General features: G+C 63.5%; 97 protein-coding genes and 11 pseudogenes (2 of these 108 only partly in view). 55 read left to right on the plus strand and 53 right to left on the minus strand.

Annotation, left to right across the window (positions count from 1 at the left end; all coding sequences use genetic code 11):
• On the plus strand, positions 1–564 hold the 3' portion of the coding sequence (locus ACF0H6_RS08820) for a DUF2510 domain-containing protein (protein WP_395249267.1). It extends 195 nt beyond the left edge of the window; the window shows 564 of its 759 coding nt (coding positions 196–759); the start codon falls outside the window, past its left edge; its stop codon occupies positions 562–564.
• 146 nt (positions 565–710) lie between these two features.
• On the opposite strand, the gene ACF0H6_RS08825 is transcribed toward ACF0H6_RS08820, so the two are convergent.
• Entirely contained in the window at positions 711–887 is a 177-nt protein-coding gene (locus ACF0H6_RS08825) for a hypothetical protein (protein WP_184741964.1), read from the minus strand.
• A 424-nt stretch (positions 888–1,311) separates the two neighbouring features.
• On the opposite strand from ACF0H6_RS08825, the pseudogene pucL reads away from it, so the two are divergent.
• Positions 1,312–2,227, plus strand: a pseudogene (gene pucL / locus ACF0H6_RS08830) (factor-independent urate hydroxylase).
• A 155-nt stretch (positions 2,228–2,382) separates the two neighbouring features.
• Positions 2,383–3,882 carry a nucleobase:cation symporter-2 family protein gene (locus ACF0H6_RS08835; protein WP_395249268.1) on the plus strand — a complete coding sequence of 500 codons (1,500 nt, stop codon included), beginning with the start codon at positions 2,383–2,385 and terminating at the stop codon, positions 3,880–3,882.
• A 139-nt stretch (positions 3,883–4,021) separates the two neighbouring features.
• Here ACF0H6_RS08835 and ACF0H6_RS08840 read toward each other — a convergent pair whose 3' ends face one another.
• A complete protein-coding gene (locus tag ACF0H6_RS08840; RefSeq protein WP_395249269.1) occupies positions 4,022–4,777 on the minus strand; it encodes an IclR family transcriptional regulator in 756 nt (251 codons plus the stop codon).
• A 220-nt stretch (positions 4,778–4,997) separates the two neighbouring features.
• Between ACF0H6_RS08840 and ACF0H6_RS08845 the strand changes: the two genes are divergently transcribed.
• From ACF0H6_RS08845 to ACF0H6_RS08865, 5 genes are all read left to right on the plus strand, one after another.
• Positions 4,998–6,431: an NAD-dependent malic enzyme gene (locus ACF0H6_RS08845; protein WP_395249270.1), complete on the plus strand. Its 1,434-nt coding sequence runs from the start codon at positions 4,998–5,000 to the stop codon at positions 6,429–6,431.
• Positions 6,432–6,444: 13 nt separating this feature from the next.
• Positions 6,445–8,040 carry a malate synthase A gene (gene aceB / locus ACF0H6_RS08850; RefSeq protein WP_395249271.1) on the plus strand — a complete coding sequence of 532 codons (1,596 nt, stop codon included), beginning with the start codon at positions 6,445–6,447 and terminating at the stop codon, positions 8,038–8,040.
• A 2-nt stretch (positions 8,041–8,042) separates the two neighbouring features.
• Complete coding sequence (locus ACF0H6_RS08855) at positions 8,043–9,311, plus strand: DUF6986 family protein (protein ID WP_395249272.1); 1,269 nt, start codon at positions 8,043–8,045, stop codon at positions 9,309–9,311.
• A gap of 10 nt (positions 9,312–9,321) precedes the next feature.
• A complete protein-coding gene (locus ACF0H6_RS08860) occupies positions 9,322–10,134 on the plus strand; it encodes a bifunctional allantoicase/(S)-ureidoglycine aminohydrolase (protein WP_395249914.1) in 813 nt (270 codons plus the stop codon).
• 196 nt (positions 10,135–10,330) lie between these two features.
• Positions 10,331–11,563: a serine hydrolase domain-containing protein gene (locus tag ACF0H6_RS08865; protein ID WP_395249273.1), complete on the plus strand. Its 1,233-nt coding sequence runs from the start codon at positions 10,331–10,333 to the stop codon at positions 11,561–11,563.
• 17 nt (positions 11,564–11,580) lie between these two features.
• Here ACF0H6_RS08865 and ACF0H6_RS08870 read toward each other — a convergent pair whose 3' ends face one another.
• The 3 genes from ACF0H6_RS08870 to ACF0H6_RS08880 are packed head-to-tail and all read right to left on the minus strand — an operon-like array spanning position 11,581 to position 13,657.
• Positions 11,581–11,823 carry a hypothetical protein gene (locus tag ACF0H6_RS08870; protein WP_395249274.1) on the minus strand — a complete coding sequence of 81 codons (243 nt, stop codon included), beginning with the start codon at positions 11,821–11,823 and terminating at the stop codon, positions 11,581–11,583.
• Between the two features lie 60 nt (positions 11,824–11,883).
• Complete coding sequence (locus ACF0H6_RS08875; RefSeq protein WP_395249275.1) at positions 11,884–12,756, minus strand: NAD-dependent epimerase/dehydratase family protein; 873 nt, start codon at positions 12,754–12,756, stop codon at positions 11,884–11,886.
• Between the two features lie 52 nt (positions 12,757–12,808).
• Positions 12,809–13,657 carry an SGNH/GDSL hydrolase family protein gene (locus tag ACF0H6_RS08880; RefSeq protein WP_395249276.1) on the minus strand — a complete coding sequence of 283 codons (849 nt, stop codon included), beginning with the start codon at positions 13,655–13,657 and terminating at the stop codon, positions 12,809–12,811.
• Between the two features lie 223 nt (positions 13,658–13,880).
• On the opposite strand from ACF0H6_RS08880, the gene ACF0H6_RS08885 reads away from it, so the two are divergent.
• Positions 13,881–16,487, plus strand: a complete 2,607-nt coding sequence (locus tag ACF0H6_RS08885) for a bifunctional lysylphosphatidylglycerol flippase/synthetase MprF (RefSeq protein WP_395249277.1) — start codon at positions 13,881–13,883, stop codon at positions 16,485–16,487.
• 6 nt (positions 16,488–16,493) lie between these two features.
• On the opposite strand, the gene ACF0H6_RS08890 is transcribed toward ACF0H6_RS08885, so the two are convergent.
• The 4 genes from ACF0H6_RS08890 to ACF0H6_RS08905 all read right to left on the minus strand — a co-directional run bounded on the left by ACF0H6_RS08890 (position 16,494) and on the right by ACF0H6_RS08905 (position 20,417).
• Positions 16,494–18,305, minus strand: coding sequence for a glycoside hydrolase family 15 protein (locus ACF0H6_RS08890; RefSeq protein WP_395249915.1), 1,812 nt, complete (start codon positions 18,303–18,305; stop codon positions 16,494–16,496).
• Between the two features lie 41 nt (positions 18,306–18,346).
• Positions 18,347–18,931 carry an adenylate kinase gene (locus tag ACF0H6_RS08895; protein ID WP_395249278.1) on the minus strand — a complete coding sequence of 195 codons (585 nt, stop codon included), beginning with the start codon at positions 18,929–18,931 and terminating at the stop codon, positions 18,347–18,349.
• Positions 18,932–19,058: 127 nt separating this feature from the next.
• The gene (locus ACF0H6_RS08900) at positions 19,059–19,991 is read right to left on the minus strand and encodes a threonine/serine dehydratase (protein WP_395249279.1); all 933 of its coding nucleotides are present in this window, start codon (positions 19,989–19,991) and stop codon (positions 19,059–19,061) included.
• 153 nt (positions 19,992–20,144) lie between these two features.
• Complete coding sequence (locus ACF0H6_RS08905; protein ID WP_395249280.1) at positions 20,145–20,417, minus strand: hypothetical protein; 273 nt, start codon at positions 20,415–20,417, stop codon at positions 20,145–20,147.
• A gap of 207 nt (positions 20,418–20,624) precedes the next feature.
• Between ACF0H6_RS08905 and ACF0H6_RS08910 the strand changes: the two genes are divergently transcribed.
• A complete protein-coding gene (locus ACF0H6_RS08910) occupies positions 20,625–22,811 on the plus strand; it encodes a transglycosylase domain-containing protein (RefSeq protein WP_395249281.1) in 2,187 nt (728 codons plus the stop codon).
• Between the two features lie 3 nt (positions 22,812–22,814).
• On the opposite strand, the gene ACF0H6_RS08915 is transcribed toward ACF0H6_RS08910, so the two are convergent.
• The 12 genes from ACF0H6_RS08915 to ACF0H6_RS08970 all read right to left on the minus strand — a co-directional run bounded on the left by ACF0H6_RS08915 (position 22,815) and on the right by ACF0H6_RS08970 (position 33,904).
• On the minus strand, positions 22,815–23,492 hold the full coding sequence (locus ACF0H6_RS08915; RefSeq protein ID WP_395249282.1) for an SDR family oxidoreductase: 678 nt from the start codon (positions 23,490–23,492) through the stop codon (positions 22,815–22,817).
• Positions 23,493–23,503: 11 nt separating this feature from the next.
• Positions 23,504–24,994, minus strand: coding sequence for an NAD-dependent succinate-semialdehyde dehydrogenase (locus ACF0H6_RS08920; RefSeq protein WP_395249916.1), 1,491 nt, complete (start codon positions 24,992–24,994; stop codon positions 23,504–23,506).
• 9 nt (positions 24,995–25,003) lie between these two features.
• Positions 25,004–26,191 (minus strand): iron-containing alcohol dehydrogenase family protein, encoded by a 1,188-nt coding sequence (locus tag ACF0H6_RS08925; RefSeq protein WP_395249283.1) that lies wholly within the window; start codon positions 26,189–26,191, stop codon positions 25,004–25,006.
• 1 nt (position 26,192) lies between these two features.
• Entirely contained in the window at positions 26,193–27,179 is a 987-nt protein-coding gene (locus ACF0H6_RS08930; protein ID WP_395249284.1) for an NAD(P)-dependent oxidoreductase, read from the minus strand.
• A 36-nt stretch (positions 27,180–27,215) separates the two neighbouring features.
• Positions 27,216–28,733: an aldehyde dehydrogenase gene (locus tag ACF0H6_RS08935; RefSeq protein ID WP_395249285.1), complete on the minus strand. Its 1,518-nt coding sequence runs from the start codon at positions 28,731–28,733 to the stop codon at positions 27,216–27,218.
• 11 nt (positions 28,734–28,744) lie between these two features.
• Complete coding sequence (locus ACF0H6_RS08940; RefSeq protein WP_395249286.1) at positions 28,745–29,521, minus strand: mandelate racemase/muconate lactonizing enzyme family protein; 777 nt, start codon at positions 29,519–29,521, stop codon at positions 28,745–28,747.
• Positions 29,467–29,847 (minus strand): hypothetical protein, encoded by a 381-nt coding sequence (locus ACF0H6_RS08945; protein WP_395249287.1) that lies wholly within the window; start codon positions 29,845–29,847, stop codon positions 29,467–29,469. Before ACF0H6_RS08945 ends, ACF0H6_RS08940 begins: the two co-directional genes overlap by 55 nt.
• A gap of 5 nt (positions 29,848–29,852) precedes the next feature.
• Entirely contained in the window at positions 29,853–30,410 is a 558-nt protein-coding gene (fae, locus tag ACF0H6_RS08950; RefSeq protein ID WP_395249288.1) for a formaldehyde-activating enzyme, read from the minus strand.
• Between the two features lie 2 nt (positions 30,411–30,412).
• A complete protein-coding gene (locus ACF0H6_RS08955; RefSeq protein ID WP_395249289.1) occupies positions 30,413–31,228 on the minus strand; it encodes a glycine betaine ABC transporter substrate-binding protein in 816 nt (271 codons plus the stop codon).
• Between the two features lie 198 nt (positions 31,229–31,426).
• Positions 31,427–32,212, minus strand: coding sequence for an ABC transporter permease (locus ACF0H6_RS08960; protein ID WP_395249290.1), 786 nt, complete (start codon positions 32,210–32,212; stop codon positions 31,427–31,429).
• Positions 32,209–33,246, minus strand: coding sequence for an ABC transporter ATP-binding protein (locus ACF0H6_RS08965; RefSeq protein ID WP_395249291.1), 1,038 nt, complete (start codon positions 33,244–33,246; stop codon positions 32,209–32,211). The genes ACF0H6_RS08960 and ACF0H6_RS08965 overlap by 4 nt, the downstream gene beginning before the upstream one ends.
• Positions 33,239–33,904 carry an ABC transporter permease gene (locus tag ACF0H6_RS08970; RefSeq protein WP_395249292.1) on the minus strand — a complete coding sequence of 222 codons (666 nt, stop codon included), beginning with the start codon at positions 33,902–33,904 and terminating at the stop codon, positions 33,239–33,241. Before ACF0H6_RS08970 ends, ACF0H6_RS08965 begins: the two co-directional genes overlap by 8 nt.
• Before the next feature lie 140 nt (positions 33,905–34,044).
• Here ACF0H6_RS08970 and ACF0H6_RS08975 point away from each other — a divergent pair, with 140 nt between their 5' ends.
• The 3 genes from ACF0H6_RS08975 (at position 34,045) to ACF0H6_RS08985 (ending at position 37,430) form a co-directional block, all read left to right on the plus strand.
• Positions 34,045–34,908: an IclR family transcriptional regulator gene (locus ACF0H6_RS08975; RefSeq protein WP_395249293.1), complete on the plus strand. Its 864-nt coding sequence runs from the start codon at positions 34,045–34,047 to the stop codon at positions 34,906–34,908.
• Positions 34,909–35,160: 252 nt separating this feature from the next.
• Positions 35,161–36,882 (plus strand): alkaline phosphatase family protein, encoded by a 1,722-nt coding sequence (locus tag ACF0H6_RS08980; RefSeq protein ID WP_395249294.1) that lies wholly within the window; start codon positions 35,161–35,163, stop codon positions 36,880–36,882.
• A 206-nt stretch (positions 36,883–37,088) separates the two neighbouring features.
• A complete protein-coding gene (locus tag ACF0H6_RS08985; RefSeq protein WP_395249295.1) occupies positions 37,089–37,430 on the plus strand; it encodes a hypothetical protein in 342 nt (113 codons plus the stop codon).
• 75 nt (positions 37,431–37,505) lie between these two features.
• Here ACF0H6_RS08985 and ACF0H6_RS08990 read toward each other — a convergent pair whose 3' ends face one another.
• Complete coding sequence (locus tag ACF0H6_RS08990) at positions 37,506–37,805, minus strand: hypothetical protein (RefSeq protein ID WP_395249296.1); 300 nt, start codon at positions 37,803–37,805, stop codon at positions 37,506–37,508.
• Positions 37,806–38,167: 362 nt separating this feature from the next.
• Here ACF0H6_RS08990 and ACF0H6_RS08995 point away from each other — a divergent pair, with 362 nt between their 5' ends.
• A complete protein-coding gene (locus tag ACF0H6_RS08995; protein ID WP_395249297.1) occupies positions 38,168–39,664 on the plus strand; it encodes a CHAD domain-containing protein in 1,497 nt (498 codons plus the stop codon).
• 24 nt (positions 39,665–39,688) lie between these two features.
• On the opposite strand, the gene ACF0H6_RS09000 is transcribed toward ACF0H6_RS08995, so the two are convergent.
• Together ACF0H6_RS09000 and ACF0H6_RS09005 are read right to left on the minus strand one after the other, a co-directional pair.
• Entirely contained in the window at positions 39,689–39,991 is a 303-nt protein-coding gene (locus tag ACF0H6_RS09000) for a DUF4193 domain-containing protein (RefSeq protein WP_395249298.1), read from the minus strand.
• Between the two features lie 101 nt (positions 39,992–40,092).
• Positions 40,093–40,596 carry a MarR family winged helix-turn-helix transcriptional regulator gene (locus ACF0H6_RS09005; protein ID WP_395249299.1) on the minus strand — a complete coding sequence of 168 codons (504 nt, stop codon included), beginning with the start codon at positions 40,594–40,596 and terminating at the stop codon, positions 40,093–40,095.
• Between the two features lie 98 nt (positions 40,597–40,694).
• On the opposite strand from ACF0H6_RS09005, the gene ACF0H6_RS09010 reads away from it, so the two are divergent.
• Entirely contained in the window at positions 40,695–41,432 is a 738-nt protein-coding gene (locus tag ACF0H6_RS09010) for a hypothetical protein (RefSeq protein ID WP_395249300.1), read from the plus strand.
• Positions 41,429–42,232, plus strand: coding sequence for an SDR family NAD(P)-dependent oxidoreductase (locus ACF0H6_RS09015; protein ID WP_395249301.1), 804 nt, complete (start codon positions 41,429–41,431; stop codon positions 42,230–42,232). The genes ACF0H6_RS09010 and ACF0H6_RS09015 overlap by 4 nt, the downstream gene beginning before the upstream one ends.
• Before the next feature lie 27 nt (positions 42,233–42,259).
• Here the strand turns inward: ACF0H6_RS09015 and ACF0H6_RS09020 are convergent, their stop codons facing one another.
• A complete protein-coding gene (locus ACF0H6_RS09020) occupies positions 42,260–42,859 on the minus strand; it encodes a DUF1992 domain-containing protein (protein WP_395249302.1) in 600 nt (199 codons plus the stop codon).
• A 451-nt stretch (positions 42,860–43,310) separates the two neighbouring features.
• Between ACF0H6_RS09020 and ACF0H6_RS09025 the strand changes: the two genes are divergently transcribed.
• Together ACF0H6_RS09025 and ACF0H6_RS09030 are read left to right on the plus strand one after the other, a co-directional pair.
• On the plus strand, positions 43,311–43,562 hold the full coding sequence (locus ACF0H6_RS09025) for a DUF2630 family protein (protein WP_395249303.1): 252 nt from the start codon (positions 43,311–43,313) through the stop codon (positions 43,560–43,562).
• 163 nt (positions 43,563–43,725) lie between these two features.
• A complete protein-coding gene (locus ACF0H6_RS09030) occupies positions 43,726–44,787 on the plus strand; it encodes a D-TA family PLP-dependent enzyme (RefSeq protein WP_395249917.1) in 1,062 nt (353 codons plus the stop codon).
• Between the two features lie 97 nt (positions 44,788–44,884).
• On the opposite strand, the pseudogene ACF0H6_RS09035 reads toward ACF0H6_RS09030, so the two are convergent.
• Positions 44,885–45,663 (minus strand): annotated as a pseudogene (locus ACF0H6_RS09035) (SDR family NAD(P)-dependent oxidoreductase).
• Between the two features lie 83 nt (positions 45,664–45,746).
• Between ACF0H6_RS09035 and ACF0H6_RS09040 the strand changes: the two are divergent.
• From ACF0H6_RS09040 to ACF0H6_RS09060, 5 genes and pseudogenes are all read left to right on the plus strand, one after another.
• Positions 45,747–46,364: a TetR family transcriptional regulator gene (locus ACF0H6_RS09040; RefSeq protein WP_395249304.1), complete on the plus strand. Its 618-nt coding sequence runs from the start codon at positions 45,747–45,749 to the stop codon at positions 46,362–46,364.
• 19 nt (positions 46,365–46,383) lie between these two features.
• A pseudogene (locus ACF0H6_RS09045) lies at positions 46,384–46,844 on the plus strand (NUDIX domain-containing protein); the annotation flags it as partial.
• Between the two features lie 201 nt (positions 46,845–47,045).
• Positions 47,046–48,758, plus strand: a pseudogene (locus tag ACF0H6_RS09050) (DUF222 domain-containing protein).
• A gap of 178 nt (positions 48,759–48,936) precedes the next feature.
• Entirely contained in the window at positions 48,937–49,293 is a 357-nt protein-coding gene (locus ACF0H6_RS09055; protein WP_395249305.1) for a VOC family protein, read from the plus strand.
• Positions 49,294–49,420: 127 nt separating this feature from the next.
• Positions 49,421–51,814, plus strand: a pseudogene (locus tag ACF0H6_RS09060) (ATP-binding cassette domain-containing protein).
• Positions 51,815–51,830: 16 nt separating this feature from the next.
• Here the strand turns inward: ACF0H6_RS09060 and ACF0H6_RS09065 are convergent.
• Together ACF0H6_RS09065 and ACF0H6_RS09070 are read right to left on the minus strand one after the other, a co-directional pair.
• Positions 51,831–52,577: a sigma-70 family RNA polymerase sigma factor gene (locus ACF0H6_RS09065; protein ID WP_395249918.1), complete on the minus strand. Its 747-nt coding sequence runs from the start codon at positions 52,575–52,577 to the stop codon at positions 51,831–51,833.
• A gap of 191 nt (positions 52,578–52,768) precedes the next feature.
• Positions 52,769–54,178, minus strand: coding sequence for an MFS transporter (locus tag ACF0H6_RS09070; protein WP_395249306.1), 1,410 nt, complete (start codon positions 54,176–54,178; stop codon positions 52,769–52,771).
• Between the two features lie 269 nt (positions 54,179–54,447).
• On the opposite strand from ACF0H6_RS09070, the gene ACF0H6_RS09075 reads away from it, so the two are divergent.
• The 11 genes and pseudogenes from ACF0H6_RS09075 (at position 54,448) to ACF0H6_RS09125 (ending at position 64,587) form a co-directional block, all read left to right on the plus strand.
• Positions 54,448–55,473 (plus strand): LacI family DNA-binding transcriptional regulator, encoded by a 1,026-nt coding sequence (locus tag ACF0H6_RS09075; RefSeq protein WP_395249307.1) that lies wholly within the window; start codon positions 54,448–54,450, stop codon positions 55,471–55,473.
• 143 nt (positions 55,474–55,616) lie between these two features.
• Positions 55,617–56,030, plus strand: a complete 414-nt coding sequence (locus ACF0H6_RS09080) for a hypothetical protein (protein ID WP_395249308.1) — start codon at positions 55,617–55,619, stop codon at positions 56,028–56,030.
• Positions 56,023–56,928 carry an extracellular solute-binding protein gene (locus tag ACF0H6_RS09085; protein ID WP_395249919.1) on the plus strand — a complete coding sequence of 302 codons (906 nt, stop codon included), beginning with the start codon at positions 56,023–56,025 and terminating at the stop codon, positions 56,926–56,928. The genes ACF0H6_RS09080 and ACF0H6_RS09085 overlap by 8 nt, the downstream gene beginning before the upstream one ends.
• A 13-nt stretch (positions 56,929–56,941) precedes the next feature.
• Positions 56,942–57,907 (plus strand): carbohydrate ABC transporter permease, encoded by a 966-nt coding sequence (locus tag ACF0H6_RS09090; RefSeq protein WP_395249309.1) that lies wholly within the window; start codon positions 56,942–56,944, stop codon positions 57,905–57,907.
• Between the two features lies 1 nt (position 57,908).
• Positions 57,909–58,882 (plus strand): annotated as a pseudogene (locus ACF0H6_RS09095) (carbohydrate ABC transporter permease).
• A gap of 5 nt (positions 58,883–58,887) precedes the next feature.
• Complete coding sequence (locus tag ACF0H6_RS09100; protein WP_395249310.1) at positions 58,888–59,970, plus strand: glycosidase; 1,083 nt, start codon at positions 58,888–58,890, stop codon at positions 59,968–59,970.
• 88 nt (positions 59,971–60,058) lie between these two features.
• Positions 60,059–60,811, plus strand: coding sequence for a hypothetical protein (locus ACF0H6_RS09105; protein WP_395249311.1), 753 nt, complete (start codon positions 60,059–60,061; stop codon positions 60,809–60,811).
• A complete protein-coding gene (locus ACF0H6_RS09110) occupies positions 60,808–62,154 on the plus strand; it encodes a hypothetical protein (RefSeq protein ID WP_395249312.1) in 1,347 nt (448 codons plus the stop codon). The genes ACF0H6_RS09105 and ACF0H6_RS09110 overlap by 4 nt, the downstream gene beginning before the upstream one ends.
• A gap of 89 nt (positions 62,155–62,243) precedes the next feature.
• On the plus strand, positions 62,244–63,344 hold the full coding sequence (locus ACF0H6_RS09115) for a family 43 glycosylhydrolase (RefSeq protein ID WP_395249313.1): 1,101 nt from the start codon (positions 62,244–62,246) through the stop codon (positions 63,342–63,344).
• Positions 63,341–64,225, plus strand: coding sequence for an N-acetylglucosamine kinase (locus tag ACF0H6_RS09120; protein WP_395249314.1), 885 nt, complete (start codon positions 63,341–63,343; stop codon positions 64,223–64,225). The genes ACF0H6_RS09115 and ACF0H6_RS09120 overlap by 4 nt, the downstream gene beginning before the upstream one ends.
• 152 nt (positions 64,226–64,377) lie before the next feature.
• Positions 64,378–64,587 carry a hypothetical protein gene (locus ACF0H6_RS09125; RefSeq protein WP_395249920.1) on the plus strand — a complete coding sequence of 70 codons (210 nt, stop codon included), beginning with the start codon at positions 64,378–64,380 and terminating at the stop codon, positions 64,585–64,587.
• A 161-nt stretch (positions 64,588–64,748) separates the two neighbouring features.
• Here ACF0H6_RS09125 and ACF0H6_RS09130 read toward each other — a convergent pair.
• Positions 64,749–65,917 (minus strand): annotated as a pseudogene (locus ACF0H6_RS09130) (DDE-type integrase/transposase/recombinase); the annotation flags it as partial.
• A gap of 362 nt (positions 65,918–66,279) precedes the next feature.
• Complete coding sequence (locus ACF0H6_RS09135) at positions 66,280–67,350, minus strand: Fic family protein (protein WP_395249315.1); 1,071 nt, start codon at positions 67,348–67,350, stop codon at positions 66,280–66,282.
• A 174-nt stretch (positions 67,351–67,524) separates the two neighbouring features.
• On the opposite strand from ACF0H6_RS09135, the gene ACF0H6_RS09140 reads away from it, so the two are divergent.
• Positions 67,525–68,097 (plus strand): MOSC domain-containing protein, encoded by a 573-nt coding sequence (locus ACF0H6_RS09140; protein WP_395249316.1) that lies wholly within the window; start codon positions 67,525–67,527, stop codon positions 68,095–68,097.
• A gap of 22 nt (positions 68,098–68,119) precedes the next feature.
• On the opposite strand, the pseudogene ACF0H6_RS09145 reads toward ACF0H6_RS09140, so the two are convergent.
• The 12 genes and pseudogenes from ACF0H6_RS09145 to ACF0H6_RS09200 form a co-directional block, all read right to left on the minus strand.
• A pseudogene (locus ACF0H6_RS09145) lies at positions 68,120–70,092 on the minus strand (ABC transporter ATP-binding protein).
• Positions 70,089–71,823, minus strand: a pseudogene (locus ACF0H6_RS09150) (ABC transporter ATP-binding protein). The pseudogenes ACF0H6_RS09145 and ACF0H6_RS09150 overlap by 4 nt, the downstream one beginning before the upstream one ends.
• A gap of 59 nt (positions 71,824–71,882) precedes the next feature.
• Positions 71,883–72,161, minus strand: a complete 279-nt coding sequence (locus tag ACF0H6_RS09155) for a hypothetical protein (RefSeq protein WP_395249317.1) — start codon at positions 72,159–72,161, stop codon at positions 71,883–71,885.
• 37 nt (positions 72,162–72,198) lie between these two features.
• On the minus strand, positions 72,199–72,915 hold the full coding sequence (locus ACF0H6_RS09160; RefSeq protein WP_395249921.1) for an SDR family NAD(P)-dependent oxidoreductase: 717 nt from the start codon (positions 72,913–72,915) through the stop codon (positions 72,199–72,201).
• Positions 72,916–72,963: 48 nt separating this feature from the next.
• Positions 72,964–73,737: an SDR family NAD(P)-dependent oxidoreductase gene (locus ACF0H6_RS09165; protein ID WP_395249318.1), complete on the minus strand. Its 774-nt coding sequence runs from the start codon at positions 73,735–73,737 to the stop codon at positions 72,964–72,966.
• The gene (locus ACF0H6_RS09170; protein ID WP_395249319.1) at positions 73,734–75,242 is read right to left on the minus strand and encodes a gamma-aminobutyraldehyde dehydrogenase; all 1,509 of its coding nucleotides are present in this window, start codon (positions 75,240–75,242) and stop codon (positions 73,734–73,736) included. The genes ACF0H6_RS09165 and ACF0H6_RS09170 overlap by 4 nt, the downstream gene beginning before the upstream one ends.
• Before the next feature lie 58 nt (positions 75,243–75,300).
• On the minus strand, positions 75,301–76,380 hold the full coding sequence (locus ACF0H6_RS09175; protein ID WP_395249320.1) for a proline racemase family protein: 1,080 nt from the start codon (positions 76,378–76,380) through the stop codon (positions 75,301–75,303).
• On the minus strand, positions 76,377–77,294 hold the full coding sequence (locus ACF0H6_RS09180; RefSeq protein WP_395249321.1) for a dihydrodipicolinate synthase family protein: 918 nt from the start codon (positions 77,292–77,294) through the stop codon (positions 76,377–76,379). The genes ACF0H6_RS09175 and ACF0H6_RS09180 overlap by 4 nt, the downstream gene beginning before the upstream one ends.
• 27 nt (positions 77,295–77,321) lie before the next feature.
• Complete coding sequence (locus ACF0H6_RS09185) at positions 77,322–78,572, minus strand: NAD(P)/FAD-dependent oxidoreductase (protein WP_395249322.1); 1,251 nt, start codon at positions 78,570–78,572, stop codon at positions 77,322–77,324.
• Positions 78,573–78,651: 79 nt separating this feature from the next.
• Positions 78,652–79,437: an amino acid ABC transporter ATP-binding protein gene (locus tag ACF0H6_RS09190; protein ID WP_395249323.1), complete on the minus strand. Its 786-nt coding sequence runs from the start codon at positions 79,435–79,437 to the stop codon at positions 78,652–78,654.
• Positions 79,438–79,496: 59 nt separating this feature from the next.
• Entirely contained in the window at positions 79,497–80,279 is a 783-nt protein-coding gene (locus ACF0H6_RS09195; RefSeq protein ID WP_395249324.1) for an amino acid ABC transporter permease, read from the minus strand.
• Between the two features lie 19 nt (positions 80,280–80,298).
• Positions 80,299–81,150 carry a substrate-binding periplasmic protein gene (locus ACF0H6_RS09200; protein WP_395249325.1) on the minus strand — a complete coding sequence of 284 codons (852 nt, stop codon included), beginning with the start codon at positions 81,148–81,150 and terminating at the stop codon, positions 80,299–80,301.
• A 377-nt stretch (positions 81,151–81,527) separates the two neighbouring features.
• On the opposite strand from ACF0H6_RS09200, the gene ACF0H6_RS09205 reads away from it, so the two are divergent.
• Positions 81,528–83,033 carry a CoA-acylating methylmalonate-semialdehyde dehydrogenase gene (locus ACF0H6_RS09205; RefSeq protein WP_395249326.1) on the plus strand — a complete coding sequence of 502 codons (1,506 nt, stop codon included), beginning with the start codon at positions 81,528–81,530 and terminating at the stop codon, positions 83,031–83,033.
• Between the two features lie 87 nt (positions 83,034–83,120).
• Here the strand turns inward: ACF0H6_RS09205 and ACF0H6_RS09210 are convergent, their stop codons facing one another.
• The gene (locus ACF0H6_RS09210) at positions 83,121–84,650 is read right to left on the minus strand and encodes a PucR family transcriptional regulator (RefSeq protein ID WP_395249327.1); all 1,530 of its coding nucleotides are present in this window, start codon (positions 84,648–84,650) and stop codon (positions 83,121–83,123) included.
• A 130-nt stretch (positions 84,651–84,780) separates the two neighbouring features.
• Here ACF0H6_RS09210 and ACF0H6_RS09215 point away from each other — a divergent pair, with 130 nt between their 5' ends.
• A complete protein-coding gene (locus ACF0H6_RS09215; RefSeq protein ID WP_395249328.1) occupies positions 84,781–86,109 on the plus strand; it encodes an aspartate aminotransferase family protein in 1,329 nt (442 codons plus the stop codon).
• A 90-nt stretch (positions 86,110–86,199) separates the two neighbouring features.
• On the opposite strand, the gene ACF0H6_RS09220 is transcribed toward ACF0H6_RS09215, so the two are convergent.
• Entirely contained in the window at positions 86,200–86,793 is a 594-nt protein-coding gene (locus ACF0H6_RS09220; RefSeq protein WP_395249329.1) for a short chain dehydrogenase, read from the minus strand.
• Entirely contained in the window at positions 86,790–87,524 is a 735-nt protein-coding gene (locus ACF0H6_RS09225) for a GntR family transcriptional regulator (RefSeq protein WP_395249330.1), read from the minus strand. Before ACF0H6_RS09225 ends, ACF0H6_RS09220 begins: the two co-directional genes overlap by 4 nt.
• A gap of 103 nt (positions 87,525–87,627) precedes the next feature.
• On the opposite strand from ACF0H6_RS09225, the gene ACF0H6_RS09230 reads away from it, so the two are divergent.
• The 4 genes from ACF0H6_RS09230 to ACF0H6_RS09245 all read left to right on the plus strand — a co-directional run bounded on the left by ACF0H6_RS09230 (position 87,628) and on the right by ACF0H6_RS09245 (position 91,788).
• Positions 87,628–88,056: a universal stress protein gene (locus ACF0H6_RS09230; RefSeq protein WP_395249331.1), complete on the plus strand. Its 429-nt coding sequence runs from the start codon at positions 87,628–87,630 to the stop codon at positions 88,054–88,056.
• A 72-nt stretch (positions 88,057–88,128) separates the two neighbouring features.
• Positions 88,129–89,988 (plus strand): APC family permease, encoded by a 1,860-nt coding sequence (locus ACF0H6_RS09235; protein ID WP_395249332.1) that lies wholly within the window; start codon positions 88,129–88,131, stop codon positions 89,986–89,988.
• A 61-nt stretch (positions 89,989–90,049) separates the two neighbouring features.
• Entirely contained in the window at positions 90,050–90,886 is an 837-nt protein-coding gene (locus ACF0H6_RS09240; protein ID WP_395249333.1) for an alpha/beta fold hydrolase, read from the plus strand.
• Positions 90,887–90,987: 101 nt separating this feature from the next.
• Positions 90,988–91,788 carry an IclR family transcriptional regulator C-terminal domain-containing protein gene (locus ACF0H6_RS09245; RefSeq protein ID WP_395249334.1) on the plus strand — a complete coding sequence of 267 codons (801 nt, stop codon included), beginning with the start codon at positions 90,988–90,990 and terminating at the stop codon, positions 91,786–91,788.
• A 45-nt stretch (positions 91,789–91,833) separates the two neighbouring features.
• Here ACF0H6_RS09245 and ACF0H6_RS09250 read toward each other — a convergent pair whose 3' ends face one another.
• Genes ACF0H6_RS09250 through ACF0H6_RS09270 form a run of 5 tightly spaced genes read right to left on the minus strand, consistent with a single transcriptional unit; the run spans position 91,834 to position 95,910 of the window.
• Entirely contained in the window at positions 91,834–92,823 is a 990-nt protein-coding gene (locus tag ACF0H6_RS09250; RefSeq protein ID WP_395249335.1) for a PDR/VanB family oxidoreductase, read from the minus strand.
• Positions 92,820–93,359, minus strand: coding sequence for a hypothetical protein (locus ACF0H6_RS09255; protein ID WP_395249336.1), 540 nt, complete (start codon positions 93,357–93,359; stop codon positions 92,820–92,822). Before ACF0H6_RS09255 ends, ACF0H6_RS09250 begins: the two co-directional genes overlap by 4 nt.
• Before the next feature lie 31 nt (positions 93,360–93,390).
• Entirely contained in the window at positions 93,391–93,996 is a 606-nt protein-coding gene (locus ACF0H6_RS09260) for a zinc-binding dehydrogenase (RefSeq protein WP_395249337.1), read from the minus strand.
• Between the two features lie 21 nt (positions 93,997–94,017).
• On the minus strand, positions 94,018–94,581 hold the full coding sequence (locus tag ACF0H6_RS09265) for an alcohol dehydrogenase catalytic domain-containing protein (protein ID WP_395249338.1): 564 nt from the start codon (positions 94,579–94,581) through the stop codon (positions 94,018–94,020).
• A gap of 45 nt (positions 94,582–94,626) precedes the next feature.
• Entirely contained in the window at positions 94,627–95,910 is a 1,284-nt protein-coding gene (locus tag ACF0H6_RS09270; RefSeq protein WP_395249339.1) for a Rieske 2Fe-2S domain-containing protein, read from the minus strand.
• A 203-nt stretch (positions 95,911–96,113) separates the two neighbouring features.
• Here ACF0H6_RS09270 and ACF0H6_RS09275 point away from each other — a divergent pair, with 203 nt between their 5' ends.
• The 12 genes and pseudogenes from ACF0H6_RS09275 to ACF0H6_RS09330 all read left to right on the plus strand — a co-directional run bounded on the left by ACF0H6_RS09275 (position 96,114) and on the right by ACF0H6_RS09330 (position 107,765).
• Positions 96,114–96,944 (plus strand): IclR family transcriptional regulator C-terminal domain-containing protein, encoded by an 831-nt coding sequence (locus ACF0H6_RS09275; protein ID WP_395249340.1) that lies wholly within the window; start codon positions 96,114–96,116, stop codon positions 96,942–96,944.
• A gap of 230 nt (positions 96,945–97,174) precedes the next feature.
• Positions 97,175–98,437, plus strand: coding sequence for a nitrate/nitrite transporter (locus ACF0H6_RS09280; RefSeq protein ID WP_395249341.1), 1,263 nt, complete (start codon positions 97,175–97,177; stop codon positions 98,435–98,437).
• 4 nt (positions 98,438–98,441) lie between these two features.
• Positions 98,442–99,683: a nitrate/nitrite transporter gene (locus ACF0H6_RS09285; RefSeq protein WP_395249342.1), complete on the plus strand. Its 1,242-nt coding sequence runs from the start codon at positions 98,442–98,444 to the stop codon at positions 99,681–99,683.
• Between the two features lie 119 nt (positions 99,684–99,802).
• On the plus strand, positions 99,803–100,276 hold the full coding sequence (locus ACF0H6_RS09290; RefSeq protein WP_395249343.1) for a sensor histidine kinase: 474 nt from the start codon (positions 99,803–99,805) through the stop codon (positions 100,274–100,276).
• 87 nt (positions 100,277–100,363) lie between these two features.
• Positions 100,364–101,254, plus strand: a complete 891-nt coding sequence (locus ACF0H6_RS09295) for a MurR/RpiR family transcriptional regulator (RefSeq protein ID WP_395249344.1) — start codon at positions 100,364–100,366, stop codon at positions 101,252–101,254.
• A gap of 159 nt (positions 101,255–101,413) precedes the next feature.
• On the plus strand, positions 101,414–102,565 hold the full coding sequence (locus ACF0H6_RS09300) for an ABC transporter ATP-binding protein (protein WP_395249345.1): 1,152 nt from the start codon (positions 101,414–101,416) through the stop codon (positions 102,563–102,565).
• A 312-nt stretch (positions 102,566–102,877) separates the two neighbouring features.
• A complete protein-coding gene (locus ACF0H6_RS09305) occupies positions 102,878–103,999 on the plus strand; it encodes an extracellular solute-binding protein (protein WP_395249922.1) in 1,122 nt (373 codons plus the stop codon).
• 85 nt (positions 104,000–104,084) lie between these two features.
• Positions 104,085–104,492: pseudogene (locus ACF0H6_RS09310) on the plus strand (tyrosine-protein phosphatase); the annotation flags it as partial.
• Positions 104,493–104,565: 73 nt separating this feature from the next.
• Positions 104,566–104,853 (plus strand): tyrosine-protein phosphatase, encoded by a 288-nt coding sequence (locus ACF0H6_RS09315; protein WP_395249346.1) that lies wholly within the window; start codon positions 104,566–104,568, stop codon positions 104,851–104,853.
• A gap of 27 nt (positions 104,854–104,880) precedes the next feature.
• Positions 104,881–105,840, plus strand: a complete 960-nt coding sequence (locus tag ACF0H6_RS09320) for a phosphodiesterase (protein ID WP_395249347.1) — start codon at positions 104,881–104,883, stop codon at positions 105,838–105,840.
• A gap of 33 nt (positions 105,841–105,873) precedes the next feature.
• Positions 105,874–106,830 carry a carbohydrate ABC transporter permease gene (locus tag ACF0H6_RS09325; protein WP_395249348.1) on the plus strand — a complete coding sequence of 319 codons (957 nt, stop codon included), beginning with the start codon at positions 105,874–105,876 and terminating at the stop codon, positions 106,828–106,830.
• A gap of 11 nt (positions 106,831–106,841) precedes the next feature.
• Positions 106,842–107,765, plus strand: coding sequence for a carbohydrate ABC transporter permease (locus tag ACF0H6_RS09330; RefSeq protein WP_395249349.1), 924 nt, complete (start codon positions 106,842–106,844; stop codon positions 107,763–107,765).
• Between the two features lie 427 nt (positions 107,766–108,192).
• Here ACF0H6_RS09330 and ACF0H6_RS09335 read toward each other — a convergent pair whose 3' ends face one another.
• The 3 genes and pseudogenes from ACF0H6_RS09335 to ACF0H6_RS09345 all read right to left on the minus strand — a co-directional run bounded on the left by ACF0H6_RS09335 (position 108,193) and on the right by ACF0H6_RS09345 (position 113,356).
• Positions 108,193–109,521 (minus strand): SIR2 family protein, encoded by a 1,329-nt coding sequence (locus ACF0H6_RS09335; protein ID WP_395249350.1) that lies wholly within the window; start codon positions 109,519–109,521, stop codon positions 108,193–108,195.
• A 1,252-nt stretch (positions 109,522–110,773) separates the two neighbouring features.
• Positions 110,774–112,159, minus strand: a complete 1,386-nt coding sequence (locus ACF0H6_RS09340; protein WP_395249351.1) for a formimidoylglutamate deiminase — start codon at positions 112,157–112,159, stop codon at positions 110,774–110,776.
• Positions 112,156–113,356 (minus strand): annotated as a pseudogene (locus tag ACF0H6_RS09345) (allantoate amidohydrolase). Before ACF0H6_RS09345 ends, ACF0H6_RS09340 begins: the two are co-directional and overlap by 4 nt.
• A 201-nt stretch (positions 113,357–113,557) precedes the next feature.
• On the opposite strand from ACF0H6_RS09345, the gene ACF0H6_RS09350 reads away from it, so the two are divergent.
• A complete protein-coding gene (locus tag ACF0H6_RS09350) occupies positions 113,558–114,289 on the plus strand; it encodes an IclR family transcriptional regulator (RefSeq protein ID WP_395249352.1) in 732 nt (243 codons plus the stop codon).
• Positions 114,286–115,343: the 5' portion of an ABC transporter ATP-binding protein gene (locus ACF0H6_RS09355; RefSeq protein WP_395249353.1), read on the plus strand. Its footprint extends 49 nt past the window's final position; the window shows 1,058 of its 1,107 coding nt (coding positions 1–1,058); its start codon is at positions 114,286–114,288; the stop codon falls past the right edge of the window. Before ACF0H6_RS09350 ends, ACF0H6_RS09355 begins: the two co-directional genes overlap by 4 nt.

The raw sequence follows: 115,343 nt of genomic DNA on the forward strand, positions 1-115,343 counted from the left end.
CAGGGTCAGTACGGCGCGCAGGGTCAGTACGGTGCGCAGGGTCAGTACGGGCAATTTGCACGGCCAGGACAGCCCACTGCGCGTCCGGAAATCAGGCGTCCGGAAATCAACCGGCAGACCCCGGTCTACAACCCGTTCATCTGGCTCGTCACCCTCTTGCCAGTGATCACGCTGATCATGCTGCTGATCTGGAACCCTGTCTTCCACGTGCGGTACTCGGGCGCGAGGCGCGTGCCTGTCCTCGATCCCAGCTCGCTCACCGCCCCGTACTTCCTGCTTGTCACCACTGGTTGGCTCATTTACGGTGTCACCGTCCTCTTGGCCTACCTGGACTGGCAGAAGCTGCAGAGGGACGGGGTGGTCCGGCCGTTCCACTGGGCATGGGCATTCCTTGGCGGCGCAGTTTATGTGGTGGGCCGCTCAGTCATAGTCCACAAGGTGGCTCGCGAGCGCGGACTCGCGCCGATTTGGGCGCTGATCGGGGTAATCGCGTTGACCGTCATCCTCGTGGGCATCAAAGTGGGCATCATCGCTTCGAGCGTTGCCAAAGCCATACCGATGTAATACCGATGTAGAGCCTCGCGCGATTCGAGGTGGCACGTTTTCACCAGAAAAGAGTTCGGCGGGCGGCACACCCCGTAGGGAGGGGTTCAGTGCCGCCCGCCTTTTGGCTCTGTTGCGCAGAGTCCCTCATCCCCAGGGCAGGAGCCCTAGGAACGCTGCCGGCCGAATACCGGAAGGGCACGCAACCAACGGGAGAACGTCCCGGGCGTGCGGTCACAGTCGGCCGGAATGTAGAAGTCAGGATCCGTGGCGCCGAATGGCAGGTACAGCTCCTGGCCGGGCGCCGGGAATTCCACGACTTTGTTCTTATCCTGCGAGTCCATCTGTCCTCCTATTTCATGCGCTCAAGTTCTCCGTTGGATGCGCTCCAGCCCTCGTGGGGTTTCCGAAGTTTCCACATCTTGGAAAACATTTATTGTTATACGGAAAATACTAGAGTGGCTGGGGAATCGCGTCAAGGGGCGCCCGCGGGACCGCACTCCCGCCGTCGGCCGGCGCCGGTCACAATCGAAAAGTAGGTAACGATTCTCCGGAGGTGATGTACACCACTGGCAAACGTAGGCTACGCTTTCTTCAATTCGTGGCGCAGGTCACGTAACCTGGGAGCAGCAGGCAGGGTCGTAATGAGCTGGCATCAATGGATGCCGGCTCTTTTTTGTTGGGGTCGGCTCCACCAGAAACGCGTTTGAAACACGCGCTTAATTTCATTGGTGGACCTTAAGAGTTCCACCTCAAAGAAGTTGGGATATGACCATGAGCAACAACATCGTCCTCGGCGACAACCAGTACGGCAAGGCAGAAGTCCGCGTCGTCAAAGTCACCCGCGATACCGACCGCCACCAGATCGAAGACCTGAACGTCACCTCGCAGTTGCGCGGCGACTTCCAGGCCTGCGCACCTCCAGGGCGACAACGCACACGTCGTCGCCACGGACACCCAGAAAAACACCGTTTACGCCTTTGCACGCGATGGCATCGGCTCCCCTGAAGCCTTCCTTCTGCGCTTGAGCGAGCACTTCACCTCAAGCTTCGAGTGGGTCACGGGCGGACGCTGGGAAGCCGAGTCCTACACCTGGGATCGCATCCAGGCACACGGCTCCGAACATGACCACAGCTTTGTCCGCAAGGGGCAGGAAGTCCGCACCGCCGTCGTCGTCCGCGATGGCAACACCACGCACGTCATCTCCGGCCTCAAGGACCTGACCGTCCTCAAGACCACCGAATCCGGCTTTGTGGGCTACCCCCGCGACCGGTACACCACGCTGCCCGAGACAACGGACCGCATTCTCGCCACCGACGTCTCGGCCCGCTGGCGCTACAGCACCGGCCTTGACTTTGCCGGCACCGATTTCAACAAGAGCTACGAGGACATCAAGGCTTTGCTCCTGGAGGGCTTCACGGAGAACTACTCCCACGCCCTGCAGCAGACCTTGTTCGACATGGGCAAAAAGGTCCTCGAGGCGCACAGCGAAGTGGACGAGATCAAGTTCTCCATGCCCAACAAGCACCACTTCCTGGTGGACCTCAGCCCGTTCGGCCTCGACAACCCCAACGAGGTCTTCTTCGCCGCCGACCGCCCGTACGGCTTGATCGAAGCCACCGTGCAGCGCGACAACACCACCCCGGCCGCCATCGCCTGGAGCGGCATCGCCGGTTTCTGCTAAACCGCACTCCCCTCGAGTTTGTGTACAGATCATGCCCCATTTGACTCGTCTTAAGGGTCATGATCTGTACACAAACCCGACCCCAAAAACCCACTTTGTTAGCCAGACATTGTTAGCCAGACAAAGACGTCTGCCATGAACCAAGAAAGTCTGCCATGAACACCAAGAAGAAAACCCGTCCCGCGAATACCGCGGACACCGCCCATACAAGGCCCGAGGACAAACGCCTCTCGATCGGGAGCACGTTCGCCTACGGCTTCCAGCACGTCTTGACCATGTACGGGGGAATCATCGCCCCGCCGCTCATCATTGGAGCTGCCGCGGGCATGTCCTCGCAGGACATCGGTCTCCTGATCGCGGCCTGCTTGTTTGTCGGTGGCCTCGCCACGATTCTGCAGACCATCGGCATCCCGTTCTTCGGATCGCAACTGCCGCTGGTCCAAGGCGTATCCTTCGCCGGCGTTTCCACCATGGTGGCAATCGTCAACGGCGGCGGCGGGATCCAGGCGGTGTTCGGCTCGGTCATCGTGGCGTCCCTGATAGGACTGGCGATCACGCCGCTCTTCTCCAAGATCATCAAGTTCTTCCCACCTGTTGTCACGGGAACTGTGATCACCACCATCGGGCTGACCCTCATGCCCGTCGCAGCCAACTGGGCCATGGGCGGCAATAGCGCTGCGCCCAATTACGGCAGCGTGGCGAATATCGGTCTCGCCGCCGCCACCATGGGCATTGTCCTGCTGCTGAGCAAGGTGGGGAACGCGGCTATCTCGCGCCTGTCCATCCTGCTTGCCATGGTCATCGGCACAGTGATCGCGCTGGTCACGGGAATGGCCGATTTCTCCAAGGTGGGCCAGGGCCCCCTGATTGCCTTCCCCACGCCGTTCGCGTTCGGGCCGCCCACGTTCAATCTCGCAGCAATCGTTTCGATGCTCATTGTCATCCTGGTGACCCTGACCGAGACCTCGGCGGACATCATCGCCGTCGGCGAGATTGTAGGCACCAAGGTTGACTCCAAGCGCATCGGCAACGGCCTGCGTGCGGACATGCTCTCAAGCGCCGTCTCGCCGCTCTTCAACTCCTTCACCCAGAGCGCCTTCGCGCAGAACGTCGGCCTCGTGGCCATCACCGGCATCAAGAGCCGCTTCGTGGTCAGCGCGGGCGGAGTCATCTTGGTGGTCCTTGGCATCCTGCCGGTCCTTGGCCGAGTTGTCGCCGCGGTTCCGACGCCCGTCCTGGGCGGCGCCGGCGTCGTACTCTTCGGAACGGTGGCCGCGAGCGGCATCCGGACGCTTTCCAAGGTGGAGTACCGGAACAACATGAACCTGATCATCGTGGCGGCCTCAATCGGCTTCGGCATGATTCCGATTGCCGCGCCGAAGTTCTACGACCAATTCCCGTCCTGGTTCTCCACGATCTTCCACTCGGGGATCAGCTCGGCCGCCCTGATGGCGATCCTGTTGAACGTGCTCTTCAACCACTTCAAGGCCGGCAACTCGGACAACCAATCGGTATTCGTGGCGGGTACGGGCCGCGTGGTCAACGAAGCGGACGTCGCCTGCCTCGCGAATGGCGACCGTTTCGAAGACGGCAAACTCATCGACGCAGACGGCAAGGAAGTCCCGCTCAAGTCGAATACCGTCGCCGAGCACTGACGGTCCTATGAAACGTGAATGCCGCCCGACACATGTGTCGGGCGGCATTTCGCGTCCGGGAGTTTGTGTACAGCTCGTGTCCCTTAAGAACGTCTTAAGGGACACGAGCTGTACACAAACTCGGGAGAAAGGGGAGAGGCTAGTTTTGGTTGAGCTCGGCCGAGATGGCCTGGGCGGCTTCCCGCAGGAGCGGGACGGCGCGGTCGGCAAAGTGCTGATCCACGCGGGACACGGGCCCGGAGACGGAGATGGCGGTCGGGGTGGGAGCGTTGGGAACGGCCATCGCGAAACAACGAACGCCGATTTCCTGCTCTTCCTCGTCAATCGAGTAGCCACGTTCGCGGATGTTTTTGAGGTCCAAAAGCAGGGATTCGATGTCGCCGATGCTCTTTGCCGTGGGCGTGGGCATGCCGGTGCGGGCAACGATGCCGCGGACCACTTCGTCATCCAGCTGGGCCAGGATGGCCTTTCCCACGCCTGTGTCATGCATATGCGCGCGGCGCCCCACCTCGGTGAACATGCGCATGGAGTGCAGGGACGGAACCTGGGCAACGTAGATGACCATGTCGGAATCCAGGACTGCCATGTTGGACGTCTCGCCGAGCCTGTCAACCAGCGATTTCAACTGGGGACGGGCCAGGGCTCCGAGTTGCTTGTTCGCGCCTTCGCCGAGCCGGATGAGCCGGGGGCCCAGCGCGTAGCGGCGATTGGGGAGTTGCCGGATGTAGCCGAGGTACACCAAGGTGCGCAGCAGGCGGTGGATAGTGGGCAGCGGCAGGTCCGTCGACGACGACAGCTCGCTCAAAGTGACGTCTCCGCCGGCGTCAGTGATGAGTTCCAGCAGTTCGAAGACGCGCTCGACGGACTGCACGCCTCCCGAGGGCTTTTCAGCCATTCCGTTGTCTCCTATGGCTCGGAATCCGACAACTCTTATCCACATCGTGAAAAGAATTGCTTAGATCTTCAAGATACAGCACCTGAAGCCGCCGCGCTTGAACCAACCGCTCCTAACAACCGGGGCTTGTGTTTCCACTTTGTAGATAATAATATCCATAATACGAAAACATTCGGTTTGAGCGAGGCCCACCCGCGGGCCTGCACGAGGAGGAAATTCAATGGCGAACCCGAGCCCCGGAAATTCGATCACCCTGCGCGTCGCCGCGCCGTCGAGCTTCACTGCCACCAGTGAGCTGGCAGCTGCTGTCGCCGCCGCCGGCGCAGCCGTCACCGCACTGGATGTGACTGAGTCCCACCACGACACCCTGGTTGTCGACGTCACCTGCAACACCACGGATGAAGAGCACGCCAACCGCGTCAAGGACGCCCTCAACGCGCTCGACGGCGTCACGGTCCAGCACGTCTCGGACCGCACCTTCCTCATGCACCTGGGCGGCAAGCTCGAGGTGGTCCCCAAGGTAGCCCTGCGCAACCGCGACGACCTCTCGCGCGCCTACACCCCCGGCGTCGCACGCGTCTGCCTCGCCATCGCGGAAGACCCTGCCGCAGCGCGCAACCTGACCGTCAAGCGCAACACGATCGCGGTGGTCACGGACGGTTCCGCAGTCCTGGGCCTCGGGAACATCGGTCCCGCCGCCGCCCTGCCCGTCATGGAAGGCAAGGCCGCGCTGTTCAAGCAGTTCGCCAACGTTGACGCCTGGCCGGTCTGCCTGGACACCCAGGACACCGAGGAAATCATCATGATCGTCAAGGCGCTGGCCCCGGTCTACGGTGGCGTCAACCTCGAAGACATCGCGGCTCCGCGCTGCTTCGAGATCGAGAAGCGCCTGCGTGACGAGCTGGACATCCCGGTCTTCCATGACGACCAGCACGGCACCGCGATTGTCACCCTCGCGGCCCTCGTCAACGCACTGCGCGTGGTGGACAAGAAGCTCTCCGAGGTCAAGATCGTCGTCTCCGGCGTGGGCGCTGCGGGCTCCGCCATCATCCAGCTCCTCAAGGCCCAGGGCGCGCAGCACATCGTCGCGGCCGGCCGTTCCGGTGCCATCCACTCGGGCGCGGATTACGACGACGAACACCGCGCCTGGATTGCCGCGAACACCAACGAGGCCGGATTCTCGGGCACCCTGCACGAAGCGCTCAAGGGTGCGGACGTGTTTATCGGCGTCAGCGCTCCCCACGTGATCGGCGAAGAGCAGGTGGCTTCCATGGCCGAGAACGCGATCGTCTTCGCCATGGCCAACCCCACCCCGGAAATCGACCCGGTCATCGCGTCCAAGCACGCCGCCGTCGTCGCCACCGGCCGTAGCGACTTCCCCAACCAGATCAACAACGTGCTGGCCTTCCCGGGCTTCTTCCGCGGACTGCTCGACGCCGGAGCATCGGACATCATCCCGGAAATGCTCGTGGCCGCGGCGGAGGCTATCGCCAACCGGGTTGCAGATGATGAACTGAATGCGAGCTACATTATCCCCAGCGTCTTCGATCCGCACGTTGCCGCCGACGTGGCCAGCGCGGTAGCACAGGCCGCGGTCAACGCAGCGTCCGCTGCGCGCTCTTCTGCGGCTGCGCAGTCCGCTAGCGCTCTCTAGGAAAGGACCACCCATGGCTCTCACAGTCACAGACCCCCAGCCGATCGAACGCGCCGAGGAGATCCTGACTCCCAAGGCACTGGCCTTCGTGGAAGAACTGCACAAGCGGTTCGCAGGCACCCGCACTGAGCTCCTCGCGGCCCGGGTCGCCAAGCGCGAAGAAGTGGCCCGCACCGGCCGGCTCGACTTCCTGCCCGAAACCCAGCACATCCGCGACGGCGACTGGAAGGTCGCTGAGGCACCCGCGGCCCTGCAGGACCGCCGGGTGGAGATGACCGGCCCCGCTTCCCCCGCCAAGATGGCCATCAACGCCTTGAACTCCGGCGCCAAGGTATGGCTCGCGGACCTCGAAGACGCCAGCACACCCACCTGGGCAAACGTCATCGACGCCATCCTCAACCTCCGCGACGCTGCCCAGGGCACCCTGAGCTACACCTCCCCCGAAGGCAAGGAATACCGGCTCCGCACGGACGCACCGCTCGCCGTCGTCGTCGCCCGCCCCCGCGGCTGGCACATGGAGGAGCGGCACCTGCTGCTCGACGGCGAACCGACGGTGGGCGCGCTGGTGGACTTCGGCCTGCACTTCTTCCACGTCGCCAAGCAACTCCTGCTCAACGGCCAGGGCCCGTACTACTACCTGCCCAAGATGGAAAGCCACCTCGAGGCGCGCCTCTGGAACGATGTCTTCGTCTACGCCCAGGAGTTCCTCGGCATCCCGCAGGGCAGCATCCGCGCCACCATGCTGATTGAGACCATCCCAGCCGCGTTCGAAATGGACGAATTCCTCTACGAACTGCGTGACCACGCCTCCGGCCTCAACGCCGGCCGTTGGGACTACTTGTTCAGCATCGTGAAGTACTTCCGCGACGCCGGCGAGTCCTTCATCCTCCCGGACCGCGCGTCCGTCGTGATGACCGCTCCGTTCATGCGCGCCTACACCGAGCTGCTAGTCAAGACCTGCCACCAGCGCGGCGCCTTCGCCATGGGCGGTATGGCCGCCGTTATCCCGAATCGCCGCGAACCCGAAGTCACGGCCCAGGCCTTCGAGAAGGTCCGCGCGGACAAGACCCGCGAGGCCAACGACGGTTTCGACGGTTCATGGGTGGCCCACCCGGACCTCGTCTCCACGTGCCGAGAAGTATTCGACTCGGTCCTGGGCGACAAACCAAACCAGCTCGACAAGCAGCGACCGGAGGTCTCCGTGACCGCTGAGCAGCTGCTGGACATCTCCTCCGCCGGTGGCCACGTGACCGAGGCCGGCCTGCGCCTGAACCTCTACGTCGCCGTTGCGTACACGGCCGTGTGGCTCTCGGGCAGCGGCGCGGTCGCGATCCACAACCTCATGGAAGATGCCGCGACGGCGGAGATCTCCCGCTCGCAGGTTTGGCAGCAGATCCGCAACAAATCCGTCCTGGCCGACACCGGCAACACTGTCACCCGCGAACTGGTCACCCGGATCCTCGGCGAAGAAACCGAACGCCTCCGCAGCGAAGTGGATGCCGAAACCTTCGAGAAGTTCTATGAGCCGGCCAGCCGCCTGATCGCGGACATCTGTCTCTCCGAGGACTACACGGACTTCCTGACCACTCCCGCCTATGAGCTGGTGTAGGAATGGCCGCTTCCTCTTTGACTCCGGCGGATCTCGCCGCGATCGACTCCCAGCTCGCCGACACCGACCGGCTTCTGGAGCGCAACTACCCCGGCGACGACGGCACCCGCCAGCCCGTGCACACCGTGTACGTCCCGGCGGACCGTTTTACGCCGTCGTTCTCCGCTGAATGGGGCGCCCAGGCAATCACGACGGCGGAGGCCCACGGCGGTCTCGAAAGGCTCGGCGCGCTGCTGGGCCAGGAGCCCGAACTGGCTGCCGCCGTCGCCACCCGTGTGGCGGCCAAGCTGCGTAGCGAACCGATCGAGGACCTGCGCCTCGACTTCGAGGACGGCTACGGAGACCGCGGCGACGAGGCAGAAGACGTAGCAGCGGTCGCGGCGGCCCAGGCTGTCAGCGAAGCCGTTGCCGCGGGTTCGGCGCCGCCCTTCATCGGCATCAGGTTCAAGTGCTTCGAGGCCCCCACCCGGGCACGTGGCCTCCGTACGCTTGATTTGTTCGTTTCCACTTTGGCTTCGGCCGGAGAGCTGCCCGAGGGACTCATCCTGACACTGCCGAAGGTCACCACGGTGGCCCAGGTGAAGGCAATGGACTTCGCCGTCTCCCGTTTGGAAGAGGTCCACTCCCTTCCAGCCGGGCGACTGCGTTTTGAGGTTCAGGTGGAAACACCGCAGCTCATCCTAGGCCCCGAGGGGACCTCGCCCGTGGCACAGCTGCCGCATGCAGTTCCGGGCCGGATCAGCGCACTTCACTACGGCACCTACGACTACTCCGCTTCGCTTCAGATCTCGGCGGAGTACCAGTCCATGGAGCACCCAGTGGCGGATTTCGCCAAGGAAGTCATGCAGCTGGCCGTTGCGGGAACGGGTATCCGCCTCTCCGACGGTTCCACCAACATCATCCCGGTGGGCGACAACGTTGAAAATGCGTGGAAGCTGCACGGCCGTTTGGTCCGCCGCTCCCTCGAACGCGGCTACTACCAGGGCTGGGACCTGCACGCCGCCCAACTGCCCAGCCGTTTCGCGGCAACGTATGCCTTCTACCGCGAGGGCCTGCCGGCCGCCGCGGCCCGCCTCCGCAACTACGTGGAGCGCACCGAGGGCGGCGTCATGGACGAACCCGCCACCGCCCGCGCCTTGGCGGCCTTCGTCCTGCGCGGCGTTCAGTGCGGAGCGGTAGGTTCCGAAGAAGTCCTGGCGCGTGCCGGCGTCGAGCTCCCCCGGCTGACTGCACTGGCGCATCCCCGGCTCGCACACACCACCTCCAAGTAAGGATCCAATGATGGGCAAGTACTACTATCCCCAGGGCGGGCTGCCGCCGCAGACGCACCTCACCACGGAACGCGCAATCGTCACCGAGGCCTACACGGTCATCCCCAAGGGCGTTCTGACCGATATTGTGACCAGCAACCTGCCCGGCTTCGCCAACACGCGTTCCTGGATCATTGCCCGCCCGATCTCCGGCTTCGCCACCACGTTCTCCCAGCTGATCGTAGAGATCGGCCCGGGTGGCGGCGCTCCCAAGGCCGAGTTCGAGGCCGGCGTCGAAGGCGTCATCTTCGTCACCAAGGGCAAGGTCAACCTGACCCTTGACGGCGAACTGCACCAGCTTGAGGAAGGTGGCTACGCCTACCTGGCCGCCGGTTCCAACTGGGGCGTTGAAAACGTTTCGGAGGACATCGTCTCCTTCCACTGGATCCGCAAGGCCTACGAGCGGCTCGAAGGCTACGAGGCCAAGTCCTTCGTCACGAGCGACGCCGAGGTCGAAGCCGGGGTCATGCCGGACGTCAACGGCGTCTGGGCCACCACGCGCTTCGCGGACCCGAATGACCTGGCGCACGATATGCACGTGAACATCGTGACGTTCCAGCCTGGCGGAGTGATCCCCTTCCCGGAGACCCATGTCATGGAGCACGGCCTGTACGTTCTGGAGGGTAAGGGCATGTACCTGCTCAACAACGACTGGGTCGAGGTGGAGGCAGGCGACTTCATGTGGCTGCGTGCGTTCTGCCCGCAGGCCTGCTACGCCGGCGGCCCAGGACCGTTCCGTTACCTGCTGTACAAGGACGTCAACCGCCAGATCAAGCTGACCTAGTCCTTCCGTCCTCCCCAACTGACCCCCGCAGTTGATGTCGTTATGAGCGCTCATAACGACATTAACTGCGAGTGAGTTGGGTCTGGGGCGCACCTACGTTTGCGGCGTTGACCCCCGGGCCCCCGAAGAGGACGATCGAAACTACGGGGGCAAGGGCGCCCGGCCGTTGCCCTGAGCGTTGCTTCAGGAGGCAGTCATGCAGGCTGCGCGGGCATACCGGGTATTTCGGGCTTCCCTGGTACCCCACACGAAACCCCATCCTTCGGTGGCGGGACGCCTGGTAGCTGCAAGTATTGCCCTGACCTTGGCCTGTGGGGGGTGCACCTACCCCCTTACACCCGAATCCCTCGCCAGCTCTTCTCCCGCATCACAAGCGGCATTCCCTGAATCTGCCGCTGTGGATTACTTCGCGCATGAAATGCTCAGCCGGGGCGCGCCGGCCGTAGTGGTCCAGATCAAAGTCCGGGGACGCGAGTGGTCCCAAGCCTACGGAACCCTGGATGTAGAGACCGGAGAGCCGGTTGCCGTGACTGACCGGATCCAGGCAGGCGGCATCACCCAATCCATGGTGGCGGTCTCGGTGCTCAAGCTGGTGCAGGAAGGCAAGCTTGGCCTTGACGACTCCGTCACGGACTACTTCCCGGAGTTCGAAAAACTGGTCCATCCCCCGGGCCCTATTACAGTCCGTTCCCTGCTGAACCACAGTTCCGGCCTGCCTGATGCACCGGAAGCCATCCTGCAGGCCATGACTCCCAAGCAGGCCATCGACACAGGGTTCAGCACCGAGGACTACCTCCGGATGGCCGGAACCGTGCCGTGGGAACACGCAAACTTCCAGCCGTTCCGCTATTCCGACGCCAGCTACTACGCCCTGGCCGGGATGCTGGAGAAACTCCGCGGCCGTCCGATCGGCGAAATCCTGAATTCAGACATCTTTGTCCCCCTTGGAATGAGCCACACTTCACTGGCAGGTCCGGACCGGGATGCGCGTGACATGATCCAGAGCTACGAATTCATCGACGGCGAGCGCATCAACGCCTCGCAGCCCGAGTACCTGGTCGGTTCCCCGGCCGAGGGGGTCATCTCCACAGTGGGCGACATCAACACGTTCTATGCGGGACTCATGCAGGGCCGGCTCTTCGCTGCGGGCACACTCGGGGAAATGCAGACCATTTGGCAGCTGAACTACGGACTCGGCCTGCAACGCTGGAATGACGAATGCACCAACGGTTTCTATTACGGCCACGGTGGCAGCACTTGGTTTGCCACCATTGCGCTGACAACCACCGACGGGACCCGCCAAATAGCCATGAGCCTCGCCTATCCATCCGATACGAACAGGCACATCGAATCCATGGACGGCAACGGTCAGCCGGAGTTCGAGCATCTCCGGGATCTGGCCATCACCACCATGAACGGGCTGTGCTGAGTACCCGAACTCAGGAATCAGTCAGGCTCCCCCTGTGCGGGCTCCTGGTCCGTGGGCGTCCACGTGAGCTTGACCGTGGCTCCGCCGTTGTTCTCGTCGATCCTCAAGCTCAGTTCCTCACCGTAGAGGAACTCGTGTTCAAAATGCCGTCCATCAATGCGAGCCGCATCCAGGAGCTTTGTCATCGCCGTTGCCATCGCCCGGCCCCAGTCATGCGGATTCTTGCTGGACGCTTCTTCAAGGGCTGAATAGCTAACCATGAATCAATTGTTCCCTTGTGGGCGGAGTTCTGCCAGACCTGCGGCCGGAAGAGTCCGGTATCAGTCCTCGGTGGGAGTGGTGCGGTTCGAGTGGTAGTCCCGCCAGCTGTGCTCCGGCGAGAAGCCCAGAAGGCGCTTGGCCTTGTCGATGGACAGCATGGTTTCGTGCTCGCCCAGATCCTTGGTCACGTTGACCCCCGGGAAGACCTCGGCGGCGAGGCTGGCGCTTGATCGGCCCATGACCGAGTCGGCAGCCGCGATGATGAACGTTTCGAAGCCGGGCTGGCCGTTTTCCAAAGCCCGTGCCACGGCTTGTGCGCCGTCGCGCCCATCGATATACGCCCAGAGGTTCCATTTGCGGAGTTTGGCATCAGCGTCAAAGGACGGGAAGGCTTCGTAGTCTTCGGGATCCATGACGTTGGAGAACCGCAACGCCACAACGCTCAACTGGGGATCCCAGCGGGTGAGTTCGATGGCCATTTGTTCTTCGAGATGCTTCACCAGGGAATAGGTGCTTTCCGGCCGTGCCGGGTATTCCTCATCCACGGGAATGTAGGGAGGATCGATGTCGAATGGCAGTCCCAGCACTGTCTCGCTGGAGGCGTACACGATCTTCTTGATCCCGGCCCGCCTCGACGCTTGGAAGACGTTGTAGCTCGAAAGCATGTTGTTCTCGAACGTTGCAGCGTCCGGAAGCAGTCCCGGAGCCGGGATGGCGCCGAGGTGGACGATCGCGTCGAAACCATCGTGGCGGTCATCCAGGCCAAGGAGCACGTCCAGGACCTGCCCGTAGTTGCGAAGGTCCACCGTGACAGTTCCGCGTTCCCTCCCGTCTGCCCTGTCCAGGTTCATGAGCTCATGACCATCAGCCCTCAGCCTCCGGACCACGCTCCGGCCCAGTTTCCCGCTTCCTCCGGTCACTGCAATTCTCATGAAGCACTCCTCTGGATGGGTCTCGGTGAGGCGAAAAGGGTGTTGTGCCCCGTCAACTGGCAGGGTTTGCCGGCAGACGAAGTCCGGCTGCGGCCATGTCCGCGGCCAGGACACCCCCGAGCTTGGCATGCCCGGCAGCGTTCAGGTGCACCCCATCCACGAGGTCACTTTCAACGTGATATCTGCTGATCCAATCGCCAACGCTGAAGAACGGCGCTCCGGCCTTGGCCGCGATGGTGCCGAGCAGCGTGTCAACCTGCGTCCGGCGGCCCCCGCCAGCGGCGGCGCCTCTGGCGAGAGTTCCAATCATCACGATCTTCGCTAAGGGATACCGTTTCCTGACGGCCGCGATGAGCCTGTCGGCGTTGACAGTGATTTGCTCATCACTCGCGTTGTGGGATGCGTCGTTGCCTCCGCCTTGGAGCACGATCAGCGGAGGTGCGCCGTAGGGCAGGACCCAGTCTCCGCGCTGAAGTGCGTCGATGTAGTTGCCAGTGGTACTCGTGGCAGCAACGAACCCCGTTCCACCACGGCCTACGGTGTACACCTTGTAACCGATCGAGCCGAGGGCAGTCCGGGGCCACGATCCCTCGGGCTGGGACTGGGAGTCGCCAATGAGGACAGCGGTGTGCCGGACATCGGCGAGGATGATTTCGTTCCGGTTGTTGCTTGGGTTCTTGTACAGGGAACCAACGGGAAGCTTTGACGGATCCTGCCCGGACTCAGGCTTCTTGGCACTTTGGCCTGCGGCCTGCGGGCTCCCGGAGGGCGCGGCCGGCGCCACCGACCGGCTCCCGTCGTCGGACGGAGTTTGCCCGGTGGGTGCCAGGCCGCAGCCCGCGAGGACTATGCCTGCGGCGATCAAGGAGGCCGCGAAGCCGAATATGCGAGGTTTGTGCATCGTCCTGTCCCGAGCTTGCTTTCTTTGATAGTGAACGTGGAAAAGGCGCTGCCAGTGGCCAGTTCTCCCGGCGACGGATTGATCTGGACAGCGTGCCTACGTCGGAGTCTATTGGATCAGGAGAGGGAAGGTCACGGCGACGTGGGAACTACCTTCGGCGGGCGTCCGGTGTGGAAGAATTCCATTGCGTGCCCAGTCCTTCTGGCACCTTGAAAGGAACACCGTGCACCTGCCGGCACCCGAGCCGGGAACACTGCCCGTCCCCGACCCTCGATCCCGGCGGTCGTGGGCCGAAAGACTGCGCTCAGCACAACTCACCCTTGGCTTTGTGGTCCTTTTCTGGGGCCTGGGTGCGCTGACCTCGAGCCTTTCGGCCGGACCGGACGCTCAATTGCGACTCAGCGTTGCAGCAACGCCCCATTCCGTCCCGGATCATTGGTGGGCCATCGGGGCCTCGGCTCTGTGGGCCAGGGACCTGCCGGACTATGTGCTGGGAACTGTCTTGGTATTGCTGCTCGGCGTGCCTCTGGAACGGCGCATGGGACGGCGTGCGTTCGCCATCGCTGCCGTGTCCAGCCAGATTCTGGGCGTTGGCGTTTCCCTTGGATTCCTGGCCGCCGCACAGGGCTTGCTGGGGAGCTGGATTGCGGAGATCGGCAGCCACCTTTTCATGGGTCCGAGTGCCTTCATCATCGGCACGGCCATGGCGGGGACCGCGTCCATGCCAACCCTGTGGAGGCGCCGCACCCGCCTTGCAGGCTTCGCGTTGTTGCTGCTCCTTGCCCTCTACAGCGGAGGCTTTGCGGACCTGGTGAGGCTGGGCGCCGCGGGAGTGGGCACGGTGCTCGGGCCTTTGCTGATGGGCCGACGGCCACGTTTCGGGCGCCCCGTCAGTTCCCGGCACGAAGGCCGCGTGCTGCTCTCCCTGCTCATTGCTGCCTCGGCGATCGGCCCCGTGGTGGCCGGCCTCATCCCCCATGCCGTGGGACCGTTGTCCATCCTGCGCTTCCTGTTTACCAACATCCAGCCCATTGATGCTCAAACGCTCCAGGCCCTCTGCTCGGATCCATCCCAGGCGAAGGACTGTGCTGTCGCCCAACTCCAGTTGCGTGCCGGAGCAGGCGGAATCTTCATGGCCATACTGCCGTCGTTCCTCCTCCTTTTGCTCGCCGATGGCCTTCGCCGTGGACGGCGCTTCGCCTGGGTATGCACAGTGGTCATCCAAGTGGGCCTTTCCGTCCTGGCCGGCATTGCCCTTGCTGGAGTCCTGCAGCTGACGGGCTCGGGCACCGGGGCAAGCGAAGGAATCGCCGCGATCGAAGGATCCGCCTCCTCGCAGCCGTTCACCCTCGCCATCCCGCTTCTTCTGCCTGTCGCACTGACCATCGTCCTGCTCTCCACCCGGAAGCTGTTCCATGTCAAGGCGCCGGATGGAACCTACAGGCGCCTTGTTGTGCGGATTCTTCTCATCGCCGGTGTTCTCAGCGTTGTCTACGTCACCGCGGGGTTCTTCCTCGCCCAGGGCTTCTCTCCTGCTCCAGGCTTGCCGGAACTGCTGGCGGATGTCCCTGACCGTTTCCTTCCGTTGGGCTTCGTGCTGGACGCGCCCCCCGCCTTCTTCCCTGAGAGCACGGCTGCTGTTCTGGTTTACGAGGGGGTCGGCGTCGTGTTTTGGGCGATCACGGGTTTCCTGATATTCAGGACTTTCCTTCACCAGGCCCACAGCCGGCACGATGCCAGTACGGAGCGTGCCCGCAAGGTCATCAAGACGTCGGAAGGCAGCTCGCTGTCCTGGATGACCACCTGGCCGGGAAATATGTACTGGTTCTCGGCTTCAGGAAGGTCGTTTGTCGCGTACCGGGTCAACACGGGGGTTGCGCTCACCCTCGGTGGCCCGGTGGGACCCAAAGCCGAGATGAACGCTGTCTTCGAGGAATTTGCCGACTATTGCAGGGGCAATGGGTGGACACCCTGTTTCTACTCTGTTCCCCAGGATTTGCGGGACCACGCGGACTCCTTCGGCTGGAGTTCTGCCCAAGTAGCCCAGGAAACAGTCCTGCCATTGCACTCGGTCTCCTTCAAAGGAAAGAAATTCCAGGACATCCGCACCGCGCTGAACAACGCCGCGAAGGCGGGTATCCGCTACGAATGGACGAGTTACGCCAAGGCTCCGTTCTCCGTGTTGGTCCAGATCGAGGAGATCTCCGAAGAATGGGTAGCCGACAAGAACATGCCCGAGATGGGCTTCACCCTGGGCAGCCTGGACGAACTCGACGACCCCGACGTGCGCTGCCTCCTTGCGATCGACCGGCGCCACACGGTCCACGCTGTCACGTCCTGGTTGCCCGTGTACCGCAACGGACATATCGTCGGCTGGACCCTGGATTTCATGCGGCGGCGCAGCAACGGCTTCCGCGCGAGCATCGAATTCCTCCTCGCTTCGGCGGCGCTCAGCCTCAAGGATGAGGGATGCGAATTCATCAGCCTCTCCGGAGCGCCGCTCGCCCGGATCGCCGAAGATCCTGAGGAGATGCCACGGCCCAGAGCACGATCCCGGCCTCCCGGGAACCTTGACCGGCTGCTCGATTGGCTGGGGGCAACCTTGGAACCGGTATACGGGTTCAGGTCCCTCCTGGCGTTCAAAGCAAAATTCCGGCCGCGATACGAACCGCTCTACATGCTCTACCCCGACGCCGCTTCCCTGCCAGCCGTGGGAACCGCCGTCGCGCGGGCCTACCTGCCGATGCTCAACCTCGGAGCGGGACTTGCCCTTGCGGGCCGGATCTTCCGCCGGTCCAAACGGTCCGACGAGCCAGCTCGGCGCCCCTGACGAACCTTAGGCGGTCACCTCTGATGACATTACCGAGGAGTCCGACGGCGGAGCCTCACCGATCGGGGCATTGCTGCGATGCGCTTTGCCATGGTGCAGTTGCAAGGCGCTGAGCACCAAGCCGAAATGGCTGAAGGCCTGCGGCATGTTACCCAGCTGGCGGCCCGCCCGCGGATCCCACTCTTCGCTCAGCAGTCCAACATCATTGCTCAAGCCAACAAGGCGTTCGAAGAGCTCGGTGGCCTCCGCTCGGCGTCCGGCGCCCAGCAGGGCGTCGACCATCCAGAAGGAGCACGCAAGAAAGACTCCCTCACGGCCCGGCAGGCCGTCGTCGCTGTCTTCCGGCCGGTAGCGCAGCACAAAGCCGTCCTCGGTCAGCTCGCGCTGGATGGCGTCAATGGTGCCGATCACGCGCGGATCGTCGGGGGGCAGGAAGCCGACCTTGGGAATCAGGAGAAGGCTCGCGTCCAGTTCCTTGCTCCCGTAGGACTGGACGAAGGTGTTGCGTTCGGCGTCGAATCCGCGGGTCATGATTTCGTTGTGGATGGTGTCCCTTAAGGCCTCCCACTGCTCTACCGGACCGGGCAGGCCGGACTCGCGGGCTCCCTTCACCATCCGGTCCGCGGCGACCCAGGCCATCACTTTCGAATGCACAAAATGCCGCCTGGGACCACGCACTTCCCACAGCCCGTTGTCGGGCTGGTCCCAAGAACTCTCCAGATGCCGCATCAACGCCAACTGGAGGTCCCATGATTCATCGCCGTGGGCCATCAATGATGCCCGGGTCAGGGACAAGCAGTCCAGGACTTCTCCCCACACGTCCAGTTGGAGCTGCGCGGCCGCCGCATTCCCGATGCGCACCGGCGTCGAACCTTGATAGCCCGTGAGCCAGGTCAATTCTGTCTCCGGCAGTCTCCGGTGGCCGTGCAAGCTGTACATGATCTGGAGGTCGGCAGGGTCACCGGCCACCGCGCGCAGCAGCCAGTCCCGCCATGCGGTGGCTTCTTCGGTGTAGCCGGCCGCCAGAAAAGCTTGGAGAGTCAACGTGGCATCACGCAGCCAGCAATAGCGGTAGTCCCAGTTCCGCGGCCCGCCGATCTGCTCGGGAAGCGAGGTGGTGGCAGCGGCGACGATGCCTCCAGTGGGCGCATAGGTAAGTGCTTTGAGGGTGATCAGGGAACGCAGAACGGTGCTTCGGTATCGCCCCCGTACGGTGCACCGCTTCGACCATTCCGTCCAGAAGGCTTCAGTGTCCTCCAAAGCGATATCCGCCTCGACCGTTCGTGGACGCCGTTCGTGGCTGGGTGCCCAGGTCAGGACGAACGGGACGTGGTCGCCCGCGTTCACCGTAAACTCGCTGACGGTCTTGAAATCCTCGCCTTTCACAGGCGCCGTGGTCTTGAGGTACACAGAGTCCGGGCCGGCAACCGCGCGGACGCCGTGCCTGTCGCGGCGTACCCATGGCACCACCTGCCCGTAGTCGAACCTCAGGACCAGCTCTCCACGCATCTTGACCGTGCCGCGGATTCCCTGAACCACCCGGACGATATCCGCGACTTCATCACGCGGCGGCATGAAATCGATGACCCGCACATGCCCTTCCTCGGTTTCCCACTCCGTTTCCAGGATGAGCGTCCCCTCCCGGTACTGGCGGCGCGTGCAAATCCCCCCGGATTCGGGGGCCAGGAGCCAGCGCCCCGCCCTGGGAGAATCCAGGAGAGCAGCGAAGCAGGCGGGCGAATCGAAACGTGGAAGACAGAGCCAATCAATCGAACCCGCGGTGCTGACCAGGGCTGCTGTATGCAGGTCCCCGATCATCGCATAGTCTTCGATCCTTTGGCCCTTGTTCGGTTGACCGTTCACAGTCCCTTCCCTAGTGCTGATTCAATGGCGGATATGGCTTTGGCCGTGATGTTTTCCCGTTGGCCGGCACCATCCACGGCGAGTACGATTCCGCGCTCCGAGTACCGCGCAACCACGGCTTGGGTCTCATCGCGATAAAGCTCCAGGCGACGGCGGATCACCGGCGCCGTGTCGTCGCTGCGGCCTTGCTCCTGCGCCCTTCGAAGCATTCGGTCCACCAGTTCGTCGTCGCCGACGGTCAGCGCGACAACCGCATCAAGCTGCTGCTGGTTGCCGGACAAAATGCCATCCAGGGCGTCAATCTGGGACGTCGTGCGGGGGTAGCCGTCCAAGAGGAACCCGGCTCCGACGTCGGTATTGCCGAGCCGCTGCCGGATCATGGCATTGGTGACGTGATCCGGCACGAATTCGCCGCTGTCCATGAATTTGCTGGCTTCGACGCCGAGTGCCGTGTTGCCGCCGACGTGCGCGCGGAAAATGTCTCCGGTGGAAATGGCAGGGATCCCGAAATGCCGGGCGATGTATTCAGCTTGGGTGCCTTTGCCCGAGCCAGGAGGGCCCATGATGATCAATCGCGTCATGTCACTTGTCCGTTCCTGAAGCGGTTTTGCCTGCCCCGGCATTTGGGCTAGAGCTTAGCAACTCCGGAGTGCGCGTGCGGCACGATGCGCCACCGCGCCTCAAGGCGTGCCGTTTTTCCTTGTCGCTTTAGACGGTGGCCGGGTCTGTGTTGGCGCCGCAAAGGATCACTGCCACCCGTTCTCCTTCTGCGGGAACGTAGGCCCCCGAGTTCAACGCTGCGAACGCGGTTGCTGCGCCGTGCTCCACGACTATCCTGTATTGCTCCCACAGCAGCGAGCGCGCGGCGGCGATGTCGTCGTCGGACACCAGAACGGTACGGACGCCCGTGCGGACCGCCACTTCGAAACCGATCCGGCCGATCTGGCGGGCGCCCAGCGAGTCCGCAGCAATCCCGGAGACCGCAACGTCAACCGGAGCCCCGGCGGCGAGCGCAGAGTAGAGGGTGGGCGCGTTGTCCGGCTCAACGCCAACAACCCGCGCACGTCCTTCGACAGCCGTCGCGATTCCCGCCATGAGGCCGCCGCCTCCGACGGCGACCATCACGGTGTCGACGTCGCCTAGCTGTTCGAGGAGTTCCGAGCCGACCGTGCCGGCGCCAGCGGCGATTTCGGCCTGGTCGTATGCATGGCAGTAGACGGCGCCGGTTTCCTCGGCGTACGCCAGTGCGGCTTCAAACGCTTCGGCGTACTCGGTTCCGTGCTGAACCACCGTGGCCCCGCTCGCCTTGAGCTTCTGGACCTTCACGGCAGGGGCGGTTTCAGGAACAAACACGGTTGCCGGCACCCCGAGTTGCCCAGCGGCGTAAGCATTCGCGAGCCCGGCGTTCCCGCCTGAGGCGACGACAATTCCAACATCGTCCTTCAACTCGCCGCGCTCCCGGCTTGCCAAGACGCGGTTGAAAGCGCCTCTCGCCTTGAACGTGCCCGTGTGTTGCATGTATTCGCATTTGAACCACAGCTGCCCGGCCACGGTTCCCGGATCAGCTTCGATGACTGGGGTGCGGCGTACTTTCCCCGCAATCCGGACGGCTGCTTCGTCGACGTCGGCGCGTGTGATCATGGTGAGTCCTCGTTCCGTTTGTGCCACCCAAACTAGCTCGCAGTAGACGTCGTTATGAGGGCTGAAAACGACAACAAATGCGGGGGCCCACGCCGCCAGGGTTCCCTGGCCGAGCTTGCGAGGCGAGGGTGGCGGTGGGGAGTACTTGGGATACTAGCGGGATTCGACGTCGGCCGTTCCCAGCTGCTGCCGGCGCACCTGGCGGTTCCGCAACCAGCGGCGGACAAGATCCACTGCGGCAATGATTCCGGCGAGCGGAGAAAGCACAACGACGCCATAGATGAAGATCATCCACGTCAAGATGGCCAAGGGCGGCTGCCCTCCGCTCAGCCAGGACAACCCGCCAAGCAAGCCGATTGTCCAGAACAAGATCACGCCCACGAGCACCGCTGCCGCGGGAAAATACTCGCTCCTCAAAACAGCCATCAAAGTCTCCACCGGCTGCCCACCTGCCTTCCGCTTCCGCACCCGAACAACTTCAGTATGCATCCGGCAAAACATCGATTCAGGTCAGCACGCGGGCGAAGTGATGAACATAACCACAATGTCCGTGTCGCCACGGATTTTGGCGCCTGGTTGAACGGGTGGAACGGCGGCGTAGTCTTGAAATACTCCCGGTTGATAGCTGGAAACATGGCGTTGAAGAACAACCCAAAGACTGGTGTGGCCGCGACCCTTTGGAGGGTCCTCGGATTCTTTGTGGTGAGTGCCGTTTGTGGCGTACTGGCCGCGGGGTTGGTGGTTCCCGGCGTGGCTTCGGCGGGAATGGCCGTCAGTGGTTCAGTCACTTTCTTCGACAACCTGCCAGGTGATCTGGCGGTAGACCCGCCGTCGCAGTCCACCAGGGTGCTCAGCTCCGACGGAAAGACAATCGCCACCTTCTATGCCGAGAACCGCGTGCGGGTCAGCCTGGACCAGATGTCTCCTTACATCAAGGACGCGATTGTCGCCGTCGAGGACAACCGCTTTTACCAGCATGGCGGCATCGATCCCCAGGGGATTCTCCGGGCAGTAGCGTCCAACCTCACCAAGGGGACCCGGGAGGGCGCATCGACCCTGACGCAGCAGTACGTCACCAACGTGCTCAACGAGTCCCGCCTGGCGGCTGGCCGGAGCGGGGACGTGGTGCTCAGCGGACAGAAGAACCTCGGCGACAAGCTGCGGGAAATGAAACTAGCCGTTGAACTGGAAAAGCGGTTCAGCAAGGACCAAATTCTGGAGGGCTACCTCAACATCGTGTTCTTCAACCGGGACGCGTACGGCATCGAAGCCGCGGCACGGCATTTCTTCAGCGTTTCGGCCAAGGACCTCACCCTCCCCCAGGCTGCCCTTTTGGCGGGCTTGGTCAACAGTCCCGGCTATTATGACCCGTCCATTTACCCGGACAACTCCATCAAGCGACGCAACCAGGTGCTGGGCGACATGCTGGCTCAGGGCAAGATCAAGCAGGCGGCATTCGCGGCCGCCGTCGCAACTCCCATCAAGCTCGCCATCACCCCCGGGAAGCAAGGCTGCGCCGCCGCGGACATAGCTGTGTATTTCTGCGACTACATCTCCCACCTCATCCTCAACGACGCGGCGTACGGTGGCACCGTCGCGGACAGGGAACAGCTCCTCTACCGCGGCGGCTTGACCATCACCACCACGCTGGACAGCCGCTTGCAGGCTGTGGCGCAGGAGCAGGTCGACGCCACGGCAGGCGCCAACCCGGACAAATGGGGCGCTTCCTTGGTCACGGTGCAGCCGGGGACGGGCAAGATCCTGGCAATGGCGCAGAACACCGTGTTCCTGCCCGAACCCGGAAAATTCGATACCCAGCTCAACTTCAACGTTGATTCCATGGACGCCAACGGTAATGACCTGAACGGAGCCGGAGGGTTCCAACCGGGTTCCACCATGAAGCCGTTCACCTTCACGGAGTGGCTCAACGAGGGCAAATCCATGACGACCATCGTGGACGCATCGCGGAGAACCTATCCTCTCGGATTCCCCTGGAAATCCAGCTGCGGAAGGGTGCTGGGCGGCTACAGCACGGCCCAGAAGATCGCCGGACTCGGCACAGCGGACGATCTGCGCAACAACGACGCCGGTTACTACCGCCCGATGCCCGTCAACTACGGGCTTTACAACTCCATCAACACCGCCACCTTCGCCGAAGCTACGCAGCTGGACTTTTGTGGCATCCAGAAAGTAGTGAATGCCGTGGGCCTCCACAGCGGCGTGGACAACTCCCTCGTGAACATGCACCAGCTCGGCAACCTCCTCGGCGGCACCGAAGTTGCCCCGCTTGTGCTCGCCAATGCCTTCGCGACTTTCGCCAACGACGGCAGGTACTGCGCCCCAATCGCTGTTGTGGGCGTGACGGACCCGGCCGGAGCAAGGCTGCCGGCCCAATCCAGCTCCTGCCGGGACGCCGTCAAACCGGAAGTTGCCCGTGGCATCAACTCTGTACTCCAAGACGTCCTCAAGCGTGGCTCCGGGATCTACATCAATCCCAAAGTCCAGGACCTGTTCCCGACCGCAGCAAAAACGGGAACCAGCAACAGCAACGGCTCGACGTGGGTGGTGGGATATACCACGGGACTCGCCACGGCGTCCTTCTTCGGCGACACCCTGGCAGGACAGAGCCGAGCGGGCCAGAACGTGACTATCAACGGCAAGTTCTATACCGCCATCGATGGCTACATGCTGGCCGGACCCCAGTGGGCAAATTACATGACCCGGATCGCCGGGCTCTACCCCGCGGCCGCCTTCCCCGCGCCACCCGCATCGATGACAGGCACGCCGACACCGGCGCCGGGGCAGGTGCCGGCGCCCTAAGGTTCAGAACTCCTGCCCAGTAGCCCGGATCGTCACTTCCGATACGTCGACGCCGGGCGGTTGGGCGAGCGCCCAGAGCATGGCTTCTGCCACGGATTCCGGAGCGATCGCGGCGTCGGGCGCTTCCTTCCACAGAGGTGTGTCCACATGACCGGGGGCGATGTGAAGCACCCGGACACCGCTGCCGACAAGCTGTTGCCGGAGGGATTCGGCGTAGCCCGTCACTGCCCATTTGGTGGCCGTATACAGGTTCCCGGGATACACCTTGCGTCCGGCGGTGCTGCCCATGAGGACCATGTGCCCGCGATTGGCCGTTAGATGCGGCAATGCTGCCTTGGCCAGGATCGCGGGGCCATAGACATTGGTGAGTACCATGTCCCGCCAAACTTCGGGGTCGCCGTCGGCAAGGTCCCCTGATGCTGAGAATCCTGCGTTGGCCACCGCGACGTCGAGTCCTCCCATGGCCTCGACGGCGGCAGCCACGGCGTCGCGCGTTTGATCCCAATTCGCGGCGTCGGCGATGGCGCCGTAAGCGCGGCCACCGCCGGTGCCCGGTCCGGAACATGACTCAAGAAATGCTGTCAGCCGGCCGGCGTCGCGTCCTGTTGCAAACACGTCATGGCCAGCGCGGAGGGATTCGCGGACCAGGGCGGCACCGATCCCGCTGGTGCCGCCCGTCACGATAATCCGCACTAAACGCCAACCATGGGGTCCGCGATGCCGATGTAGCGGGTTTCCAGGTACTCCTCGATGCCTTCCGTGCCGCCCTCCCGTCCCATACCGGACTGCTTGACGCCGCCGAACGGTGCTGCGGGATTGGACACGATGCCGGTGTTCAGCCCGAACATTCCCACGTCCAGACGCTCCGAAAGCCGGATCCCGCGGTTCAGGTCCCGGGTGAAGGCGTATGCCACCAAGCCGAATTCAGTGTCGTTGGCCACCTCGATGGCTTCGGCCTCCGTGCGGAAGCTCACCACGGGTGCCACCGGCCCGAAGACTTCCTCCTGCAGGATCCGCGCGGTGGCGGGCACATTGGTCAGTACCGTGGGCGGGTAAAAGTAACCGTCGCCGTCCGACGGCGACCCGCCGGTCAGGGCCGTCGCTCCCCCGGCAATGGCGTCCTGGACCAGCTCATCCACTTTGGCGCGGCTCTTGGCGTCAATGAGGGGCCCGATGTTGGTCCCCTCCGCTGATCCGCGGCCGAGCTTGAGGGCGCCCATGCGCTCCGCGAGGCCGCGGCTGAATTCCGTGGCGAGCGATTCATGCACGATGAAGCGGTTGGCCGCGGTGCATGCTTCACCCATATTCCGCAGCTTGGCCAGCATGGCGCCATCCAGGGCGGCGTCGAGGTCCGCGTCCTCAAAGACCAGGAACGGGGCGTTGCCGCCAAGTTCCATGGAGGTCCGCAACACCTGGTGGGCCGAATCGGCGAGGAGCTGCCGGCCCACTCCGGTGGATCCGGTAAAGGACAATTTCCGCAAGCGGCTGTCCCGGATCAGCGGACCCGTCACCTCGCCCGGGCGAGTGGTAGGAATGACGTTCAAGACACCAGCGGGCAGTCCGGCTTCCCGGAACACCTCAGTGAGGAGCAGCGCCGTCAGAGGCGTGAGGTTTGCGGGTTTGAGCACCATGGTGCAACCGGCAGCAATCGCCGGCGCAATCTTGCGGGTAGCCATAGCCAACGGGAAGTTCCACGGCGTGATGAACAGGCACGGACCCACGGGACGCTTGGTAACCAGCAGCCGCGACTTGCCGTCCGGAGCCGTGGAATAGCGGCCGGATATACGCACGGCTTCCTCGGAGAACCAGCGCAGGAACTCAGCACCGTAGGCCACTTCACCGCGCGATTCGGCCAGCGGCTTGCCCATTTCCAAGGTCATGGCCAGGGCGAAATCGCCGGCATGGGCGGTGACCAGTTCGAAGGCGCGGCGCAGGATTTCCCCGCGTTCGCGTGGCGGAGTCGCAGCCCAGCTGTCCTGGACGCGGGCCGCGGCGGCAAGCGCCTGATCGCCGTCGGACGGCGATGCATCCGCGATCCAAGCCAGCGTGGCACCGGTGGAGGGATCCTCGACGGCGGAGGTGGCGCCGTCGGACGCATCTCTCCATTCGCCGTCGATGAACAGCTGCTTCGGCAGCGTTGCTACGAACTCCAGTTCGGAGTCTGTCAGCGTGGGGGCCAGGATGTTTTCCACTTAGAGCGCTTTCTCGAGGATCGTGCGGATTTCGACGGCGGTGGGCGCCACGGGGGTGTTGTTGATGACGGAGTCGGCCAGTGTGTCTTCCACGAGGGAGTCGAGGTCAGCTGCGGTGACACCAAAATCAGCGAGGCGCGCAGTCATGCCGACGTCGCGGGCCAAGGCAGCAACAGCAGTGATCGCAGCCTCAGCGTTGGCCTCCACGGAGGCCGCGGTATCCCCCACGCCCAAGGCGAAAGCCAGCCGGGCAGTCCGGTCCAGGCGGTTGCGGAGGTTCAGCAGGAGCACATCCTCGATCACGAGACACAGGGCCAGGCCGTGCGGGATGTTGAAGCGGCCGCCTAGCGGGTGCGCAATGGCATGCACTAGACCGAGGCCGGTGTGCGAGAAACCGACGCCGGCAATGTGCGAGGCCAGGAGCAGCTGCGAGCGCGCCTCCAGGTCCGATCCGTCCGCCACTGCGCGCGGCAGGAACTCGGCCACCATGGACACCACCTGGAGGGCGATGCCGTCCGAATACGGGTTCTGGCGGATGGAGGAGTAGGACTCGATCGCGTGGGTAAGGGCGTCCATTCCGGTGGCTGCCGTGGCCTTCGGCGGGAGGGCGAGAGTCAGCTCGGGGTCCAGCACGGCGGCTTTGGGGAGCGCGGACTCGTGGCCGACGTAGAACTTGCGGTGGGCCTCGACGTCGGTGACCACACCGAAAGCGTTGACCTCCGCGCCGGTGCCTGCCGTCGTCGGGACCGCCACGATGGGCAGCGCCGGGTTGGCGAAATGGTTGCTGTAGTCCAGCCCTGCGCCGCGGGCCGGGTTCACGGCTCCCAGCGAGATCCCCTTGGCCGCGTCCATGGACGAGCCGCCGCCCACGGCGACGAGGACGTCAACGTTGGAGGATGCGGCCAGGTCGGAGCCCGCATCGACGCAGGTGGTAGTCGGGTTGGGGGTGACGCCGTCGAACACAGTGACCCGCAGCCCCGCGGCCTCGAGCGAGGCGCGGACGGCGGCCACGACGTCGGTAGTGGCGAGGAACGGGTCCGTGACGATCAGCACGTTCTTCCCGCCGAGCGCGGCCACGATCCCGCCGACCTCGGCCACCTTGCCGCGGCCAAAGTAGGCCGTCGGCTTGGGGTCCAGGGTCAGTTCAGTGGAGGCCAGCTCCGCGTGGATCTGCATTTGGGTGTGCATGTCAGGCTCCTTCTGCTGCCGGCGCAGGGTCATTTGCGGGAACGGTCCGCAGTTGCACGCCGATGGCGTCTTCGTAGAGTTTCACGGGGGTCATTTCACCGGCTTTGTCGCCGTAGAGGGCCTTGGCCCGGCGGTAGAGCTGCTCCACGAGCGAGGACAACTCCACTGGAACTCCCACAGACCGGGCGAGGTCCACGGATAAGCCAAGGTCCTTGCACGCCAGGGCGATGGCGAAGCCTTCGTCGTAGTCGCCGTGGTTGAGGATGGACAGGACGTCGTTCTGGACGAAATTGGAGTTGGCCGGGCTGGCGATGAGGGCCTGCCGCAGGACTTCCAGGTCCACGCCGGCCTTGACGCCGGTACTGAGGACTTCGGCGGTGGCCACCAAGTGGGAGAACCACAGCTGGTTGATCATAAGTTTTACGGCGTAACCGGCTCCGTGGCCGCCTACGTGCAGGATCCGCTCCGGATCGCCCATCGCTTCGAACACCGGGCGAAGGCGCTCGACGTCGGCAGCGTCGCCGCCGACGAAGATCTGCAGCATGCCATTCGCTGCGCCCACGGACATTCCGCTGACCGGCGCGTCAAGGACGCGGATGCCGCGGGCAGCGCCGGCCTCCCGGACCCGGTTGGCCACCTCGGGGACAGAAGTGGACATGTCCACCCACGTGCCGCCGTCGGGCAGTCCAGCGAGGATCCCGCCGGGAGCCATTGCGACGCTTTCCACATGCTTGGGTGTGGGAAGCATGGTGATCACGACGTCGGAGCCGGCGGCGACTGCCGCGGCGGAGTCCGCCCATTCGGCGCCGTTGGCCAGGAGATCCGCGGCGGATTCCTTGCGGACGTCATTGACGATCAGTTGGAAGCCGGCAGCCTGCAGGTTACGGGTCATTCCGGAGCCCATATTGCCCAGCCCGATGAATCCGATGCGGGCAGTTCCGGGGAGCATAAGCGCGGTCGCGGCAGCGTCGTGCGCTGTGGTTGTCATATCAAGTCTCGTTTCGAGTTTTCGATGTTCAATGGCTCAGTCATTCAGGGCTTCATCGCCCAGGTTGATCCACGTGGTTTTCAGGGCGGAGTAGGCGTCCAGGGCATGCAGGGAGCGGTCCCTGCCGAAGCCGGACTCCTTGAATCCACCGAAGGGAGTGATGATGTCCGCGACGTCGAAGGTATTCACCCAGACAGTGCCGGCGCGCAATTCGCGGGCAACGGTGTGCGCCTTGGTGATGTCCTGCGTCCAGACGCTGGCGGCGAGCCCGTACTTGCTGTCGTTGGCCATCCGGACGCCCTCGGCAGCACCCCGAAAGGTGCTGACGGCCAGGACCGGCCCGAAGATTTCCTCTTGGCCGATGCGCCCGGCGTTGTTGACCCTGTCAAGGACCGTGGGCTCCAGGTAGTAGCCGTTTTCGACTCCGGCCGGGTGGATCCGGTTCCCGCCGCTGGCGACGGTGACGCCCTCGGATTCAGCGATGTCGTAGTAGCCCTGGATGCTCTGCAGCTGCCGGTCATCGATGATGGTGCCGATCTGGGTGGCAGGGTCCAGAGGGTCGCCGAGTTGCAGGGAGCGGCCTACCTTGATGACCTCTTCAAGCAGTTCATCGTGGATACGTTCGTCCACCAGCAACCGGGATCCGCCGTGGCAGGTCTGGCCGGCGTTGTAGAAGATGCCCCATGCAACGGCGGACGCACACGCGGCGATGTCGCCGACGTCGTGCAGTACTACCTGCGGGGACTTTCCGCCCAGCTCCAGCGCCACCTGCTTGCCGTTGGACTCGGACGCATAGCGCTGGAAGTAGCGGCCCACTTCCGGAGAACCGGTGAAGGTGATCTTGTCCACGAGCTGGTGGCGGCCCAATGCTGCTCCGGCCACGTGGCCCAGGCCCGGGATGACGTTGAAGACGCCGTCCGGCACGCCTGCCTCCGTGGCCAGCTCGGCCAAGCGAAGGGCACTGAGGCTGGTCTGCTCCGACGGCTTCAGGACCACCGAGTTGCCGGCGGCCAAGGCCGGCGCCACCTTCCAGGCGGAGATAATCAGCGGGTAGTTCCAGGGAACCACCGCGCCGATCACTCCGAGCGGCTCCCGCGAGATGATGGCCAGGGCGTTTCGAGGAGTGGGTGCGACGTCGTCGTAGACCTTGTCCAGCGCTTCCGCGTACCAACGGAACGTGCGGGCGCAGCTCGGGACATCGACGGCGAGCGCATCACTGATCGGGTGGCCGCTGTCCGTTGATTCCAACAGCGCCAGTTCCTCAAGGTTTTCCACGATGAGTTCGGAGAGCCGTGTGAGGACCTGTTGGCGGTGGCGGCGGTCGGTGCGGGACCACACGCCGGATTCGAAGGCGCGGTGGGCGACCCCGACGGCGTCGTCCACGTCTTGCTCCCCCGCGGCCGCAATGTGGGCGGTGACCGAGCCGTCGCGGGGCGAGACGGTGGGGAACGTTTCGCCGTTGCGGGCGTCCCGGAAGCCGCCGTCGATGTAGAGTCCGGTGGCTGGTTGCTGGGCAGCGGCCCGACGGATCCAGTCGTTCTTAGTTGCAGTCATCGCGTGGTTCCTTAGACCGAGTACTTCTTGACGGCGTCGTAGTCGATAACAGCTCCCAGGCCCGGGAGGTCGGGCACCCGGAGTGCGCCGTCGTCGTCGATCTCCAGCGGCTCCATGAAGAAGTCGCGGCGTTCCGGCGTCCAGCCCGGCGGATCATAGGGGAATTCCAAGTATGGCCCCGCATCCACGCCCGCCGCCACGTGCAGGTTGGCCAACAGCCCGAGGCCGTTGCTCCAGGTGTGTGGGGTGAAGAAGCGGTGCTTAAGGTTGGCGGTTTCGGCCACCTGGCGCGCCCTGTACATACCCACGGCAAGGGATACGTCCGGCTGGTAGATGTCGTAGGCGTCGGCTTCGATGAGAGCCATCATCTCGGACATGCTGCGGACCATTTCGCCGCCCGAGACTTGGATTCCGGTCTGTTCGCGGACGCGCTGCGCACCCTTGATGTCAGCCTGTGGAAGGGGTTCCTCAAGCCAGCGGACGCCCAGTTCGGCCAGCTGTGCAGCGAGCTTGTGGACCTTGGCCAGTTCCAGGGCCGGTTCAATGTCCCCGCTCATGCGCCACATCTGGTTAAGGTCCACCATGAGGTCGAAATCGCTGCCCACGGCCTCGCGGGCAGCACGGACGGATTCGACGCCCTCTTCGAGGCGATCCCGGGAGATACGGATCTTCATGGCCTTGAAACCGCGGTCCTTGGCTGCGAGCGCTGACTCGGCCCGGGCGGTGGGCGATTTCAGCTCTCCGGAGGAGGCGTAGGCAAGCAGTCTGTCCCGGGCCCCGCCGAACAAAGTGGCAACCGGCAGCCCGGCGACTTTGCCGATAATGTCCCAGAGCGCCGCTTCCAGGGCCAGTAGCGGCCGCCGTGGAAGTTGATGGTCTCGATCCGGCGGACCTGGTTGAGAATGGCCAGCGGATCGGTGCCGATGAACAGGTGCTCATAGGCTTCGAAACCGTCCATGGTGTCGCCCGAACCGACGCCGGTGATGCCCTCGTCGGTTTCCACTTCTACGAGGGTGGCCGGGAAGGAAGTGCGGGGTACGGGGTCCCAGGCGGCATTGAAGGGCGGGTCGAGAGGCAGGACCATGCGGGTCAGCCGGATTGCGGTGATCTTCATTGTTTTCAGCCTCGCGGGGTGAAGAAGGGATTGGACGGTGAGTTGCGTGCCTCGATCACCGCGGAAGAGGAAGGCAGATGCTGTGCGCCGTTTTCCAGGGCGGTGCGGACAGATTCGCGGTTATTGCGGTAGACGGCGTCTTCGTCATCGGCGGCGGGATTGACCCAGACGGCGGCGATCACCACGTGCGAGTCGGCCTGCTCTCCCGTGACTGTCCCGTTGGCCAGTGCATCCGCGACACCGGCTGCGATGCCGGCCTGCGCTGCACCCCAGATGAGGTTGCCGTGCTGATCATTGGCCGGGGCGGCCTTGGTGACAAACAAGGTCAGCGGCTTGACCGGAAGGGAAGGCCGGAGGACAGCGACAAAGGGGACATGCCCACTGCTCGGCGTCGCCAAGGCCGTAGCCCAAGCAATGCCGGCAGGGCCGTCCCGGTGACCGAGGACCGTGTTCACGTGGGCCGCATTGACGCCGTCGCCTATGAACGATTCGCCAATCTGTACAGCGGTGGTCCGCGCCGCCCGCGCCGGCGTGTCTTGAACGGCAAACTGTTCAGCAGTCATCCCTAGATCAGTCCTTCGGAGGTGAGCCAGTCCTTGGCGATCTGGGCCGGATCGTCACCATCGACGTCGGCCTTGGCATTGAGCTTCTGCATGACCTCGGTGGTGAGCTTCGGAGAGACCTTTGCCATGATGTCTGCGATGGCCGGGTACTTGGCCAACATGTCCGCCTTGATGGTGAGGGCTCCCTGGTAGATGGGGAAGAACTGCTTGTCGTCCTGCATGACCTGGAGCTTCAGCGCCGAGATCCGGCCGTCCGTTTCGAAGACTTCGCCGAAGTTGCAGTCCTGGCCCTTCTGGGTGGCGGTGTAGATGACCCCGGTGTCCAGCATGGAGACCTTGGCGTCGGGGCTCAGTCCGTAGGCCTTCTTCAGCCCGGGCCAACCGTCGTCCCGGGTGGAGAATTCGCTTTCCATACAGAAGGTCTGGTCTTTTGCCGGGAGCTTCGCGATGTCGGAAAGGGACTTAATGTTCAGTTCCTTCGCCTTGTCCTCACGGATAGCGAAGGCGTAGGTGTTGTTGAGCGGGGCCGGATCCAGCCACGCGATGCCTTTCTTGGCATCGGCGGCCTTCACGGAATCGAACATTTGCTTCTTGTCCTTGATTGGCGTGGTCTGCTTGTTGTAAGTGATCCACGAGGTGCCCGTGTATTCCCAGTAGCCGGCGAACTGTCCGGTTTCGAAGGCAGTACGGACGTTGGCCGAGCCAACCACTTTGGTGTTGGTGGTGGTCTTGGCGCCGTGGGCGTTCAGTACCTGGCTTGTGATGTTGGTCAGGATGAATTGTTCGGAGAAGTCCTTGGCGCCGAATACGCCGGTCAATCCGTCGAGCTCTTTGCCCTTGGCTGTGTCTGTGGACGAGCTCGCGGAGCCACCACATGCGGTGAGGCTCAGGGCGGCAACGACGCCGGTGGCCAGGAAGTGCGAGAAGTGGTTTCTTCATGTTGGATCCTTTGCTGAAGTGGACAGGCGCCACTGAGGGGAACACTTTGAGGATTTCGGGCGGTGGAGGAGGTGGGCCTAGAGGCCTTTGGGCTTGAGTAGGTCTTCGGCCAGTCCAGCGAGCCAGTCGATGGTCAGGGCAATGCAGGAAACCACCACGGCTCCAGTGATAAGCACGGGCCAGCGCTGGAGTTTGAGGCCGTTGATGATCATGTCGCCCAGGCCTCCGGCGTTGATGAACGTCGCAACCGTGGCCACACCGACGCAGAACACCAAGGCGGTACGGAGACCGGCCACGATCACCGGGATAGCCAAGGGAAGTTCAATCCGGGTGAGCACCTGCAACGGGTGCATGCCCATCCCGCGTGCGGCTTCGGTGAGGCTCTTGTCCACCTGTTCCAAGCCCACCAGGGTGTTCCGGAGGACCGGCAGGACGGAATAGGCCACCAAGCCCACGAGAGCCACTTCGAAGCCGAGCTTCCACACGATGGCGAGGAGAATGACAAGGCCGATCGCGGGGGTGGACTGGCCAACGTTGGCGATGCCGAACACCACTGCGTGGACGGCCTTGGACCGAATGCGGCTAAGGGCGATGCCGGCCGGGACGGCGATCACAGCGACGATCGCGGATGCGACCACGGTCAGCCGTACATGCTCCAAAGTCCGGTCCTGCAGATATTGCCAGTTCAAGGTCCGTTGTTCGATCGAGTCCAGGGACAGGGAACTCAACCAAAGGAAGAGCGCCAGCAGCCCGAGGACGATGACTACCGGGGTCCCGAACCGCTTGACGGAGAAGTACTTCCCCCGCCGGTTAGATGCTGTTCCGAAGGCCGTGGCAAGATCCAAAGTGGCTTGGGCTGTCATGGCTGGACTCCACCGGCGGCTCCCGCGCTGCTCAACGCGTCGGGAAGGATTTCGGTACCCAGGACAGCAGAAATCTTCTCGATGTCGATCGATCCGACCACCCTGCCGTGTTCGCTGACCACGGCTACCGGCCTCCCCCCGGAGAGGACCAGCGCATCAAGCGCATCGCGGAGGGAATCATTGATGCGAACCTCTATGGCGCCGCGGATCGCCACGCCGGGGCCGAGCGTGGCTTGGTTCACCGGAATCAGGCCCAAGCGCTTCAGGGCTGCGCCGTGTCCCACAAACTGAGAGACGTAGTCGTTGGCGGGATTGGCCAGGATATTTGCCGGAGTGTCGAACTGCTCGATCTGCGAGCGTTCGGACAGTACTGCTATACGGTCGCCGAGCCGGACCGCCTCGTCGAAGTCGTGGGTGACGAAGACGATCGTCTTGCTCAGCTTTTCCTGTAGCCGGAGGAATTCGCTCTGCAGCTTTTCGCGGGTGATGGGGTCCGTGGCACCGAAAGGCTCGTCCATGAGCATGACTGGCGGATCCGCCGCCAACGCCCTGGCCATGCCGACGCGCTGCTGCTGGCCGCCGGAAAGCTGCCGCGGGTAGCGGGAAGCGAAGACCTTGGGGTCGAGTTCGACGACGGACAGCAGCTCATCGACGCGGGCTTGGGTCTTGTTTTTGTCCCAGCCGAGGAGTTTGGGGACCACGGAAATGTTCTCGGCGATGGTCATGTGCGGGAAGAGGCCGATCTGCTGGATCACGTAGCCGATCCGGCGGCGGAGCTCGTTGGGGTTCAGGGAGAGGATGTCCTCGCCGTCAATGGTGATGGATCCCGACGTCGGCTCGATGATTCGGTTGATCATCTTCATGGTGGTGGTCTTGCCACAGCCGGAGGGTCCCACGAACATGATCAACTCGCCGGGAGCGATGTCCATGGAGAAGGATTCAACGGCGGGTCCGGTCTGGCCGGGGTAGGTCTTGGTGACGTCCTTGAGGACGATCCGGGCGCCGGCGGCCGGACGGGAGATTGTTTCAGGCACGAAGTCCCCTTGAAGTAGTGAGGCGGCGGATGAGGACGAACGCCGCATCCAGCAATAGGGCAAGAATGATGACGCCGACGGTTCCGACGAGGGCAAAGTTCAGGGCGTTTTTGGAACCGAGGCTGGAGAGGCCTTTGAAGATCATTCCGCCAAGGCCGGGTCCGCCCACGTAGGCGGCGATCGCGGCGATACCCATGGAGAGTTGGGCTGAAACTCTCACGCCGGTGAGGACCACAGGCCACGCCATGGGTAGCTGTACACGGAACAGCGTCCTTACTGTTCCCATGCCCATGCCCAGGGCGGATTCGGAGACGGCTGGCGGAACTTCGCGCAGTCCCACCACCGTATTGCGGATGATGGGAAGGAGTGCGTAGAAGGCCAGTCCCACGATGGTGGGGGTCCAGCCGAGGCCCAGCACCGGGATCAGCAGTGCCAGCAGGGCCATGGACGGAATGGTCAGGCCGACGCCGGCGCCGGCGATCGCCACTGAGCGGCTGATCGGCTTATTCCACACAAGCACTCCGATGCCGACGCCGACTACCGTGGCGATCAGCAGGGAAACCAAAACAACCACAAGGTGCTGAGTGGCGGATTCGGCGATTTCTGCCGATCTCTTCGTGAGGAACAAACCGAAGTCCGAGAAGAACGAGTCGTTCAACGTGATCCTCCTTTTCACTTCGTCGGGTCAAGGATGAGGACTCAGAACTGCGTGAGCCATGCCACAACGTTATGGGGAGAGTTCCCTTTTGCGCAATGCGAGTTGTTGATATGTCAACTCGACATTGCTATCGTCATCCTATGAGTGACTCAAAAGTGTCCGCAGCAGCCCGTTCCCCGCGGCGCAATTCTTCGGGCCTGCGGCGCGATCTGGAACTCCTGGAGATTCTGGGATCCCCGGAGGCCGTCGCCTCCTCGGGACTGGGCGTCAGCAAGGTTGCCGAGATCGCAGGCCGGGACAAAGCGCAGGTGTCACGGACGCTTGCCACCCTGGCCGAAGCGGGCCTGGTGGACAGGGATCCGGATAGCCTGCTCTACAGCCTCGGTTACGGCCTTTACGCCTTGGCCGCCCGGACGGCGGAGGCGAGGATGGTCAGCGCCTCGGCGCCCTTCCTCAAACGGGTTTCCGCGGCCACCCATGAGACCACGCACCTGTGCGTTCTACGTGGCGGCACAGTTCTCACGCTGAAGAGCGAGATGTCCAACCACACCTACAGAGCACTTGGCTGGGAAGGCGTAAGCGCAGACGCCTGGGGCACGTCCTCCGGCCGCGTGCTGGTCAGCGACTGGGACACCACAGCCCTGCGCGATTGGTACGACACTAATGCCGCCAAGGCCTCCGAGTTGAAGGACCCCTCTCCTTTTGCGCTTGAGGCGGGACAGGGCCAAACCGGTCCCCGGCCCAACAAAATCCAGACCTTCGAGGATCTTTGCGCCGAGATTTCCCTGATCCGCCGCCGCGGCTACGCGGTGGTCGATGAAGAGTTCGAACCCGGGGTGGTGGGTGTATCGGCCCCCGTGTACGACTTCAAGAAGCGGATCGTCGCAGCATTCAACGTCAGTGCACCGAAACAGCGGTTCGGCCGCCACTTGGAGCAAGCCGGCGCCCTCGCGGCGAAAGTGGCAATTGAGTTTTCGGCGTCATTGGGCGCGCCCGTCGGGTAAGCAGCCAAAGACAACGTCCTGAAACGACGGTAGAACTCCTCCGCCACAAAATCGCGTACTCCCCGCCACCCGGGGGTTACGCGATTTTCCCTGTGAGTTGCGGAAGAATTCGGCTACTCCTGATTGAACCTGTCATGAACGTTTTAGCGGTGGGGGCAAATCCGCGGGACAGGACCCTTCTCCAGGCGCAAGAATCGACCCGGGTAACACCTCCAGTCGATAAGCAATGCAATAGCGAAGGGTCTTATTTTGATGAAGACAGCTAAGAAAAACGGGCTTGCCGCAGCGGCGGTTCTCGGCGCCGTGCTGATGGCCGGATCCGCCATAGCGCCTGCGATGGCCGACGACGCTTCACGTGGCGGCCAGGGTGCCCAAGGTCAGCAGGGCTCAGACAACAGCCAGGACCAGGGCGCCCAAGGTGGCCAGGGCGAAACCTCGAAGCATGTCCTGCTTCTTTCGGTGGACGGCCTCCACCAGAAGGATCTGGACCTGTATGTGAAGGACCACCCGACGTCGGCCCTGGCATCGTTGGTCAACCACGGCACCAGCTACACGCACGCCCAGACTCCCGTGCCGTCGGATTCCTTCCCGGGCATGGTCGGCCAGCTGACCGGCGGCAATCCCGGGACCACCGGCGTCTACTATGACGACACCTTCAACAGGGCACTCCTGCCCGCAGGCACAACGGACTGCAAGAACACTGCACCCGGCGCAGAGGTGGCCTTCACCGAAGCAGCCGACAAGAACCAGCAGGCCCTCGACGCCGGCCAGGGCCTGCCCGGGCTTCCGGCCAGCATCCTGAACATGACTGGCCAGCCCGGCGCACTCCTTGACCCGGCCGCCCTCCCGGTTGACCCGGCGACTTGCAAGCCGGTCTACCCACACCAGTATTTGAAGGTCAACACGGTTTTCGAAGTGGCGAAGAGCGCCGGAATGACCACCGCATGGTCGGACAAGCACCCGGCCTACGAGATCCTGAACGGCCCGTCCGGCAAGGGCCTGGATGACCTGTTCACCCCCGAGATCAACAGCAAGGCGGCCGCTCCGTTCACCGGCGACTGGACGCAAGACAACGCCGCAACGCAGCAGTACGACGGCTATAAGGTCCAGGCAGTGGTCAACGAAATCGACGGCAAGGACCACTCCGGCACCAAGACGGCCGCCGTACCGGCGATCTTCGGGATGAACTTCCAGTCCGTCTCCACCGCGCAGAAGCTCCCGACGTCGGACGGCCTCACCGGTGGCTACCTTCAGGGCGGCACCGTTCCGGGACCGCTCCTCAGCAAGGCTTTGGATTTCATCAACGCCTCCGTGGGCAAGTTCCAGGCCTCGCTGGCCACTTCCGGCCACGCAAAGGACACCACCGTGATCCTTTCCGCCAAGCACGGACAGTCCCCCACGGACCCGGCAGCACTCACAAGGGTGCCTGACAGCGCAATCATCAACGGCCTGAACGCTGCCTGGAAGTCGGCCCACCCCGGCACCGCGGACCTTGTGGCATTCTCAACCGACGACGACATCATGCAGCTGTGGCTCTCGGACCACTCGCAGGCAGCCGCACAGTTCGCCAAGGACTACTTGGCGGCGCACTCGGCAGCGGGCAATGACATCAACGGCGCAGCCAAGACTGTGACCGCATCAGGGCTGAGCAAGGTCTATGCCGGCAGCGAAGTTGCGAACTACTTCGGCACCAAAACCAGCGATGCCCGCTACCCGGACATCCTCGGAATCGCCCAGACCGGCGTGGTTTACACCGGCGGCAAGGCCAAGATCGCCGAACACGGCGGAGCCAGCGCGGACGACCGCGATGTGCCGCTCGTGATCTCCGGCGCCAATGACGAGCACGCCCGGACCGTAACCAGCGCTGTGGAGACGACGCAGATTGCGCCGACCATCTTGAAGACGCTTGGCCTGGATCCGAACAAGCTGCAGGCTGTTCAGATCGAAGGAACCAAGGCCCTCCCCCAGCGCTGATCCCCCGCTGATCTCCGCCTCATCCAGGGCTGATCCGGCGCACAGCCAACACTCGAGGGGTCCCGCGGCCAGACGGCCGGGGGACCCCTCCGCCGTCGTTATCCAAGCCCAAGCTGCAAGCAACGGATTGTTGCGCGGGCCCGGCTTGCCTTGGGCACTGCTCGACGTCTGCTTACAATCAAACGTCAGCAACTACTGAGGGAACCATGAAGAAAATCACCACCACCCTGCTCGCGGCCGGGCTCCTCGTCTCCGCTTCAGCCTGCTCCGCACCCCAGCAGCTGAGCACCGCGGACACCTGCAGCCGGGTCAAGACCGTCATCTCGAACCCCACGAACAGCACCGACAAGACCGGAATGATCCGGTTCGCCAACGCGATCCGCCCTATCTTGGCCGTCTCCTCGGATGAGCTGAAGCCCACCCTGAAGGCAATCGTGGACTATCTCGACGAATCCGCGAAGGATAACCCGGATTCCGCGAAGGTCGATTCGCTGAAGGCCGGTTACCAGAACGCGGGCACCGATTACAGCAAGTACTGCGGCGCCTAAGGGCACTTTGAACCCCGTACCCGGGGGCTGGCCATGGATGCCCAGCCCCCGGGTGGCCAGCGGCCCGTACACGCGCTAAAGCGCCGTATGTTTCCCGAACGGGTGATGGCCTGTTGCCGGCTGCCCGTGGTGACCCAGCCATTCGGCGAGGGCCTCACGCAAGATCTCGCTGGGCGTGAGGCTGAGCGTCTGGGAAGCCGACTCCAATGCGCGGTCCAGTTCCTCGGGGATCTTGAAATCCAAGGGTGAGGGACTGCTGCCTTCACGGCCGTTCGAAAGCACACCGTCGCCGCGCAACAGCTTGCCGGCGGCCGGCTCCATGTCGTTTTCAGTCCACGCCGAAAGGCGCTCGAAATGACTCACATCTCGTGGCATGATTTTCCCTCCCAACATTCAACCATCCTCCGTTGCGGAGCCCCCGTCACCTTTTCCGGGTAAGTGGGCGCAAACTATCGCCGGTTCCCCGGGATGGTTGGACGAGGCGGAGGTCGACCGGGTCCGTTCGGAACCTTGAGAGTCGCAGAACGGACCCGGCGCTCACACTTGATGTGAGACCGTGACGGACATCGCTCAGCACAAGGCTGGTGCCGTCAGTGCGATCTTATGGCCTCAGCGGATTCCGGTCTAGCAAGGCTGCCGCCCGCAAGAATCCCGCCTGAGATGCCACAGCGGTCTTTTCCGGGAGGAGGCCAAGGTGGGACGATGCCTATATCAGCGACGAGAAAGGCGTGAGTGACATGTCCGCCCAGGAATCCGTGGAAACAGAACGCAAATACGAAGCCACCCTCGAGACGCCCCTTCCCGCGCTCGGTGACATCGCCGGCGTCGAACACGTGGCAGACCCTGCTGAGCATCAACTTGAAGCCGTCTACTTCGATACGGACGGCCTCGTCCTCGCGCGGCACCGCATGACTCTGCGTCGCCGAACAGGGGGCTCCGATTCAGGCTGGCACCTGAAACTCCCGGCTGCCGGGGACAGCCGGGAGGAGATCCATGCCCCCTTGGGCCAGCCGGAAACCGTTCCCGAGGAGCTGGAAGAAAGGCTTCTCGCGTTCACCCGCCAGGCCGTGCTCAGGCCCGTGGCGCGGATCCACACTCACCGCACTACCCATCGGCTTCAGGGAAGCGAAGGCGTGACTCTGGCCGAATTCGTGGATGACCATGTGACAGCCGAAACCTTGCATCCCGCGCAGCCGGAGAAGCCATGGCGGGAATGGGAAATCGAGCTGGTCCATGGCGACGAAGCCCTGTTTCAGGATGCGGAACGCGTCTTGTCCGAGACCGGTGCAACCCGTTCGGGGCACGCCTCCAAGTTGGCCCGCGCGTTCGGCTCTGCGTGGCCGGCCGCGGTACCGGCGTCGCCCAAGGCGCGCCCGAAAGGTCCTGCGGGAGACGCTGTGGTTGCCTATGTGGCCTCGCAAATCGCTGAACTCACCGCTCTTGACTACAAGGTCCGCCAAGGCGCCGACGACGCCGTGCACCACATGCGGTCGGCAACCCGACGGCTCCGCTCAGCATTGGCCACCTTCGGAAAGCTATTCGACGCCGAGGCCGTAACAAATCTTAAGGTTGAGCTCAAATGGCTGACTGAAGCCCTGGGCAAGGCCCGGGATGCCGAGGTCTTGCGGGACCGGATCGGAGACCTGCTGAATGAGCAGCCCGATGGCCTCCTGTCCGGTCCGGCGGCCACCAAGATCACCGAGGACCTCGAAGACGCCTTCAACTTGGGGTACCGCGAGATGCTCCATTCCCTGGGAACCGCGCGCTATTTCCGGCTCATGGACGCGCTTGATAAATTCCGCGACGAGCCTCCCGCAAAACCCCGTGCCGGAAAGAAGGCCCGTCCCGTCACGGCCAAGCTCGCGGCCAAAGCGATCAAGCGGTTGCGCCGCTCGCAGAAAGCGGCGGCGGGGAGCACCGGCGTCGAACATGACACAGCGCTGCATCAGGTCCGCAAAGACGCCAAACGGCTGCGGCACGCAGCCGAAGCACTCCAGGATGTCCATGGGAAACCCGCTGTTCGGCTGGCCAAGGACGCCCAGAAGATCCAAAAGATCCTCGGGGAGCACCAGGACAGCGCAATAGCCCGGTCGGTGCTGCTTCGCCTTGCAACTGACACCGACCGGGACAAACCTGCTTTCGGCCGTTTGCTCGCTGCCGAAGAGCAGCGAGCAACAGACTCCGAAGCCCGTTATGTAAAGCTCGCCAAGAAGAATCGCTTGAATCCCCTGTGACGGCTGGGGCTACACGGTAGAGGCTTAGCCTTCGCACTCCACGCAGTAGGCGTGGCCATTCTTCTCACGGGCGATCTGCGAGCGGTGACGGACAAGGAAACACGAGTAACAGGTGAACTCGTCTTCCTTCTGCGGCACAACCGCAATGATCAGTTCCTCGGCAACGAATTCGCCGCCGGGCACCTCGCTGCCTTCAAAAGCATCGGCTTCATCGAGCTCCCGGACTACGCTGCGGGCGTCAGGGGCATTGGCAGACTGGAGTGCCTGAAGTGACGTGCTTTGGGATTCCGCGACGTCGGAGCGGAGTTCGTCGTAATCGGTTGCCACCTGGGGTTTTCTCTTCTCTTAAGTATTGACTGGCGAATGTGCAACATACACCATGCGGCTGCTATTCCCCACAATGTGGCGTTCATTGTGCCGTCATCGTCCTATTCGCGCCCGACGGCGGGACCGGCCTCGCGGGGTTGGCGTCCGACGTCGCGATGGAGATCCTGGTCGAGCCCGTGGCCGTTGGCGAGTTGCGCGAGCAGGCCGTCAAGTTGCGCGATCTGCTCGCTAGTCAGCGGTGCCAAAAGCTCCGCTTCGTGCTGTTCGGCAATCCCGCGCAGTTCACTCAGCACGCGTTCGCCCGCCTCCGTGAGGTGGAGCTCGTAGTGCCGCCGGTCCGTGCTGCTGCGCATCCTCTCCACGAGTCCGCGTTCCTCCAATGAGTCAATGAGGGTAACCACTCGGCTGGGGACTGCACCCAGCCGGTTCGCCAAGGACCGCTGGCTTAACCCCGGGGCGCGCCCGAGCAGACGGATGACGCCGGCGTCGCTGGGCGTGAGGCCGATCTCCCGTGCGCGGTCGGCAAAGCGGGAGGACGCCACGGCGCCAAGCTGTGACAAGAGGAAGGCGGTCCGTTTCGGCCGGCCCGGCGTGGCTAAGTCCATGGATTCAGGATACATGCTTGACAGAATAATTCTACAGATGAATCATTTGAGTAGTGATTCAATTAAGAATCTTCCGCCACTACGAGAAAGGCTCAGCCATGAGTACCCATTCGATTCCCGCTGAAGGCCGACCCGCCCGCTCGGGCGGCCCGCACCCAGGAATTCTTGCCACCGTCAGTTTTGGCATTTTTCTCGTCAGCCTCATCACGTCCGCAGTCCTTACCGGCGGCCAGACGTTCGTCTCGCCGTTTTCCCCGACCGGGCAAGTGGCCGCGTTCTTCCAGCAGAACGTCAACGCAATTCGCGTCACCGCAATGCTTCAGTTCGGCTCCGCGGTGCCGTTGGGGATCTATGCAGCCACTGTCTACGCGCGGCAACTTCGGCTCGGCGTCCGCGTTCCGGGACCGGCCATCGGCCTCTTTGGCGGCGCCAGCGCAGCTTTCTTCCTCATGCTCTCCGCCTCCGTCACTTGGCTGCTCAGCCGGCCCGAGATCACCACGGATGTCACTCTCACGCACGCACTCGCGTTTCTCGCGTTCATCACCGGCGGAGTAGGGTTCGTCGTCGGAATCGGCCTTCTCGTGGCGGGTATCGCCGTTCCTGCCCTGATCCTGCGCTTCGTTCCCCGCTGGCTGGCCTGGACCGGCCTGGTGATTGCCGCGTTGTCCGAGCTGAGCTTCCTGTCGATGGCGATCGAGCCGCTCCAGTTCCTGCTCCCGATCGGGCGCTTCGGCGGGCTAGTGTGGTTGGTGGCCGCTGGCTTCTTACTCCCGCGCAACCGGGCGGCGGCCAACCAAGAGCCCCGCGCGTCTCACTCAAGCCATGTAACGCCATGACGACGGCGGATCCCACCCTGCCGATGTCCGGCCAGATCGCGCTGGTCACCGGGGCCAGCCGCGGAATCGGCGCAGAGATCGCAGCGGCACTGGCTCGCGCCGGGGCACACGTCGTCCTCGCTTCACGCGACAGCGCAGCCCTCAGCCAACGCGTCGCCGCCATCACCGCGGACGGCGGGAAAGCCGTGGCCATGTCCGTGGATGTGGCCAACGAAGACTCGGTCAAGGCACTGCTGGCCCAGATCCGGGACCGCTTCGGACGGCTCGACGCGGCGGTCAACAACGCAGCAGGCGGCGGACGGATCCCGGCGCCTCTTGCCGAGTGGGCGAGCGAGGAGTTTGACAGTGCAGTCTCGGTCAGCCTGCGCGGAGTCTTCCTCTGCCTGAAGTACGAGATCGAACTCATGCTGGCCAGCGGGAGCGGCGGGGCGATCGTCAACATGTCCTCCACGGCTGGCGAACAAGGTGTAGCTGGCTTGAGTGGCTACGTGGCGAGCAAGTTCGGCGTCGGCGGCCTCACGCGCGTGGCCGCACTCGACTACGCTGCCCAAGGCATCCGGGTCAACGCGATCGCGCTTGGCCCCATCCTCACTGAGCGGCTCGCCGCTGCGGGCCAGGCCGCCCAGGATCGCGTCGCCGCCGCCGTACCGCTCGGCCGATTCGGCTCCTTGGCGGACATTGCCGAGGCTCCCCTCTGGCTGTGCTCGGACCAGTCGTCGTTCGTCACCGGAACCGTCCTCGCGGTCGACGGCGGCCGTCTCGCTGGAACGCCCGCGTTCAACATGGGCCGGAATCGCTGATCTCCGGCTTAGGGGGACCGGTTCCACTTAGGAGGACCGGTTCCACACCCTCCGCCACCACGGGCTTCTTGGTGCCGATTCGTGCTTGTGGTTTATCCCTTTGTGGTTCACCGCTTCCTGCGCCGCCGCTGCCTGTACCGCTGCCTCCGCAGCTGCAGCCCGGCGCCCTTGCCAACGTTCCAGCTCGACGCCGACGTCGCGGGTCTTCGTGACCACTGGGGGTCCGCCCTGAAGCTGGCGCCGGGCGTCGATGACGCTGGCGTTGAAATCCTCCACCAGCTCCCGCACCTGCTTCTCTGAGTGCAAGGCATCGAGTTTCGCATCCAATTCGGCATCCTCAGTGCGGAGCAGAATGGCCTTCGGTCCCAAGCCGCTGAGCTGCTCGCGCTGAATGAGGCCTTTGACCCACCAGTCGGGATCGTAACGCTCCCCCAGACCCGGGATCGGCTTGCCTGAGTACTTCAGGTTGTCGAACTTCCCCTGTGCCATGGCGTCGCGGATCAGATATTCCACTCGCGCGGCGTCGTCCACTTTCTTGCGCTTCTGCCGCTCCGCGTCCTCCGCGGCCGCGAGCTCGGCTTCTTCCTGGGCGCTCATGCCGGTGGCGCGGACAGTTCGCAGCTCCATGCCACGCTCCAACCTGCGCCTGAACGCACCATTTTCACCGGTCACGATTGAGCACCGCCTTCGCTTGCGGGAATCGCTGGATGTGCACCCTAGTATTCCGCAAACAGTTCGCGCTAGCTATTGGCCCCGTGAGGCACTCAAATTTGCGCTGTTCCCCAGCGTTATAGGACAAAACGTGTGTATGGGAGGGGCGTGCTTCCCGGTCGGGGCGCGGGGTTCACCCGGCCTATGACCCCGCGCAAGAGCTGAGCGACACGGCAAATGCATTTCGACGCGTGAATTCCGGTGTCGACAGGGATTGAGCGCACCCGCAAGTATTTGCGCGTCGCGAGGTTCCGGGGGGTTATAGGGACGAAGGCCACCGGCACCGCCCTGCGTTCCCTGCCTCTGGCCACTACCCGCGCATCTCATTACCCTGACTGGTAACGGCTACTTCAGGAAGAGGCACACCATGGACGAACAGGGCATTCTCCAGCGAATTCACTCGCTCGTTGACGAGGAACGGGAGCTCCGGGAAAAAGCCGAAACTTCCCCGCCTGGTCCAGAGCACACCCCTGACCGCGTAAGGCTGGAGCGCCTTGAACAGGATCTGGATCAGTGCTGGGACCTGCTGAGGCAACGGCGGGCCAAGAGGCAGTACGGGGAGAACCCGAACGAAGCCAAACCGCGGCCGGTCAAGCAGGTGGAGGATTACAACGGCTGAACCGGAGAGCAAATGCGGGACGACAACCAAGCACGTTAGCCTTTTCTTGGATGCGATCCGCATTCCGTTTCAGGACCAGCCAAGGGCGCCCACGGGCCAAGCCCGGAAGTGAGATCTCTACGTGAACCGAGTAGTCCCCGCCGAAATCGTGACTCCCGAGATCATGATTGACATTGATGTGCTCGAGCGGAACATCGAACGGATGGCATCGAGCATGCGCAACAGGGGACTCAAGCTGCGGCCTCACGTTAAGACCCACAAGACCCTCGAAATCGCGTCCAAGCAGCTCGCTGCCGGCGCCCACGGACTGACCGTCGCGACGATCGGGGAGGCAGAAGTCTTCGCCGCAGGCGAGGCCAGCGACATCTTCATCGCCTATCCGCTCTGGATAACCGCACACCATGCCGATCGCCTCCGGACGCTGGCCGCGAAATGCACCATCGGCGTCGGACTTGACTCTGTTGAGGGCGCTGCGGCCATGGGCAGCCAGCTCGGAGCCGACGCCGGCAGCATCAACGTACTCATCGAGGTCGACAGCGGACACCATCGCAGCGGCGTACTGCCAGGTGAGGTCGGCGATGTCGCCCGGGCGGCGGCGGCCGCCGGGTTGAACGTCACTGGCGTTTTCACCTTTCCAGGGCACAGCTACAAGCCCGGGATGCCAGTAGGCGCGGCCCAGAACGAGAATGAGGCCCTGGGCCAAGCAACAGCTGAGCTGGAGGCCGCGGGCTTTGAAGTCAACGAGATTAGCGGCGGTTCCACGCCGACAGCCCTCCTGGCGGGCGAAACAGCGGCGACGGAACTCCGCCCCGGGGTCTACGTCCTAGGTGACGCCCAGCAGCTCGAACTCGAAAGGTGCACTTGGGACGACATCGCCTTGACGGTCGCGGCGACTGTCACCAGCCGCCATGAGGCCCGTGGCGGTAACTTGCGGCGCGTAATTGTCGACGCCGGCAGCAAGATCATGGGGAGCGACCGTCCGGCTTGGGCCACCGGGTTTGGCAGGCTGCCCGACTACCCCGATGCCAGGATCACGGCCCTGTCAGAACATCACGCGACCATCGAATGGCCGCAAGACACCGAGCTGCCCGCGTTGGGACAGCGCCTGAGGCTTGTGCCCAACCATGTCTGCCTGGCCATGAACCTCGTTGACGAGGTCACGATTGTCAAGGACGGCTCCGTGGTGGACCGGTGGGCGGTCGCAGCCCGCGGACGGAACAGCTAAGGGATTTGGAACGCACCTCCTAAGGAAGAGGACGACGGCGGGAAGCTCCCGCCGTCGTCCTCTTCCCTTGGTGGACCGTCGCGTCGGCGAGGCGCACTTACAGTGCCGACCAACCGCCGTCGGACGCGAGGATGGCACCGTTGACGTTGGTGCCGTCCTCGCTCAGCAGGAACGTGATGGACGCTGCCAACTGCGCGGCAGTCGCAGGGGTGGGAATGGTGGCGCCCATCAGCGGGCCGAGGCGCTCGGCAGCCAACTGGGACCCCCAACTGGCCTCGATGTTCGTGATCGTGGGGCCGGGGGCGACGGCGTTGAAGCGCAGCCCCTTCGGTCCGTACATCACTGCCGAGTTCTTGGTGAGGCCGACGACGGCATGCTTGGAGGCGGTGTACGTGGCACCGGCCGCGGATCCCGCAGCCCTGCTTCGGAGGCGACGTTGACCACGGATCCGGCGCCTGCCTCAAGCATGAGCGGCACTACGGCGCGGGTCAGGCGCATCAGGGCCGTGACGTTGATCCTGAAAACGCGGTCCCACATGGCGTCGTCCACCTCGTGGATCGGCGCGAAATTGTCCATGATGCCCGCAATGTTTGCCAGCGCATCCACGCGGCCGCCTGCGGCAACGACGACGGCGGCGACGGTTTCCTCGGTGGAAATGTCACCCGCAACGGGCACCAAGTCCAAGTTCCCGTTTTCGGCAACCAGGTCATCCAGGCGTTCCTTGCTGATGTCGGCGGCGATAACCCTGCCGCCTTCCCTGGCGACACGCAGCGCCGTAGCCTGCCCGATGCCTGAGCCAGCGCCTGTGACGATGACTGTCTTACCGGCAAAACGGCCTCTGGTTACGGTTTCCTGCCATGTACCTTCGTTGCTCATCATGACCTCCTGGACGTTGTTGGTGCTTCCCAAATTCACTTTATGACACTACGTGTCATTATGTAAGGGTGAATACTGGTGAGATGTTCTCAGACGATGCGAAGACCCCCGTCGCGCGATCTGCGGGACGGCCGGCGACGATCGATCCGGACGCGATCGCCGGCGTCGCGCTCCGGCTTTTTGCCGAGAACGGCTACGAACAGACGTCAATGGAAGACATCGCACGCGAGGCGGGAATCGGGCGGAAGAGCCTCTACCGCTATTTCCCCAGCAAGGCCGACCTTGTCTGGGGCGGCATGGAACCAGCGGTCGAGGCATCGGGCCGGACCCTGGATGCGGCACGCACGGCGGGCGATTCCGGCGGCGGCATCCTGGCGGGACTGCGGGCCGCCGCCGTCGCCGGGGTTTCGGCACTCCCGGACCTTTCCGTAACGCGCGGGCGCCTACGCCTGATCGCCGAACACCCCGAACTCGCCAGCAGAAGCCACGACGCCCTCGCATCCCAACGCGAGCGGGCACGGCTTTACCTCGTTGCACTCGGCGTCAGTGAAAGTGCCGCCGGTTACCTCTGCGCGGCCTATCTCGGCGCGACGTTCGAGGCGTGGATGCAATGGGCTGCGGGGAACGCTGCGGATCCAGTGCCGTATTTGGTGGAAGCGATCGGTGTGCTGCGGGTTCCAGCCGCCGGACCACGCGGATAGCCTTGGCATGGGAGGGCAAGTGACCGTTCGAAGCGCAGGAATTCTGCTGTACCGTCGAGATTCTGCTGCGGAAGTGGAAGTGTGGATAGCCCACATGGGCGGCCCGTTCTGGGCCCATAAGAACTCCCGCGCCTGCCCATCCCCAAAGGCGAATACCCCGAAGACGAGGATCCGTTGGTGGCCGCCAAGCGTGAATTCGCAGAGGAAATAGGGACCCCCGCACCTGCCGTCGACTACCTCAAGCTGGGCACTTTCCGGCAGCCGTCGGGCAAGCTGATCACGGTCTTCGCGGCGGAATCGGACTTCGACCCCGAACAAATCGTGAGCAACACCTTTGACCTCGAGTGGCCGAAAGGTTCCGGCGCGGTCCGGAGCTTCCCGGAGATCGACAACGCTGTCTGGGCCACAGAAACCGTTGCCCGCACCAAGCTTGTGAGCGGCCAGGTCCCGATCCTCGACGCGCTGATCGAGCACCTCGGGGAGGGGCGGCTGAATGGGATCGACGTCTGTGAAGTTGGACGATCATTGGCCGAGTGGGACGTCTTCCCGCCTCGAAAACTGCTTCTTCTGAAGCTCCGGGTCTCCCCTGACGAACGCATCGACGGCCCGCGTAGTGAACGCTTTTGGACCCAAATGACCCTTGGACCTAATAATGTCGGTGCCTCCTGCGATGCTGTGGGTATGGATCGAAGGACAGCGTGGAGCGCGGGGTGGAGTACGGAGATCAGCGCGGCCGTGGAGACCGTTGCCGCGTCCGTTTCTGTGCTTGCCGCGTTCCCAGGCGCCGGCGCGGACCGCGGTGATCTGCCGGGCATGGATTCGGTGCAAGAGACCGGTTCCTTCGAAGCGACAGATTCCGTCCAAGATTCAGGTTCCTTCGAGGAGTCAGGTTCTTTCCAGGAGTCCGATCCGTTGCGGCGTCTGGCCGATGATTGCCTGGACGGCCTCGCCGAAGTCGCCCGGCTGGAGGCCCGGACCGCGGCACTGAAGGCGAGGCTCGCCGCGGAATACGTTCAGGCCGCCACAGCCCTGGCCTCCCCGGCAACCTCACCGCAGGAAAGCACCGCCCGGGAACTTGCCCTGGTCTGCCGAGGTCGCCTGTGTCCTGACCGTCAGCGAACGGACCGCCGGGGCCTTCCTCTCCGAAGCCCGGACACTGAGCACGGTCCTGCCGTTGACCCTGGCCGCCCTTCAATCCGGGAGGATCTCCTGGCAGCACGCCCGGATCATCGTGGACGAAACCGGCAGCCTGGATCCGGCCGGGGCAGCCGCCCTGGAATCGCACTTCCTGGACCCGGGCGCCCCGGACCCGGCCCGCGGCTGCCACGCCGGGGACCTGGTCCCGTCCCGGTTCCGGGCCAAGGCACGCACGTGGCGCGAACGCCACCACCGGCTCAGCATCGAAGAACGCCACACCAAAAGCGCCGCGGACCGGCGGGTCGAGTGCGTCCCGGACCGGGACGCCATGGCATGGCTCTCCATCTACCTCCCGGCAGCCACCGCGACGGGGATCTGGAACCGGGCCACCGCGGCCGCCCGCGCCCTGCAACGCCCGGACGAGCCCCGCACCCTGGCCCAGCTCCGCGCCGACATCACCGCCACCTGGCTCCTCACCAACCACGTGGCCAGCCACACCACCGGCGCCATGCCCGACGGCGACGGCGACCTGCCCCACGGCGACGGTGGCTCGCCCGACTGCACCGGCGCGGGCGTGGCCGGGGGTGTTCCGTCTCCGCGGGCGCAGGTCCTGATCACCGTCCCGGTCCTGGCGCTGCTGGGCGTCACGGAGGAACCGGCCATGCTGGACGGGTACGGGCCGATCCCGCCCTCGGCGGCCCGGGCCCTGATCGCCGACGGCGCCGATTCCTTTCACCGTGTCCTGACGGACCCCCGGGACGGGGCCCCGCTGGAAATCGGACGGACCAGCTACCGTGTCACGAAGGCCATGCGGCAATGGCTCCGGCTCCGGGACGGCAAATGCTCCTTCCCCGGTTGCAACAACCACTCCCTGAACAACGAAGCAGACCACCTCCTGGCCTGGCCGACAGAGGCACCACCGGCATCAACAACCTCGGCCAGCTCTGCCCCAAACACCACCGCCTCAAACACCGGACCGGATGGACACCCACCCCAGCCGGCAAAGACAACCCCCCGGGGTGGACATCACCGGCACAACGGCACTACCCCGGCGAACACCAAGACTGGGAACCACCCCACTGGCCACCGCATTGGCCACCGGATTGGCCAGAGCATTTCGCGATCACGGACACACCCGGCGACCAAGACCTGCCAGCACATCCGGACCTGCCCGCGGACCCCTTCCCCGAATGGGCATCATTCACGGCCGCACATCCATGGCCCTCACCCGACGGGTATCTTGACATGATTCGCTGAGGACAAGGATTCCGGCTTTCCAGGGAGGGCTTGTGACTTGCTTACTTTGCGTGCCGAAAAACCGTCGCCAAGACCGATCAGGATTGAAGAAGCGCCGCTCAGAGGCCGCGCCTAGAATTGCCGTCATGGACAACATCGTCCGCGTCAGCTTCGTCCCACAATGATTTCAGGAGTGATCATGAGCGGCTCTTCCACCGAGGGAATCAAGACCGTGCTGCATCCCGTGTCCGATCTCGCCGCGGCGAAAGCCGTGTATTCCGCGCTGCTCGGGATACAACCCCAGGCCGACGGACCCTATTACGTCGGTTACGATGCCGCAGGCCAGCACATCGGGCTGGTGCCAAGCGGCGGCCCGCAGGCGATGACTTCGCCCGTGGCCTACTGGCACGTTTCGGACATTGAGGCGAAGCTGGCCGAGATGACCGCCGCGGGCGCCACCCTCAAAGAGCCAGCCCGCGACGTCGGCGGCGGCCGTCTGGTAGCCACCGTCACCGACCCTGACGGCAACGTCCTCGGACTGCTTCAGGACCCCTAAGCCAACTGCGCACGCGGAGGCCCGTGTCCGCAGTCCGCAAAACGTGCCGCATGATGCTGTTTAGATAGAGCCAAAACGACGCCGACGGCGGCCGCATAGACGGCCCCGCGCAATAGATGGAGACATGATGAGCATGGCCACGAGGACGGAAACACAGTCGTCTGAGCTGCACATTGCCGACACCCACGATCTGATCCGGGTGCAGGGCGCGCGCGAGAACAACCTCAAGGACATCAGCATCGATCTCCCGAAGCGCCGGCTGACGGTATTCACTGGTGTCTCAGGCTCGGGCAAGAGCTCCCTCGTTTTCGCTACGATCGCCGCGGAGTCGCAGCGGATGATCAACGAAACCTACAGCACGTTCGTGCAGGGGTTCATGGCCACCATGGCGCGGCCGGATGTGGACCTGCTCGAAGGACTCACGACGGCGATCATCGTCGACCAAGAGCGGATGGGCGCAAATCCCCGTTCCACGGTGGGGACCGCCACGGACGCGAATGCGATGCTGCGGATGCTCTTCAGCAGACTCGGCAAGCCGCACATCGGATCTCCCCAGACTGTTCTCGTTCAACGTCGCCTCGATTTCCGGTGCGGGTGCAGTCACCATCGAGCGCGGAGGCGAGACCACGAAGGAGCGCCGCAGCTTCAGCATTACCGGCGGCATGTGCCCGCGCTGCGAAGGGCGGGGCTCGGTCACCGACTTTGACCTGACGGCGCTTTATGACAGCAGCAAATCCCTTGCCGGGGGCGCGCTCACCATTCCCGGTTACAGCATGGACGGCTGGTTCGGCCGCATCTTCGGCGGGTCAGGCTTCTTCGACATGGACAAGCCGATCAGCAAGTACACCAAGAAGGAACTCCACGACCTTCTTCACAGGGAGCCCACCAAGATCAAGGTCGAGGGAATCAACCTGACCTACGAAGGCCTGATCCCGAAGATCCAGAAATCCATGCTCTCCAAGGATCCGGAGGGAATGCAGCCGCATATCCGCGCCTTCGTGGAGCGTGCGATCACCTTCACTACATGTCCCGAATGCGAGGGCACGCGGCTCACCGCAGCGGCCCGTTCGTCAAAGATCAACGGCATCAGCATCGCCGACGCGTGTGCAATGCAGATCAGCGACCTCGCTGAATGGGTGCGGGGCCTCGACGAACCGTCCGTGACGCCGCTGCTCGCTGGGCTGCGGCACCTGCTCGACTCGTTCGCGGAGATCGGCCTTGGCTATCTCTCGCTCGATCGGCCCGCAGGTACGCTGTCCGGCGGTGAGGCGCAGCGCACCAAGATGATCCGGCACCTTGGCTCCTCGCTTACCGACGTCACGTATGTCTTCGATGAACCCACCATCGGCTTGCACCCACATGACATCCAGCGCATGAACAAGCTCCTGCTGCAACTTCGGGACAAGGGCAACACTGTGCTCGTCGTGGAACACAAACCCGAGGCGATCGCGATTGCCGACCACGTGGTTGATCTCGGTCCCGGAGCGGGATCTGCCGGTGGCGAAGTGGTCTTCGAGGGCACCCTCGAAGGACTGCGATCCAGCGGCACCCTCACAGGACGCCATCTCGAGGATCGCTCCGCCCTCAAGAAGACTGTGCGGACATCCGCTGAAGCGCTGGAAATACGCGGTGCCGCCGCGAACAACCTGCGCGACGTCGACGTCGACATTCCGCTGGGCGTGCTCGTCGTCGTTACGGGCGTCGCCGGCTCTGGCAAAAGCTCCCTGATCCACGGCTCGCTGTCCGGGAGGGACGGCGTCGTCTCGATCGACCAAGCAGGGATCAAGGGCTCGCGGCGGAGCAACCCCGCAACCTACACCGGGCTGCTCGAGCCGATCCGCAAGGCGTTCGCGAAGGCGAATGGAGTGAAGCCGGCGCTGTTCAGCGCGAACTCCGAAGGTGCGTGCCCCACCTGCAACGGCGCGGGCGTCATCTACACGGACCTCGGATTCATGGACACCGTAGCTACCCCATGCGAGGAGTGCGAAGGGAAGAGGTTCCAGGCAGCGGTGCTCGAGTACCGGCTCGGCGGCCGGAACATCGCGGAAGTGCTGGGGATGTCGGTGAAGGAGGCCGAGGAGTTCTTCTCCGCCGGCGAATCCAGCGGATTCCGGCAGCCCATGCGATCCTACAGCGGCTCACCGACGTCGGACTCGGTTACCTCAGCCTCGGCCAGCCTCTCACGACGCTTTCCGGCGGCGAGCGGCAGCGAATCAAACTGGCCACCCACATGGGCGAGAAGGGCGGCATGCTCGTTCTCGACGAGCCCACCTCGGGCTTACACCTCGCCGACGTCGAACAGCTGCTCGGCCTGCTGGACCGTCTGGTCGAATCCGGGAAGTCTGTCATCGTCATCGAGCACCACCAAGCGGTCATGGCGCATGCCGACTGGATCATCGACCTCGGCCCTGGCGCAGGGCACGACGGCGGCCTGGTGGTTTTCGAGGGCACTCCCGCGGACCTCGTGGCGGCCCGATCCACCCTGACCGGCGAGCATCTGGCGGCTTACGTCGGCGGATGAGCTGGCGGGACGCCTGTCACGGGCAAAGCTGCGGGTAATTCCGCCTAGTAGCTGTGGCGACGGTCGAGAGGTAGTCGTGCCGGCGTCGGGCGGTAATGCGCGGTTGGGGCTCGAAGGATTGTTCGGGATCGTCAGCGTAATGCGCGGAGAGTCCATCGCGCATGAGGCGGATCCCCTCGGCGCGCTGTTGCAAGACCGCTGCGTGCGTGGAACCAAGTTCCTCGGCGAGTTCCTTGACGGTCCGCCCCGCGAAGTAGATCTCCTCCACGACGTAACGCATCTTTTCCGGCAGGGCCTCGACGGCGGAGCGAAGGTGCTTGAGCCGCTCATCGGCCAGGACCGAGTGCTCCGGCGAGATGGTGTCCACGACGACGTCGTCCACCGGCAACAGCGTCCGTGCGGTATCGGCCAGGGCGGCTTCCACCACGCTGCGTTCGACACCCAGGGCTGAGGCGGTTTCGGCGATCGAAGGCGTGCGGCCAAGGACGCCGGAGAGCGTTTCCTGGACCGACATGGTTTTTTTGATGCGTTTGCGCGCAGATCGCGTGGCCCAGTCACTGGCCCGCATCTCGTCGGCAAAGGCTCCAACGATCCGGCGGCGCGCAAACACGCCGAAAGGGACCCCGAGGTCCGGATCGAAGGAATCGGCTGACGTTATCAACGCCACGGACCCTACCGATGCGAAATCGTCGCGCGACAAATGAAAAGCGCTCGCGCACAGCTCCGACACCAAATAGCCAACGAGCGGCAAGTGCTGCAGCACCAACTCGTTGCGTTCCTTCTCTCGTATCAAAGCGAAAGCCCCCGACGAACCTGCATGGAAAACGTACAGGGACCATCTTGCCCCACCCACAGACGCCGCCGGAGCGGATTCCACCTCAGTGGGTACGTCTTAGGGAAATCCTGCGCAAATCCTGCGTTTGCCCTTCTGTCGGCAGTGAACCCAGGATGCGGCTAACTTGTCTGGCTCTTGGCGGCGCCGGGCGGGTGGATGAACAGGCTAGCGAGTGCGGTGGCCAAGAGCAGAGACGCCGCGATGATGAAGCTGGTCTGCATTCCGTTGACGAAGTTGCTGCGGTCGGCGATGAGGGCGCCGAACACAGCAATGGCGACGGCGCCGCCAACCTGACGGAAGGTGTTGAAGACTGCGCTTGCCGTGCCCGCCTTTTCGCTGGGCACGCTCGCAAGCACGACGGCGGTGACCTGCGGCATCGCGATTGATCCGCCGGAGCCTGTGAAAATCAAGAAGATTGCCACGAGCAACGGGGACCCCAGCGGTGCAGTGAGAAGCATTGCGGTGAGCCCGATGACCATGAGCGACAGTCCGACAACCACCGGCACTCTCGTCCCGAAGCGGTTCGAGAGAGTTCCGCTGACGATGTTGCCAACGATGCTGAAAGCGGCCGAGGGAAGGAACGTGAGGCCGGCTTGAAGTGGTGTCAGTCCTAGGTGTTGTTGGAGGAAGAGGCTGACCACAAAGACGGTGCCGAAGTGGCCCACCATGAACGCGAACCCCACCGAGAGGGAGATTCGCATTCCCACGGCGCGAAACAGCTCCAAGGGCATCATGGGGTGCCGGCCGCGCGCCTGGATCAAGAGGAAGGCTGCAAGGCTGACGACGGCGAGAGCCAGGCTCACGACCACTGGCACCGTGCCGAAGCCCTCGGTTCCTCCCGTGATGAGGCCGTACATTAATCCCGTCAGGGCGACAATTGCCGCAGCCTGTCCCGCCCAGTCGAAAGGGGTTGGCCGTCGCGGCGAGGAGGCGACGGACCTCAGGAGTACGAGCATCGCGACGCAGACGGGAAGGTTGATGCCGAAGACGAGCCTCCAGTCCAGCGTGGTGAGCAGGCCCCCGACCAGCGGACCCACGGCCCCCGCGACCGCCCCTCCGACTGCCCAGATCCCGAGGGCATGCGCGCGACGGCGGGGATCGGGGAAAGCCTGCCGGATCAGCGCCATCGACGCCGGCAGCATGACCGACGCCGCACCCCCTTGCACGATGCGGGCGGCAATAAGGATCCCCGATGTCGGCGCCAGGGCGCAGGCAACCGATGCCACCAGGAACAATGCAATGCCCCATCCCAGGGCCCTTTTCGCGCCGATGCGATCGGACAAGTTTCCCGCGAAGAGCAGCAACACGGCGAACATCAGTGTGTAGCCGTCGATCACCCATTGGAGGCTGGCTGTTCCGCCCCCGAGCTCCCTGCCAATGCTGGTGAGCGCGACATTGACGATCAGAATGTCGAGGGTGATCAGGAAGAAGCCCATCGACGCCAGCACCAAAGTGACCCGCGCTCGTGGCGCATCAGCAATGGCCGAAGGGGGAAGCGGTGCGGGGAAAGTCGTTTCGCGAGGCGGCATGGTTTAAGGAAACTGCCCACGGAGAAAATGAGGGAGTTTCTGTCTTGAGGGGTACCAGCAGTGACCCCCAACAAGGGCGCGGTAAGCGCGGTAAGCGCGGTAAGCGCGTTGCGCAGCCATCCGCCGTCGTACTCCATCAGACCACCCCGAACCCCTTGCAAATAAACCTTTTTTATTGCCTGCCCTTGACAAGCCATTCCTGAACCGGTTCAGTAGAGATAACAAAACCGGTTAAGTGATCGCAATCACCAAGTGGCAATGAGGCAGACATGACAGTGACCATCAACGACGTCGCGCAGGCGGCTGGCGTGAGCAAGGGTGCCGTCTCGTACGCGTTGAACGGGCAGCCCGGCGTCAGCGATGACACCCGGGAGCGCATCCTGAGGGTTGCGCGGGATCTCGGCTGGAAGCCGAGCCTGCGCGCCAAGGGCTTGTCGTCAGCGAAGGCCTTCGCGGTGGGACTCGTGGTAGCGAGAGATCCCAAACTTTTGGGAACGGACCCCTTCTTCCCCGCGTTCATCGCCGGGATCGAGACCACCTTGGTGGAGCACGAATACGCGCTGGTCCTCACTGTTGCCGCCAGTGCTGACGCGGAAGAGCTGGGCTACCGGAAGCTGGCCGCCGACGGTCGTGTGGACGGAGTCATCCTTACGGATATGAGGGTGGACGACTCCCGGATCGCTTTGTTGAAGAGCCTCAAGATTCCGGCCGTCACGCTGAACCGCCCCGAAACGTCTTCTTCGTTCCCTGCGGTCTGCATGGACGACACCGACGGCATCACTGCCGCCGTCGAGCACCTTGTTTCACTTGGGCACACCAGGATTGCCCACGTGGGCGGACCGCAGACCTACATCCATGGCCGAAGCCGGCGGCTGGCGTGGCAAAACGCCCTCTCGAAGGCCGGGCTGGAAGCCGGCCTCTTCATCGAGGCGGACTTCACCGCAGCCGGCGGTTTGGCGGCAACCGCGGAACTGCTTCGCTCGGCAAGCCGTCCCACCGCGATCATCTACGCGAACGATCTCATGGCCACAGCCGGACAGTCCTACGCGCAGTCACTGGGGTTGAGGGTCCCCGATGATCTGTCCATCACCGGCTACGACGACACCGAGCTCGCAACGTATCTCAACCCTCCACTGACCACGATCCCGGCCGATCCGTTGCTTTGGGGGCGTGTGGCTGCCCAACAGTTGCTCAGCCTTCTCAGCGGAGCACCGGCGGAGGACGTTTTCCTTCCGTCTCCCAAGCTGGTGGTCCGAGCCTCCACCGGCCCGGCTCCCGCAATGCCACACAACTAGCAATGCCGCACAACTAGCAATGCCGCACAACTAGACCTTACGAATACCGATTTACCCGCAATTGGGTGGGGTTTATTTGCCATTCCCGTTTGAAGGCAATGTCGCCACCGCACGTCAAAGCTTTACCCCGAAAAGGAGTTGCAATGAAGCACGGAAAAATTAGTTCGAGGATTCTCTCACTGACCGCGATCGCGGTTATCGGAGCTGGCTTGGCCGCCTGCGGCGGAGGCGCCTCAAGCAGCTCCGGCTCGGGGGCGAGCGCTGCCACTACGGCCAAGGGTCCTATCAAGATCTGGTACTCCAACAACGAGTTCGAGGTGAAGTGGGGCAAAGACATGGTGGCAGCATGGAACGCGGCCCACCCGGATCAGCAGGTCGACGCGCAGGAAATCCCGGCAGGCAAGAGCTCCGAAGAAGTCATCGGGGCAGCAATCACCGCCGGCAACGCTCCTTGCCTGGTCTTCAACACCGCTCCGGTAGCTGTTCCGCAGTTCCAGAAGCAGGGCGGCCTGTCTTCCGCTGGATTCCTTCCCGGACGGCGCACAGTACATCCATGACCGCACCGGCGATCTTGCCAACCAGTACAAGTCGTCCGACGGCAAAATGTACCAATTGCCGTGGAAGTCCAACCCGGTGGTCCTCTTCTATAACAAGGATCTGTTCGCGAAGGCCGGCCTGGACGCGGCGAAGCCCAAGCTGGCCACGGAGTCTGAATTCCTGGACACCTCCCGCGCGCTCGTGAAGTCCGGCGCCGTTGCGAACGCCGTTTGGCCCTCGCCGTCGAGCGACTTCTACCAGCCTTGGTTCGACTTCTACCCGTTCTATGCGGCCAATTCGGGCGGGACCACGATGCTCAAAGATGGCAAAGCCACCTTTGACAGCGATAAGGGCAAGCAAGTAGCCACGATGTTCCAGACCCTCTACAAGGAGAACCTGGCTTCCAAGGAAGCATACAAGGGTGATTCCTTTGCCGATGGCAAGGCCGCCATGTCCTTGGCTGGCCCTTGGGCTGTCGCCGCATACAAGGGCAAGGTGAACTGGGGCACGGTCCCGGTCCCGGGTACCCAACCCCAGACCAACGGCTCCACCTTCTCTGACGCCAAGAACGTCGCCATGTACTCCTCGTGCAAAAACCAAGGCACCGCTTGGGAGGTCATGAAGTTCGCCACCAGCAAGGAACAGGACGGCAAGCTCCTCTCCGCAACCGGACAGATGCCCATGCGCAAGGACCTGACCACCGCTTACTCGGACTACTTCAGCCAGAACCCGGCCTACAAGCAGTTCGCTGATCAGGCCGGACGCACCGTGGAAGTTCCCAACGTCACCAACTCCGTACAGATCTGGCAGACCTTCCGGGACGCATGGAGCAAGTCCGTAATCTTCGGCAACCAGAGCATCGATGACGCCTTCAAGGGTGCTTCTGACAAGATCAACCAGCTGGCAGCCCAGAAGTAGCAGGCGAATCCCCATGTCACTTCGCTCAAGCGATGGCGCCCCCGCCACGGGGGACGCCGCCGGGCGGGCAGTGGAGCAGCGGCAGGCGCCCAGGAAACGCAAGAACGTCCTGGGCCGCCAGCCGCTGGGACTGCTGTTCAGCGCCCCCTATGTCATCTATGTCCTTGGAGTGCTGGCATTTCCGCTTGGATACGCCGTCTACATCTCCTTTCATCAGTTCTTCTTCACCGCTCCGGGTGTCCAGGTTGACCGGCCCTTCGTGGGCCTGGACAACTACGTCACCGTCCTGTCCGATCCGGAAGTGCAGCGTTCCTTCGCAAACATCGGCATCTTCCTGATCATCAATGTGCCGCTGACAGTCGGGCTGTCCTTGGTCCTGGCCAACGCCTTGAACCGCGTGACCTTGCTCAAGACGTTCTTCCGGGTCAGCTACTACGTCCCGTACGTCACGGCGAGCGTCGCCGTCGTCGGAGTCTGGCTGTTCCTTTTCCAACAGAACGGCCTGGTCAACTCCCTGCTGGGGCCGCTGGCCCCGAACCCCTCGTGGCTGACGAACTCCTGGCTGGCGATGCCAACCGTGGCGCTCTACGTCACGTGGAAGCAGCTGGGATTCTTCATCCTGCTCTACTTGGCCGCGCTTCAGAACATCCCGGACGAGCTCTACGAATCCGCATCGGTGGACGGCGGGAACAAATGGGTCCAGTTCTGGAACATCACCGTTCCGGGCGTGCGCTCTGCAAGCGTTTTGGTGACCCTGCTTGCAACCATCACCGGAGCGAACCTCTTCACTGAGCCCTATTTGCTCACTGGCGGAGGCGGACCGGACGGGGCATCGACGTCGCCGGTCTTCCTGATGTACCAAAAGGGAATCCTCCAGGGGAATCCCGACGTTGCAGCCGCGTTGGGCGTGGTGCTCGTGATCGGCGTGATGCTGATCGCCTTGATCCAGAAACGCCTTGTGGGCGGGAAGGAGGATTGACGTGTCGATTTCCGATAAAGCAACCCTCAAGAACGACGACGACGACGGCGCCCGCCGGCCGGGTGCCACCGGTCCCGAAAACGCTGCTTCCGAAGCATCCGCTCACGGCTCGGATGATTCCCGCAGGGGCGGGTCTGTGGCGAAGCGCAGGAATCTGGGCGTTGGCAGCTTCCTGCTGCTGGCGCTGGGAGCGTTTGTCTTCCTCTTCCCGTTCTACTACATGTTCATCGGCTCGCTGCAGACCAACCCTGACACCTCAGTGGCCGGCGCGTTCCCTAGCCCGGCAAACATCACCGGCGAGAACTACAGCAACATCAACAATTCCATCGATCTGCTGAAGGGCCTGGTCAACTCGGGGATTTTCACCGGCGGTGTCATCCTCTTCACCGTGGTGTTCGGGCTTTTGGTTGGCTATGCGCTCGCACAGATGCAATTCCGGGGCAAAGGTGTGGTCTTCGGAATGATGCTGCTGGTGCAGATGATTCCCTTCCAACTGCTGCTCATTCCGCTGTACGTGATGATCGTCCGGGACTATGGACTCGCTGACACATATCTCGGCATGATCCTGCCGTTCGCGATCAACTCCACGGCCGTCTTCGTCTTCCGCCAGTACTTCATGCAGTTGCCCTCCACCCTGTTCGAGGCGGCCCGCATTGATGGAGCCAGCGAGCTGAGAATTTTGTGGCAGATCGCGATCCCCTGGTCCGGCCCGCCATTGTCACGGCCGTTTTGTTGACCTTCATCGGTCCATGGAACGAGTTCCTCTGGCCGTTCCTCGTCACCAAGGACCAGGCCATCCAGCCGCTCGCCGTCTCCCTGGCGAACTACATCTCGAACATTGCCGCCACGGCATCCAACCCGTTCGGAGCCATCCTTGCCGGGGCCTGCGTTCTGGCAGCTCCCGCCGTCGCGCTGTTCATCTTCTTCCAACGCCAGTTCATTTCCACCAATATCGGATCCAGCGTAAAGGGCTAAGCTCTATGACTTCCTCAACTTCAGCACTCCCCACAGTCCCATTCACCCTCACCCGCGCCGGCGTCATCATGACCCCGGAGGACGGGAACGAGTTCGAAGCCGAAGGCGTCCTCAACCCGGCCAGCGGCCGCGGACCGGACGGCGAGCTGTACCTCCTGCCGCGCCTCGTCGCGAAGGGTAACGTCTCCCGCGTCGGGCTCGCTAAGGTGATCATCGGCAACGACGGTGTTCCGTCCGGCGTCGAACGCCAGGGCGTCGTACTGGCCCCGGATGAAGGGTGGGAACGCGGCCTCAACAACGCGGGAACGGAAGACCCCCGCGTCACCTGGGTACCGTCGCTCGGCCACCACCTCATGACCTATGTTGCGTACGGACCGCTTGGTCCCCGCCTTGCCTTCGCCCATTCCGAAGACCTGCGCACGTGGGACCGCCTGGGGCCCTGCCATTTCGAGTACCAGGCGGACTTGTCCATGGACTTGAACTTGTTCGCCAACAAGGACGCCGTGTTCTTCCCGGAACCGATCAACGACCCCGACGGCGTTCCCTCCTATGCTTTGCTTCACCGCCCCATGTGGGACCTCGGCTGGATCCGCGAGGGTGAAGGCGAGCACCTGCCGGCCGGCCTTGATGACAACCGGCCGGGCATCTGGATTTCCTACGTCGCCGTTGCCGACGTCGAGAAGGACATCCGCAACCTCGTCCACATGCGCAAGCACAAGCTGGTAGCCCTGAGCGAGTTCCCCTTCGAAGAGCTCAAGATCGGTGGCGGGCCGGCTCCGATCCGCGTAGACGAGGGCTGGCTCCTGATCTACCACGGCGTCTCCGGGTCGATGGAAAAGTCCGCCTTCGACCACCAGCAAAACGTCAACTACACAGCCGCTGCGATGATTCTGGACAGTGAAGATCCCTCCATTGTGATCGCCCGCAGCGACAAGCCCCTCCTGGCACCGGAAACGCAAGACGAGATTTCGGGCATTGTCCCCAACGTAGTTTTTCCCACGGCAATAGAGAAGATCGGCGAGCAGCTGTTCGTCTTCTACGGGATGGCTGATTCGAAAATCGGCGTGGCCCGGCTGGACCGCGCCTGATCTATCGCCGCGCCTGATGCAGCCCGGCGCCTCAAACGGCGCCGCGCCTCGGCACCCCTGCCCCACTTCCCCACCCCAGGAGTTAGACATGCCCCGTCTCACTGTTCAAGCACGGCTGAAATCCGCCCCGGTCGCAGTCGTCGCAACGTTGTCGATGCTCCTGACCGGGGCAGGGGTCGCCACCGCGGCCCAACCGGTCCAGGCCGCCGCGTCGCAGGCGCTCGCGTCACAGGCGCCCGCGTCACGGGCACCGCTGACCAATCTGTCCCACCTGAATTTCCTGCTGGACACCGTTCCCCTTCACGCCGTGGATGGCCACACGACGTACCAGATCGGTGAACATCCCACAGCACAAGCACCGTGGACATACGCCAACAAGAATGCCGACGGCAGCTATACCCGGGTTGGAGGCGGATCCAAAGACGCAACCACGGGTTACTGGAGCCAAGGCGCCTTCAACGCGGACGACATTGCGCGCACCGCCGTCGTCTACTTGAGGCACTGGCAGCAGACGGGTGACGCGTCAAGCCGGACCCGTGCCTTCGACGTGTTGCGCGAGCTGACGTATTTGCAAACCACCACGGGTCCAAAAGCCGGGAACGTGGTTCTGTGGCAGCAGGCTGATGGCACCTTGACACCGAGTGCCAAGCCCGTGGAACTGCCCGACCCCAGCGATTCAGCGGAGTCCTACTGGCTGGCCCGGACCGTGTGGGCGCTAGGGGAAGGCTATGCCGCGTTCAAGTCTGCCGACCCCCAGTTTGCATCCTTCCTGCAGTCCCGGCTGGACCTCGCCGTCGCCTCCCTGAACAAGCAGTCCCTTTCCAGGGTACGGAAAGTATGACGTCGCCGATGGCGCCAAGGCCCCTGCCCTGGCTGATCACCGGAGGCGCGGATGCTTCGGCCGAGGCAGTGCTCGGGCTCACGGCGTACTCGAAAGCAGCGCCCGACGACGGCCCCGCCGCCACCGCGCTGAGCCAGCTCACCGAGGGGATCGCTGACATGTCCTCCGGCTCGGTCCAGCAGTGGCCCTTCGGGGCGATTCTTCCGTGGAACCAGTCCCGGACCCTGTGGCACGCATGGGGTGGCATGGCACCGGCTGCCGTTGCCAACGCGTCCGCGTTGTTGCATCGCCCGGACCTGCTGACCGCGGCAGTCAAGGATTCAGCGCAATTCACTCCACAACTCCTCGCAGCAGGCGGACCCGACAATGCCTGGAGCCCCACCCCGGGTGAGGCTCAGATCGCGTACGGCGTGGACTCGCGGGTGGAGGGCCTCGTGGCCACCGCCAAGGCTGCGAATGCTCCCGGCCTCCTGGACGTTGCTGCCGTGGCGGCTGGCTGGTACTTCGGCGCCAACCGCAGCGGAAAGCCCGCCTACAACCCGGCAACCGGTACCGCGATCGACGGCATAGAAACCGATGGACGCGTCAACCCCAACTCGGGGGCCGAATCCACTATCCACACCCTGCTCTCGATGCTCACTCTTGACGCCAACCCGGATCTCAAGGCCAAGGCCGTGGGAATCAGCAAAACCGCAGGCACAGATGGACTCAAGGTGGCCGAAGCCGAATCCGGAACCATCACCGGCGGCGCCGTGGTCAAACCATCCTCCGCATGGACTGGCGAAGCGAACTGGTCCGGCGGCGCATACGTCGCCCTGAACGCTGGCGGCACTGTGGCAATCCCCGTGCCGGTCTCGGACCAGGCACGGAATGTGTACCCGATCGTCAACCAGCGCCCCGAACCCGCTGGAACGACGTCGTGGACCTCCGGGAGCGCTTTGCTGGGCACCACGCCTAACGGTGGAGCAGGCGAGCAAGGCATCACGGCGGCTCCCGGCAAACTTTTCCCGTTCTCCCTTGACCGGCCCTTACCGGCTGGCGGAAACAGTGTGACAGCCAAGGCCGGAAGCGACGTGTCCATCGACGCCGTCCTGCTCCAGCCACAGATTTCATCGGTTTCCGTGTCCGGCTCCGGCGGCGATTCAACGCTGTACATCAGCGCCGCCCCGGGAAGCATCGAACGAAAAGTGAGCCTCCCCCAAGGCTTCCATCTGAGCCAGCAGGCGTTTGATGCTTCCGGCCAGTCCGTCAAGGCACGTCCGGACCAGAACGGGGCAGACCATTCAGGCCGCGTCACTGTGGCCCCGGGCGGCTTCACCTGGGTAACCCTGGTCCGCAACTAATCCCCACCGCCACCCTCGCCTCGCAAGTCCCCACCGGCCAGGGAACCCTGGCGGCGTGGGCCCACGCTATCAACACAGGAAGAACCCACATGCAGAAGATCACCACGGAAGCGTTGCTCACCAGCTACGAGGGAGCGCTCAAGTTCAGCAATCCACTGACCGACACCATTTCCACCGATCAGTTTTCCTCCGAGTACCCTGAGCAGCCTGAATGGGCCGTAGGCCCGTTCCGCAAGGACGATTCCCTGACCTTCCGGCAAGTCCACGACTGGAGCGATCCCACGGGGATTGGTTGGACCGCGGATTCGATCTTCAATCCGTCCATCATGGAGCGCGATGGCAAGCTCTACCTTTTCTACCGCGCCTCTCCCCGCAAGGAGTCGGTCTCCAGCCGTATCGGCGTCGCCGTCTACGATCCCGAAACCGGCTGGCAGGACAGCCCCTCGAATCCGGCAATCTACCCCACCCAGGACAACGAGATCCTCGGCTGCGAAGATCCCAAGGTGTACCAGGCCAATGGCCGATACTACATGTTCTACAACGGGATTTGGACGATCGACCGCAGCGACGAGCAGGCCGGCCAGGATCCTGATGTTTATCCCCTTGGCGATGTTGGCTGTGACATCAATGTTGCGGTGTCCGATGACCTGATCCACTGGGAAAAGCTCGGATTGGCTGTCCCCTACGAGGTTTCGCGGTATTGGGCCAAGGGAGCCGTCATCCCCCGGAACGCCCAGGGTGAGGCCGTCAAGATCGGCAGGCACTATCTGATGTACCTGTCCGAGGGCTGCGGTGGAACCACCCACGTGGGACGGTCCACGGACATGGTGAACTGGACGTTCGAGCCGCAGGAATACCTGGACCTTGGGCCGCTGGGCGGCTCACTGCATGAGGTCGCTTGCGCGATTGTCGACGACGGCGGGGCAGGCGCGGTTGTGGAGGCCGGCCCGGGCACCAAGCTGGTGCTGGACTTCTTCTATGGCGACGCCAGCGGCCACTTCTCCGCGGCACAAGCGCTGTACGACGTCGACCAACCGTTTACCCAGAAAGCTGTCAACCGGGGAGGGTCCCTGGCATGGGGAGGACTGCTCAAGTTCGGCGGCAACTGGATGTTCGCCCAGGGCTGGGACGCTCCCAAGGGATCACGGGAGATGTACTTCTACCGCGCGGACCAGGAAACAATTCGATGAACCCCTCGGCCATCGGCTCAGTCGTAGGTTTGGACATCGGAGGTTCAAAGACGCGCGGCATCAAATGGTTGGATGGCACCGCCGTTGCCGATACTTCCGGCGGCAGCGCCAATGTCCAGAACGTCAGCCGGGCGGAAGCACGCAGCAACCTAAGGGTCGTTTTTGATGGCCTCCGCGGCGAGTCCGTTACGCGGGTGGTGGTTGGTTCCGGAGGCATCGACACCGCCGACGACGCGAACGCACTGGCTGAACTGATCCAGCCCCTGGCTCCCAGCGCCGTCGTGTCCGTTGTCCATGACACTCGCCTTCTGCTGGCCGCCGCTGGATACAGCACCGGAATCGCGGTGATCGCCGGCACGGGATCCGCCGCGTGGGGCACCACAGGCGAGAAGGAAGCGCGCGCGGGAGGCTGGGGCTATTTGCTCGGCGACGAAGGCAGCGGTTACTGGTTTGGCCGCGAAGCGGTGAGATACAGCCTTGAGCGCATGAACCTTGGGCATCCCTCCGATGAGCTCACACGAGCACTTCTGGACGCTTGCGAACTTGAGGGTCCCGAGGGGTTGATTGCCCTTTTCCATGGCGACGCCGGACGCGAGTACTGGGCTTCCAAATCGCGCGTGGTCTTTGACTGCGCGGCCTCCGGGCATACAGCCTCATTGGACATGATCCTCCAGGCAGGGACGGATCTTGCCTCGTTGGCGGCCAGGTGCTCTGAGCAGTTGAACATCGAGGGGCCCATCGTGCTTGGCGGTGGGCTGGGCATGAACCAGCCCACTTTGCAGACGGCGATGAGGATCGCCCTTTCCTCCCGGGGACTCGACAATTTGCAGGTCCTCACCCAGGATCCGGTCTTCGGCGCCTTGCAGTTGGCGGCGAGCTAGCACCATCGGGTTGTGATGAGACTCACCCTCAACAAATGGGATCTTGACTTGAGCGGCTTGCGCCTCACTGTGCACTATGGAATGGCTGTACGGCGGCTTTCGCATTGGCGCGATAGCCGGATATCCGGATTCATGAATGGAAGCACTGAACAATGACGTTTGAAACTGCCGACTCTGTAACCCTGAAGATTTGGGACCGGTCAACTACCCACCACACGCTGGACGCACTCGTGCATGACTTCTCGGTGCGCCACAACACCTCCAAGGCGAGCATTGCTGTGACCTGCAGCGGGCCCAACATCTTCACTGTCAGCCTGGACAGTGCGGCAAAGGCCGTCGCCTTCGACGCACACTCCCTGTAAGCAACTTCAGTAGCAACGCACGACGACGGCGGGAGGCACCTCCCGCCGTCGTTCGCGTCCGGAGACGATGTTGCGTCGGGGAGCTCACGGATTGAGAGGTGAGATCTCGCCCGTTTCGCGTACTGTGATGTCTCGGCACATCGTGGACACTTCATGTCTCGGGACATCGTGGACGGTTCATGTCTCAGGACATTGTGGACAGTTGGTTGGCCATGAATCCGCGGGGTTTGTTGTTGCCGACGTAGTTCGTGCCTTTCGGAGGGCGCTGGTGGCTGATGATTTCCGTTCCGCGGGTGTCGAAAAACATGATCGTTTCATCGTCGTAGAGGACGTGAATTTCGTGGCCGATGTATTCCTTGCCGAGTTTGAAGCGGGTGCCGACGACGGTGGCCTCGCCGTGTAGATTGGCGGTTCGCCGGACGCTGCGGCGTGCGTTCGCTTTGGTGGTTTCCGGGGTGGGCGGCTGCGGGGGCATGGCCTTCGGGGTGGTGTTCCATGCCTCGATCGGCGTTGTTCCGGGCGGGAGCGACTGGTGTTCGCGCTCGGTGTTGTAGTACTGGTCGAACGTGTCGATGTGGGCCTGGAGCTCTTCCATCGTGGCAGCCGGCGGTTGCTTGTTCAGGAATCTGTGCAGCGTCCGGTGGAAGCGTTCGTTCTTGCCCTGTGTGGTGGGTTTGTATGGTTTGCCGGTGATCGGTTCCACGCCTAGGGATTTCAGGTAGTCCACCAGGGCCCCGGTCCGTCCCATCCGGGTGGGGTTGAACGCGGATCCGTTGTCCGAGAGGAACTTCCGCGGTACTCCGTGGCGTTCGATCGCTGTTTTTACGACCCGGATGGCCGCTTCGCTGGTCTCTCCGCTCGCCACGAGCGAGGCCAGCGCCAAACGGGAGTGGTCATCGACGATCTGAAAGATTGCAACCTTCGTTCCCTTGGCAAGCATCCACTCGGTCGAGTCGATCTGCCAGCACCCGTTGGGCTCCGGATAAACGAACCTGCGAAGAGCGCTGCGGGGCTTCTTCCGTGGTTCCGGGACCACGACCCCGGCCCTGGTGAAGATCCGGGCCAGAGTCGCGCGGGAGGGCGGCTCGAAGCCTTGCCGGCGCATTTTCGCGGCCACACTCAAAGGCCCGTGGTCATAACCGGCCTGCTCCAGGGAATCCCTCGTCAACAGCGCCACTTCAACCATTCCCGAGCCGATTTGCGCCGGGCTGCTTTTCGGTTTCGTGGACCCCAATTCCATGGCCCTGATCGATCCGGAAGCCTCGGCCGCGGCCCTGACTTTATAGAACCAAGACCGGGACACTTTGTGCTGCCGGCAGAACCGCGCCACTGCACCCCTCGGAGCGTCCTCGGGCCATGTCGCCACCAAAAGCCGGATCTTGATATCCGGAGTGAAATTGCTCATGACCAGAGCAAATCCCGCCATAGTGTCCACGAAGTCCTGAGACACACTGTCCACGATGTCCTGAGACAGAAGTGTCCATTAAGTCATGAGACTCCACAGCCCGTTTCGCGTACTCAATGAGCCGAGATCTCACTCGTGGATTTCCGGTAGGCGTCAGCCCGGAGAATCAGCCGGCCTCTGCGGCGTCGGCCAGTCGGTTGTTGAGCCTGTCCACCTCGTCAAGGACTTCGGTTGCTGCCCAGGCACGGCTGCGCTTTGACTGGGTGATCGGGGTGATGACCCCTACGTCAGAGAGCCGCTCCAGAGCGGCATAGACGGAGGTTTCGGCGACGCCGGCAATGTGCGCCGCGCTGTGGGCCTCGAACACGGGCCGCTCCAGCAGCCACGGGATGATCTTCTCGTCCGCGGATCCTTTGCGTCGGCCTGGCCAACTCCAGCCACATAGCCGGTAGACCATCGAGTGCTGCCACGGACTCCCGGGCGGCATCCGAGGCGCGGACCGCAGAACGGGCAAGATATAGGACGAACGGATCAGCGTCACCCGAGCGGTAGTTGTTGACCAGATTGAAATACGTGCCGACGTCGGCGACCATCGCCGACGCGATCGGCGTGACCGTATTCTTGGTGAGTCCCCGACGCCGGGAGATTGCACCGATCAAGGCCCGCCCGATACGGCCGTTGCCGTCTGTGAACGGGTGGATCGATTCGAAATGGGCGTGCGCGATCGCCGCCTGCGCCATGATGGGCACGTCGCGGCGGTTGCAGAAGACCATCAGGTCGTCCATCAAGTCCGGCACGAGCTCCGGCGGGGGCGGAACGTGGATAGCGCCGCGGGGTGAATAATCGCTGCCACCGATCCAGTTCTGCACAACCCTGAATTTCCCGGCGTTTGGGCCGTCCATTGGGTCGTCCTTCATGAGGGCGCGATGGGCGCTCAGCATTGCTTCCAGCCGGATCTTCCCGGTTCGCCCTGCGTCGTCGATCATCCCTTGTACGGCGTCGGCTGCGGCCACCATGGAGCGTGCGTCATCGCTGGCCTTGAGGCCGATCATCGCCCTGGCGTAGTCGTCGCGATTGGCGTTGACGTGCTCAATTTTGGACGAGGAGACGGCCTCACTGCGGAGGAGGAAACCGCTGATGGCGGCCATCCGCGTGCCGGCAGTGACGTCGAGAGACGCCACGGCAACAGCGGCCTCCTCCAGAGCGACAATAGTTTCGCGCCCCGCACCGAACCAACACTCGGCAATCTTGGGCGGCAGCGAAACGACCACCTCGGAGAATTGCCGGTCTTCGCGCGGCGGCCGCCCCGAAGACTTCCAGGGCATCGTTTTGCTGCCGTGCACAGGCCAGGCGGTCACGAATCCTCCGGAAGTCTAAAAAACGCTGTCGTTATTTAGATTTTATAGCCTAAATCTAAATAACGACACCGCTATTGCTTGAAATCCTGGGCGGCTCAGGGTCTTATGGCGGTCAACCAAACTTCAGAGGGGTCCAGCCGAATGGAATCGGGCCAAGACGGATAGTTTGGTGACATGACCGCTAGCTACAGGTACGACGTCGAGATCCTGCATCTTTTGGTGTCGCCGGCGCACGCGTACTTTGGCCGCGCCCGCGAAGGTGCTGCGGACGTGCCAACCACGGATGCCGAGCAGGTTCAGCTCGTGGCAGGCAAGGGCATTGTCGGCGATCGGTTCTTCGGCAAGGCAGCCCATATGGATGCGGCGGTCACCCTGCTTGCGATCGAGGCCCTCGAGGCCATGGCCGCCGAGTTGGGAGCGGCAACTTTTGATCCGCTCTTGACCCGGCGGAACGTGGCCATCAGAGGGGCCGAGCTAAACCCTCTGCTAGGCCACGATTTCGCACTCGAATCACGCGGGGACGTGGTGCTGCTTAGGGCCGGGCGCCCCGCCCACCCCTGCGCCTGGATGGACCAAATGCTCGCTCCCGGCGCGCACAAGGCCATGCGCGGTCGGGGAGGAGTGCGTTGCCAAGTTCTCGGCGACGGCATCCTGCACCGTGGTCCGGCGGTGCTGATCAGCCCCGTGCCCCTGGACGCAGAACGGGCGGGCGTACCTACTCTGCTGCGGGCATCACGGCTCCCTTAGCAGCGTTTGACCCCGGACGGCCTCAGACCTCCGCGACTGGAGCCGCGAACTGGGCCTCATACAACCTCGCGTAAGCGCCTCCGGAAGCCAGCAGTTCCGCATGTGTGCCTTGCTCCACGATCTGTCCGGCTTCCATCACCAAGATGAGATCGGCGTCGCGGATGGTGGACAGGCGGTGCGCGATCACAAAACTCGTGCGGTCCGAACGCAAAGCACTCATGGCCTTCTGCACGAGCACCTCGGTCCGGGTATCCACGGAGCTCGTGGCCTCGTCCAAAATCAAGACTGATGGACGGGCCAGCGAATGCCCGGGCGATCGTGAGCAACTGCTTCTCACCTGCGGATACGTTGCTGCCTTCGTCGTCGAGCACGGTGTCGTACCCTTCGGGGAGGGAGTGCACAAAGCGGTCCACGTACGTCGCCTGGGCGGCTTCCAAAATTTCGGCTTCGGTGGCATCCGGGCGGCCGTACGCGATGTTGTCCCGGATGGTCCCGCCAAACAGCCAGGTATCCTGCAGAACCATGCCCATCCGCGAGCGCAGCTCGTACCGCGACATCGAGGCGACGTCGACGCCGTCGAGCGTTATCCGCCCGGCGTCGAGCTCGTAGAACCGCATCATCAGGTTCACGAGGGTGGTCTTGCCCGCCCCGGTGGGACCCACAATGGCCACTGACTGCCCGGGCTCGGCCACGAGACTCAAATCCGTAATCAGCGGCTTGTCCGCCGAATAGGAAAACGAAATGTTCTCGAACACCAAGCGCCCTCGCGTCACGTCCGGAACCCGCGAAGGCTCGGGGTCAGCGCTCTGTTCCTCGGTATCGAGCAGCGCGAAGACGCGCTCAGCAGATGCGACGCCGGACTGGAGCAGGTTGGCCATGGAGCCGAGCTGGGCCAGCGGTTGGGTGAACTGGCGCGAATACTGGATGAAGGCCTGGACATCGCCCAGTTGCATGGCACCGGAGGCGACTTGCAGCCCGCCCACCACCGCGATGCCCACATAGACCAGGTTGCCGATGAAGGTCAGCGCCGGCATGATCAAGCCACTGATGAACTGGGCACCAAAACTGGCCGTAAAAAGTTCGTCGTTCTTCTCGCGGAAGCGCTGCTCCACTTCCCGCTGCCGCCCGAACACCTTCACCAACGCGTGGCCCGTGTAGGTTTCTTCGATCTGTCCGTTCAGCTCCCCGGTGTTCTTCCACTGGGCGACGAACAACTTCTGCGAGCGCTTGGCGATCAGCATGGTGGTCACGAGCGTCAAGGGGACGGTGACCAAGGTAAGGAGCGCCAAGATCGGCGAGAGCAGGAACATCATGAAGATGACGCCCACCACCGTGAGCAGGGAAGTCACGGCCTGGCTGATGGACTGTTGGAGGCTTTGCGAGATGTTGTCGACGTCGTTGGTCACGCGGCTGAGCAACTCGCCGCGTTGCACCGAATCGAAATAACGCAGCGGGAGACGATTGATTTTCGCTTCGATCTGCTCGCGGAGCCGGTACACCGTCCGCTGCACGACGCCGTTGAGCACGTAAGCCTGGATCCAGCCGAACGCTGAGGCCAGGACATACAGGACCAGCACCCAAAGCAAGATCGAGGACAGCGCACCGAAGTCGATTCCGACGCCGGGAGTCAGGTCCATGCCTTTGAGCATGTCCGCTTTGGAGTTCTGGCCGGAGGCGCGCAGCCCCGCAATGAGCTGGTCCTTGCTCACCCCTGCGGGAAGTTGCTTGGAGACGACGCCGGAAAAGATCAGGTTGGTTCCTTGGCCGAGCAACCGGGGACCGATCACGGACAAGGTCACGCTCGCGACTGCCAGGAAGAGAACCAGTGACCAGCCACATGCGCTCGGGCCGGAGGGTGCCAAGAAGCCGCTTCGCGGAGGGCAGGAAGTTCATGGCCTTTTCGGCCGGGACATTCATGCCGGCGAAGGGCCCGCCGCGGCCGGGTCCCATCTGAGGACGCTGCGGCCGGTTGGTGGTGCTGGCTGCGTTGCTCATGCCGCCTCCTCCGCTGCGAGTTGCGAGGAAACGATCTCGCGGTATGTTTCGGAGGTTTCCAACAGCTCGTCGTGGGTTCCGCGGCCCACCAGGCGCCCGTCGTCGAGCACCAGGATCTGTTCGGCATCAGCGATGCTGGACACCCGCTGCGCAATGATGACCATGGTGGCTCCGGAAGTGTGGCGCTTGAGGGCCTGGCGGAGCCCTGGCGTCCGTGGCAGTGTCCAGGGATGAGAAGGAGTCGTCGAAGATGTAGAGCTCGGGTTGCTTCACGAGTGCCCGCGCGATCGCGAGGCGCTGGCGCTGGCCACCGGACACGTTGGTGCCGCCCTGCGAGATCGGAGCATCCAGCCCACCCTCCATTTCCTCGACGAAGTCCTGCGCCTGTGCAATCGAGAGTGCCCGCCAGAGTTCTTCCTCCGTGGCGTCGGGCTTGCCATAGAGAAGGTTGCTTCGCACGGTGCCCGAGAACAGGTAGGGCTTTTGCGGGACCAGCCCGATATGCCCCCACAGGAGGTCCGGGTGCAGTTCACGGACGTCGACGCCGTCGATCCTCACCGAGCCGCTGCTCGCGTCGAAGAGCCTCGGCATCAGGTTTACCAGGGTGGTCTTGCCCGCGCCGGTGCTGCCGATGATCGCCGTCGTCTGGCCCGCGCGCGCCTGGAAGCTGATCCCGTTGAGGACCGGCTGCTCGGCACCCGGGTAGGCGAATCCGACGTCGAGCAATTCAAGCTCGCCGCGGCCGGCGGTCTCCGTCACCGGGTTCTCAGGAGGCCGCACGCTCGATTCGGTCTCCAGCACCTCCCCGATGCGGTCGGCCGAAACAGCGGCGCGGGGAATCATGACGGCCATGAACGTAGCCATCATGACGGACATGAGGATCTGCATGAGGTAGCTCAGGAAGGCGATCAGTGTCCCGACTTGCATGGATCCGTCGTCGATCCTGAACGAGCCAAACCAGATCACTGCCACGCTTGAGACGTTGAGCACCAGCATCACTACCGGGAACATGAGGGCCATGAGCCGCCCGGCGCGCAACGCCATCTCGGTGACGTCCTGGCTCGCCGAGGCGAAGCGTTCCGTCTCCATGTCTTCGCGCACGAACGCGCGCACCACCCGGATGCCTGCCAGCTGTTCGCGGAGGACCCTGTTCACGGTGTCGATCCGGACCTGCATTTTGCGGAACAACGGCACCATCCGGACAACAATGAGGCCCACCGCCACCAGTAGCACGGGAACGCTCACGGCGATCAGCCAGGACAACTGCGCGTCTTGCCGCACGGCCATGATCACCCCGCCGATGCTCAGCATGGGTGCCGCGACCATGAGCGTGCAGGACATCAGCACCAGCTGCTGCACTTGCTGGACGTCGTTGGTGGAACGCGTGATCAGGGACGGCGCACCAAAGCGGGTGACCTCCCGCTCGGAGAACTCCCCCACTCTGGTGAAAATGGCACCGCGCAGATCCCGCCCCAGCCCCATGGCCGCCTTGGCACCGAAGTACACAGCCGTTATGGAGCAGGCGATCTGCAAGAGGGTGATGAGCAACATGACGCTGCCCGTGCCCAGGATGTACCCGGTGTCCCCCTTGGCCACGCCCTCGTCAATGATGTCGGCGTTGAGTGTCGGCAGGTACAGCGACGCAATGGACTGCGCCAACTGGAAGATAACGACGGCGATCAGCAGCCGCCGATGTGGCCGCAGGTACTGAACGAGAAGCTTCCAGAGCATCCGGTCTCCAACTCATATTGTGATTCGAAGGCCAGTCTACGACTGGTTGCTGAGGGCAACTAGAGCTTCTCCTTAGGGCGAAGCGTGGCGTGGAAAATGGTCAAGGAACTTCTCGATACCCGGTAATGGAAGCCGGTCCGGTCTTCATTTGCCCAGGCTTCGTAGAACTCAGCCTTTTCGTAGAGCTTTCTGTTCTCGGCCGGCGCTTGGAGCCAGAGGATGGAGCCATCCTCCGTGACGGCATCGACGCGTCCGCTGCATACCGGGCGTCCCTGCAAACGGATCTCGACGCTCGCGCCCACCAAGGTGGTCCAGTCGTTGATGGGCCTGGGACGCATGCCTGGGTTCCCTTTCTTCGGCAATTGTGGAGCCAGTTCAGCGGACGTAGTCCGCGCCGGTGATGTCGATGGTCGCGCCGGTGCTGTGGCGCGAGCGGCCGGAGGCCAGGAACGTGATGACTTCGGCGACGTCCTCCGGTGGTGTGAGCTCGCCCAGCGGCAGGCTGTGGAGCATTTCATCGCTGGGAGCCAGGTGCGCGGCGATATCCGTGGCCACCCAACCCGGCGCGACGGCGTAGGCCAGGATGTTCTCCTTGCCGTAACTGCGTGCTATCCCCTTGGTCAGGGCCAAGAGCCCGCCTTTCGCGGCACCGTAGGCGAGGTGTTCGGCGTCGTCCCCTCTGTGGGCCGAGCGGCTGGTGACGTTGACAATGATCCCGCCGCCGCGTGCCCGGAAGCCGAGGATGGCTTCACGGCAAAGCTCTGCGGGAGCGAGCAGGTTCAGCTCGAGGTTCGCCTCCCAGCCCTGGCGCCATGCATCGGCGTCGTCGATTTCGGACGGTAGCCAGGCGCCCGCGTTATTGACCAGGACGTCGACGCCGTCGCGCCAGCCGGCGGCTTCGGCCCAGACCCGACGGCGTTCGGCCGGGTCCCTGAGGTCGCCCTGGACCAGCTTGACGCGCTCGCCGAGTTGGTCCGCCGTTGCTTGGGCGGAGTCCTTGCCGTTTCCGTAGTGCAGCGCTACGTGCGCGCCCTCCCGGTGGAGCGCGACGGCGGTCGCGCGGCCAATCCCGCGCGACGCACCCGTGACCAGGAACTGTCTTTCCGGCCAGCATCCCGACGCCGGTGCTAACGCCGGCGCTCATGCCACGGCCTGCCCGCCGGTGATTTCGACCACGGATCCACAGAGGTACGGTGCCTCGTCCGAGGCGAGGAACGCCACCAACGCGGCCACTTCCTCTGGTTTTCCGATGCGGCCGAACGGGACTAGCGCATCGAGGTCTGCAACGGTGCGGCCTGATTTCGCGAGTCCTGCTTCGAGCATGGGCGTGTGGACCTCGCCAGGCGCCACGGCGTTGACCCGGATGTTGTCCGGAGCGTAGTCGCGGGCCAGGTTCTTTGTGAAAGCGACGACGGCGGCCTTGGACACGTTGTAGGCGATGTGCGCCGGTGCGGGGTAGAGGCCCCACTGCGATGCCGTATTCACGATGGAACCGCCGCCGGCTTGGATCATGTGCGGAAGCACTGCGCGGCAGAGGTGGAAGAGCGAGCCAACATTGACCGCGAAGGACAGGTCCCAATCGTGCTCCGTGAGCGAGAGCAGGTCTCCACGCCGGTTGACGCCCGCGTTGTTGACAAGGACATCGAGTCGCCCGCGGCTTTCCACCACGGCCGAGACCGCAGCCGCGCAGGCCGCGGGTTCCAGCAGGTCGAAGACCAGCGGCTCGGCACTGAGGCCGTCCGCTATGAGGCCCGCGGAAACGTCCTTCGCGGCAGGCTCGTTGGCGTCTGCCACGAAGACATGCGCACCTTCGGCGGCCAGGCGGCGGCTGATCGCTGAGCCGATGCCGCCGCCAGCGCCGGTGACCACAGCGGTCTTGCCCTCAAAGCGGCCGGCAAGTCCCGCCGTCGTCATTCCTGTCCGTCCGGGGAGGAACCCGCGAGGGAGAAAACGGTCCGGTGCCAGGCCTTGGCCTTCTCGCCGGTGAGGTCGAACATGACGTGTTTGACGACGGTGTATTCGTCCAGGGAGTAGGTGGACATGTCCTTGCCGAAGCCGGATTCCTTCATGCCGCCGTGGGGCATTTCGCTGATGATCGGGATGTGGTCGTTGACCCAGACTGCGCCTGCGCGGATTTCTCGGGTGGCGCGCAGGGCGCGATAAACGTCCTTGGTCCATGCCGAGGCGGCCAGGCCGTAGGGGGTGTCGTTGGCGAGGGCGATTGCTTCGTCGTCGGTGTCGAACGGCGTGACGGCCAGGACGGGGCCGAAGACTTCATCGCGGAAGATTTCGCTGTCCGGGGTCGCGTCGGCCACCAAGGTCGGGCGGTAATAGGAGCCGTTGGCGAGCTCACTGTCTTGCTCGCTGTTAGGGATGCCGCCGCCGAAGACGCGGGCGTAGCCGCGGGCGCGTTCGACCATACCAGCCACGGTCTCCTGGTGCTTCCGTGAGACGAGCGGGCCGAGGTCGGTTGCCGGGTCCTGGGTGGGGCCGAGCTTCACCTTGGCGTAGAGGTCGGCGACGCCGGTGATGAAGTCTTCGTAGATGGAGCGGTGGACGATCGCGCGGGTGGCGGCGGTGCAGTCCTGGCCGGTGTTGATGAGGCTGCCGGCCACCGCGCCGTGGATGGCGGCTTCGAGGTCGGCGTCGTCGAACACCACGAACGGGGCCTTGCCGCCGAGTTCGAGATGGACGCGTTTGGCGGTGGTAGCGGCGGCTTCCAGGACGGTGCGTCCGACACCGGTGGAGCCAGTGAAGGAGAGCATGTCCACGTCCGGGTGGCGCAGCAATTCCGCGCCGACGGTGGAGCCGCGGCCGGTGATGACGTTGATGACGCCGTCCGGGACCCCGGCTTCTGTGGCGACTTGGGCGAAGAGCAGCGTTGTCAGCGGGGTGATCTCGGCGGGCTTGAGGACGATGGTGTTGCCGGCGGCGATGGCGGGCAGGATCTTCCAGGCGGCCATCTGCAGCGGGTAGTTCCACGGGGAGATGGAGCCGATGACGCCGATCGCCTCGCGGCGGATCGAGGAGGTGTGGTCGGGCGAGTACTCACCGGTGGCTTTGCCTTCGAGGTTGCGGGCGGCACCTGCGAAGAAGGCGATGTTGTCGATGGTGCCGGGGACGTCGAACTCGCGGGTCAGCCGGATGGGCTTACCCGCTTGACGGGACTCGAGTTGCGCGAATTCCTCGGCGCGTTCCTCCATAAGTGCTGCGAATTTGGTGAGCACGGCCGAGCGCTCGGCGGGGGTCGCCCGGGACCAGCCGGGGAACGCGTCCCGGGCGGCCTGGACGGCGCGGCTCACGTCGTCGCTGCCGGCCAGGGTGATGGTGTCCACGACGCTTCCGTTGGACGGATCAATGACATCCACGGTCTCACCGGTGGTGCCGTCGACGAGCTTGCCGTTAATGAACTGGCTCACAACTCCTGCTTTCAGTTGGTTGGAAGATTCTTGAGGCGCGGGTGGGTGGGGTCGCCTGTCAGGCGCCCGGTGCCCAGATATCGCCCACGGTGTACCCGGACGGGAACGGGTCGGTGGGGTCCAGGACCCACTGGCTCCGGCCGGTGACCCAGCCCCGACCCGTGATCGTCGGAAGGACAGCCTCCCGGCCGCCGACCGTCGTCGTACCCGTCAGGCGGCCGATGAATTCGCTGCCGATGATGCTGTGGTGCGAGAAGTCCTCGCCGATCGCGAGTTGGCCGCGGGCGTGCAGCGCCGCCATCCGCGCGCTGGTCCCGGTTCCGCACGGTGATCGGTCCAGCGCGCCCGTCCAGGTGGACGGATCGTCCGGAAGCAGTTTGCCGTTACTTAGGACCACCGTGTTACGGTCCTGCCGCCCCGCGACCCTGTCGCCGGTATGCAGCATGACCAGGTTCACCCCGGAAACCAGCGGGTTCTCAGGGTGGCTGACGTGGATCTGCTCCAGCGCGGCCAGTTTGACGAGGGCACCGGCGCGCGCCAACTCCTTGCCTTTGTCCGGGTTCAGGTCCAGCCCGACGTCGGCCACACGGGCTTGGGCGAAGAACTGCCCCCCGAAGACGACGTCGACCGGCACCGTGCCGAGTTCGGGCACCTGGAGCGGGAAGTCGAGCTCGACGACGAACGCCGGGACGTTCACGACCGTCACCGACAGCACCTTGCCGTCGGCAACTTTGGCCACCGCAGTCACGACGCCGACGGCGGTGTCGATGGTGACGGTGGTTTCCGCGCCGTGCGTCTTCGGGCCCTGGATGGGCACGATGCCTTCCTCCAGCACCGCCGTCACGGCGCAGATGGTGTTGGACCCAGACATGGGCGTGAAGCCGCCCTGTTCGAGGACCACTATGCCGAAATCGGAGCCCTCGTTCACGGGTGGAAGGATGATCACCGAACACAGTCCCGGGTAGCCGCGCGGCTCGTGCAGCATGAGCCGGCGCAGCCAGTCCAGGTTTTCCTTGCAGTACTGCAGTCGCTCCGCCATGGTGTCGCCTTTGACGAGACCGGCGGCGGAGGTCAGGATCCGCCCCGGCTCGCCCTCTGCGTGCACCTCGATGGCGTCGAGGACGAGCCGGTTACTCATGCTGCTACTGCCGGGAGGACTCCGGCTTCACGCAGGATGCCGGCGAAGCGTTCACGCTCTTCGGCGGGCAGGGGCAGGATGGGCAGGCGCGGCGGGCCGGCGGGTTCGCCGATGAGTTCCAGCCCCGCCTTGATGCCGGCCACGTAGTTGACGGACTCCAGGAAGTCGCTAATGGCCCAAAGGTGCTTCCACAGCTCGCGGGCCCGCTCCAGGTCCTTTTCTTCGGCCAAGGCATTCCAGAATTCGACGGCGAGTTCTGGCACCACGCCGGCGGTTCCCCAGACGGAGGCTTCGGCGCCGGACGCGATGCCGAAGAACGTCAGGGTGTCCCAGCCGTTGAAGGCCTTGATGCGGTCGGTGCGGGAGGCCAGCAGATCGGCCAGGGTCACGGCGTCGCCGGAGGTGTCCTTCAGGTAGTCCACGCCTTCAATGTCGCCCAGCTCGGCGATCTCCGCGGCGCCGAGCTTCACGCCCGTGGCACCGGGAACGTTGTAGTAGACGATCGGGATGGTGATGGAAGCGGCGACCGCTCCCAGAAAGGACTTCAGAGTGGTGAAGTCGAGAGGGTCGTAGAACGGCGGAACCAGCATGACGGCGTCGGCTCCGACGTTCTCGGCGTGCTGTGCCAGGTCGATCGCGCCCTGGGTGGAGAGTGCACCGATGCCGGCCACCACCGGGATGCGGCCATCGGCGCCCTTGACATAGAGCTCGATGACGCGGCGGTACTCCTCGGGGGAGAGCGTGGTGAATTCCCCGGTGGTGCCGGTGGGGACCAGGCCGTGGACGCCTGCCGAGACGAGCCGCTCCACCTGGCGCTGCAGGGCGGGTTCGTCAACGGCGCTGCCGTCCTCGGTGAACGGGGTGGTGACGGCGACCAGGATGCCGCGAAGATCCTTCTTAGTACGGGATGACATGTGAAAGTCCTTTCGTTGGTAAAAGTTTTAGGCCGCGTGGTTGCGGCTGAGGAAGCGGGCGGAGGTGAAGGGCAGCAAGGCCGGCGTCTTCTTGTCCCGCAAGATGAGGTCGGTCAGGGCCGAGGCACTCCCCGGAGCCAGGGTGACGCCCAGCATGCCGTGTCCCGTGGAGACGAACGTGTTGCCGAGGCTGCCCAATGCACCGATCACCGGCATGCCGTCCGGGGTCATCGGGCGGATGCCTGCCCGCGGGATGACCGGCTCCGTGGGCGGCTCCCAGCCCTTGAAATAGGTGCGCGGCGCCCTCAGGATCGCGTCGATCCTGACCTGGTTGATCTTCTCGTCCAGGCCGCCGAACTCCATGGTTCCGGCCAGGCGGAGCCGGGCGTTGAAGGGGGTTACTGCCACCTTCGCATCGGAGAGGTTCACCGCACCGCGCAGCCCGTAGGCCGGCACTTCCACGCTGTAACCCTTGCCGGGCCGGACCGGCAGCGGCTCCTTGAACAACTTGGACAGTGGCCCCGTCCAGGCGCCGGCCGCGAGGACGAAGCGGTCGCCGTCGAACGTTTGCTCGCCGCTGTGCACCGAGCTGACCTTGTTGCCCCGGATGGTGACCCGGTCAACCGGGCTGTTTTCCACGATTTTGACGCCCAGCTCAACCAGCCTCTTGTGCAGCGACTGGACCATAGCCCCGGGATCGAGGTGGCGCTCCAGCGGGAAGTAGATGCCGCCATACACAGCATCGCTGAGCAGCGGCTCGCGTGTCCGGACATCGTCGCCCAACAGGACCTGCGGGTCCAGCTCGAACGACTTCGGCAGGTCGAGGTTGTCCAGGTGGTGCTCCAGGTTTTCCTTCTGCGTGAAGGCCATCAGCAGGCCTTCGTTGTGCATCTCGAAATCCATGCCGTCGGCGCGGTACTCATCGAAGGTTTCAATCGTGTTCTGCGCCAGGCGCAAATGGCCTTCGAAGCCCGCCCGCTGGTCCTGGAAATTGGAACGGCGCCACATGTTGAACATGAACTTCAGGAAGTCCGGCTGCACGGAAGGGCGGATGTAAAGCGGGCTGTCCGGCCGAAGCATCCACTTCATCGATTGGAAGATGACGCCGGGTCCCGGCACGGGCGCGGCCTCAGCCGGGACGACCCACCCGGCATTGACTTCCGACGCGCCCAGGCCCGTGTGCCTGGCATCGACAACGGTGACGGATTCGCCCTCACGGGCGAGGTGGTAGGCCTGGGTCAGGCCAATGACGCCTCCGCCAATCACAACGGTGTGCAATGTGTTTCCTTTCTCAGGGTTTCTACGCTGGGCCGGATCCGTTTCTAGGCTAGGCCGGATCCGGCCCAAAGGATCCGGCTCAGAAGCGGACGGCGTCCACGAACTTTTGCAGGTCCGGGTTGTCGCACTTCTCAAAGGCCAGTTCGGGCGTGGTGTTGACGGCGATTTCACCGTTGTGGAAGAACACCACGCGGTCTGCCGCTTTGGATGCGAAGGCCATGTCGTGCGTGACGAGCGCGACGGCGATCCCGTCCTCTTCCTTCAGGCGCCGCAGGACGTCGAGCACTTCTGCCGCAACGGGTGGGTCGAGCGCCGAGGTGATTTCGTCGCAAAGCAGCAGTTTCGGTTTCATCATCAGTGCGCGGGCGATGGCAACCCTTTGGCGCTCGCCGCCCGAGAGCTGGGTGGAACGGCTGAGGATGTGGTGCTTCATGCCCACCTCGTCCAGTGCCGCCTCTGCCCGGTCGCGTGCCTCGGATGCTGCCATGCCGCGGGTCTTACGGGGAGCCAGCGTCATGTTATCCAACACGTTCATGTGCGGCCACAGCGTGTAGGCCTGGAACACCATGCCCACCTCCGAGCGCACTGCGTCCCATTCCTTGGTCCGCTTCTTCTCGGCGAAAACCGTGGCTCCGTCAAAGGTGATCTCACCCTCATCCGGTTCCGTCAGTCCCGCCAAAGCGCGGAGGAGTGTGGACTTGCCTGATCCACTCTTGCCGATGATCACGGTGATGTCTCCGGCGCGCATGTCGAAGTCGACATTGTTGAGGATGGTCCGGTCGTAGAAGCTCTTTTGCAGGCCGCGGGCTGACACCAGTGCCTGACTGGTGTCAGGCGTTGCCACCGAGTGTGCCGGTGTAGTCACGCGAGTCCTTTTCTGCTCGAGATTGACTGGCGCACTGGGGGTGATGGCGTTGTCCTGGATCATGCTGCCACCGCCTTGGTAACGGGCGCGTGCGTCCGGGCCAACTTGGTGCCCGCAACCTTCGTGCCGGGCATCATGCGGGCCAGCAGGCTGGGGCCGGGTTTGAACCCTGGCCCGGAGGTGTTTTGCATCCGCCGCTCGATGGCACTGGTGATCAGGGAGACCGGGAAAGCGATGGCAAAGTAAATCATCGCGGCGAGGGTGAAGATTTCCAGGGCCCGGTAGCTCTGGGCCGAAATCGTGTTCGAGACGAACATCAGGTCGGAGACGGCGATGGTGGAGACCAGTGCCGTGTCCTTGAACAGGGAGATGTTCAGCGACAGGATGACGGGCAGCTGCTGGCGCATGGCCTGCGGGACGATGATGTAGCGGAGCTGCTGGAAGCGGCTGAGCTGGAGCATCCGGCCGGCTTCAACCTGCTCCACCGGGACGGACTGGAAGCCGCTACGGTAGGTTTCTGCCATGAAAGCCGTGAGGTTCGCGGTCAGGGCGATGACTGCGGAGGCGTACCCGGGAAGCGTCACTCCCGTCAGGGCGGGCAATGCGTAGAAGATCCAGAAAAGCTGTACCAGCAAGGGCGTGCAACGGAAGATTTCGATGTAGCCCTGGGCGGCCCAGCGGATCACTTCGATCGTGGACATGCGCCCTACGGCAACGGGAATGGCGAGGATCATGCTGATCACGATCGTGATGACGGTGATCTGGAGCGTCAGTCCCAGGCCTTGGATCATGCTGGGCAAGGCTTGTGCAACCACGCCCCAGTCGAAGGTGTATCCATTCATGTCGTTCTCCTAAGGGAGGCTATTTCTTTTCAAGGTCGCCGAGGTTGTCGATTTCGACGTAGTTGACCTTGGCGTAGGCCTGCTTCAGTTCGCCGCTCTTCTGTGCACGTTCGATCGCAATGTTGACGATCTGAAGAGACCGGGAATCAATGGTGGCCGGCACGCCGTACGCGGCGGAGGCGGAGTAGATCTCGGGGCTCGGGACGACGATCTTCAGGGACTTGTCCGCCTGGGCCTGGGATTCGGCCGTGGGCAGGTCAGTGAATTCGGCGATAGCACGTCCGGCGTTGACTGAGGTGATCGCGTTGGAGTAGCTGTCCACGGACATGATCTTTGAGGTGTGGCCTTGGAGGGCCTTCTCCGGAGCGGAACCCTGGGCGGTGGTGATCTGGCCGCCATTCGCGATGAGCTGGTCAGTGGTTTTGAGCGGTGAATCGGATTTCACCACGAAGACGCCCTGGTACTGGTAGACGGGGTCGGTGAAGCCAATCGCCAGAGAGCGCTCCACCGTGTAGTCAAGGTTGGCGGCAAAGTCGTAACGGTTGGCTTGGAGACCAGCCACAATGTTCTTCCATTCAGCCGCAACCGGTACCAGTTTGACTCCCAACTGATCGGCGAGGGTCTTCAACGGGATAAGGTTCGGCCCACCGAGCGTCCCGTCGGCTTGCTGGACGGTCATCGGCGGAGCAATCGCGACGCCGACCCGCAGCTCGCCGCGCTTCTTGATTTCATCAATGAAGCTTCCCTGGGCTGAACTGGAGGAGGAAGCCGAGGCTGGGCTTCCCCTGAAGCCGGAACCGAAGTATCCCGCAGCTATGGCGACCACGATGACGCCGAGCACCGCCAGGATGATTTTGCTTGCTTTGGACATGTTGCACTCTCTTCTGAGGAAAGGACACCGGGACGGCCGCGGGGCTGCGGCCGATGAAGCCGATTCGCCTAAGTTGTTTTATTGTCAGGCAATTTGGCTGCTTGTCACAGCCTAACTTGTGATCGTCCTCACGTCCAGACCCTTGTCAGACAATCTGAAAATTTATTGCCCCGGGCTCGGCGGCCGCCCCGCCTCGACGGGCGGCCGGTGATCACGAGGCGCCGCGGCAGGGCTCGGCCCCCTTGAGACGGGCATGGACATCCGGCGCTTGAAGCCACCGCATTTCGACATGCGTCCAACACCGCCTGTCGGTTGCGCGGCCTACTCTTTTCAACAGATGGTCTCCATCGACCCTCCAACAGAAAGAGAGACGTCCTGTGTCACAGCCAAATGACCTCCCGGTGATTCCGCACTGGATCGGCGGGGAATCCGTATTCTCCTCCGGCAGCCGCACGGCGCCGGTCTTTGATCCTGCCCGCGGCCTGGAAACCAAGCGCGTCGGCCTGGCCACGGCCGAGGACATCGAGTCCGCGATCTCTTCCGCTTCCAAGGCCTTCCCTGCCTGGCGGGACCTCTCGATCACCAAGCGGCAGCAGATCATTTTCCGCTTCCGGGAATTGCTCAACGAACGCAAGGGCGAACTGGCGGAGATCATCACCTCCGAACACGGCAAGGTGGTTTCGGACGCCCTCGGGGAGATTACCCGCGGCCTTGAGGTCGTCGAGCTCGCCACGGGCTTCCCGCACTTGATCAAGGGTGAGCACTCGGAGAACGTCTCCAGCGGCGTTGATGTCTATTCAACAAAGGCGCCCATCGGCGTCGTCGGGATCATCAGCCCGTTCAACTTCCCCGCAATGGTTCCCCTGTGGTTCTTCCCCATCGCCATTGCCGCAGGCAATACGGTGGTCCTGAAGCCGAGTGAAAAGGACCCCACCGCCGCGAACTGGCTGGCCGCGCTCTTCTCGGAAGCCGGCCTGCCGGACGGCGTCTTCAACGTGCTCCACGGGGACAAGGAGGCTGTGGACGGGCTTCTCGAACACCCCGATGTGCGGGCCATCTCGTTCGTTGGCTCCACCCCCATCGCGCAGTACATTTACGAGAACGCAGCCCGCCAGGGCAAGCGCGTCCAGGCCTTGGGCGGCGCGAAGAACCACATGCTCGTACTGCCCGACGCCGACCTCGACCTGACCGCGGATGCCGCCATCAACGCGGGCTTTGGTTCGGCCGGCGAACGCTGCATGGCGATCAGCGTCGTCGTCGCCGTCGAGCCCGTGGCGGACGAGCTGATCGAAAAGATCACCTCGCGCATGTCCACGCTGAAGATCGGCGACGGCCGCCGCAACTGCGACATGGGCCCACTGGTGACCAAGGAACACCGGGACAAGGTGGCGTCCTACATCGACGTCGCGGCTGCCGACGGCGCAACCGTTGTAGTGGACGGCCGCGGTATCGAGGTGGACGGCGACGAGAAGGGCTTCTGGCTCGGCCCCACGTTGATCGATGACGTTCCGGTGTCCTCGCGCGTCTACACCGAGGAAATCTTCGGACCTGTCCTGTCGGTGGTCCGGGTCAACAGCTACGAAGAAGGCCTGAACCTGATCAACTCCGGGGCATTCGGCAACGGAACGGCCATCTTCACCAACGACGGTGGCGCAGCACGGCGTTTCCAGAACGAAGTGGAAGTCGGCATGGTGGGTATCAATGTGCCCATTCCCGTTCCCGTGGCCTACTACTCCTTTGGCGGATTCAAGAGCTCCATCTTCGGCAGCGCCAAGGCCTATGGACTCCAGGGATTCCAGTTCTTCACCCAGGAAAAGGCGATCACCTCACGCTGGCTCGATCCCAGCCATGGAGGAATCAACCTAGGCTTCCCGCAGAACTAGTAACGGCAGGATAAGTTTCCGCGGAACCAGTGGCAGGGCCTTCGGCGCAGATCGCCGGAGGCCCTGCCTACTTTCGACGGCGGGCGCCTAGCCCTCTTCCAGAAAGTCCAGGGCTGCCATCAGCTCAAGCCGGTCCCGCAACAGGTCAAGGTTCAAGCCGAGAATGCTCCCGGCCGTGTCGATTCGGCTTCTCAGGGTGTGCCGGTGGATTCCGAGTTGCCTGGCGGTGAGGTCCCAGGTGCAGTTGTTCTCTATCCAGGAGCGGACTGTGGAAACCAGTTCAGTGTGCTGCTCGGCGTCGTGGCTGAGCAGCGGCAACAGCATCCGCTGCGCCACCACGCCTGCCTTCTCGCGCCGTAAGAGCCCCATCATTCCGGAACCGGACACTTCCGTGAAGTGCACCAGGGGTTGCGAAATTTCCACAGCGCGCTGGAGAGCGAGTTCCGCTTCCTGGAGGCCGCGCTGAAGGGACGCCAAGGCACCCGGGGCAGACGTCCCGGCTATCGCGGAATTTTCCTGCAGGAGCGCGGTCACCTTTTTCTGCTGCGCCTCACCAGCAAGAACGACTACCCGTTCCCCGCGCTGCGCGTAGAACACTGCGCCGCGGAAATCGTCGGCGAGCAGTTCGAGGGCTTCCAGCAGATCGGAGCCATGGTCCGAAGGCTGGGTGAGCGTGAGGGTGATCGGCTCGGCAGGAAGCCTTCCCCACACCTGGCTGGCAGTGCGCGCTGCCACGTCGATGTTTCCGGAAAGCAGCTGCTCAAACACGCCGGCACGCAGGTGTCGGCGGGCCGTATCAAGGGTGCGGGCCTGTTCGAGGGCCAGGCTGGCCAGGGCAATGACGCTGTTGATGATGTCCGTCCGGGCCGGGTCCATGGGCTCCATGCCCCCCAAGGCCAGTACGCCACGAAGCCTGTTGCGCCGGCCCAAGGTCTGCAACGTGACCTGTTGCCCCTCAATCTCAAGCTGCGAAGCCAGTCGGTAGCGCTGGTCGAGGGCGCCCCGGACAGCGCCTTCAACCGAAGAAACGAGGGCTGACGGTACCGGGCGGTTGCCGGGCATCCGGACTTGGTGGCCTGCGGCGTCGAACAGTGCCACCCAACATTGAAGCTGACGTTCCAGCTCACCCATGATGGCCGTGAGCCCGTCAGGGCGCAGTGCCGCCCGGGCGATGGCGCGCTGCGCCTGCAACGACCACTCCGACCGCGCGTTTTGCTCCTTCGCCAAAAAGTCCGCCACCAGCCGGATGATGGCGATAAAAGGAGTCCGGTCGGGGACTTCGAACAATGGCAGCCCCTGCTCGCGCGAGGCCGAGACGAGTCCCTCCGGCAAACCGCCGTGGATGACCTGGGTCGCGAAACCAAGCCCTTTGATGCCATGCGACACAAGGCGGGAGACGTAATCGTCAAAGATCTCTGTGTCACGGGATTCGAGTGGAAACTGGGTCCCGTCCGTCAGGAGGAGCTGCCCGGAGTCGAGGAACGGGGTGGGATCGGCCAGGTCCGAGCTGTGTACCCAAGAGACCGGCTCATCCAAAGCGGGCGCACCAGATTCCGGCGTGATGAGCCTGAGCCTGAGCGAACTGCTCCGCAACAGGAAATTGATGCTTGGCGGCACGTTGAGCCCCTTTGGAAAAGTGTCGAATCAGATGGATCCGATTATACAAACGTCCAGAGATTCTTGGGGTGCACTCCAGCCATGATGAATTCACCACCCGATCCCCGAAGAGCCCTAAGAGAGGATTTCCATGGCCGGCCAGACCCTCCTGGAACAAAACATCAGCAACGCGGACGCCGTCGCCTTGGACCGCGCCTACGTCTTCCATTCCTGGTCCGCGCAGAAGGCCCTGAATCCCCTTGTCATTGCCGGTGGATCAGGGAGCACCATCTGGGATCACGATGGCAACACTTACCTGGACTTCTCCAGCCAGCTCGTGAACACCAACATCGGCCACCAGCACCCGGCCATGATCGAAGCCATCAAGCAGCAGGTGGACTCTCTGGCCACCCTGGCTCCCGCCCATGCCAGCCACATCCGTGGACTGGCCGCGCAGCGCATCCTGGAGCACGCTCCCGAGGGCATGGCCAAGGTCTTCTTCACCAACGGCGGCGCTGACGCCAACGAGAACGCCATTCGCATGGCCCGGCTGCACACCGGACGTGACAAGGTTATTTCCCGCTACCGCTCGTACCACGGCAACACTGGTGCGGCGATCGCGGCCACCGGCGACTGGCGTCGCATCCCCAACGAATACTCCCGCGCCCACGTCCACGTCTTCGGCCCCTACCTTTATAGGTCGGAATTCTGGGCCGAGACTCCGGAACAGGAAGCGGAACGCTCCCTGACCCACCTCCGGCGGGTGATCGAACTGGAGGGGCCGCAGTCGATTGCGGCCGTCCTCCTGGAGACCATTCCTGGTACGGCCGGGATCCTCCTTCCTCCCCCCGGCTACCTTGAGGGCGTGCGCGCACTGTGTGACCAGCACGGAATCATGCTCATCCTCGACGAGGTCATGTGCGGTTTCGGCCGCACCGGCGACTGGTTCGCCCTCGACGCCTACAATGTCAAGCCGGACCTCATCACCTTCGCCAAGGGCGTGAACTCCGGCTACGTTCCGGTGGGCGGGGTGATCATCTCCGAGGAGATCGCGGCGACCTTCGACGAGCAGGTATTCCCGGGAGGCCTCACCTACTCGGGCCACCCGCTGGCTGCGGCTTCCATCGTCGCGTCGATTGACGCATTCGAGGCAGAAGACATCGTCGGAAATGCCGCTCGCATCGGGCGGGACCACCTCGAGCCCGGCCTGAACAAGCTCGCAGAGCGCCACGACGTCATTGGCGAGGTCCGCGGCCGCGGTGTGTTCTGGGCAATGGAACTGGTCGAAGACCGCGCAACCCGCACCCCGGTCACCCCGGCATTCATGGGAAGGGTCAAGTCCGAGCTCCTGGGCCGGGGACTCCTGCCCTTCATCGCCGACAACCGGATCCACGTTGTGCCTCCGGCGGTCGTGACGCCACAGGAAGTCGCGAAAGCCTTAGCCATTTACGACGAAGCCCTCACGGCGGCGCGCGGCTAGGCGCTGGATCACAAAGCTGGATCACAAAAAGGAGGCGGCCACTTCAAACCGAAGCGGCCGCCTCCTTTCTTGGATCACTTTGAAGACGAATCAGCCCAGCGCAAACACGCGTCCCGTCTGGACGCCCTCAACCGATTTCACGTAGGCCTGCCCCACTGCTTCCGCCGGGATGCGGGGGAAGCCCGGAAAGTAGTTGTGGTAGTCGGTGGCTTCTTCAAGGACCGACGGGCTGACAACATTGATGCGCAGCCCCCGCGGAAGCTCAGCCGCGGCGGCCATCACGAATGATTCCAAGGCGCCGTTCGCCAGAGAGGCGACCACGCCTGTGTTGATCGGCTCGCGGGCGAGCACGCCGCTGGTCAGGGTGAACGAACCGCCGTCATTCAAGTACGGCGTGCCAAGGCGCACCAGGTTGACCTGACCGAGGACCTTGTCCATGATTCCCTCCCGGAAGTCGTCTTCCGTGAGTTCCTCCAAGGGTTTGAAGGGTACGACGCCGGTGCACGCGACAATGGCGTCCAGCTTGCCTACTTGCTCGAACAGGCGCGCAACCGAAGCGGCGTCCCTAAGGTCGACGGCGACCGCTCCAGATCGCGATGCCTCAACCACGTCGTGGCGTTGCGACAATGCATCTGCCGCGGCCGCGCCCAGACGGCCGCTGGCGCCAATGACAAGAATCTTCATGCAGTTTGCTCTTCGGTGTTCGTGAGCGCGATGAACTCCTTGGCGCTGCCGATGGTATGGATCCTGAATGCTTCTTCGATGGCCGCCATGTCACCGGTCTTCATGGTTTTGACGAGCTGTTCGTGGACGGCGTGGGCGCGCACGGGGTCGGCGCGCGTGGCTTGGTCCTGTGCCAAGGCTATGGTCAGGTGGGCTTCCGTCACGGGCCACAGCCGCAAAAGCAGGGCGTTTTCCGATGCCGCCCAAATGCTTCGGTGGAAGGCGATATGAGCTTCGTGCAGCACTACCGGGTCCGGGTGGAATGCTACCTTGTCATACTCTGACCAGCTGGCTTCGACGATCCCCATGCGCCGCCCGGAGGTATCCTCCAGGATGGAAGCAACGGCGAGCATGTCCAGTGCCATGCGTGTCCGGGCGATGTCGAGGACCGCCGCCGCATCCAGCATCGCGACCCTCAAGCCCCGGTAGGGCTCCTGCACCAGCAGGCCCTCCTGGGCGAGTTGCGTCAGCGCTTCCCGGATGGTGGGGCGGCTGACATTCAACATGGCAGAAAGCTTCACTTCGGTCAGCTTGTCACCTGGTTTGATGGATCCTGAGACGATGCCCCTGCGGATCTCGTTCATGACAGCATCTCGCCGCGAGACCGAGGCCACGGGCGACAGGCCGCCCACTCCGCCTGTCGAGGTCCCCAAACCGTTCAAGGTGCCGGATGGGCTCGCATCTTTCATCATCGTCCGCCTAGCAATTCATCGCAATTCATCAAGACGCTCCGCTGATTGTCAGACGAAGTTACACTAAGACTATACGGTCGAGTCAAACGCTAGGAAGTGAACATTGAGCGGAATCATTGTTGTAGGAGTAGACGGTAGCGAAACGGCCATGAAGGCCGCGGAATCTGCCCGGGACTTGGCCGTTGCGCTTGGCTGTGAACTCCACGTGGTCACCGCCTTCGAGCGCGACCGCACGGAGGTGGTCGGAAGCGGCAGCGACCAATTCGACCTCGGCGACGCAGCATCTGCTGAAAGAGTGGCCCGGGACGTCGCCCGCAGTCTCAGGTCAGCTGGGCTGGACGTCTCATACTTCGCCATCCGCGGCACGCCTGCCCAAGCCCTCATCCAGCAAGCGGAAACCCACAACGCCCGAATGATCGTCGTCGGAAACCGGAGGATGCGTGGTCTCGGCCGGGTGCTTGGAAGCGTGGCAAACAGCGTTGCGCACAACGCTCCATGCGCCGTGTACATCGCGAAGACCGACGAGGGGTAGAAGCGTTCGGAGGGGCGCTTACCGTCGACGGCGCCTGGAGCTGAAGCCACGTAGCCCGGCCAAGGAGCAGACATGAATGACAATGCGTCTCGGCTTCCCACGGAGGGAGCCTTCGAGGGTAGCGACGCCCATCTGAAAAAAGAGATCGGACTGTTCGGCCTTATTGCTCTCGCCGTCAGCGTGCAGATCGGCTCGGGATGGCTGCTCGCGACGCTCGCGGCAGCCAGCATTGCAGGTCCGGCGTCAATCGTGACGTGGGTGCTCGGCGCCGTCTTCTTCGGCATTATCGGTGTCACGTGGATGGAGCTCGGGACAATGCTTCCGCGCTCGGGCGCGGGCGTGCGGTACCCGCGGCTCACCCATGGAGCCTTCCTTAGCTGGATCAATGGCTGGGGATATCTCATCGCCGCACTGTCGCTGCCGGTTATCGAGGTCCAGGCCGTCATCACCTACGTCGGCGGCCACTGGCCCGAACTCGGACTACTATCCAAGAGCGGAGGTTCCACGGTCCTCTCCTGGCCTGGGGGCATCGTCGCCGGTTTCGTACTGCTCGTCGTATTCTTCGGCCTCAACTCGCTGGGCGCCAAAGTACTCAGCGAGTCGAACAAGTACGTCACCATTTGGAAACTCGTCGTCCCGCTCGTCACGGCCGCGCTCATGTTCGTTGCGTTCTCCTCGGCGAACTTCACGATCGGCGGCGGCTTCGCGCCCCAGGGGGCCGGGGCGATCTTCGGCGCCCTCGCAAGCGGCGGCATCGTCTTCGCATATTCAGGCTTGCGCCAGATCCTCGACTTCGGTGGTGAGGCGCTCGACCCCCAACGGAACATCCCCATCGCGATCGTCGTTGGCGGTCTCCTGATTCCGCTTGTCATCTACGTGCTACTGCAGTTCGGATTCATCGGCGCAGTCAACTGGGACTCGGCCAAGATCGCCGCTGGTGATTGGCACGGCCTACTCGGGAGCAACTGGGCTTCGGCGCCCTTGCTGAACGCGGTCTCCGCGGCCGGTTTTGCATGGTTCTCGGTGATCCTCCTCACCGATGCCGTGCTCTCACCGGCTGCTACTGGATGGGTGTGGCTGGGCATTGGCTCCAGGTCGGTGTACTCGATGTCCGTCAACGGCGAGTTGCCCCAACGGTTCCAGCGGATCAATAAGTTCGGGACCCCGGTTATCGCGCTGGCGAGCTGCACTGTTCTGGGTTTCTTCTTCTTTTTTCCCGCCCCCAGCTGGTACTCCTTCGTGGGCCAAGTCTCGATCGCTCTCACGCTCAGCTATCTCATGGGCGGTCCAGTGGCCGTAGTTCTCCGGCGGACAGCCCCTAGCCTGCCCCGTCCGGTGCGGATCAAGGCCCTGGGCTTCTGGGCCGCCCTTGGGTACGTCGCCAGCTTGCTCCTGATCTACTTCGCCGGATGGATCTCCCTGATCAACCTCTTCACCGTAGTCTTCCTCGCGCTGCCTCTCTACGGCGCTTACACCAGCGTCCAGAGGGGCTGGAGCCGTCCGATTCCGAGCTGGTTCATCTCCGGGTTGTTCACTGCCGCATGGATCGTCCTCGCCGAGGGCGGCGGCTGGCTCTTCCCGCAGAACCAGAAGCAGGCACCCGGCGGCTGGGCTTTCCCGGTGTACTTCGCTGGCTTGGTGCTGAGCGTGGCAGTCTTCATGGCTGGCCTATATTCCGTGAGCACTTCCGCGGGCCGCCGACACATCCGCGGCGGAACGTGGATGGTAGCCACTTTCCTCACCACCCTTTTTGTCTCCTACATCGGACAGTTCGGCCCTCTGGATCAGGCGGTATTGGGGTACCAGACTGACGTCCTCCTCATGGCCGTTGTCGGCCTCGCATCCTTCGGATGGTCGGTCAGATCAGGCGGCCCCACCGAGGAACTGACGGAGATCCTCGCGGCTAACCGGGCCGCGAAAGAGTCCCCCTGAAACCCTCTTGAACAGTAGGCTGGGAACGCTCGAGAAGAACCGCTACGAAAGGACCGGGGTCATGGCTTACGTCACCGTCGGAAATGAAAACAGCACCGAAATCGAGATCTACTACGAGGACCACGGGACCGGCCAGGCAGTGGTCCTCATCCACGGCTATCCCCTGGATGGTTCGTCCTGGGAAAAGCAGACCGCCGCGCTGCTCAACGCCGGCTACCGCGTCATCACCTACGACCGCCGCGGCTTCGGCAAGTCCAGCAAGCCAACCATCGGCTACGACTACGACACCTTCGCCGCAAACCTGAACACCCTTCTGGAGACGCTCAACGTCAACGACGCCGTGCTGGTGGGCTTCTCGATGGGCACCGGTGAAGTGGCCCGTTACATCGGCAACTACGGCTCGGGCCGGGTGGCAAAAGCGGTGTTCCTCGGCTCTTTGGAACCGTTCCTCCTGCAGACGGAGGACAACCCGGCCGGCGTCCCGCAGTCCGTGTTCGACGGCCTCGCCGAAGCCGTCACGGCAGATCGCTACGCCTTCTTCACTGAGTTCTTCAAGAACTTCTACAACAGCGACACCTTCCTCGGCACGCCCCGCCTCAGCGAGGAATCCGTGCGCAACAGCTGGAACCTCGCCGCCCAATCAGGCGCCCACGCCTCGGTAGCCGCGCAACCGACATGGCTCACCGACTTCCGCGCCGACATCCCCAAGATCGACGTTCCCGCCCTCATCGTGCATGGCACCGCGGACAACATCCTCCCGATCGACGTCACCGGCAGGAGATTCACCGAGGCGCTGCCCAGCGCCGAGTACATGGAGATCGACGGCGCCCCGCACGGCATGCTATGGACGCACGGCGCCGAGATCAACGAAGCCCTGCTGAGCTTCCTCCGGAAATAGCAGTACCCGACGACGACGGCGGCTGCCACCCGCCGTCGTCGACGGGCCAAACCTGAAGGGTCATTCCTTTAGACAGCCGCCCGATGGGATAGATTCGAACAGTGCCAAGCCACCCGGAAACTGCCCCAAATTCAACGAGGAATGACCCCGACCATGTAGAGGCACTGGCGCGGGGTTTGTCCGTGCTGAAGGCATTCAGCAATCAGGACAGGCCATTGTCCGTCACGGATGTCGCCGAGCTCGTCGGTATCACCCGGACGGCGGCGCGGCGTTTCGTCCTCACGCTGGAGTACCTGGGGTATCTGTCCTTTGACGCCAGCGGCTACTCCCTGCGGCCGGCCGTCCTGGAGCTCGGGGACGCTTATCTGCTCAGCCACAAACTGCCGACCATTGCACACCCGCACCTCGCCTCGCTGGTTCAAGCGGTGGGCGAGACGGCATCGTTGACAGTGCTGCATCAGGGCCGGGTGATCTACGTGGACCGGGTCCACGCGGACCGTGTCCTGACTGTCAACATCATCATCGGCACCAGCCTGCCCGCCTATGCCACAGCCACAGGCCGCGTCCTGCTCTCCGGCCTGCCCGACGCGCAGTTGAATGACTACCTGGAGTCGCTGGTCCCCGAAAGCCTCACCGAAAACACCACGATGAACATCGGGGAAATCCGGAAGCGTATCGCCGCGGCAGGTGAGCACGGCTGGTCGCTCGCCGATCAGGAATTGACCGAGGGACTGCGGTCCATCGCCGTTCCCGTGCGGAATGCCGCCGGTGGCATCCTCGCAGCCGTCAACGTCTCCGCACACGCCACGCGGATGAGCACCGAGGCCCTGCGCACCACCGTGCTGCCCCAGGTGGAACGGGCTGCGGCAGGCATCGCCGACGACATCGCCGCCGCCGGATAACTCCGACGACGGCGATTGGCTGGAGTACGCCTTCTCAGGCGTCTCTCAGGCGTCCAAGACCAGCAACGGTGTCTTCGAACGGCCGACGCAGAGCATCATCGTCTCGTTCTTCTCTCGGTCCGCTTTGCTGAGGATCGTGTCGTGGTGGTCAGGGATTCCGGCCAATACTTTCGTTTCACACGATCCGCAAAAGCCTTCCTCGCAGGAGAAAAGGATCGAGGGGTTGACGTCGCGGACGACGTCGAGAAGGGTGCGGTCCGCGGGCACTTTCAGTGTGCAGTTGCTCCTCTTGAGTTCGACCTCGAACTCAGCCAGGCCTCCGTTGCTTCCGGAGTCCTCTGACTCCGCCTTGCCGGCGCCGGGCGTGGGCGCGGCAGGGGCTCCGAAGCGTTCGAAGTGCATGGCATCCGCACCCAGGAGGCGCTCGCATAGCTGTTCAACGGCACGGATCAGTGGTTCCGGTCCACAGCAATACACGGCGGTGCCAGCCGGTGCGGCTGCCATCGCTCCCTCCAGGTCCGGGTATCCGTATTCATCCTGCGGAACGATCTCCACCGTTCCACCGAGAACGGCCAGCTCGTCCAGGAAAGCCATCGAGGCCCGGGTCCTGCCGCCGTAGATCAGGGTCAAACCGGCGTCGCCCTGCGCGATTTGCCGGGCCATGGCCAAGATGGGCGTGATCCCGATGCCACCGGCGATGAGCAGATAATTCTGCGCCGGTTGGAGTTCAAAATGATTGCGCGGGCCGCGGTAGGGCAGCAGGCTGCCGGTCCGCACGGTTTCATGGATTTCACGGGATCCACCCCGGCTGTTGGGATCGTTGAGAACGGCGATCCGGTACTGGGTCTTCTCGGTGGGATCAGAGCAGAGGCTGTACTGCCGCACAGTGCCCGACGGGAGTACTACGTCGATGTGCGCCCCGGGTGTCCACGCCGGAAGCTCGCTGCCATCCGGATGTTCCAGGACCAGGGAAAGAACGCCGTCGGATTCCAAACGCTGCTGACGGACCATCAGTTCAGTGGTCTCGGTGCTCATGATGCACTCCTTGGGGTGCTCTCTGTGGCCGGCGTGTGGGTTGGCGCGGTGACGCCGGCAGCCTCGGCTTTGCGGCGTCCGCCTTTGAGGACGTCGATGAATGCTGTGGCCAGGCTGACGTCCCGGACGGAGACGAGCATGTCCAGTTCGCGGCGCAGCACCGCCATGGACTCCGCGCCCTGGGCGGACTCCCAGTTCTGCTGATCCACCAAGACGCCGGCGAGGAGGACGCCGTTGGCACGCGCGGCCCCGGCCACCGTCGCGACGAAGTCGCCGGGCACCTCGAGCAGTTCGGAGCCCAGCAGGATCATCATGTCCGCGGATGATGCCAGGTCCGCCACCGTTTCCTTGACTGCGGTGCCCGCAGCGGCATGGATGTCCCGGACGGAAGCGGCGGACCGGCCGGCGTCCATGACAATCCGGACATTGGTGAGACCACTGCCGGCCATGGACTGCACCAGGGCGTGGCCGGAAGCGCCGAGCGGCACCACCAGGATCCGTGCCTCGTAGGAGAGACGCGTGGGTGTGGAGGTCATTGCTTGTTTTCCTTGTCTATGAGGGCGCCGTCTAAGAAGATGCGCCGGCAGGCTGTGGACGGATGACCACGTGAGGGCTGGCCGGACCCTTGCCGCGTGCAAGCCGGTGGAGCATCTCGCCCACTTCCTCAAGGGGCACATGGGTGGTGGGGACCAGTTCCAGCCCTGACGTTCCGGAGGCGAGGATGTCGATGCTCTGCCGCACGGCCTCGGGAGAGCGTCCACGGACACCGGTAATGGTGTTGGCGCCGCGGACAAGGGCCTTGAGGTCAACCTCCGAAACCGGCACCGGTCCCAAGCCGGCAAGGACCAACCGGCCGAGTTTACGCAGCGTCCCTGCCGCGGCTGAGGTCACGGCCCGGCCGAGCCCGACGGTGTCCAGGATGAGGTCCGTTCCGCGTCCGGCGGTGGCGCTGTCGATCAGGGTGCCAAGATCCGTGCCGTCATCATTGACCACCGGCACGGCGCCTAGGGCTTCGGCAATCTCCAGTCGCTCGGAAGATCGTCCGACTGCGATGATCCGCTTCGCCCCTGCTGCCCGGGCCGCGGCGACGGCTGCGACACCGTGATAGCCAGGACCGACAACGACGACGGTGGAGCCTTCGCGGACCCCGCCGATGTTAACCGTCCAGTCCACGGCATTGGCAAAAGGCTGGGTTCAGGACGCGAGGTCCGGATCCAAGTCGCCGGGCAGCTTGTGCACAATGCTGTTGGCATTCAGTTGCATGTACTCGGCATTTCCGCCGTAGAGTCCGGAGCCTTCCTCTGCAGAGATGAGTCCAACCCTGCGCCGCCCTTTCCACAAATCGGTCTGCGGACACATGCGGTAGCGGCCCCGGGTAGAGCATTCCTCGCAATCCGGGCGCAGGCACGGCAGGTATTCCTCCAATGCCACCAGGTCACCGACCTCCACACCCCAGGCCAGCGCCCGGGACGGATCAAGGGCAGTGATCCGTCCCACCACGTGGTGTCCCATCACGGTGGGCCAATCCAGCCCGGCCTGGTAAAGGCTGACATCCGTGCCGCACACGGCGGAGGATTCGACCCGCAGCCAACCGACGGCGCCGATGGCGCTCGTGGCGTCCAGGTGCCGGACCTCGGTAGTGACATCCGGCGTCGAAACAGCCGCGCGGACGCGGTCCGGACGTCCCGCCTTGAGTCTGGCATCGGTTTCGATCTTGTTCTCGGCCATGGCAACCGAGGTGGAGTATTGGTAATTCACGGAAAGTACAGCCTCTTCCAGTAGGCGCTGCGAGCTGGTGACGGACTAGATGGAGACGAAGTTTTCGCCCTCGACCACAACGAGCGCGTCCCGGGCACCCTCGTGGAACGGAGTCTCCTTCGGAAGGAGGACAGAAGTAGAGCGGACCCTCTGGTCTTCCACCGCCATGCCCGGCAGGATCGGTTCGTCGAGGAGGTCGAGGACGGCGAGGAGGCGGCGGCGGGCGAGGATGATCGCCGCGTCGGAGGTGCCCAGGCGTTCCTTGGTGCGATCCGCGATACTTCCCATGCTTTCCTGCAGCGAGAAGTCCTGAGCGGCGATGCCTTCGATGCCGGAGAAGGACTTCTTCTGGCGCTGGGCCTCGCGGTCCATCAGGTAGTCGTTGTTTTTGTTCGCGAGCGTCCGGTAGGTACCCGGGATGTACTTGGCATGGATGCCGTCGCCGTTACGCATGGATTCCAGCTCCGCCTCAGTGAGGTCGCGGGTGGGGTGGTAGTTCCAGCTCCAGGCCCAGCAGTTTTCATCATCGATCGGGATCCAGGCGTGGCCGCCAAGCGGGTTATGCGTGCCAAACGGAGGAATGATCGTGTAGAAGGGCATGATCCACTGGGTGATGCGCCAGTAGTACTCGTCATCGTTGGCGTTGCGGCGCGCGCCAATCAGCAGTCCGCCGTCGCTCTCGACCACCTCGAACTTCGGGCGGGTGTCCGCCTTGAGGTATTTGTTGCCCTCCGTACCCGAGTGCATCGGATCATCGTCGAGGTTGAAGCGGTGCGCGAAGGACACGTGGCTGGAGTCGATGCCGCCTTCCATGGCCTGCATATGGTTGGTCTCCTGCAGCCGCTTGGAGATGAACCGCTGGCCTTCGCCAAGCATGGCCCATTCCAATTCAGGCAGTTCGGGCTGCAGCTCAGCCGGGCCCATGTAGGTCCAGATGACGCCGCCGCGCTCCACGCAGGGGTAGGCCTTCTGCTTGATGCGGGTTTTGAACTTGGAGTCCTCGGGTTCGGAGGGCATGTCCACGAGGTTGCCCTCGACGTCGTACTTCCAGCCGTGGTAGGCGCAGCGCAGTCCGCATTCCTCGTTTCGACCGAAGAAAAGAGACGCGGTGCGGTGGGCACAGAACTCGTCGAGGAGGCCCAGACGGCCCTGGGTGTCGCGGAAGGCGATCAGCTGTTCCCCGAGCAGCTTCACGCGCACCGGCGCGCAATCGGGCTCCGGTAGCTCTTCTGCCAGGAGCGCGGGGATCCAGTAGCGACGGAAGAGCCGGCCCATCGGGGTATCGGCTCCGGTCTGGGTCAGGAGGGTGTTCTGTTCTTCGGTCAGCATGATGGCCCTTTCAGGAGGATCGGTAGAACGACGAGCGCAGTGGGAAAATCGGATCTGAAGTTTATTTCGTCCGCATACCGCGCACTTGCGCGCTATGTAGCACTGTGACACGCCTTACCCCGGAGGGTCAAGCCCCACCCCGGTACACTCAACGCCCCGGTACACTCAACGCAGCAATCCCTGAACCGAAAGAGTGCAAAAGCATGCGCCACGAAGGCTCCGCCGCCTCAAAAGACACCTCCGGAGACCGGTTACGGGCCGACCGCCCGAAGGACCTGGTCCAGTCGCTCGAACGGGGCATTGCGGTACTCACCGCCTTCGACGCCGGGCACCCGACGATGAACCTGACCGAGGTAGCCAAACGCTGCGGCCTCCCCCGGTCCGCTACCCGCCGCTTCCTGCACACGCTGGCCGATCTTGGCTATGTCACCAGCCACGGGCGGCAGTATGAACTCACCCCGCAGGTCCTTGAATTGGGGTATTCCTACCTGCCCAAGCTGTCGCTTGCCGACGTCGCGCGCCCCCACACCGAGCAGCTCGCCCGCGCACTGGGGGCCTCTGTCTCCGTGGCCGTGCTCGACGGCGCGGACGTGCGATACGTCCATCGGGTCAACGCGCCCAGCGCCCTGGCGGTCTCCATCAGGGTGGGATCGCGCATTGCCGCCCACCGGACCGGGCTGGGCCAGGTACTGCTCGCGTCATTGCCGCCGGAGAAGCTGGCCGTCTACCTGGAGGACTCAAGGCACGCATCGGGAGCCCACCACCTCGGCCCCGCGGAACGGGAGCAACTCACGCATGTCCTGGACGCCACACGGAAGCAGGGCTGGGGTTATGTTGACCAATTGCTCGACGTCGGCGTCCGCGCCGTCGCCGTTCCTCTCCACTCCCGGGACGGCTCGGTCATCGCGGCATTGAGCGCATCCCTCCACAGTGCAGCCATACCGGAGAAGGCCATGATCGCCGAGTTCTTGCCACGCCTACAGGAATGCGCGGCGCGCATCTCCTTGGAGCTTCGGAGTGGCATCGAGTCCTAGTGTCCCCAAAGCGTCCGCTTTGCGCGCATTTGATCTCCTAATGGACATTTTTCTTGCGTGATCCCCATCACGATTGCTAGATTCGCCAGTGCGGCGCCCGCCTGGGAGCACCGGCCGACGAAGCCCGGAAGTAACCTCCAACGTCGGAGCCTGCCCGGAAGCGCCGCACCAATCTCCGCACAGAGCTGCAGTTCAACGCTTGTGCCACACAGCAAACAGGAAGTCCCGCCGTGACAACAGCCCTGACCCCGTCCACCTCATCCCAGCCGGAAATCCGTAACGCCTACCGTTGGATGGTCCTGCTCCTCTGTTGGTTTTCCTTCACCATGACGTCCGTGGACCGCTCTACATGGGGCCCGTCGTCAGTCTTTGTCGGCGAAAGCCTGGCCATCCCACTCGCCAGCCTGGGTATTTTCGCCACCACCTACTACATCGGGTATGTCGTGTCCAACGCGGCCGGCGGCTTCCTCACCGACAAGATCGGTGGCCGTCTCTTGATCACGGTCTCGATGATCGGCGCAGGCATCTTCATGATGGTCTTCGGATCGACCACCTCCGCAGTTGTCGGCATCGCCATACAGGGCGTCGTCGGCTTCTTCGCCGGCGCCGACTACGCCGCCGGTATCAAACTGCTCTCCAGCTGGTTCCGCCCGGAGGAACTCGGGAAGGTGATGGGTATCTTCACTTCCGCTACATCGCTCGGAGTGGTCATCGCCAACTTCGCCGTTCCGTTCCTCATCGCACACTCCGGCTGGGGCGCGTCATACCACCTCTTCGGCGCCGCATCCGTCGTATCCGGCATTCTTTGCTGGATCATCCTGCGCCCCGGACCTGTGGCTGCCATCGCAGCCAACGCCGCCGGCAGCGCCAAGCGCCCGTCTGCTTGGCGCATCCTTTCCGGGAACCGCAACCTGCTGCTCGTCGGTTTGGCAGGATTCGGCGGATTCTGGGGTACGTACGGCTTCGTGATCTGGTCCAATGCGCTCATGATCAAAGGCCACGGCGTGGCCCCCGCCACCGCGGGCATCATTGTGGCAGTGTTCGCCGCGCTGGGCGTCTTCGGCAAACCGATCATCGGGTTCGTCGCGGACAGGTTCAACGGCGCCCGCCGCGTGCCTTCGATCATCGTTCTGGGCGGCTTCGCGGTCATGCTTATTATCTTCGGCACGCTTGACAGCGTTCCAGCTTTCCTCATCGCCGCTCCCCTGCTGGGCCTCACCGCTTACTGCTACCTGCCTATGATCGTTGCCCTGATCCCGAGGCTCGTGAGCAGCGACATGGTCGGAACCGCAGCTGGCCTGACCAACGCAATCTGGCAGCTCGGAAGTGTCCTGGTGCCAATCGCCGTTGGCGGCGTCTTTGCAGCAAGCAACAACTCATTCATGGCCGCCCTTGGCGCCCTCGCCGTCGGACCGCTGATCGGAATGGTTGCGATGTTCTTCGTCAATGAACGCCCCGACGAGGTCAAAGTCATCGTCAAGACTGAGGCATAGCAGTTTGCGGCTCCAGCAGAAGCCCGCAGGCGCAGGACTGCTGTTTGTGCTCAGTTGCGCCATGGGCGTGGGACCGCTTCTGATGTACGGCCTGAGCGCAACCAGCAGCCTCGTCATCGACAGCCTGCAGATCACTCCCGGGCAGTTCGGACTGCTGGCAGCGGTCTGTTTCCTGTCCGCCGGGCTCAGCTCGGGAGTGCTCGGCCGGTTCAGCGACCAGATGCGGGGAAGGACCCAGATCTGCCTGATCTTCGGCGGCGCTGCCGCCTCGATGGCGTTGGCCGCATTGGCGGGAAACATCTTTTGGCTCGTGGCCGCTGCGGTTCTTTCAGGTGCCGCACAGGCCATCTCCAACCCGGCCACCAACCGCTTGGTGATGGACCACGTACCGGCGCAAAAGCGCGCCGGATGGATCGGCGTAAAGCAATCCGGCGTGCAGGGCAGCCAATTTTTCGCCGGAGTCGCTTTCCCCGCCGTGGCGTTGGTAGCGGGGTGGCGGGGAATTGCCGGCCTCAGTTGCGCCCTTGCCTTGGTCCTGCTCATCGTGTCGTGGAGGCTGATTCCGTCCGGTGTCCGGCTGTCCCCGGACACCGGACGGAAGACTGGACCGAAGGCTGGACCGGTCCGTCTTCCGGGAATTGTGTGGGTGTACACCGTCTATGCCCTGCTCTCAGGGTTCGGCATCCAGGCGACCAACGTCTACCTACCGCTCTTCTCCCAGCACGACGTCGGGTTGTCCCTTGTTACCGCAGGACTGACGGCGGCCGCCGCCGGCGCCGTCGGCGTAGCCTCGCGCATTGTGTGGGGGCAGCGGATCGTCGGAAAAGGCAACCCGTTCACCCTTTTAATAGTCCTGGGCCTGGGCGCTGCCACGGGCTCTGCCCTCCTGCTCAGCGCAGGGCTGGCGCATTCGGGCATCCTCCTTTGGTGCGGGGTGCTCCTCCACGGCGCGATGGGCCTGGCGATCAACGTGGTGGTCATGGCCGGAATGCTGCGCGAAATCCCTTCCAACAAGGTCGGCGCAGCGTCGGGCCGAGTGGCCCTGGGGCTGTATCTAGGCTTCGCCGCAGGGCCGCTGGCGATGGGTGGACTGCTGTCCGCGTTCAGCGGATTCGTGGCGGGATGGTGTGTGGTGACGGTCGTCTATCTCGCGTGTGCGGTGCTCGCCGGGATTGGCCGGCTCCACCCGCCGTCGTCGGTTTCCTTTCGTCTGGGCGCACCCTTGCAGTTTTCTGATAAAAATTAGGACGAAACTCACAAAATATCGCGGGTTTCTTGAGCCTCGGGGTCCAGTCTTAATGCAAGCAAAGGCGGAACCCATTCGCCGGCGAAAGCACCAAAGCTGCAAGGGGAGCAGGACCGGCGATGAAGGCACAAACAGCTCGGGACGAGGTAACCGCCATCAACGGCGTTATCACCGATCAGCAACCCCTTGACTTCCACGCGTTGGGGCTCGCCGGCTGCATCGATCGGTTGGCCGCACCGCTCCGCCGCCAGGGCACTGAAATCCACTGGGAGACTCCCCACCATGGCATCGAAATCTCGTCCGGCTCCGCTTCCCTGCTCTACCACGTAGCCAAGGAAGCCCTCAGCAACGCTTACAAGTACGCGCAAGCCCACGACGTCACGGTCCGGCTCGCCGCCGTCTTCCACGGGATCCGGCTGACTGTCACGGACAACGGCTCCGGTTTCGACAGCAAGGCCACGCCCATCGGCGGGAATCACGGCTTCGGACTCCGCTTGATGTCCATTGCTGTTCACGAAGTAGGTGGCGAAGTCTCGGTCGTTTCCACACCCGGCACCGGTACTTGTGTAACGGTCACGCTGCCGCTCGACTGAACCGTGGCGCTCGACTGAACCGTTCCTGCCGCCTCCGGTTTGGGCGCTGCTGGTTCGCTATTCAAGTGAGTCTGGTATGAAAGGCCCATGAACCCGTACAAGTCCGAGCCACCCGTGGGCGGTTCCCGCGCCCACATCAAATCGATTTTCCCGTCCTTGGCCCGCAGCGAACAGCGGGTGGCCCAACTGTGCCTTGATTCCCCGGAGACCGTTGCAAGGATGTCGGTGGCGGACCTGGTCACCCGGACGGGGACATCTCCGGCCACGATCGTGCGGGCGTGTAAGAGCATGGGCTTTGACGGGTTCCAGCACTTGCGGCAGGTGCTGCTGCGTGACTTGGGCGCTGCGGCGCGGGACAGCCTCGAACAGGTGGAGTCGGGGGCAACAGGCGATCCCGGATCCTCGGAACACCTGGTCTCAGGAATCTTTTCCCGGGCGGCCCACGATATCCGCGGCGCGTTGGGCTCACTGGATTTCGGAGCCTTCGACGCCGCGGTGGAGGCGATCCGGCAGGGCGGACGCCTGCTGGTGGTGGCCAACGGCGCCTCCCTGACTCCTGCCCAGTCCCTCGCCCTGCGGTTCCTCACGGCCGGAGTCCGGTGCGAAGCACCCTCCGACATTGTTTCCCAGCACATCTCGGCCAAACTTCTTTCCGAGGGGGATGTCTGCATCGCCGTGAGTGACAGCGGAATGAACTCCTTCACGATCGGCTCAGCCCGGATAGCGGCCGAACGCAAGGCCACGGTGATCGGCGTAACCAGTTACGCGAAGTCCGAACTCGCCGATCTCTCGACCCACACACTTGTGGCCGGAGCGGAATTCCATTCCTGGAACGACCAGCTGCCCATTGGGAATATCGTCCAGATGCTGGTGCTGTCGGCCCTGCATGCTGCCGTGACGGCCGGCTCTCCCGACGTCGAACGTGCTCGCTCGGCGGTCTTCGAGGAAGTCCTCCACATCGTGGAAGACCCGGAATAGCTTTCGGCGCGAAACGCGGGCAGTTTCAACTGTTTCCTGTCTGCGTATGGGGAGTTCATCAACTCCGCACCGACTGTTAATAATCGAGCCTCACCCTTCAAGGGTAAGACGTTTCCTAAATAATTCGATTTAGGAAACATCGTTTCCCCGGAGGTGCTCGTGGGCCGACTTGTGCTCAACCAGCTGTCGCGTTCATTCAAGAACGTGTCGGCGGTAAAGAACGTATCGCTCACCGTCGAAGACGGTGATTTCCTGGTCCTGCTCGGCCCCAGCGGCTGCGGCAAGACCACGCTGCTCCGCATGATCGCGGGACTGCTCGAACCGACGTCTGGCTCGCTCGAACTGGACGGAACGGACATCACTGCCGCTCCGTCCAAAAAGCGCGACTTGGCCATGGTGTTCCAGAGCTACGCCCTGTACCCGCACCTGAGCGTTGCCAAGAATCTGGCCTTTCCGCTCCACGTGCGTCGCACCGACAAACAGGAAGTCAAGAAACGCGTGGAAGCCGTGGCCGAGATGGTGGAAATAGGCCACCTGCTGGACCGCAAACCCAAGGAACTATCCGGCGGCCAGCGCCAACGCGTCGCCGTGGCAAGGGCCCTGGTGCGCGAGCCCAAGGCCTTCCTCATGGATGAACCGCTATCCAACCTGGATGCCAAGCTCCGCACCGCGACCCGGCAGGAACTCGCCGGGCTGCACAAGAGGCTCGGTGCGACCTTCATCTACGTCACGCACGATCAGGTGGAAGCCATGACCATGGCCACCAAGATCGCGCTCCTCAACGGCGGCCAACTCGAGCAACTCGGCACGCCGGAAGAACTCTATGACAGGCCCGCATCTGTCTTCGCCGCAGGCTTCCTGGGCTCCCCCGCCACCAACCTGATCAATGCCGAACTTTCCACCAGCAACGGCTCCATCACGGTCATGGCACCGTCCATGGAGGCCGTGCTGTGGGACGGCGAAACACCGCCGCGGGACGTGGTGCTCGGCATCCGCCCCGAGCACCTGAGCATCCATGCACCCGGTTCTGCCGCAGCCGCGCCGAGCTCCGGAGCAGCCCTGCGGGGTGTGGTTGACCTGTCGGAAAACCTCGGCAGCGAACAAGTCGTCTACTGCCGGGTCGGCGAGAACCGCGTGGCCGTCCGCACCCCGCGCGGCCAGCACTGGGAACCGGGCAACGCCGTCGTGCTCGGTGCCGACGCCAAGAACCTCCACCTCTTCGACCGTGCAAGCGGCCGCCGCCTCGAATGGCAGGCAGACGCACAGCACGCGTCGGCCGCCAGCTCTGCGCAGCCAGCAGCCTCAATCTAGCTCCGGCTTTCTCCCCCTTTTTCGGACCCCAACCCGGAATCAACACCCCCACCCAACCCAACCCAGTCAAGGAAGTATTGTGCGCCCTCTCCGTTCAATTGCACTGACCATCGCCGCAGGCACGGCCGCCTTGGCACTCGCGGGCTGCTCCGGCACGTCGCAAGCCAGCACCGCGGCCAACCAGATCCCGGAACTGAAATCCGATCAGCAGGTAAACATCACGTTCGAAAGCTACAGCACCTGGCCCAAGCCGGCGTCTGGACAGACACCGTCAAAGGCCTCGTCGCAGATTTCGAGAAGGCCCACCCGAACATCCACGTCACAGCCCAAGCACCGCAGGGCGGCGGCAACGTCGGGTCCAACACGGTCAGCAGCGTCCAGACCCAGCTCCTCGCCGGCCACGCGCCCGACGTCGCGCAACTCACTTTCGATTCGTTGGACTTCGCCGCCACCCAGCTCGGTGCCCAGCCGATCAGTGACCTCGTAGGCCAGAAGGCCGTGGACGATGCCCTCGGAGGCGCCCACCCCTTCGCCCCCAACGCGAAGCACCTGGCCGATTGGAACGGCAAAACCTACGGCATCCCGTACGTTTTCTCTACGCCCGTCCTCTTCTACAACGCCACCAAGCTCGCCGAAGCCGGAGTGACCAACCCGGACCTCTCCACCTGGGACAAGGTCGAGGCGGCCGCCAAGGCCGTTTCCGCTAAAACAGGAAAGCCGTCCCTGGATATCTCGTGCGCGAGCATCGGCGGCAACTGGTGCATGCAGGGCATGTTCAAGTCGAACGGGGCACAGGTCCTCTCCGATGACCGCAAGACCATCGGATTCGGCTCAGACGCGGCCGTTGACACCGTTACGAAGCTCGCTCAGCTGACGAAGGACGGCGTGCTGCGCAACGCAAACAGCAGCGCCCAGTCCGAAGGCCTCCCGAAGGGCGACACCGCCTTCATCCTGACCACTTCGGCGCTGCAGGGATCGTTCATGTCCGCTGCCACGAAGGGCGGCTGGGAACTTAAAGCAGCCGGCATGCCCTCCTTCGGATCCAAGCCGGCTGTCCCCACCAACTCCGGCTCGGCCCTGTTCGTCCTCTCGCAGGATCCCGCGAAGCAGCGCGCCGGCTGGGAATTGATCAAGTTCATGACCAGCGACCACGCCTACGAGCAGATCTCCACCAAGATCGGTTACCTGCCACTGCGCACCTCGCTGACGGCTGCCGGCGGCTCCCTCTACGACTGGGCCCAGAAGAACCCCCTCCTGGCGCCGAACCTCGCCCAGCTTGACCGCCTCCAGCCGTGGGTTTCCTACCCGGGCAACAGCTACGTGCAGATCGACGACATCCTCGGCAAGGCCGTGGAGAACGTCGTCTACTACGGCAAGGACGCAAAAACCACCATGGCCGACGCCCAGAAGCGCGCCCAGGACCTGATCCCCTAAGCTCTCCCTCCGATCCAGAAGGACACCAACCGTGACAGCCACAACCGAGGACGCAATCTTCGGAACCCGCAACCGTCCCTACCCCGTGGAGGGCACCTACAACTTCCGAAGCACGGCGGGCTACGCCGCCGCGAGCACAGCGGGCGATGTCGCGAGCGCCGCAGGCGCTGCCGCCGCTCGGACGGTCCGCGAAGGCAAGCTCTTCCGCTCCGATGCACTACACGGATTGACCGACGCCGGACGCCGCCAGTTCTCGGAGCTTGGCATCCGTTTGGTCATCGACTTGCGTGACCGCACCGAGTTGGAAAAATCACCCAGCAAACTCGACGGTCTCGCCGTGGACACCAGGCACAACCCGATCTTCGAAGAGGGCAACGTGCCGGGTACCGCGGAGATCACCACTTTGGTGGACATCTACCGGCTCATGATCCGCAACCACGCCCAGCGCGTCGCCGACGCCGTTCGCCTCATCGCGAACTCCGGGACCGACCCCGTGCTGGTCCACTGCACCGCGGGCAAGGACCGCACCGGCGTCGTGATTGCCCTGGCGCTTCCTGGCAGCAGGGGTGGACCGCAAGCAAGTCATCCTCGACTACGCGGCCAGCGAAGGGAACCTGCGGGGCGAATGGAGCGAAGCCATGATGGCCGCCGTTTCCGATCACCCCGGGCTGGCGGGAATCGGCGAGGAACTCCGGGAAATCATCTCCGCGAGCCCCGCCGCCGTCCTGGCAACCACGCTGGACCTCATAGACGAAATGTACGGCAGCGCCACAGGCCTGCTTCAGGCGCACGCTTTCAGCGACGCCGATATCGAACGGCTCAGGGACGTCCTGACCATCAGCTCCACCCGCTAAGAACCCCTACTTACAAGGAGAAGAACCATGAGCACCGAACTTCAGCACCCCGCCCCCGAGCACTTCATCCTGCACATCAGCGACACGCACTTCGTGGCCGACAACGAGCTCCTGCACGGCAGCGTGGACAGCGACGAGAACCTCCGCCAGCTGTTCCGCGACTTCGTCAAGGCACAGGTCAAGCCCGAAGCAATCGTCTTCACCGGCGACCTCGCCGATACCGGCCGCCCCGATGCCTACGTCCGCCTCCGCAACATGGTGGAGCCGGTGGCCGAGGAACTCGGCGCCAAGATCATCTGGGTCATGGGCAACCACGACGAGCGCACAGCCTTCCGCACCGGCCTCTTGGACTCCGACGCCGGCCAGGAGTCCGTTGACATGGTCCACGACGTCAACGGCCTCCGGATCATCGCCCTGGACTCCACGGTTCCGGGAAAGCACCACGGCGAAATCTCCGACGAGCAGCTGACGTGGCTCGAAGAGGTCCTGGCCACCCCGGCACCGCACGGCACCCTCATCGCCCTGCACCACCCGCCGGTCCCTAGCCCGCTGCCCATCATGGCCAAGTTCGAACTGCGTGAGCAGAGCCGATTCGAAAAGGTCATCGAAGGCACCGATGTCCGCGGCATCCTGGCCGGCCACCTGCACTATTCCACCTTCAGCAGCTTCGGCGGTGCTCCCGTGACGGTTGCCTCGGCCACGTGCTACACCCAGGACCTAAACGTCGCCCAGGGCTCAATGCGCGGCCAGAACGGCGCCCAGGCGTTCAACCTGATCCACCTCTACCAGGACAAGATGCTCAGCTCCGTTGTGCCGATCGGCGAATTCTCCACCGTGTACACGGTCACGGCCGAACAGATGGCAGCTTTCGAGAAGATGACGCTCGAAGAGGCCACCGCCGTGATGGGTGCTTCCGGTGAGGAGTCCGACGTCGAGCCCTCCACCGCCGAAGCATCCGACGGCGAGCTCGCCGGCAGCAACCGCTGACCGCGGCAAGAGTTCCGAGAGGAAACCGAAAGAATGTTCATCGAGACCGCCGGGCCAGCAGCGGGCATTGCTCCTGCCGGCCCGGCCGGGCGCCCGGCTAACCGACGCCCCAAGCGCCGCGCCCTGAGCCCCTACCTTTACATCCTGCCCGCCGTCGTCCTGCTGCTCGTCTGGACGTACTGGCCGCTGGGCCAGACGGTCAACCTGTCCTTCCAGGACTGGAACCTGATCCCCACCAGGCCCAAGCAGTACGTTGACGTGCAGAAGTACGCGAAGGTCCTGAGCCTGCCCGAACTGCACCAGGCCCTCATCAACACCGGCTTGTACATCCTGGCGTTCCTGGCCATTTCCGTTGCGCTGCCGCTCGTATTCGCGCTGCTCTCCCGCAAGGTCCAAGGCAAGGCCCGCACCGCCTACCAGGCACTTATTTTCGTCCCCTTCCTCATTACTCCCGTGGCCAGCAGCGCCATCTGGCGGTGGCTCTTCGCCCCCGATGGCGGCACGATTCCCGCGATCGCCGCTGCCCTTGGCGCCCCGATGGGTGACGTTTTCCGTGATCCCGACGGATCGATGATCGCGGTGATCGTGATCGTCGGTTGGCAGATGCTGGGCTTCGGAGTGCTGGTGGTTTCCGCCGGGCTGGCCGGCATCAGCCCCGACTACGCAGCAGCCGCATCGATCGACGGCGCCAGCGGCAGGCAGATCACCTGGCGGATCATCATTCCGCTGCTGTCGCCAAGCCTGGTTTTCCTTTCGCTCATGACCATCCTTTTGTCTGCGCAGTGGACATATCCCATCATCGACCTCGTGACGCAGGGCGGCCCGGGGAACTCGTCGACCAACATCTACTACCTCCTGTACCAATTCGGCTTCAGGAATTTCGACGCCGGCCTGTCTTCCGCTGCGGGAACGCTCTTTTTCCTCGGATTCGGGCTGATCGCCCTGGTCTTCGTGGAACTCTCCGAACGACTTAGCTTCTACGACAACTAGAAAGAACCACCATGGCCTTCATCACCATCGCCCCGCCGGCCCAGCCTGGTTCCTTGGATGCTTCGACAGCCCTGACGGCAAGGAAAACTCCGACGACGGCGCCGCTCGCCAAGCCAGGGCGCGTGCGCTTTGCGTTTTTGCGGACTGCGCCCAGCCACGTTTTGCTGATTGCCCTCGCGGTCATCTCGATCTTCCCCATCTACTGGATGTTCGTCACGGCGTTCCGACCGCCGTCGGACGCTTTGTCCATCAACCCGCTGCCGGGGCCCCTGAGCCTGGAAAACTTCCAGTACGTCCTCAAGACCATCCCGATCGCAGGCATGCTGGGGAATACCTTCGGCATGGCGCTGACATTGGCGGCGTCCCAGTTGCTCGTGGCTATCTTGGCTTCTTACGGTTTCGCGCGTTGGGATTTTGCCGGGAAGAAGGCCCTGTACCTGCTGTTCGTGGGGTCTTGGCTGGTGCCCTTCCAGGTCACCATGATTCCCAACTACCTGCTGGTCTCCCAGATGGGGCTACTGAACACCATCACCGGCGTGGTGCTCCCCCAACTGTGCTCGGCCTTCGCCGTCATGATGCTCCGTCAGCACCTCGAAGCCTTCCCGAAGGACCTCCTGGACGCCAGCCAGATGGACGGCCGTTCCTCGTGGAGGACGCTCTGGGAGGTGGTGGTTCCGAACCTGCGGCCAGCGCTGGCAGCCCTGGGAATCATGCTCTTCATCAGCGCCTGGAACGAATACCTGTGGCCTTCGCTGATCATGCAGAAGTCCGACGCCCTCATTCAGGTAGGCATCCGAGGCTTCCTTGGCGCAGAGGGCAACAACTGGGGCGCCATCATGGCAGCGTCCTCGCTCGCATGCCTGCCGATCTTCCTGATCTACATCTTCCTGCAGCGCTATGTGGTGGATGCGTTCGTCCGATCCGGGTTGAAATAGCCGCTTATACGCAGTCAATGCATGATGCCCAGATGTCCCTTCGTAAACAGGGCACCTTATCCGTAATGAGCCCCCTTCAGGCCAATCTTCGAGACCACCAACCGCGATCCTTGGAGGTCTGATGGCAAAGGCAGTCGGTCACGATGACTATGCACGCACGCCGACGACGAAGCGGTGCACCATCCCATCGCGAGGTGTAGTCTGTGGAGAAACCGAAGGAAGGACAAATCTGTGCAAATTAATCGCGCGTTCACGCGTGGCAGTAAGTCTTTGGCTGAGCGTGATCGCGAGCGTCTAATCTCGCAGGCCACAAAAGAAGCTTCGCAGATCAATCAAGAAGAGCATCGAAATGGCGCGCGAATATTCTTGCGGGACATCAACAAGATCCAACAGAATTCGAGCACCAAAAAATAGGCGCTTGAGCAGGCTATTCTCTAATTGAGAGTATTCTTCGGCCTCCTGCAATTAAAAAATATATGAGCTCCTGAAGATGTCCATCGCTCGCTTGATAAAGCATGCCAGTTTCTTTATCGCCCGAACCGGCGAGTGTAATAACGCCGACGGGCACTCCCCCACCAAGCATCAGATTGGGGTGAACCTGAACATATATTGGCACGGACAGAAATGACTTCCAACGGGAGGACTCAGACGAAAGGTTCAGTCCCGCGATGTGATTGCGAGTGGGCTTCCCCGCCATGAGCGCCCGCACCGATGAATTGGCGGAATTATGTACTATTAGCTCCGTACGAAGGAAGCCCCGCTCCACTATGGGCCCGACGCTATTCGCCCAGAGAGTAACGCTCCGTCTTTCCAGATCGACATCGCGGCGTACCCACAATTCCAGCCGAAATGATTCATCAGATTTTCCATTCCGCAGGAACTTTGGGGCAGCCGCAAGTACATCGCGAAGCGTGTCAAAATCTGACTGAGTATGGTCTGGCGGCAACCTTTTCTGCCACTGCGGCCACCAGTAGTTAAGGCGCTGACCGTAACGAACTCCTGTTTTCTTTGCGCGATAGCTTCCTACTTTTGCCCCGAGAGCACGGTGCACGAGACAGATTGAAGTCTCTTCGGGAAATTGGGCTATTTGTCCATAGTTCAACGGGTGGAGCATCCGAATACCAAGATGCTGACTGCGTTTGTCTAGGAGATCAACAGCCGGCGCAGCATCGCGGGCCGAGAGCGTTTCAAGATCATCCGGCAAGGTTTGAAGCGCGACACGCAGCCTGGATGGGTGCTTCGTCAAAGCGAGCGCCTTCACCAGAGGCGGATCGGTCAAGCTGGAGCCTATGATCAACACCCTTGTCTCCGGAAGACAAAAAGACGCCGTCAGTTCCGCGAGGACGGGTTCGAGCGAGCAGGCGTAGTCCGACTCAGTGAGAACCACCAAGCCGTCAGCCCGCCCGTCTTTGGACACTCGCCCGTGGAGATAGACGATTTCTATCGCCTCTCCGGTCGGCGGGGCTTCTTCCACGACTTCCTCGGTGACATTTGGAGCGCACACTGTTCTCCAACGGAGGCCTGGCCAGTTGGGAGTTGGAATTCCATCGCTAGTCTCGGCTCTAAGCCTCTTTATGAGGTCATGGAAAGCGTTCTCAATATGAGTATCATAGTTCGTTGTTAGGATCTTAACCGGCCGTCCGCTCATGGCAGCGTAGACAGCGAGTTGGGCAATATTTCCAGTAATTAGCCCCCTGTTCCACTGATCTTCGCGATACAGAATCTGAGATAGCTTATCACCAAGAAAACCTTGCAACTTGTCATCGTCCAGAGAATTGTCATGTTTGAAGGCTTTCGATCACGATCGACGCAAATTGGTCGGGTGTAATTCCATCAGAGGAGTACATTCTCTCCAAAGCAACCTGACGTCGAATCGCTCGCGGGGTTTTGCGAGAGCGACCATCGGACAGAATGAGTTCTGCCACCAGTTTTTTCCAACCGAGACCGGTATTTCCAATTGTGACGCCAGCTCCACAGAATAAAGTCAAGGACTTCCCGGAGACTAAGTCCTCAATAGACTCCTGAGTTTCGGGCCGGCTGAAAAATGGCATCTTTAGATCAGTCACTTAATCGGCCGGTCCTTCGTATTATCGATAGTCCCCACGCAAGTTGAATCGCATTTGCGTTAGAACGGTTATCGCCTTCCCTCTGGTTATCGGAGAGAAACAATGGCCGCCTTACTGGGCCCATGACTTTTACCAGTGAGGCAAAATCAGTCCATCGGAACAGAACCATGCAGGCGCCCTTAGGCGGCGAACCCTTTAACCACACATTGCGTATCCTAACTGTTAAATGTTCCATAAGAACAGGTGTTGAGTTGAAGAGTGCCAGAGGAATTTGGCAAAGGAACGGAGAGAGCGGCCGTCATGGCGACGGAGCGCTTCGAAATGACGCCTCATGACGCATAGGACATCGCATAGCTTCGTGGCCGGTCCCCCGGGAACGTGGACGTGCGAAGCCGGTCGTTTTCCCGATGCCTATAGGGAAGAGGTTGAGAAAAGGGTCACGGTACCAGTGCTTCCACCACCCCTCGACCGCACCCACAATTCGGTGATCGGTTTGGGATGAATCACATCTGGACGGGTGACGGACGACATCTGGGGGCTGAACCTAGCTCCCCCGTCTGGCTCGCCGACACATTCATCGAATCCGTCGCGTTGCCCCCACCGCGCTGAAATTAAGTCCTTGCGACCATGCCGCACGCACGCTTGTTCGACAGCCCGGCGTCGCGCTCGCCGTTGTCGTACTTCCGTTTGGCCGTGAGCGCGCCCCCACAGGGAGCGGCGCATCTCTCGCGGCCCGTACGGTGAACGCATGGCGCTGGCATGCCTATGCGTGGGACATCAACCAGGCTCTGGGCATCAGGCATGACAGCGGCGCCGTGCAGGCAACCCGGGCGCCTTACAACGATGCGAGCGATGTCGCCCGGCTGCTCGGCGGGGTTGCTGTGCCGGCGCCCACGGACGAACCCGCGGGCGAGCCCCGAGCTTGGCCCCCGGCCCCGGAAACTAGGAGAACTCCCTCAGCGCCTCGGTGAGCAAGCTTCCCGGGTTCCCGAGCCGTACATGGACTCCACCTGAAGCCACCAGTTCGCCTGCAATCACGACGTCGGTGACGTCGGCCGCGGTCGCGCTGAACGCGAACTGCTGTGGCATGGAACCGGCGGTCCGCACGGAATCCGGTGCCACCGCCATCAGATCGCACGCCGCGCCGACCCCCAAAGCGGCCGGCATGACCGGGGTAGTCATGGATCTCGCAGCGCCCGTGGTGGCTGCGTCGAGCAGTTCCTGCGGCGAGAACCGGCCGCGCTGACCGGAACCGAGGCGTTCTCCGTGTTCCAAGGCGCGCATTTCGACCCACGGGTCGATCAGCGCGTGTTGGTCCGTGCCCAGCGCGATGGTGGCGCCGGCGTCGGACAATGCGCGGGCCGGGCCGATCCCATCGGCGAGATCGGCTTCGGTGCTTGGACACATCACCACGGTGACACCTGCTTCCCCAAGATGCTGGATGTCCTCGGCAGTCAGGTGCGTGGCGTGGACGGCCGAGAGCCGCGCGGACAACAACCCATGCCGGTCAAGCAAGCCCGTGGGAGTGACGCCATATGCCTGGAGGCAAGCCTCGTTCTCAGCCGGTTGTTCGCTGAGGTGGATGTGGAGCGGGATGTCAGAAGGGAGTTGCCGTGCGACTGTCTTGAGGGCCTCCTCAGGAACGCCACGGACGGAGTGCAGTGCGGCTCCCACGCCAACCAGTTCCGGCGGAAAGCTGCGCGCTACCTCTGCCCGCAAGGATGCGAGCCGGTCCAACCAGGCTTGCGCGTCGGCGTCGCCGAACCGCACCTGTTCCGGGCTGAGCGGCGTCCCGATGCCTCCTGCAAGGTACAAGGTGTCCAGCAAGGTCAGGCGAATTCCAGCGGCCAGGGCTGCTCTGGCCAGTGCCAGTTCCATCGCGTGCGGCTCAGCGTACGGCGTTCCTTCCGGCTGGTGGTGGACGTAATGGAACTCGGCCACGCTGCTGAAGCCGGACACCACCATCTCTGTGAAGACGGCGGTGGCGAGCTTCTCGTATTTCTCCGGTGTGAGCTCCGCGGCGCTTCGGTACATCTGCTCCCGCCATACCCAGAAGTCGCCGCGCCCGTCGTGTGTCCGTCCGCGGAGGATCCTATGGAACGCATGCGAATGCGCGTTGGCTGCGGCCGGGAAGACAACGCCCTTCAGGATCTGATCTCCCGGTTGCGCTTGGACACCAGCGGTGATGTTGGAGATCCCGCCATCCTGGACGTCCAACCGCACTCCGGAGGCCGCCGTCGAGCCGCCCGCGCCCGAACTGCCTGCACCAGCACCGCCTGCGACAGCACCGCCGTCGATGAGCGCCGCCTCGCACCAGAACGCGCTCACAAGAGTCCCTCCAGAACGTCGGCGAGGGCAACGGCGCCGGCCGAGGCGTCCTCGTCAGCGACGTATTCCTCCGGGGAGTGCGAGATTCCACTGGGGTTGCGGACGAAAAGCATCGCCGAGGGGACATGTCCAGCCAGAACCCCGGCGTCGTGGCCCGCGCCGGTTGCCAGCACGGGCGCTCCCGGGAGGAGGTCCTCGATGCGTTGGCTCAGGCCCGCGTCGAAATGCACGGTGTCGCTGTAGGACTCCTCGGTGAGAGTCACACTACAACCCTCAACGGCCGCGATTTCCTGGGCCGCCCGGTAGATCGATTCGATCAGTTGTGCCGTCACGGCGTCGTCAGGGTGGCGGGCGTCAAGCCACAAATCCACGCGCGACGCAATCACATTGGTGCCACCCGGAACCGGCGTCAAGCGGCCTACCGTGGCGCGGGCATCGCGCTGCTTCGCCGCGGTGTCGCGGACCGCGACGACGATCTGTGCTGCGGCGACCATCGGATCCGCGCGGTCGGCCATGAGTGTGGTGCCGGCGTGGTTGCCTTGGCCGCTGACGCTCAACTTCCAGCGGCCGTGGCCCAGGATCGAGCTTCCGACGGCGATGGCCGGGCCGCCCTGGCCCAGTCCCTTGCCTTGTTCCACATGCAGTTCAACGAAGTCGCCGATTCGCGCAAGGGCCCCGTGATCGGGACCGACGTGCCGCGGATCCAATCCGTTGCCGCGCGCGACGTCAGCGAAAGTGTTGCCGTCGGCGTCGCGCAGGTTCAGCGCCTTGTGGACGTCGATCGCGCCGGTCAGCAGCCGCGAGCCCAGGCAAGCCACGCCAAAGCGGGATCCTTCCTCTTCAGGGAAAACCGTGATGCCCAAGGAACGGGACGGGGTCAGTCCCCGCGTCTGAAGGATGTCGACGGCGGCGAGCGCCGACGCGACGCCGAGCGGGCCGTCGAATGCCCCTCCGCCCGGGACCGAATCGAGGTGGCTACCGGTGACAAGCGCGCCGGTCCTGGGGCTTTCCCCACCATGCCCAGATGATGCCGTTGCGGTCGGTCTCAACACCGAGGCCTCGCTGTTGGGCTTGCTCGATGAACCAGTGCCTGAGGTCGAGCTCCGGAGTCGAGTAGACGGCCCTGGAGTATCCTCCGCGCACCGCATCACGGCCCACATCCTTGATTGAGTCAAGGAGCTGATTGACGGTTTCCACGTGTTCCTCCGATGTATGAAGACTGCCACCAAGTAAAAACCAGATACCACTCCATGACAAGACCTTGGGCCTAGATCCGCAACAATTAACAGGCACGAAACAGGGCCGATACGCCTTGGCGTCATGGAATGTCTCAAATCCCGGAATCTCAGGTAATTTCACGAAAGCTATTGCCATTCGATGAAAGTTGATTTTTACTAAGTGGCAAGACATGGTGATTCAGACCACTTGAAAGCAGGTCAGTCAGTGGCAGCAGACTCTTCCACCCGGACGGTCGAAAGGGCGTTGGCCCTCCTGAGCGCGGTCTGCACCGATGGCTCCATCAGCCTGAGCGACGCCGCTCGCGTTGTCGACTTGTCGGCCAGCACCGCGCTCCGCCTCCTCCGCACCTTGGAAGGCAGCGGATTCGTGACACGGGATCCGGGCGGCAACTTCCGTCCCGGTGCCAGCGTCATTCAACTGGGAGCCCTCGCGTTGGGACAGGAATCCCTCGTATCGCTCTGCACGCCGCACATGAAACGGTTGGTGGCGGAGACAGGCGAGTCCTGCTATCTGAGCATTCCCGGTCCTGGGGAAACCGGAATCTACATTGCCATCGTCGAAGGCACACGCTCCGTAAGGCACACCAGCTGGGTCGGCAGGAGCATTCCGCTGGAAGGATCCGCCGCTGGCACGGTCCTGACAGGCGGGCAGAACGGCCGCGGCTACGCCATCGTGCGGAGCGGCGTGGAAGACGACATCACGGCCGTCGCCGCACCCATTGTGATCGGTGGCCGGACCGTTGGAGCACTCAGCATCGTCGTACCCAGCTACCGCTTGGACGAAGCGAAGGCCCAGACATTTGGCGAGGAACTGGTGAGGGTGGCGGACAACATCCTCATTGAACCCGCCGGAAACCATGAAATGCCCCAGGAAAGCATGGAAGAAAAATGATCAAGTTTGAAAATGTCACCAAGGCGTACCCGGACGGGACCGTCGCCGTCGACGGCCTGAACCTAGAGGCACCCACCGGCAAGCTGACCATCCTGGTTGGCCCGTCCGGTTGTGGCAAGACCACCTCTCTGAGGATGATCAACCGCCTCATTGAGCCCACCAGCGGCACCATATATCTCGATGACCAGCCGACGTCGGGCATGGACGCAGCGTTGCTGCGCCGCCGGATCGGCTACGTCATCCAACACGCCGGACTCTTCCCGCACCGCACCATCGTGGACAACGTGTCCACTATGCCCTTGCTGCTTGGCGAGAGCCGGCAAAAGGCCCGTATGAAGGCCCTCGAGCTCATGGAACGCGTAGGGCTTCCGGCGAGCTTCGCCAAGCGCTACCCGTGGCAGTTGTCCGGTGGACAGCAGCAGCGCGTAGGCGTGGCCCGCGCCCTGGCATCGGACCCGGCCTTCATGCTCATGGACGAACCCTTCAGCGCCGTTGACCCCGTGGTCCGCGCGCAGCTCCAGGACGAGTTCCTCCGGCTGCAGCGCGAGATCGGCAAGACCATCATCATGGTCACCCACGACATCGACGAAGCCCTCAAGCTCGGTGACGAGGTTGCTGTCATGCGGGTCGGCGGACATCTCGCCCAGATGGCCACGCCGTCGGAGCTCCTGACCTCCCCTGCGGACGAATTCGTAGCCGACTTCGTGGGCCGCGACCGCGGTTACCGCTCCCTCGGCTTCACCAACGCGGCCGGCACAGTAGCTGTTACTGAGGAATCCGTGGTCACGCTCGGCGCCTCCGGCGCTGAAACCCGTGCAAAGGCCTCGGGTGCCTGGGTCCTGGTGGTTGACGGGAACCGGAAGCCGCTCGGCTGGGCGCAACCGGACCTCATCGATGGCGAGCTCAAGCGGGAGCACCTGAACCTCAGCGGCACCTCCGCATCGTCGTCCGGGACTATGCGCCAGTTGCTCGATGCCGCTCTCTCCTCACCCAGCCGCCGCGGCGTCGTCGTCAACGAACACGGCGAGCTTATCGGCACGGTGACGGCCACCGA

The sequence above is a fragment of the Arthrobacter sp. NA-172 genome (assembly GCF_043952055.1).
Lineage (GTDB): Bacteria > Actinomycetota > Actinomycetes > Actinomycetales > Micrococcaceae > Arthrobacter.

Coding starts and splice junctions, on each gene's coding strand:
- ACF0H6_RS08910 (WP_395249281.1), top strand. CDS start 20,625: ATGGCGTTGAAGAACAACCCAAAGACTGGTGTGGCCGCGACCCTTTGG.
- ACF0H6_RS09325 (WP_395249348.1), top strand. CDS start 105,874: ATGTTCATCGAGACCGCCGGGCCAGCAGCGGGCATTGCTCCTGCCGGC.
- ACF0H6_RS08905 (WP_395249280.1), bottom strand. CDS start 20,417: ATGGCTGTTTTGAGGAGCGAGTATTTTCCCGCGGCAGCGGTGCTCGTG.
- ACF0H6_RS08825 (WP_184741964.1), bottom strand. CDS start 887: ATGGACTCGCAGGATAAGAACAAAGTCGTGGAATTCCCGGCGCCCGGC.
- ACF0H6_RS09275 (WP_395249340.1), top strand. CDS start 96,114: ATGCGCCACGAAGGCTCCGCCGCCTCAAAAGACACCTCCGGAGACCGG.
- ACF0H6_RS09330 (WP_395249349.1), top strand. CDS start 106,842: ATGGCCTTCATCACCATCGCCCCGCCGGCCCAGCCTGGTTCCTTGGAT.
- ACF0H6_RS09140 (WP_395249316.1), top strand. CDS start 67,525: ATGACCGCTAGCTACAGGTACGACGTCGAGATCCTGCATCTTTTGGTG.
- ACF0H6_RS09075 (WP_395249307.1), top strand. CDS start 54,448: ATGACAGTGACCATCAACGACGTCGCGCAGGCGGCTGGCGTGAGCAAG.
- ACF0H6_RS09175 (WP_395249320.1), bottom strand. CDS start 76,380: ATGAGTAACCGGCTCGTCCTCGACGCCATCGAGGTGCACGCAGAGGGC.
- ACF0H6_RS09090 (WP_395249309.1), top strand. CDS start 56,942: ATGTCACTTCGCTCAAGCGATGGCGCCCCCGCCACGGGGGACGCCGCC.
- ACF0H6_RS09120 (WP_395249314.1), top strand. CDS start 63,341: ATGAACCCCTCGGCCATCGGCTCAGTCGTAGGTTTGGACATCGGAGGT.
- ACF0H6_RS08845 (WP_395249270.1), top strand. CDS start 4,998: ATGGCGAACCCGAGCCCCGGAAATTCGATCACCCTGCGCGTCGCCGCG.
- ACF0H6_RS09180 (WP_395249321.1), bottom strand. CDS start 77,294: ATGTCATCCCGTACTAAGAAGGATCTTCGCGGCATCCTGGTCGCCGTC.
- ACF0H6_RS08865 (WP_395249273.1), top strand. CDS start 10,331: ATGCAGGCTGCGCGGGCATACCGGGTATTTCGGGCTTCCCTGGTACCC.
- ACF0H6_RS09080 (WP_395249308.1), top strand. CDS start 55,617: ATGAAGCACGGAAAAATTAGTTCGAGGATTCTCTCACTGACCGCGATC.
- ACF0H6_RS09020 (WP_395249302.1), bottom strand. CDS start 42,859: ATGGAGCTGCGAACTGTCCGCGCCACCGGCATGAGCGCCCAGGAAGAA.
- ACF0H6_RS09225 (WP_395249330.1), bottom strand. CDS start 87,524: ATGATGAAAGATGCGAGCCCATCCGGCACCTTGAACGGTTTGGGGACC.
- ACF0H6_RS08990 (WP_395249296.1), bottom strand. CDS start 37,805: ATGCCACGAGATGTGAGTCATTTCGAGCGCCTTTCGGCGTGGACTGAA.
- ACF0H6_RS09125 (WP_395249920.1), top strand. CDS start 64,378: ATGACGTTTGAAACTGCCGACTCTGTAACCCTGAAGATTTGGGACCGG.
- ACF0H6_RS09215 (WP_395249328.1), top strand. CDS start 84,781: ATGGCCGGCCAGACCCTCCTGGAACAAAACATCAGCAACGCGGACGCC.
- ACF0H6_RS09320 (WP_395249347.1), top strand. CDS start 104,881: ATGAGCACCGAACTTCAGCACCCCGCCCCCGAGCACTTCATCCTGCAC.
- ACF0H6_RS08870 (WP_395249274.1), bottom strand. CDS start 11,823: ATGGTTAGCTATTCAGCCCTTGAAGAAGCGTCCAGCAAGAATCCGCAT.
- ACF0H6_RS09165 (WP_395249318.1), bottom strand. CDS start 73,737: ATGACGACGGCGGGACTTGCCGGCCGCTTTGAGGGCAAGACCGCTGTG.
- ACF0H6_RS08840 (WP_395249269.1), bottom strand. CDS start 4,777: ATGGCTGAAAAGCCCTCGGGAGGCGTGCAGTCCGTCGAGCGCGTCTTC.
- ACF0H6_RS08975 (WP_395249293.1), top strand. CDS start 34,045: ATGAGTGACTCAAAAGTGTCCGCAGCAGCCCGTTCCCCGCGGCGCAAT.
- ACF0H6_RS09055 (WP_395249305.1), top strand. CDS start 48,937: ATGAGCGGCTCTTCCACCGAGGGAATCAAGACCGTGCTGCATCCCGTG.
- ACF0H6_RS09235 (WP_395249332.1), top strand. CDS start 88,129: ATGAATGACAATGCGTCTCGGCTTCCCACGGAGGGAGCCTTCGAGGGT.
- ACF0H6_RS08945 (WP_395249287.1), bottom strand. CDS start 29,847: ATGAAGATCACCGCAATCCGGCTGACCCGCATGGTCCTGCCTCTCGAC.
- ACF0H6_RS09250 (WP_395249335.1), bottom strand. CDS start 92,823: ATGAGCACCGAGACCACTGAACTGATGGTCCGTCAGCAGCGTTTGGAA.
- ACF0H6_RS08835 (WP_395249268.1), top strand. CDS start 2,383: ATGAACACCAAGAAGAAAACCCGTCCCGCGAATACCGCGGACACCGCC.
- ACF0H6_RS09295 (WP_395249344.1), top strand. CDS start 100,364: ATGAACCCGTACAAGTCCGAGCCACCCGTGGGCGGTTCCCGCGCCCAC.
- ACF0H6_RS08860 (WP_395249914.1), top strand. CDS start 9,322: ATGGGCAAGTACTACTATCCCCAGGGCGGGCTGCCGCCGCAGACGCAC.
- ACF0H6_RS08960 (WP_395249290.1), bottom strand. CDS start 32,212: ATGACAGCCCAAGCCACTTTGGATCTTGCCACGGCCTTCGGAACAGCA.
- ACF0H6_RS09270 (WP_395249339.1), bottom strand. CDS start 95,910: ATGCTGACCGAAGAACAGAACACCCTCCTGACCCAGACCGGAGCCGAT.
- ACF0H6_RS09010 (WP_395249300.1), top strand. CDS start 40,695: ATGAGTACCCATTCGATTCCCGCTGAAGGCCGACCCGCCCGCTCGGGC.
- ACF0H6_RS08980 (WP_395249294.1), top strand. CDS start 35,161: ATGAAGACAGCTAAGAAAAACGGGCTTGCCGCAGCGGCGGTTCTCGGC.
- ACF0H6_RS09240 (WP_395249333.1), top strand. CDS start 90,050: ATGGCTTACGTCACCGTCGGAAATGAAAACAGCACCGAAATCGAGATC.
- ACF0H6_RS09290 (WP_395249343.1), top strand. CDS start 99,803: ATGAAGGCACAAACAGCTCGGGACGAGGTAACCGCCATCAACGGCGTT.
- ACF0H6_RS08925 (WP_395249283.1), bottom strand. CDS start 26,191: ATGCACACCCAAATGCAGATCCACGCGGAGCTGGCCTCCACTGAACTG.
- ACF0H6_RS09155 (WP_395249317.1), bottom strand. CDS start 72,161: ATGCGTCCCAGGCCCATCAACGACTGGACCACCTTGGTGGGCGCGAGC.
- ACF0H6_RS08935 (WP_395249285.1), bottom strand. CDS start 28,733: ATGACTGCAACTAAGAACGACTGGATCCGTCGGGCCGCTGCCCAGCAA.
- aceB (WP_395249271.1), top strand. CDS start 6,445: ATGGCTCTCACAGTCACAGACCCCCAGCCGATCGAACGCGCCGAGGAG.
- ACF0H6_RS09030 (WP_395249917.1), top strand. CDS start 43,726: ATGATTGACATTGATGTGCTCGAGCGGAACATCGAACGGATGGCATCG.
- ACF0H6_RS08875 (WP_395249275.1), bottom strand. CDS start 12,756: ATGAGAATTGCAGTGACCGGAGGAAGCGGGAAACTGGGCCGGAGCGTG.
- ACF0H6_RS09220 (WP_395249329.1), bottom strand. CDS start 86,793: ATGAAGATTCTTGTCATTGGCGCCAGCGGCCGTCTGGGCGCGGCCGCG.
- ACF0H6_RS09115 (WP_395249313.1), top strand. CDS start 62,244: ATGCAGAAGATCACCACGGAAGCGTTGCTCACCAGCTACGAGGGAGCG.
- ACF0H6_RS08880 (WP_395249276.1), bottom strand. CDS start 13,657: ATGCACAAACCTCGCATATTCGGCTTCGCGGCCTCCTTGATCGCCGCA.
- ACF0H6_RS08855 (WP_395249272.1), top strand. CDS start 8,043: ATGGCCGCTTCCTCTTTGACTCCGGCGGATCTCGCCGCGATCGACTCC.
- ACF0H6_RS09025 (WP_395249303.1), top strand. CDS start 43,311: ATGGACGAACAGGGCATTCTCCAGCGAATTCACTCGCTCGTTGACGAG.
- ACF0H6_RS09070 (WP_395249306.1), bottom strand. CDS start 54,178: ATGCCGCCTCGCGAAACGACTTTCCCCGCACCGCTTCCCCCTTCGGCC.
- fae (WP_395249288.1), bottom strand. CDS start 30,410: ATGACTGCTGAACAGTTTGCCGTTCAAGACACGCCGGCGCGGGCGGCG.
- ACF0H6_RS09040 (WP_395249304.1), top strand. CDS start 45,747: ATGTTCTCAGACGATGCGAAGACCCCCGTCGCGCGATCTGCGGGACGG.
- ACF0H6_RS09195 (WP_395249324.1), bottom strand. CDS start 80,279: ATGAATGGATACACCTTCGACTGGGGCGTGGTTGCACAAGCCTTGCCC.
- ACF0H6_RS08890 (WP_395249915.1), bottom strand. CDS start 18,305: ATGATCGGGGACCTGCATACAGCAGCCCTGGTCAGCACCGCGGGTTCG.
- ACF0H6_RS09100 (WP_395249310.1), top strand. CDS start 58,888: ATGACTTCCTCAACTTCAGCACTCCCCACAGTCCCATTCACCCTCACC.
- ACF0H6_RS08995 (WP_395249297.1), top strand. CDS start 38,168: ATGTCCGCCCAGGAATCCGTGGAAACAGAACGCAAATACGAAGCCACC.
- ACF0H6_RS09110 (WP_395249312.1), top strand. CDS start 60,808: ATGACGTCGCCGATGGCGCCAAGGCCCCTGCCCTGGCTGATCACCGGA.
- ACF0H6_RS08895 (WP_395249278.1), bottom strand. CDS start 18,931: ATGACGCGATTGATCATCATGGGCCCTCCTGGCTCGGGCAAAGGCACC.
- ACF0H6_RS08900 (WP_395249279.1), bottom strand. CDS start 19,991: ATGATCACACGCGCCGACGTCGACGAAGCAGCCGTCCGGATTGCGGGG.
- ACF0H6_RS08985 (WP_395249295.1), top strand. CDS start 37,089: ATGAAGAAAATCACCACCACCCTGCTCGCGGCCGGGCTCCTCGTCTCC.
- ACF0H6_RS09200 (WP_395249325.1), bottom strand. CDS start 81,150: ATGTCCAAAGCAAGCAAAATCATCCTGGCGGTGCTCGGCGTCATCGTG.
- ACF0H6_RS09255 (WP_395249336.1), bottom strand. CDS start 93,359: ATGACCTCCACACCCACGCGTCTCTCCTACGAGGCACGGATCCTGGTG.
- ACF0H6_RS09015 (WP_395249301.1), top strand. CDS start 41,429: ATGACGACGGCGGATCCCACCCTGCCGATGTCCGGCCAGATCGCGCTG.
- ACF0H6_RS08930 (WP_395249284.1), bottom strand. CDS start 27,179: ATGACAACCACAGCGCACGACGCTGCCGCGACCGCGCTTATGCTCCCC.
- ACF0H6_RS09005 (WP_395249299.1), bottom strand. CDS start 40,596: ATGGACTTAGCCACGCCGGGCCGGCCGAAACGGACCGCCTTCCTCTTG.
- ACF0H6_RS09105 (WP_395249311.1), top strand. CDS start 60,059: ATGCCCCGTCTCACTGTTCAAGCACGGCTGAAATCCGCCCCGGTCGCA.